This window comes from Paenibacillus sp. Y930, from assembly GCF_056786375.1.
Window position 1 is genome coordinate 1 of record NZ_JBXCIX010000004.1, and the last position, 115,343, is coordinate 115,343.

A 115,343-nucleotide genomic window follows, 5' to 3' on the forward strand; every position below is an offset into this window, starting at 1 on the left:
GAAGTACCCAAGTGGTTCAAGGGGACCCTCTGCTAAGGGGTTAGGCTGCGCAAGTGGTGCGTGGGTTCGAATCCCACCTTCTCCGCCATTTTTACTCTGGCAAACATCGAAAATATTACAAAGATATTAAAGTAAATGAAATATCATAATAATATAATTCATGTTTTGAAAGAATAGCGGTAAAATGCTAGATTTGTATTACATAGTAAGGCCCGTTGGTCAAGTGGTTAAGACACCTCCCTTTCACGGAGGTAACAGGGGTTCGAGTCCCCTACGGGTCACCATTAGCCGTTGTAGCTCAACTGGTAGAGCAACTGACTTGTAATCAGTAGGTTGGGGGTTCAAGTCCTCTCGACGGCACCATTTTTTTGCGGAAGTGGCTCAGCGGTAGAGCATCGCCTTGCCAAGGCGAGGGTCGCGGGTTCGATTCCCGTCTTCCGCTCCATATTTACGGGATGTAGCTCAGCTTGGTAGAGCACCTGGTTTGGGTCCAGGGGGTCGCATGTTCGAATCGTGTCATCCCGACCAGTTTATTACAGTCAACTCTTTAGCATTTTGCTAGAGAGTTTTTTTGTGCTTTTTTATTACTTATCAAGATCTGATTTTTGAGGTAATAACGCCTCTCCTGTTCGCTAACATCCAAATAGTAGCTAATTTATCTAATTAGCGCATCGTATGTCCGTTCGTTTTTCGTTAAGCTCTGCTTTTGCTTTGAATGATAATGATTGTATGAAAATTACCCGAAATGGGTAACTTAACTCAATATATCGAATAGAAATAAAAAATCTATAGGAGGAATTGTTCGTGAAATCTAGTATGAGGATAATAGTTATGCTATTGGTACTCTTATTGAGTGCAACAGCACAGTTTTCGTCTGAAAAGGTGTCTGCGGCTGAACAAGATAAAACGCATCATTTTGGATTTAAGAAAAGTGTTGATGAGAAGCTACCTTCGATTCAAGAGGAAGGCTTTGCCCATATTATTGAGAAGAATAACGCTTTATTTCTTGGTAATACATCGAAAAAGGCGCTATACCTTACCTTTGATAATGGATACGAGAATGGTTTTACTACACCGATACTCGATATCTTGAAGGAAAAACAAGTACCAGCGGCGTTTTTTGTTACGGGTCATTATATTCAAGATCAACCTGATCTTATTAGGCGAATGGCTAAGGAAGGACATATTATTGGCAACCATTCATGGAGTCATCCTGATATGACGACGATGAGCAACGATCAGATTAGACAAGAGCTGGCAAAAGTCAAAGACGGTGTAGCTCAGTTAACAGGTCAATCCATGATGAATTACTTACGGCCACCAAGGGGCATATTTAACGATCGTGTACTAGCAATTAGCCATGAGGAAGGATATATAAGTGCCTTTTGGTCACTTGCCTATAAGGATTGGGAAGTGAATAAGCAAAGAGGTGCTGATTATGCTTATCAACAGGTGATGAAGCAGATTCATCCTGGTAGTATTATGCTTATTCATTCCGTATCAAGTGATAATGCAGGAGCGCTAGCACGTATTATTGATGATGCAAGAGCAAAGGGATATACATTTGAAAGCTTAGATCAGCTAATGGCTGAAAGATTGTTAGAAATTTTTTTTCCCTAGAAGTTTAGGTTCAAAGAGCAGGTTTTTGAACTACCTCAAGAAGTAATGGATAGATTAGCATGAAAAACTTATAGGTAAGATACAAGGAGCCCCTCTAGTCCACGTTAATGGAATAGAGGGGCTTTAATGTCTGGAATAAAAAAGTTTGCTCCTTATGTCGTTGGCTGCTTGGCAAAGAAATGGGTGAGTGCCTTATACACTTCCCCTTTATCCTTAATGACAGAAAATTTGAACTTTTTATTTGAAATATGTTTATATGCACTCATTAGCGTACTATTCCGATTGTACTGATTAATCTCACCGTAGCCAAACATATTACTTACTTCCATGAGCTTCTCAATTAACCGTACACAGCGTTCATTGTCTGAGGTAAGATTATCACCGTCTGAGAAGTGGAAAGGATAGATATTCCATTGTGCAGGCGCATAACGTTGCTCAATAATATCAAGCACACGTTGATAGGCTGAGGAGCAGATCGTACCGCCACTTTCACCACGAGTGAAAAATTCCTCTTCGGTTACTTCCTTCGCTTCCGTATGATGAGCGATATAGACAATCTCTACATGCTCATACTTACGTCTTAGAAAACGACTCATCCAGAAGAAATAGGAACGTGAACAGAATTTCTCGAAAGCGCCCATACTGCCGGACACATCAAGAATTGCAAAAATAACGGCATTGGATTGGGGCTTTACAATTTCTGTCCATGTCTTATAGCGTAGATCATCTGGTGAAATACCGCCAATACCTGCTTTACCCTCATTAGCATTGCGACGTAAATTTTCGAGCAGTGTACGTTTCTTATCGATATTGGACATAATCCCTTTCTTGCGTATATCATGGAACACAATTTCGGTTGTTTGCATCTGATCCTTCTGCTTCTGTTCCAAATTAGGGAGCTCCATCTCATCGAACAGCATATCCTCTAGCTCATCAATACTGATCTCAGTATCAAATACATCTTCGCCGGGTTGGTCTCCAGCGTCCTGTCCTTTACCTGGTTTTTTGCTAAGCTGTGGATCTACACCAAGTACATCACCAACCTGAGAGTCTCCATCACCTTGCCCGACATGTTGCTTCTTGTTGTAATTATAGATGAAATGAGCTTCATCTAGGCTCTTAATAGGCACTTTAACGGTGCGGCGACCATCAGATAAGATGATGCTTTCATCAGATACTAGATCAGGTAAATTATTTTTAATCGCTTCTCTAACACGCTGCTGATGTCTTGCTTGATCATTATAGCCTTTACGATGTAAGGACCAATCCTCACGAGATACGATAAATAGGGGCTGCTGTTGCATCGTTATACACCTCATTTCTGTATCCACATTACTATGTATACATTGTATGCAAAGCTTAAGCATGTATGATGAAATGTTCATGTTGGAATTTACAGAGGAGAGGACAATAGCAATTAGCACAACTTACTAATCCTGAGCTTGCTGAGCGATCGATTGAAGTAGTATTCATATGGCATATGGTATCTTTCTAATTATTGGATTAGTGAAGAGAAGAAGGCTGAGTAATAATAGTGGAGTTAATTAAGAAGGGGCAGTTCCTCGTCATTGTGCTAATGACATGGAACTGCCCCGTTTCTTGTCTGCAATAAATACTATGAGAATTTGAACCAGCTTAAGTCAAACTGACTACCTGGCAAGAAGACGAAGGTTACCGTTTGTTTGCCTTTAATTGCTTCTAGCTCATACTCATTTACCGTATAGTCGTCTGAATAACTGAACTCTACTAGCTGCTTACTATCGCCATTGTCACCGCTGAACAAAATAGTAATTGTATTTTTATCAATTGGTGAATGTCCACAGATCGTTAGCTTTGATGTACCCGCTTCGCCAAAGTCCATATCCTCGAAAATAATCGATACATTGTTACCAATATTTTCAATAGACTGCTCTGTAATTGTGAAGGAGTCACCGTAAAGATGATTATGATCTAGCGCACACAGCTGTTCGAAAGCTTTATTAATTTTCGTGAACTGTAATCCTTTCAAATGGATTTTACGGTTCAACACGATAGCAAATGAAGTGACGCCTGTAAGTCGTTTGCCAAGCTGATACGTTTCTGGCTGATAGACGTTCCAAATCGTTTCCTTATGATAAGGCACAGTTGCGAGCAATGTTGATTGCGGTTCATGTGGATGGCCTTCCCATAGATCCATCGTGAATGGTTCACCATCCAACGAGAACACAGGCAATGTCACTTCATTAGTGCCATAGCTACCAAAATCAATTTTATCGAAGAAAATAATACTTTCGCCTTCACGAGCTGTAGCGACTCCACGCTCATTACCATTCGTTAGATTAGAGCTTTGTTCATTGTGATAGCCTGCAGAAACGAAATCATATGGGTTAATAAAAGCTTGACCCAATCCGGAGATACTGAACTCCATAAGCGAATAATGTTTAATCGACTCCGAACCATTCATCGTTCCACAGCGAATATAAAGTTCACCATCACCTAGAGCGGTAATAACAGCTTGATGACCATTCGTTTCAAGTGTTGCCATATTAGCATCTACACCGGCTACGTTCGTAATTCTCCATTGAACGTCTTGATGCGTAGCGTTGCTCGGATGGATTTTCACTTGAACAGGAACGGATTGCTTCTCTGCATTAAGCTGATTACCTTGTGGACAAATAATCTCGATTTTTCGAACAGGAATATTATCTGAAGCAACGTCTACTACAGTATGATCGGCCTGCTGCTGAGGAGCATAGGAATAAAGTGAAGAATGTTCCTCAGTATCGCTTGTCTGTTCAGGTGCGACAGCTAACAATGTCAGCTCATTGCTCGGCAAGCTATTAGCTTCAGCACGAACTTTAATCTCACCAGGCTCTAGTGTACTAGCAATAATAGCAAGTAGCTTACCACTGAACATAAGACGATTCGTACCTTTGTAGCTATCATAATCTGTGCTATCGCCGTTATCTAAGCCAACAAGTCTTCCAGCACCTTCAACGGTAACATGAACGCGATTATTTGCATTCGCAACTGGCTGACCATGCTCATCGGTCGCGGAAATTTCGACAAAGATGAGATCTGAGCCATCCGCTTGTAAAGTTTCCTTATCAGCAGTTTGCACAAGTGCTGTTGCATCTCCGAATGAAGCTTGACTATCAGTCGCAATAATGTTGCCTTGTTCATCGTAAGCAATAGCTTTCAAAATACCTTTCGTATAAGGAATTTGCCATTCACCTAATAGCTGTACACCATGCAGATGATCGATATCGTATACGCCTTGCGATACATCATTGAAAAACAGCTCGATTTTCGGTGCATTAGAGCAAACACGGACATCGATTAATTGACCTTCTGAGAAATCCCAATACGGGAATATATGAACCATCGGACTTACTTTATAGTTGGTCCATTCCGCTTGGTAAATGTAATATGAATCCTTTTTGAAGCCAGCAGTATCTAGCTGTCCAAAGTAAGAGTTTTTCGTATGGTAAGGAGTAGGCTCACCGATATAGTCAAAGCCTGTCCATATAAATTGACCTAATGAGAATGTTGCATCACGATCTGCTGTAATACAATATTCCGTGTTTTTGGCTCCCCAGCTAGTCGAGCTATTGCCAAGTGCTGAGCATTGCTCATCATCATCAGCTAAGACAGACTGTGCTAGCGGGAAGTGATAAATGCCTCTACTTTGCACGGTCGAAGCTGTTTCGCTTCCATAAATGATCCAATCAGGATGTTCTTCATGGTGACGGTCGTAATATTTCTCTGCATAGTTATAGCCAGCAAATGTCACGATATCCGCACATTTCTGAGCATTTTCCCAAGGCATATAGTTCGATCCAATCGTTACGACAGCATTTTTCCGGGGATCATGAAGCAGTACCTCATCTAATAGCTCCTGAGTAAGCTCCTGACCGCGTACATTAGCATGTGTATCGTAGATCTCATTACCAATACTCCACATCAGCATGCTTGGACGATTACGATCTCGACGAACCCAGCTAGCGATGTCCTTTTGCCACCACTCTTGATAGAATCTCGCATAATCATAAGGATTTTTCGGTCGCTCCCACATATCGAATGCTTCAGATACGATAAGAACACCCATTTCATCGGCTAATTCCATTAGCTCGACAGCAGGCATATTATGAGCGGTACGAATGGCGTTAACGCCCATTTCCTGCAATAGCGTAATTTGGCGACGCAGTGCAGTTTTATTGACTGCAGCACCTAGACTACCAAGATCATGATGCTGACATACGCCATATAATTTCACATGACGATCATTAAGGAAGAAACCTTTATCACGATCAAATTCTATTTTGCGGAATCCGAAGTTTTGTGTTTCTAAGTCCGTGCTAGCGCCATTAACAAGCAGCTCGGTTTGAAGTCGATACAGATTAGGGGAGATCACATCCCATAGTTTTGGCTCGCTTACAGACATATTGCAATTAACCGTTATCGTCTGGCTAGCTTCAGCAGCAATAACAATTTCTTGCTCAGCAATGATCGCATTGGCAGCATCAATAATTTGATGACGAACTTTATATGTAGCTGTGGTATCAAGTTGCTCAGAGAACGTAAACTCAGCATCAATAGCGACTGTCCAGACAGTTCCACTTTGCTCAGTAGTAATATAGATTCCTTCGGATACGATATGGTTTTTCGGATACGATTTCAGCCATACATTACGATAAATACCTGCGCCTGAATACCAGCGAGAGTTGGGTGATTGATGAATGACTTGAACATAGATTTCATTGTCGCCAACGATTAAGTATTGTGTAATATCAAGCTCAAAGCTAGAATAGCCGTTTTTCCATGTGCCAACCTCTCGTCCGTTGACAAATAAAGTGGAGTCCATGTAGACGCCTTCAAAGTAAAGTGATGTTATCGAATGTGAGTCAAGCTCTTTTAAGTGTAGCGTTTTGCGATACCAGCCTTCACCATTTTCATATAAATTATTCGAATCATAGATTAGCCAATCATGAGGAATAGTTACCGGCATCCAAGCGAATCCACCAGCAACGACTGTTTCTAAATTAGTATGTAGTGGCTGTTTCGTAAAATACCAATCATTGTTAAATTTTATTTGTAAACTCATATGTGTCTAGCTCCTTTAACGAAAAAAGTAATTTAGTACATGAATACATGTTCAAAAGTTCTAAAACTAATAAGTAAACATCTGGAACGCGTATGACATAAGTTAGTCCACTATGAAATCATAGCATGTAAATAGTTTTTTCTCTATGGTTAGAACTTTCTTTATACTCTAAAAAGTTAACATAAAGTGTTCTAAATATCGACACGGAATTGAGCATAGAACATCACGATCTACTAGTATGAGATAAGCACATGATGGTACACTAGAGCTAGGAAAAATTATTAGAATAAAATGTATGAAAGGATGACGGCATTGAAAATTTTTCATACAGCAGACTGGCATCTCGGCAAAATAGTACAAGGTGTTTATATGACGGAGGATCAAGCGTATGTGCTTGATCAATTTGTTAAGGAAGTGGAAGAACAGCGGCCTGACGTCGTTATTATTGCAGGTGACCTATACGATCGAGCAGTTCCTCCGACTGAGGCAGTAGATCTACTGAATGATATATTGGAACAGCTAGTACTGAAACTGAAAATTCCTGTACTTGCGATCGCAGGTAATCATGATAGTCCTGACCGTATTGATTTTGCTGTAAAATTAATGGAGCGTAACGGATTGTATATGAGTGGACAACTACGTTACCCGATAGAGCCAATTATTATGCACGATGAATACGGGGAAGTACATTTCTATCTTATTCCGTATGCTGATCCTGCCATTATTCGTTATCTAATCGGTGATGAATCCATTCGTTCGCATAATGATGCGATGGCAGCAATCGTAAGTCATATTAAAAGCAATTGGGACCCAACTGCAAGACATATACTTATTGGACATGCCTTTGTTACGCCTTATGGTGAACAAGAGCATAATACAAGCGACTCGGAGCGTCCTTTAGCAATTGGTGGTGCGGAATATGTAAACGCACAGCTATTACAGGATTTTGATTATGTCGCGCTTGGGCATTTGCATCAAGCACATCATGTTGGTACCCCGCATATTCGATATGCTGGATCGCTGTTGAAATATTCGATCTCTGAGGAGAATCACTATAAAGGTTATATCGTCGTTAATCTAGCTGGTCAAGAGGTTACGACTGAGAAAACATTACTTGAACCAAGACGAAATATGCGCCGTGTTGTTGGAGCTATTGCTGATATTGAACGGCATTCGATTAATGATGATTACGTCTATGTGACATTAACGGATGAAAATCCCGTACTGTTTCAGATGGAAAAAATTCGAGCTGTGTATCCGAATGCGATGCATGTCGATCGAATTGCCTCCCAGCGCCGTAATTCCGAGGACAATCAAGAACGGGCGACTAGCGTTATGAAACAAGAGCTGAAGCCTTTGGAGCTATTTGCAGCCTTCTATGAAGAGGTGAGAGGTACAGAGTTAGCTGCCGAGAAGCGGGAACGATTTGCCCAGGCGTATGAACAGATGATGCAGGGGAGTGAGCAATAACGAATGAGACCATTAGAATTAATATTAACGGCATTCGGACCTTACCGTGAACGTGAGGTTATTGATTTTCTAGAATTGCAGGATCATCGCCTCTTCGTAATATCCGGCAATACTGGAGCGGGGAAAACAACGATATTCGATGCGATCTGTTTTGCGCTGTATGGCACTGCAAGTGGCGAGGATCGTGCGGAGATACGGATGCTGCGTAGTCAATTTGCCGATGAGGCAGTTCATACATCAGTAGAGCTACGCTTTATGGTTAAGGATAAGCAATATCGCGTATTACGGCAAATGAAACATCGCAAAGGTAACAATAAAGGCGAGACCGGGGAAAAGATTGAGCTATATGAAGTAACGGCTCAAGGAGAAGTACCAGCTGTCGACCGTTTCATTATACGTGATGTCGATATGAAGCTTGCTAACATTATGGGACTAACGAAGGATCAATTTAGTCAAATTGTAATGTTGCCGCAAGGAGAATTTCGTAAATTATTAACATCTAGTACGGATAACAAGGAAGACATATTGCGGAAAATATTCCGTACGGAAAGATTCGATCAGCTTGAACAAATTGTTGGTAATCAATATAAGGCGATGCAGGAGCAATATCGGCAGCAGCAAGGATCACAGATCAATACGATCTTGCATATTGCTGAGCAACTGCCATTACGCGAAGACTCCATGCTAGCAGCTACATTCGCTCAGGAGCAACGTAATGTGTTTCAAGTGCTAGAAGGATTGCTAGATGAGCAAGTCTATTACGAGGCTGAGCAGCAACGTCTGGAAGCGCAGAAGATTATCCAAGCTGAGCATCTTTCTGGAGCAAGACGCGAGCTGCAAGAAGCTGAACAAACAAACAGTAAGCTACATGAACATATGCAGAAGCAGCAGGAGCAGCTTAGTTTGCTTGAGCAGCAGACGCATTATGAGGCAGTTCAAATAAAAATTCGACGTGGCGAGCAAGCATTATTTGTATCGGCATATGAAGCGCGTTATGAGCGAGCTTGCAAGCAACTTCAAGAGCGTCAATTACAATGTGTGCAGCAAAAGAAGCAGCTAGTCGAGGTAGAGCAGCGGGCAGCAAGTGTGCAGCTGCGTTATGCAAAGCAGGAACAAAAACAGCAGGTAAGAAAACAAGTAGAATTAGAGCTACATGAATTGCAGCAGCTATTACCGATTGTACAGCAATATGGTCAATCTCAGCAGCAACTAGTCGAGGCGCAGCAGGTTGAAGAGCGGAGCAGCCAAGTACTTCAAGAGCTAGATGTGTTTGTTCTTCAAGGGAAAGAGCAACGGCTTCAATTACAGAAATTATTGCAAAATGTTGATGATTATGGGCAGCACTCACTTCAGTTGCAGTCTGCGATGAGTGAAGTTGAGCAACAAGGCAAAATAGTAAGTAAAATGCTGGAATATACTAACGAATTACAGCAGCTGGAAGGAAAAAAAATAGCGATTCGTGAATATGCACAACTAGCTTTACAGGAGCTACAGCAGCAGGAGCAATTATGGATTGAAGGTCAAGCTAGCGAGCTTGCTCGTCATCTTCACGATGGTCTTCCTTGCCCAGTATGTGGTAGTGGGGATCATCCGCATAAAGCGAAACCATTAGTGGAGATGCCAACTCGAGCTCAAATCGACGTATATAAAGCGAATCATTTGAAGCGTGAGCAAGAGCTATTATTATGGCAGGCTCAGCGCTCTGCAAAGTATGAGCTATTAGAGCAGCAACTAACTGGTTTGGAATCTTCCTTGCAGCAGGAGCTGAAGGCATTGCTGAAGGGTGATGCGCCGGTTGAATTACAACTGCAACAAAGATTAGAGAATGAGCAGCAGCAACTGCGTGTAAGCTGGAAGCAACTCAAAGAGCAACATGATCAATTACGAAGTAAGCTAGAACTTGCAGAGCAGCAGAAGCAGCAATTGCAGCTATTAGAACAGGAGCTTGAGCGCAAGGAGCAACAGAGAGTTCAATATCAAGATAAACTTCAGCAAGCTGCTGTACATAAGGCGACGCTAAGTACAAAGCTTGAGCAGTTAGAATTGCGTGTGCCGGTAGATCTGCGAAACGTTAGTAGCTTACAGATGCAATTAGTAGAAAAGCAGCAATTACTCGCAACACTTGAGAATGAGTGGAAGCTGGTAGTAGAGGAAAAGGCTGAAGTAGAACGGCTAATGGCAGCAGCTACCGCTCAAGTGGAGCATACTATGCAAAGCTTAGCCGGCGACGAGCAAGAGCTAACTATTAGTGATGCGGAATTCAAGCAGCAATTAGTGGAAGCGGGCTTCGCTAGCCAGGATCAATATAGTGCTGCAAAGCTATCGAGAGATGAGCTAGAACAAATGACGTCATCCTATACGGCATATCGTGATCAGCTTACTAGACTCGCTACGCAATTAGAGTGGCTAGAGCAAACGATTGCAGGCAAGCAAATTGTCGACTGTATTCCATTACAAGCGAAGCTAGAACAGCTACAGCAGCAATTTGAAGTACTCATTACAATGGAAAGTCAAACTGTCCACTATTTACATGAAATTAAGCAATATATCATTAAGCTGCAAAGTAATAATGGACAATTACAGGAGCTTGAACAGTCGTTGGCGATTACTGCTGATCTATATACGACAATGAAAGGCGATAACCCGCTGAAGCTATCTTTCGAACGATATATTCTTATTGATTATTTAGAACAAATTATCGAGATGGCGAATATCCGACTAGCTGCGCTATCCAATGGGCAGTTCGAACTTAGGCGTAGTGATCGACTAGAAACACACGGCAAGCAAAGTGGGCTTGGGCTTGATGTGTACGATGCCTATACGGGTCAAAATCGTGATGTCAAAACATTATCTGGTGGAGAGAAGTTCAATGCTGCATTATGTCTTGCTTTAGGAATGACCGATGTTATTCAATCTCATCAAGGTGGAGTTTCGATTGAAATGATGTTTATCGATGAAGGATTCGGTTCATTAGATGAGGAGTCTTTGCAGAAAGCGATTGCTACCTTAATTGATTTACAGCGAGCAGGTCGAATGATTGGAGTCATTTCACATGTTCAGGAATTGAAGGATGCATTACCTGCATGTTTAGAAGTATCGAAAAATCGCGACGGACATTCTCAGACTAGATTTATAGTGAAATAAAGAAAGACTCATCAATCTCTCACAAGGAGAGTAGATGAGTCTAACGATACCATTGCTACTTATAAACCTGATACAACGATTGAAAAGACGAAAAATATAAATCCACCGACTACTAATAGACCATTGAAAATTGTACCTAAAATACCGAAAATTTTACGGCGGTTTTTCATAAATAAACTAATAACTCCAAAGATTAGTCCAATGAAGCCGAAGAATCCTGAACTGAACATTAGCAATACACCAACAATGATCCCGACAAAGGATGGAGGGAAACCACCATCACTATTCAAAATTAGTTTTTCGATATAGGTTGGATCACTCATTAGTTCAAGATCTGTTATGCTTAATGATGATATACCAGAGAACATAACGATAAGCCCGATAACGATTACGAGTATTGAAACTAATGAGAAGATAAAGCTCGTAATACCAAGACCAGAATGCTTCAAAGGTTGAATGGGACCTGATGGTGGCGCTCCATTCGGATACTGCGAATGATTATACTGCCCAGAAGCATTATTTCCAGCGGCTGGATCATATGTTTGTGAATACTGTGGTTGATCACCAGTTGCATACGCTGTAGGAGCAGCATTTTGTGCCCCAGCATGCTGAAGCTCTTGTGAAAGGTTCGGATTGAACGTTCCAAATGCTTTGAACGACTTCCCTTGTGACGGTGTTACTTGCTCCGAAGTTTTCTCAGATGATTGTGAGGGTTGATTGTCATTACTCGGAGAGGGGCTAGATTTTGATTGGTTATTCTCTTCCATAACAAACTCCTTAAACTTTTTTTATTTTCTTCTGTTGACGAAACTTCTCGTAAATAAAAAGTAGCATCGAAAGCATAAGCTTTAAACTAGTTTTTACTATTATACAATAAAAATGAACAGGATGATGATAATGTTTAGAAAGTACTTTTTAATTGGGGCAATATTTGCAGCAATTGCTATAGCATTGGGGGCATTTGGCGCACATGGATTAAAGGAGATTGTGTCTGAACGGATGCTGCAAAATTTTGAGACAGGTGTTCGTTATCAAATGTATGGTGCTTTAGGATTAATGCTTATTGCACTCGCATCTACAGTTGTAAAAGATTATAAAAAGCTAGCTACCGGGGCAATGTTAATTGTCATTGGGATCATTATTTTCAGTGGTAGTTTGTACATAATGGCTTTAACGGGAGTGACGATACTTGGAGCAATTACACCAATTGGCGGTGTGTCACTTATAGCTGGATGGAGTTTTGTCATATGGGGAATTGTAGTAAATAAGGTAGACTAACATTTTTTTCTATGTTATTTGACATATTTCGATTATAATGGTGTATGTAGTGTGCTCATTAATATAAATCCACAGCGAGATGAATTGAGGGATTACAGTTGTTGAAGCGAAAACAGTTTAATTGGTTGGAGCCTTCGCTAGTTTCAGGCTATCTCATTGTTCTTTCCTTTGCTTGGATAGTCATCGCGATGTTTGGTCTAAATACGCTGAAATATCAAGTTATACTTGGCACAGTTGGAGCAGTTCTAATTACGACTGCGATTATACTGCTGCTTCGCTCTAGAAGAATAACATCAACTAGAAACTTTCATGAATCAATTGTAAGTACACTGTTTCAATCTAATGCCGTTGCCTTAACATTAATTAATCATGACGGAAATATTATTGAATTGAACGATACTTCCGCACATATGCTTGGTTATGAACGAATTGAAGAATTAATCGGGAAACCAATTATGAATGTTATTGAGCAATCCAGTCAAGAATCCGTAATGGAAGCATTAGAAAAGGTTAAAGAGGGCCAAATAGAAAAACTTAATATTCATGTTTTGCACCGATCGTCATTCCCTTTAGAGATTCAAATTAGCTGTGAGCCTGTTATCCAGCATCACAAAGTCATTGGGTCCTTAATTGTAAGTCATGATCTGAGTGATCATAAACGAAACTTAGAACGTATTCGCTATATGGCTTATTACGATGATATGACTGGTTTACCAAATCGTACATTATTTCAAATTAAATTAGATGAATGGCTAATGCGAGCAAAAGAAGATCAGCAGATGCTAAGTGTGTGTTACATAGATCTTGATAATTTCAAACTTGTAAATGCTTCATTCGGCAGAGAGTATGCTGATCTCATGCTGCTACAAATGGCGGATCGATTGAATCGATTATTATCTCCTAATGATGTTGTAGCAAGATTAGAAGGTGATGCTTTTGCATTGCTTCTGAATGAAATTGATAGTATCGATCAATTATTAGTAAGATCACAGCATATTCTAGATGTTATTAGTGAACCGTATGATTTGAAAGGTGTACCTGTACATATGGGAGCTAGTATGGGAATTGCCTTGAATCTTGATCCTAGCGATGATGGGTTTTCAATTTTCAAAAAAGCGGATATGGCATTGGTCAAGGTTAAGGAATCTTCGGGAGGTCATATTCTTATTTACTCCGAAGAGTGGAATAATTCCTCATATGAACGATTAAAATTACAACATGAAATTCATCGTGCCTTACAGCGCAATGAGTTCGAGCTATATTATCAGCCACAATATGATGTTATTCACGGTCGTATTGTCGGAGGGGAAGCTTTGATTCGTTGGAATCATCCGACTAAAGGATTACTATCCCCGATCCACTTTATACCACTAGCTGAAGAAAGTGGATTAATAGTTCCGATTGGTGAATGGGTTATTAGAGAAGCATGTCGTCAAAATAAAGAATGGCTGGACGCTGGATTGCCAATCGTTCCAGTTGCTGTGAATTTATCGATTAGACAATTTGTGCGAAACGAGATGGATTTACAGATTAAGCAAATTCTCGAGGAGACGCAATTACCATCCCAGTATTTGGACATTGAAATTACGGAATCAATGAGCATTGATATGAACGAGATGAACCGTAAGTTAATAGCGATAAGCGAACTAGGTGTTGGCATTAGTGTTGATGATTTTGGTACGGGCTATAGCTCATTCCATTATTTGAAGTCATTCCCAATTACTCGTTTGAAAATTGATCGTTCGTTTGTTACTGACATTTTGAATGAACAAAGTCATGCGGAAATTGTATCGGCAATAATTGCAATGGCACATAAATTGAATTTACAAGTTATCGCAGAAGGTGTAGAAACGACTGAACAGCTAGATTTTCTTCGCACATTACAATGTGATGAGATGCAAGGCTATTTGAAAAGCCCGCCTGTACCGGGACATTTCTTCGAAAAATTACTAGTTGCTGTATAAATCAAAAAGCCTACCAAGTAGCGAATAATGCTACTTGATAGGCTTTTTTTGAACTTACCTCTATAGTTAAACCTCTATGAAGTCTTCAATTTCATTCAACCGGAAAGTATATACTTGTTTTTCATCGACATGGTAAATGGTAACGATTTGATCGGTTTCATCGATATTGATGACTCGGCAAGGGATGCTTAGCTTTATACCTAGTCCGCGATTCACGATAAGTCGTACTAGTTTATTGTGCTCTTTGCACTGTCTAAATGCTTCGAGTCCTAATTCGTATTCATTAGATTCGACAGAGACAGCAATTGGTTTCGTTGTTTTTGCTTTTGCCTTTCGCTCTGCTATAACGTCACCTAGCTCAATGCCAGAAGTGATTTTATAATCTAAAAACTTAGCTTTGTTCAATTGTTCAATCAATTGTTGTAACGCGATTGCATGATGCTCATTCTCAATTAAAATTTCAACATTATATAGAAATGAACTTTGTTTTTTAATTGTCATATTAACTCCCTCCGCGTCACGTGATTGTTCTACTATATCATGATTTAATGTATTTCTGTAGTCCTACTTAAATGGTATTGATAAGAGAGTTTGTTGGGTGAAAAGTCCTTGTTTTCAAGATTATTCCGTAAATAAATGAACCTCTAGTAATAGTTTATGCAGTATTACGGGAAATAATATATGGTTAGTAGGCATATGCTATATAGGTTGTTCACTTACAAGCAAATGATGCATATAGTAACATACATTAACAATTCCAATGAACTACGAGAGGTGCATTCGAGATGATTAAGATGATACCGTTTCAATTGCGTAGTGGTGCTACAGTTATTGGTACGGAAGTAAAGTTACCAAAAACGACGTTATTATCCATTTCTACAGATAATGGCTATATTATGTGTGGAGCACTTGATGTGAGTTTACTGAATAATAAGCTTAAAGATCGAGCAATTATTGCAGGACGTGCTGTAGGCGTGCGAACCTTGGAAGAACTTATGGATGCCCCCTTAGAATCGATAACGGATGCAGCTGGAGCACTAGGAATAACAGTCGGCATGAAAGGGAAAGATGCGCTAGAAAAGATGTTATAGTAGCAAATAAAATAGCACGATATGATTATAAAATATAGTCATGTCGTGCTATTAGGTTAATGGATTAATATCTAATCATATGATAAAAATTGGTAATCAAAAAAACCAATCGCTTCCATGTAATAATATTGCTTTCATAGATTGTTACAGTAATATATATAATTTATTAATATAGTGAAAACAATCTCTTAATTATTGTTGATTATACTTAACTAGAATCATACATATTAGGAGCTGAGAAGATTGAAGAAGATATACAAGTTTATTTCTAGTTTAATGGTAGTCGCAATTGCACTATCAATGCTACAACCCGCTATTAACGTAAATGCGGCAATGCCAGTCACTCCTAGTTGGAGCTATGGTGAAGTTGTTGATATGAGACAAAGTGATCTCGGATTTGGAGCTACATATACTTGGATGGATATGGATGTTGAGAATGCAGTACAGAAAGTACATACAGTAGAATTTGATCCAACGAATCCTAATCTTAAATTAGTTAGTGCTACAAAAAATGGTTATGTATCAGGTATGAAGCCACTTACACAAATGGCTGATTATGTTGATGCTGAAGGTAGTCGCGTAATTGCAGGTATTAATGGTGATTTCTATGAAATTTCAGGTCAGGCAACGGGAGTACCCTCAGGGATTTTTATAGCGGATGGTGAAATATTGATCAGTCCTCAAAGTAGTTATGCATTTGGTATGACTGCTGCAGGAGAATCAGTATATGGCACTGTTTCATTAAATAGATCAATTACGATAGATGAGACAGATACACCATTAACTAGTTTGAATCGCTATCGCGGTACAAATCAATTAGTAATGTTTACAGACAAATATGGCGCTTCGACAGGCTCATCAACTCAAGGTGTTGAAGTTGTTCTTGATATTGTTTCGGGTGAAGTAGCGAGTGGCTCAGATCTGGTTATGACAGTATCTGAAGTGAAAATAGGTCAAGGTAATACGAAATTATCTGATGATCAAGTTGTATTATCGGCGTCTGGCGATAAAACTTCAATTATTGAAGCTTTGCAAGTAGGACAAGAGGTAACAGCAAATTTTGAATTATCAAGTAATTTCTCGGATGTCACAACTGCAATTGGAGGTAATGGACCACTTGTAGATAATGGAATTGCGCAAAATGTTGGACCAGAAGGAACTCATCCGCGTACTGCAATTGGTACGAAAGCAGACGGAACGATTGTGTTTTTCGAAGTAGATGGTCGTCAGCCTGGATTTAGTGAAGGTCTTGAAATGATGCAGGTTGCTAATTTGATGATTGAGATGGGCATTGTTCAAGCGATGAATTTGGACGGCGGAGGTTCGTCAACGCTTATCGCAAAACTTCCCGGTCAACAACAAGCAACAATGCTTAACACAGGCTCGGATGGCTTTGAGCGTAGTATTGGTAATGGTCTCTTGCTAGTCAATACTGCTCCTGAATTAAATGCTGCTTCTACAATAGCGGTCACTCCAAGTGTGGAACGTGTTCTTGTAGGCTCGACTGTTACATTTGCAGGGGCAGGGCTGGATACAAACTATCATCCTGCCGACCTAGCAGGAGGTATGGAATGGTCAGTAGATGAAGCTTTCGGAACGATTAATAATGCTGGTCAATTTACTGCGAGTAAGCAAGCAGGGGAAGCAACGATTCATGTAGCAGCTGCTGATATTACTGGCGAAGCGACAGTCGAAGTTATAGATACATTAACAGCATTACATTTCCCGGATGACGAGAAAACATATTCTTCAGGTGAAATGGTTCAGCTAAATGTTAAAGCAACACGCGATGGTCAAGTGGTGACCGCGAGTAATGATGATCTAATATGGAGCGTTACAGGAAATATAGGTACAGTAGATGACAATGGCATATACACTGCAACATCTGACACAGGTCAAGCTGGATCAATCCAAGTTAGCTTCGGAGATGTAACAGATTCATTCGTAGTTAATGTCGGAATTCCACCTGTCATTTTAGAAGGTTTTGAGAATGGCATTGATAATTATGTAGCTGCAGCAGATCGTGCAAATTCATATGCAATTGATTTGATTACGGACCAAGATTTCGTGCGAAATGGGGATGCAGCAGTAAAGTTATCTTATGATTTTACAGGCAGAGAGTCTACTTCAGGTGCTTATCTACAATCAAAAAATGTCGATACTAGAATTGCAATACCTGGCTATCCTGAAAAAATTGGGATGTGGGTCTATGGTGATGGTAAAGGTCATTGGCTACGAGCTCAGCTGCGCGATGGTAACAATGCGGCCATTGCCATCGACTTTACGAATGGAACAAAGGGTGTTGACTGGATTGGCTGGAAGTATGTTGAAGCACCAGTTCCAGCTGGACGTGCGTTACCGTTGTCAATCGAGAAACAAGTAAGATATATGGAGACAAGTTCTGCGAAGAAAGATGCCGGTGCTATTTATATCGATGATATTACCGTTACGTATGGCCCAGTTGAAGGTATTGATTATGACGAGCCAGAAATTGTATCGTTCTCTCCAGCAGAAGCTGCAATGGTTAGTACAGCTACGCCAGCCATTAAAATTACAGCACAGGATGCAGGCTATGATGCAGCAACTCATCCAGGAACTACATTGATAGATCCTGAAAAGACTCGTCTATATGTGGATGGCGTTCTAGTAACACATGGCTTCTATCCACCTAAAGGTGAAATTAGTTATGTACCGACAGAGCCATTAAGCGAAGGTAATCATACGGTGAAAGTTGCTGTTCGTGATTTGGCGGGTAATCAAACGATCAAAGAATGGAGCTTCAAAGTTAATCTAGGATCTCCGTACTACGAATATACGACAGAAGATGTTGTATATACAGGTCAAACGTATTCATTTGATATTAATGCTAAGGTAGCAGATGAATTAGTAGCTGGTCAGTTGGAGTTTAGCTATATGCCAAACGCAATGGACAATATTGAATTCCTTCCAAATAGTAAACTAGCAAATAATATGGTAGATTTCACTGTTGATGAGACAAATGGACTGCTGACATTGACATTAAGCGATCTGGCAGCTGCAAAGCTTTCGACTACAGATGCAATCGGTAGTATTTCTTATCGCATCAATTCAGATTATTTGGGTCCTTATTCGTTAGCAGAATTACGTGCTAATCCGAAAAAATCAATTCAGCTAAAAGTTGTTAATGGAATCGTTGAAACGGCAACGAAATCGGATATTAATTATAAAGGTGACACATTTAATCTGGACGTGCAAAGTAAATATGAGCTAACTTGGGATCATCATGCAACTTCAAAAGGTGAGCCTGCGGTATTTACAATTGTAGATAAAGTGAGTCGAGAGCCGATAGAGGGCGTACAGATGCTGTTCAATGGCACACTTGTTGCTGCCACTTCAGATGTTAATGGTCAACTTTTATCTAATGAAGTAACTACGGCGTCAGGTACGTACAATATACAAGCGATGAAGGATGATAACTATAGTCCAATGATGTCATTCGTCGTTGCACCATCTGCAGGAACAGTTGCTCCAATGCATATCAATGTGACATTCGGTAATGAAGTAACAACTGATCGCAATATATCTTGGAAAACAAGTGCAGATGCGAAAACTACTGTAGTAGAGCTTGTGGAACAATTAGAGTTTACAGACTTTACAGCAGATAATGTATTAAAAGTAGAAGGTACGAATTATTTATATACAACTGCTAATGATGGCACAGTACGAATTCACCAAGTAGAATTAACTGGACTAAAACCAGGTACTGAATATGTATATCGTGTAGGTGATGGAGCTGATAATGTAAGTAGCTCTGGTCAATTCAAAACAACTGGAGTGGAGCAGGATTCAGCTAAGTTTTTATTCTTTGGTGACTCACAAGCTGCTAATGCCGCTGGGTTCGATCTTTGGGGTGCAGTAGTAGATAAAGCAGTAACGGGTACTCCGCTAGCAGATGTAGATATGATCGTTCATGCTGGTGATATGGTCGATAGCGGCTACGAGCTTGAGCAATGGGACTGGTGGTTCAATGCTGTACAAAGCGAGCTAATGAACACTACTTTAGTTCCAATTATCGGTAACCACGAAGTGTATGGAGATAATGGGGCTGGCGATTATTTGGCGCAATTCAATAATCCGGACAGCGGGCTTGCATTAACAAATGGTACTTCATTCTCTTATGATATTGCTGATACTCACTTTGTAGTGTTGAATACAGAGATGGGAACGGAAGGGATTATTGAACAAGCAGCATGGTTAGATAAAGATTTGGCGAAAAGTGATGCAACATCGACAATTGTCTTCTTCCATCAAGGACCTTATGGAAGTACGTATCAGAACAAGAATGTACAAAAATATTGGGTTCCGATTTTTGATCAATACGGTGTAGATCTTGTTATGAATGGGCACGATCATATTTATCTTCGTACTTACAATATGAATGGTGGCGAGATCGTAGACAACAATGAACAAGGAACGATGTATTTGATTGGTGGTTCTTCGGGTCCTAAGTTCTATGGCTTGACTCCTTATTATTGGCAAGATGTTGTATATGAAGAGAATACACAAATTTATACAGAAGTATTGTCTGATGCTGAAGGTATTCATGTCGTTGTGAAAAACGTTGCAGGAGAAGTATTGGATGAGTTCATGTTATCCAGTGATAAAAAACCAGCACCTAAGCCTGATCCAAAACCTACTCCGAATCCAGGTACTGACACAGGCACGATTGAAGTTCCGGAAGTTGGTAAAGAAGGTATATTAACAATTACAACTGAGCAATTAACTTCAAGTGATAATGAACAGATTATTATTACTACGAAAGATAAAGTAACAGCAATTGTATTACCTGCGAATGTAGCAACTCTGCTTAATGGCAGAAGCCTTCAAGTGAACACGGATCTTTGGACAATGAGCATTCCAAGTGACGTATATTCAACTTGGAGCCAATCAACTTCTACTATTCAAGTACAAGTTGTAAATGAGACTGAACATGGGGAGCAACTTGCAGCTGTAGCTGGCAATAAAGCGAATGCACAAGTCACGGCAATAAGTAATGTATTTGAAGTTAAAGCAATGGATGCCGCAAACAAACTAGTGAGCGATCAATCTAATATGGTAACTCTTGCTATTCCGCTAGCTAAAGAGCAGCAAACTGCAACTGTAGCGCTGTATGAGGTCCAAGCGGATGGTACATTAATGTACGTATCAAGTACAATAGTAGATAATAAACTGCAAGCAAAAGTACAAGCGAATACTAAATATATTATCGTTAACTTTGATAAACAGTTTGATGATGTAGCGACTGATTATTGGGCAAATGAATATATTAAAGAATTAGTGGCAAAAGGAATTATTCAAGGGATTTCGTTAGACAAATTTGCACCTCAGCAAGAAGTAACTCGTGCAGAATTTACAACAATGCTTGCACGTATGCTTGGTCTTGAAGCTAGTGGCGCAACTACCTTCGATGATATAGTGGACAATAGCTGGTATGCAGCTGCAATCTCAGCAGCAGTTGAAGCGGGCATTGTAAATGGAAAATCAAGCTCAACGTTTGCACCTAATGATAATATTGAGCGTCAAGAAATGGCAGTTATGATTGCTAGAGCTTATCAATATGCTCAAGGTCAATTATTAACGGGTGTAGAAGCTCCATTCGCGGATATGGATAAAGCCGCAGGGTGGGCAGTCGCATCGATTAATGCAGTGTATGGCTCAGGATTCATTGATGGTAAATCTGCCACTCAATTTGATCCGAAAGGGTTAGGAACACGTGCTGAAGCTGCGAAGCTGATGCAGAAGTTATTACATGCAATGAAATAAATCATTTAGAGGATGTTCAAAAAGCGGACTTTGATAACGATGAGTATGCTAACGGAGTGTATTCGACATCGCATCTGAAGCGAACTTGGAAAGTATAGCATAAGCTTCCGATGTATGTTTCTTGCAGAAACATTGTAGGGCCACGTGTACGTAATCATGTACACTTGCGCTTCCGCCTTTCTCAAGTAACGCTTCACCTGCTCGGTTCTGAAAACCCGCTTTTTGAACCTTTATTGTAAGCTTCGAGCATTTGATCGCTTGTGTACTCGTGCCGTACACATTGCTAGGATTTGTTTCATCGTTTTAATCACCTGGTATCTCGTTGGAGCTTGGCAACTGTGAAACTTCTTATTTAGCGAAAGACATGCAAATGTTTGAACTTGCATATTTATAATAAGTATTGAAGAGGTTGTTCAAAACCTTTAATAAAATGTAAAAAGCGTTGAGCTTTGGGATGACCAAAGCTCAACGCTTTTCTATTGAAAGCTAATATTAGTTACTGAATAGTTTACGAAGATTTTCTTCATAAGGTGCAGTTATAATACCTTTTTCAGTAATAATACCTGTTACATATTCATGAGGTGTTATATCGAATGCAGGATTGAATACTTTTACGCCTTTAGGCGCAGTACGCTTACCGAAGCCTTCTGTAACTTCTTCAGCAGGACGCTCTTCAATCGGAATTTCGCTACCTGTAGGTGTATTTAAGTCGATTGTAGAAAGCGGGCAAGCGACATAGAAAGGAATGCCATGTGCCTTAGCTAGAACTGCTACACTGTACGTACCAATTTTGTTAGCTACGTCTCCGTTAGCGGCTACGCGGTCAGTACCAACGATTACAGCATCAACCCAGCCTTTAGACATCACCATACCAGCCATATTATCGCAAATAAGTGTTACGTCAATACCAGCTTCATGCAATTCAAAAGCTGTTAAGCGAGCACCTTGCAGTACTGGACGAGTTTCATCAGCGAATACGCGAAGGTTCATGCCACGCTCTTTGGCAAGGTAGAAAGGAGCTAGTGCTGTACCGTATTTTGCAGTAGCAAGTCCACCAGCATTACAGTGTGTTAGTACACCCATATCTTCTTTGAATAGAGATAGTGCATATTCACCAATTTGACGATTCGTTTCTTCATCTTGCGTTTGAATTGCAATTGCTTCTGTTTCAAGTGCAGCTTTGCAATCTGCAAGCGAGAAACCTTGTGCGATATATTGATCGGCTGCTGCTGTCATACGGTCTAATGCCCAGAATAAATTAACCGCAGTTGGGCGTGAAGTTGCCAAATATTTTGCTGATTCGTGTACAGCTGTAATCCACTGCTCGGAAGTATCGGCATGTTGACTTGCAATGACAACGCCATAAGCTGCAGTAATACCGATCGCCGGAGCACCACGAACTTGCATAGATTGAATGGACTCCCAAACACTCTCTTGTGTTGTTAATAATAAATAAACAATTTCTTCAGGAAGTAGACGTTGATCAAGTAGATCAATCGCTCCATTTTTCCAAATTACAGATTGTAGTCCAACATAATTTTCAGTCATTATTATAATTCCTCTCTACTCATGTTTTGTTCTATATCTCTAGTTTCTTTTTGAATTACCTCTTGCAATGAAGGTCCACTTTTTGAACTACCCCTCTTAACAATTTGAATGAGCTCATCAATTGATTGTATGTGACGATTACGCAAAATCAATTCTGTACCAATCGATAAAGCTTTACGTTGTGCAATGTTACGCGTAGCATCATCTGGAATACGATCAATGTCAGCGACATGAGCAAGTCCAACAATGCGACGTACCATTTTCGCACCAGTGAAGCCTACAGTATCTTGAAGTAAATGTTGCATATAGTATGCCTTATATCCATTAGCTTCATTAGCGATACGGTCAACACCACGCTCACTCCAAAGTGTTAAAAATTTATCTTGGAATTGATTCCAAATGGAATCAATCGTATCAAGTAAATTGTTGCGGAAAGCTTCACGTTTGTTCTCTTCAGCAATCCAATGTTCTTGACCAACATAATTTAATATTAAGTTAGCGAACAGTGCGCCGATATCAAAGCCCATTGGACCATAATATGCGAATTCAGGGTCGATAACTTTAGTAGAATCTTGCTTAATGAAGATACTACCTGTATGAAGATCACCGTGCAGTAATGCTTCTGCCTTCGTAAGAAACTTCTCTCTTAGAATAGCAACTTCAAGATGAAGCTGATCATTGCTGCGTAATGCTGCTGCCGCGTCTTCAATAGCATCCTCGTAGTTATTATTAGAAGATACTGTGTACGGATCATCAAAGATTAAATCTTCCGTAATTTTGCATAGATCAGGATTAATAAAGTTTTTCACTTGAAGCTTTTTGTCTTGCTGATTCATACCAAGATCTGATGTAAGGAAAAGAGTATTAGCCATAAATGTTGAAATATGATCTGCGAACAATGGATATTGATTACCGTCAATTAATCCTTGACGCATAATAACATGATCACTCAAATCCTCCATAATGGTAAGCGATAGCTCTGCATCGTATTGATATACTTGAGGTACTAATCCAGGAGCAAGCTTCCCTTCAAGGATTAATTTTTCACTTTCGATACGGGCACGGTCAAGTGACAGCGGCCAAGATTCGCCAACGACTTTAGCATATGGAAGTGCTTGTTTCATAATTAAGCCCTTGCCACTTACGTCATCTGTAATATGAAAAACGAGGTTTAAGTTTCCATCGCCGATTTCTTTACAATTCAAAGTACCATCCGCAGGGAAAAATTGTTCAATACCGCGAGCAATTTCAATGGCTTCTTGCTCTGTTAAAGGATGATATGATGACATACCGTCCACCTCCATAATCAATATCGTTCATACATCATAACTTATAGTATAATAGATATTGCTACTGCGTGGAATACGTAAATAATAATTCCTAGTGAATTTATATGATTTTTACTCGTTTTTTGCAACATGAGAAATCGAAGGGGGCAATATTAATGATATCAACAGCCAATACATCTGTTGCTTTAAAGGAATGGGCGGTTACGGTAGGAGCCTTATTGCAAGGAGAGTTAATATTTGTAATGCGAAAAGGTGGAATTGTCGAAGAAACACGAGATTTCGAACTTATTTCTCCACAATTCTATTTAATGCCTGCTTATGAGCATCAAAAGGAGCATCTGCTGAAGGAAGCCTTTCAAGGGAGAATAGCGGCTACGATGACTGAGTGGTCCCCTACACAATCACATATGAAGCTTGAGGGATATGCAAAAGTTGTTGAAGATATTGAAATAACGAGTGAAGAGCAGCTACAAGCACTGCGTGTTTTACATATATGGACAGATGAATTTGCAACAGAACGTTTGAAATGGAAGAAGAAAAATCCGTTGCATCTACTAATTATGCGGGTGTATCGATTGGAAAATCCTGCAATGCCTCCAATGCGTACGCCATATATGGGCTGTAAATCATGGGTGAAAATTGAGGACGAGCTTAAGGCAAGTAGTCTAGAGCCAGTTCTGACGGATGAGCAGTTTGAACAAAGATATAATGAAATTAAAGAAGCACTTAAGATGTAGTTCAAAACAGTCGCTTGTGCTCAAGATGATTATGCTAACAACCAAATGTTTAGAACTTTCATTATAAGAGGTATAAATAGGCATAAGGACGATGACTCATTGATTTATAACTAAAACTACATTATAATGATTATTGAGAATCAATGAGAATCAATAAACTTTTATATTACTAATAACCTTTGGAGGGATAGAATATTATGTCGACGCATTTTGTCATCGATGGTCTTAAAGCAGAGATCGAAGGAAAAGAAATTCTTAAAGGAATCAACCTTGAAATTAAAGGTGGAGAAATCCATGCAATTATGGGACCTAACGGTACTGGTAAATCAACGTTAGCTTCTGCATTGATGGGACATCCGAAATACGAAGTAACTGGTGGTACAGTTTCATTTGATGGTGAAGACGTACTTGAAATGGCAGTTGACGAGCGCGCTCGTGCTGGTATGTTTCTTGGAATGCAATATCCTTCAGAAATTTCTGGAGTAACAAATTCCGACTTCCTACGTAGTGCAATTAATGCTCGTCGTGAAGAAGGAAGCGAAATTTCACTTATTAAATTCATCCGTCAAATGGAAGCAAAAATGAAAGAACTTGAGATGAACCCTGAGTTCGCTCACCGTTACTTGAACGAAGGCTTCTCTGGTGGTGAGAAGAAACGTAACGAAATTCTTCAAATGATGCTACTTGATCCAAAATTAGTTATTCTTGATGAAATTGACTCCGGTCTTGATATTGATGCACTTCGTATCGTAGCAGCTGGCGTTAACGCTATGCGTTCTGAGGATCGTGCTTTCCTAATTATTACGCATTACCAACGTCTGCTTGACTATGTTACTCCTGACTATGTACACGTAATGATGCAAGGTCGCATCGTGAAATCTGGTGGACCTGAACTTGCACAACGTCTTGAAAAAGATGGATATGACTGGATTAAAGAAGAACTTGGCATTACTGATGAAACGGTTGGCCAGGCCTAATCGGACCGGACAAGGAGGCATTTGCAATGACTACACAATTAACTTCTCCAACCGATCGTCAATCTACGGAGAAACTAGCACATAGTAAGGGTGAACCGGGCTGGCTAGTGGAACTTCGTGGTCAAGGTGCTGAATTATCAGCAACGTTACCTTGGCCTAAGGTTGAAAAGGTGAAAATCGAGCGTTGGAATCTTACGGCGGTTGGACAATACGAAACAGCAACAGCAGTTAACGCTATTAGCGAGCTACCTGCATCTGTGCAAGAATTGATTGCTGAAGGAACAGAAAACTTACTTATTCAGAAAAATAGTGGCGTAGTATGGTCGCAACTATCTGCTGAATTAGCTAGTAAAGGTGTTATCTTCACTGATCTTGAAACAGCATGCAAAGAGCATGGTGAGCTAGTTCAACAATATCTATTCCAAGCGGTAAAGGTAGATGAGGATAAGCTAACAGCTTTGAATGCTGCTTTATGGAATGGCGGCGTATTCGTATATGTACCGAAAAACGTTGAAGTTGAACTTCCACTTCAAGCGGTTCTATACAATGATAATGCAGAAGCTACTTTTGCTCCACATATCGTCATCGTTGCGGATGAGAATAGCCGAGTAACTTACGTTGATTCGACGGTTTCTATTAAAGAATCTGTAACAGCTAACTTTACTCACCCAGCAATTGTTGAAGTATTTGTTAAAGCAGGTGCACTAGTTCGTTTTGGAACTGTACATGCTTTATCTGACAATGGCGTTGACTTATCGCTGCGTCGCGCAATAGTTGAGAATGATGGTCGTATTGAATGGATTATCGGTGATTTGAACGATGGCAATACCGTTTCTGACACGAAATCTGTGCTAGTTGGCAGAGGATCATCGTCAGATGCGAAAATTATTAGTGTCGGTCAGAATAAGCAACAACTAAGCTTAACTACGCAAGCTGTTCACTTTGGTAAAAACACAGATAGTAACATGATTACTCGTGCCGTTATGCGGGATTCTTCAACCGCAATTATTAACGGGATTACGAAAATCGAGCATGGCGCAAAAAAAGCTAACGGTGTGCAAACTGAGAGAGTTCTGATGCTTAGTCCGAAAGCTCGTGGTGATGCCAATCCAATTCTATTAATTGATGAGGATGATGTAACGGCAGGTCATGCGGCAAGTGCTGGTCAGGTTAACCCTGAGCAAGTCTACTACCTAATGTCCCGTGGTATCACTAAGGAAGACGCTGAGCGTTTGATTATACATGGTTTCTTAGCTCCAGTCGTGTCAGAAGTTCCAGTTGAAGCCGTTCGTGATCAATTGCAACGTCTGCTTGAAAGGAAGCTTCAAGGATGAATATAAATGCGATTCGGGAACAATTTCCGATATTGCATCAAGAGATAAACGGGCATCCACTCGTTTATCTAGACAGCGCGGCATCTTCTCAGAAGCCGCGTTCGGTCATTGATGCGGTGAGTAAATATTATGAGCTTGATCATGCGAATGTACATCGTGGTGTACACTCTTTAGGATCTCGTGCAACTGATGCTTATGAAGGTGCTCGTGAGAAGGTTGCAAAGTTTATTAATGCGCCTTCGCCAGAGCAGATCGTATTTACAAGAGGTACGACAACTGCTCTTAATCTCGTTGCCTCTAGCTATGCTCGTTCTGTATGTCGTGAAGGTGATGAGATTGTCATTACTCAGATGGAGCATCATAGCAATCTAATTCCTTGGCAGCAGGTGGCCAAAGCTACTGGAGCAACATTGAAATATATTCCACTTCAAGCTGACGGAACCATTTCTATTGCTGATGCCGAGGCTACAATTACGAGTAACACGAAAATTGTTTCTGTTACTCATCTATCTAATGTGCTTGGCTGTGTTAATCCTGTTAAAGAGCTTGCAGCAATTGCCCATCGTAATGGTGCAATTATGGTTGTCGACGGAGCACAAAGTACGCCGCATATGCGTGTAGACGTACAAGCGCTTGATGTTGACTTCTATGCATTCTCTGGTCACAAGATGTGTGGTCCAACTGGAATTGGTGCATTGTATGGCCGCCGCAGCTTGCTTGAGAATATGGAGCCCATTGAATTTGGCGGTGAAATGATTGATTTCGTAGAGTTATATGATTCTACTTGGAAAGAAATCCCTTATCGCTTTGAAGGGGGCACACCTATTATTGCTGGTGCTGTCGGCTTAGGTGCAGCAATTGACTTCTTAGAGGAAATCGGAATGGAAGCCATTGATGAGCATGCAAAGCAATTGACCAAATATGCTTATGATGTATTGTCTAATGTAGATGGGCTTACGATATATGGTCCGAAGCAGGATCGTGTAGGCTTAGTAACCTTTAATCTAGATGAAGTGCATCCACATGATGTAGCAACAGTGTTAGATACGAAGGGTATTGCTGTACGTGCAGGACATCATTGCTGTCAGCCGCTGATGCGCTGGCTTAATGTTTCTGCTACGGCAAGAGCAAGCTTCTATGTATACAATACAACAGATGATGTTGATCAATTAGTCGAAGCATTAATTCAGACAAAGGAGTTCTTCGGCTATGGAATTGAATGATTTGTATCGTCGTGTCATTATGGATCACTATAAGAACCCTCGTAATCGTGGAGAAATGCAAGACGAGTCCGTAGCGATTCAGCTTAATAATCCTACTTGCGGAGATCGTATTTCTTTGCAATTACAGCTTAATGATGGCGTTGTAACTGACGCTCGCTACACTGGTGAGGGTTGCTCGATTAGTATGAGTTCAGCATCGATGATGACTGAGGCTGTAAAAGGCATGAAATATGAAGAGGCACTTGCTCTTGCTGAACGCTTCTCGTCCTTGATGAAGGGGGCACCCGAAGAGTTTGAAGAGCTGGAAGATATTGAATCGCTATCTGGTGTGAATAAGTTTCCTGCCCGTATCAAATGCGCTACATTAGCTTGGAATGCCCTTCGTAAAGGAATCGAGTCGCAGAAATAATGAAATAGATTAAAGGAGCGTGACGGAACATGGCTAAGTCAATGCCAGAAATGGAAGATTATAAATATGGTTTCCGCGATGAGCATAAATCTATCTTTCAATCAGGTAAAGGTCTAACTGAAGAAATCGTACGTACCATTTCTTCCATGAAAGACGAACCAGAATGGATGCTAGACTTCCGCTTAAAATCTTTGGAAACATTTTTCAAAATGCCAATGCCTACATGGGGTGGCGATATGAGCGATCTTGATTTCAATGACATTCAATACTATGTTAAAGCTTCTGAAACGCAAGGTAAAACATGGGAAGAAGTTCCACAAGAAATCAAAGAAACGTTCGATAAGCTAGGTATTCCAGAAGCTGAACAAAAGTTTCTAGCTGGTGTATCTGCTCAGTATGAATCTGAGGTTGTATATCACAGCCTGCAAGAGGATTTGGAGAAGCAGGGCGTTATCTTCACAGATACCGATACTGCGCTTCGTGAATATCCAGAACTATTAAGAGAATATTTCGGTACAATTATTCCTCCAGAAGATAATAAATTCGCTGCGTTGAACAGTGCAGTATGGTCTGGTGGTAGCTTCATCTATATACCAAAAGGTGTACAATGTGATATTCCACTACAAGCTTACTTCCGTATTAACTCTGAGAATATGGGACAATTCGAACGTACGCTAATTATTGCTGATGAAGGCTCATCTGTTCACTATGTTGAAGGATGTACAGCTCCAGTATATGGTACGAACTCTCTACACTCTGCTGTAGTAGAAATCATCTGCTTGAAGGATTCTCGTGTACGTTATACTACGATTCAGAACTGGTCTTCAAACATCTACAACCTAGTTACGAAACGTGCTGTAGCGGATGAGAATGCTTCTATGGAATGGGTCGATGGTAATATCGGTTCTAAATTGACGATGAAATATCCTGCAGTTATTCTTCGTGGTCGTGGCGCTAGAGGTACTGTTCTTTCTATCGCTGTTGCAGGTAAAGGTCAGCTTCAAGATGCTGGTGCGAAAATGACTCATTTAGCACCTGATACAAGTTCTACGATTATTTCCAAATCGATCTCGAAGCACGGTGGTAAAGTATCTTATCGTGGTCTTGTTCACTTTGGACGCAATTCTGACGGTTCGAAATCTGCTATTGAGTGTGATACATTGATCATGGATAATCAGTCCACATCGGATACGATTCCTTACAATGAAATCTTGAATAATAACATCATTCTTGAGCATGAAGCAACAGTTTCGAAAGTTTCCGATGAGCAATTGTTCTATCTCATGAGTCGTGGTCTAAGTGAAGAAGAAGCGACACAAATGATCATAATGGGCTTTATCGAGCCATTTACGAGAGAACTTCCAATGGAGTATGCGGTTGAGATGAACCGTTTGATCAAGTTCGAAATGGAGGGGTCCATTGGTTAATAGCCAAAGATCCTTGCTGTATCAAGGTTTGTAGGTTGATCATATAGTGGTGGGAATCGGTTATGCCGATTTCGTGCCAACTTATATTTTATAGTAGTGTAGGAGGCGAACTTTAGAGTTCGTCTCCTTTTTTGTTTTAAAGAAAAAAGAAATCGAAAATGACGCTCGAAGGATAGCGATCAGTAGCGATTGCGTTAAGAGCAACGAAATAGACTACAATGACAGCGGGAAAGAACTAACATAAAATTTAATAATGAAAAATATGGAACTATAGGAGGGTTTAGGATATTCATAGAGAATTATATTTTGTGCAGCGAAATAATTATTTAAAGGGTGAGACAATGAATAGCTTGAAAAGTAAAAGAAAAAAGATTGTAGCAAGCTCGGTTTCCATGCTACTTGCACTTACGTTATTTGTTAACAGTACTCCCGTATCAGCAACAGTAACTACTTATGGGAAGTGGGCGAGTAGAGCACAGACTGTGTATGTTGTGAATACTACTTCACTAACTCATTGGAGCAATGGTGCAGCAAAGTGGAAGAACAGTACGAATTATAATGTGAGCGCGACGTCAGGGTTGGGTTCAACTTACTACACATTAGATGTAAACAAATCTGATGTTGATTGGGATGGGCTTTGCACATTTACTGTAACAAGCGGGATTATTACAAAAGCAATATTAAATCTTAATACTCATTACACGTCTCAAAGTCAGTATACAAATAGTATTATTGCAGGAGTGACGGGTCATGAAGTGGGTCATTCATTAGGGTTAAATCATACATCGGTTGTTGAAACATCCTCTATTATGCACCCATACACATTTAATGATAATGGTACTCTTGCAAGGGCATTATCTCCATCTACATCTGATAAAACAGTTGTTAATAATTTATATCCGTTGGCAAAACTTGCTACCAATAGAGTAGATTTCGAGTCGTTTTCAGGTGATCAAACTATTCAACTGGAGCCTTCATGGGCGGTTTACTATGAAGATGAAGAAGCACTAACGAAAGCAGCTGATCTCGTTATTAGAGGGACTGTACTAGAAACAATCGGTAATCATGCATTTAAGGGCAACTACAGTGATTACAACACGAGAGTTAATATTCAGTTGTCTGATGTAATTAAAGGCGCTGAACTTGCTGGAGAGACGATTACAGTTTCTCAAATGGGAGGGACAGATGGTAAGGTTGATGTGCTGTCTGATCATTCTACTCATCTAAAGGAGAAACAAGAGGTTGTATTATTTTTGCGCCAATCAAGTGATGGCACATATCGACCGATCAATGAAGATGATGGTATTTTTGTACTGAAAAATGGCCAATTTAACAATATAGCTACTGATCAAGAGCTCAATGAACAGAAGATAGAATCTGCGTTGTAGTTATTCGTAGCGAATACTGGATATAACGAAATTTAACTAAATAATATTTTGCAATTAAGAAATGATCCTTTTGGGAATTCAAGAGAATCATTTCTTTTTATTTTTCGCTTGAAATGGAACGTATGTTCGTATATAATTAAATAAAAAACAACGGGGTGTTTTTATGCAGAAGTTTATCGGAAGAGACGCTGAGCTCATTTATGTAGACAGCAAAAGAAATATATCAACTCTCAATGTTAAAGTTTTAATGTCAGGGGATAAGCGATTTATAGCATACTGCTACAAAGCTCAAGAGGTAAGGATTTTCAATAAATCAGGTATTTTAGATGTTTGTATCGAAAAAAGTAAGAAGCTGTTAGTACATATTTGAAAGCTGATCTGTCTAACGACAATATAGAAAAGCACGCTCAAAAATTTGAGCGTGCTCTTTGGCTAGTTTACAATGCTAACAAAATAGAATGATTACTTAAGCTTGAGCCAAATACCATGTTAACCGTAAACTGGTTACGTTATTACTTGCGGATCGTCACACTCGTTCCAATAGACACATGCTGTGCTAATTGAATGACATCTGAATTGTACATTCTAATACAACCATGAGAAACCTCGTGCCCAATAGATGACGGGTTGTTCGTTCCGTGGATACCATAATGAGGTCTAGATAAGCCCAACCAGAACGCCCCAAATGGCCCTCCTGGATTTGGTGCTTTATTAATAATGGTATAGTTTCCTTGTGGAGTTTGCGTTAATATTTTCCCCACCCCGACAGGAAATCCTCTAACTACGATGTTCTGATCCAATAAGTACAGCATTCGATCAGACAAATCAATAATAATACGATAATTTGGCATAGTTATTCGCCTCCTTAAAGATTCCGCTGCGTCTTATCGTCTCGAGATGATAAGACGCAGCGGAAGCCTAATTTTTATAGTCATTTAAAATATTAGGTTTCAATTAACGTTGCAATAAGACCTCGAATGAATATAGCATATTGAATGACTTGTTATAATATGAAATATTGCATAAGATAAGACTATACGCGAATACAACGTTGATTATGAGTCAAAAGGCGGGGAAGTAGAATGAGCTACAGATATAGAGATTCGGACAGCGATAAGCATTCGAATAATAGAGATGACAACAAGATGAACGCGTCTACTACTCCTAATGTAAAAAAACAGCTTGCTAATCCTTTGAATCATTACAGGCAGAATGGGATGGAGCTAGCATTACTGCAACGGATTCATGCTCAAACTATTATTGTTGGGTTTCTTCTATATAAAGGTGAGATTAAAGGGATTAGATTTTTCGAGCCAACCAAGGGTAAATTTATTGATGTTGCTCCATGGCATTTGAACTCATTTGCTATGAGTAAGCTAAAGCTAATGGGTGTTAGAAATATCGAATTGCTACGTCATGAAGCAGGAGAAGCACAAGGAACAGTACTTATTGAGTATTTGACGAAGCATGAAATTGCAGGATATTATCGAGCTAATCGGATGATACCTAATGATTTGGCAGAAGCATTAAGTACGATTGTAAATTATATGGATGATGTTGCCTATCAGCAATTAATTGCTACTATGGGGGCTGAAGCATAACAAAAAGGTGTTGCTCTAAGGTAGAGATAATAATCTACTTATAGGACAACACCTATTTCTTTGTGAAAAAATGTGGATAAGTACGCCTATACTAACAATAACGTTAATCCATATAAACAAACGGATGCAATAACGAGCAAGAGTAAAGGTTTGGCCGCAGTTCTCTTTATGCTACGTAAGTCTATTGATAAGCCTAATGCTGCCATTGATACGGCAAGCAGAAATGGATCGTGAGATGGAGCAAGCGATTCATGACTATCTTCACGAAGTGAAAGGACTGTTGCGGATAGGGGCATGTTCAGCATCCACAATTACAATTGCAGAAGATCGCCCAAGACGAGATGGTTGTTGTAGCTCATCGTCCGGATGTCAATATTACTCCTGCAACATGGATTGCAAGAGAACGTGGCTCAGGAACTAGAGACGCGATGGAATCGTTTCTCACCAAGTTTCAAGTGAAACCTCAATTAATGTATGAGTATGGCAGTACTCAATTAATTAAAGGGACTGTGATGGCAGGGATAGGTGTATCATACTTATCCAAGTGGACGGTGCAGCGAGAGCTTGAAGAAGGATTATTGTTCACGATCAATGAGGCAGAATTCAATATGGTCCGTGATTTCTACTGTATTCAGCGTAAAGAGGCGGTTCAAAGCAAAGTATTCGATGTGTTCATTCAACATTTGCGGCACTGTTGTGGTAATATGCAATCAGAAGCATAATAGCTATAGCTATTATGAAGCAGTATTTCAGGAAGTACATAAAAAGTTTGGGGAGGAATGTACAATGGCTATTGCAGAAGTAACAATTATTCCAATCGGAACAGGAAGTACGAGCTTGAGTTCATATGTTGTAGACTTACAACGTGTTCTTGAGCAACAGCAGAACATTCAATATACATTAACTTCGATGAGTACGATTATTGAAGGCTCACTGGATGACATATTTACTGCAATAAGGGCCATTCATGAAGCCCCATTTCAAATGGATGCACAACGTGTTTCTACTTCAATCAAAATAGATGATCGTCGTGACAAAGAAAGCTCATCAGCTCAAAAGTTACGTTCCGTTCGAGAAAAACTTACACAATAACTAATCAAAACGAGGCTGCCTTTTCACAAAGGGCTGCCTCATTTTGATGTGCATATCTATTTTTATTGCTTAGACTCTTTGTCTAGATGCTGCTTCAATGAAGCTTTCTTTGCAGTTAACTGCTTGGATAGATCAGCTTGCGAACGTTTTGCAGTTTTGATCTCCTCGTTGAGCTTATTGATTCGCGCCATTTTATTATTGAGATCACTATGCGTTTTGCTTAATTTCATATCTCTTTGTAATTGATTGATTTTGGATTCAGCTTTTTCTTGTTTCGTTTTGTCGTTAATGTTTTTAGTTTCTATGTCAGCAATTTCACGTTGTAGACGAGTAACAATTGCTTTAGTGAACATAATGGACATTCATACACCTCATAATCATTTAGTATAGCTAAGTCATTATATTACTATAAATAGCGTAATTAAGCGAGAAAATGACATGTGAACGTCCTTAGCCTAATAGTTTTTAGTATTATTGAAGGGCCTGCTTACTTTGTAGTTCAACTAAGAAATTATGTATAGGTGCAGAATCGGGGAATAACTGTGCAGAGAACGTTAATACAGTGATGGCATCTTCTGAATACCCGTTATTGACCAAATTTCCAGCTATAAAGTTTAGCTCGTTCTCCCAAAAATAATAACGGTCCATTGCTTGATTATTGATCCGATTATATTCGTCTATCGTTGCTTCTACGCTGCTTGCTATGGAAAATTTTGATAAGTGATGAGCAAGAGAAAGTTTGACATGTTGTACATCTGTACCAAGTAACAGATCAATAATAGAGAAGCTAATACAAGGCATCCAGACATAATCTGAGTTTGCCATAACAGAAAGAGCGATTCCTTTATCCGGCATAATTAGTAGTATACTATGGAAGCCTGTATCCATACCGGTATGTGACATTAGACGAAATCCCTTATATGTTCCAAGAAACCAACCAAGACCCATCCCTGAACTATCTTCTCCATTACCGGTCAATGCATATTGATGCCACATTTTATCATAGCAATGTGCTGGCAATATAGTCTGACCATTTTCACTAATCCCTTTGTTGATGTGCATTGCCGCGTAGCGTGACATATCTTCAGCGCTAGCGTATAGTGTGGAACTAGGTCCATGTGCGCGATTGTAAGGGAAAATATCACTTACTATACCACCATAACCATCTTTCGCTGCAAGTATATGAGGTGTAGCCAAAAGGTCATTAACTTCTTGCTTCAAAAAAGAGCTTGATTGCATACCAACTGGTTCAAGGATATATGTTTTCATATACTGTTCGAAACTCATACCAGATAATTTTGCAATAATATCGCCGAGAATTTCATATCCAATATTACTGTAAGAGAATCTCGCTCCAGGTTCATCTATCAATACTAGAGTACTAATACTTCTAATATATCGCTCTAAGCTTTGTTCGTCATATTCTGGTCTATCCCAGCCATAGTCTTCTTCATCTGGCATGCCAGATGTATGATTCATTAGCTGTTTAATTGTAATATGGAGATACCTCTCATCTGCCATCGTAAAGTAAGGAAGATATAATGTAATAGGAGATTCTAACTCCAGCAGTCCTCGATCAACAAGCTGCATGAGAGCTGTTGCTACTAACGTTTTCGATAGTGAAGCTTGGTGAAATAGAGTGTTAGCATCATTGGGTTCCCCGGTTGCTAAGTTTTTTGTACCAAAATCTTTGGCGTAGAGGGGTTTTCCATCTTTAACTACACCTATAGATAACCCAATAAGTGCTTCATGTTGGACAAATTCATTAACAATATGCTCTAATCGATCGACTATAAATTGAGAATCGCTCATGGTGACCTCCTTATTTGTTCTACTTATTCTATTATATCAATTTTTTGGAAATTAGTTGCGATTCTAAGTAATTCGTTTTAGTTTTCAAACTTGAAATTATGGGGGAGTTCGATATGAAAATAGTTATTTTCCTTAAACATTATCAATAGTATACTAAGCCTATAAACAGTTAAATTAAGAAAAAATATGTAAAATGATAAAGGAGACTACATGATGAGTAAAGCTTACTTAACGATTGATGATGGTCCAACGACTCTGACGCGAGCAATGATCGACTACCTCCAGTCAAAAAATATTATGCCGGTACTGTTTTTCTATGGGCATCAATTAGAAAAGCATTTTGATGAAGGACTTTATGCTCTGCAGCAAGGTGCAATTATCGGTAATCACAGTTATAGTCATCCTAATTTTAATAATATTTCATACGAGGAATGCATTGAAGAAATTGAAAAGCAGGATGCGTTACTTGAACGTTTATATCAAGCAGCTGGTATGCAGCGGACGTATAAATTATTTCGCTTCCCTTATGGAGCTAAAGGTGGAAAAAATAAAGCATTGATTCAGCAATACTTACGTGAGCAAGGCTATAATAGAGTAGATGATAGTGAAATTGATATTGAATGGTATAAGAGTAATGAGCTTAATATTGATATAGATTCATATTGGACATTCGACTTTACGGAATATCAATTGAATCAGTCATCTGATTTTACTTATGATAGTATTTTGCAACGAATACATGACCCCAACCCCGAGATGGGAGCACCTTTATTGGAGAAGAATTCGAACCATATTATTCTAATCCATGATCATGAGAGTACAGACAAAATATTACCTGACTATTATAAAATTCTTATCGATTATGTTATAGAAGCAGGCGTTGAATTTATCGGTCCGAGAATTACGCCACAGAAAAAGTAAGTGATGCCGAAACAATAAGTGACTGCAGATGAATACTCCCGCAACTTATAGAAGTGGAAGTCCTCTCGGCGAAAACGGATAGATATACAGTAGGAAGTTTGGAGGTAATCTGATTGATAATCGGTATCGTTATTGTACTCGTTATTATAGTATGCATCTATTTGTTGCTGAATTATTATGCTCCTCTTGGTGCTAGTCAGTCGAATGCGCGTAGACGTGAGTTTAGCCAGTCTAACAATTATGAGGGAAAAAACTTTATTAATGCTATTCCGACTACAATGGGAGTAGCGTCATCGAATAAAGAAAGAATGAGCTTAATGGCTGATTTCATTAAAGGGAATCGAAATTCAAGACCAAGGAAGCCAATTGAGATTATCCCGTTGAGCGAGAATCATTTTGATGCGGGAGATGAGCCTAGACTAACATGGTTTGGTCATTCTGCATCATTGCTGCAATTGGATGGGAAAACTTTTCTACTTGATCCGATGTTCGGTAGAGCCCCATCTCCTGTTTCGTTCATAGGTGGAAAGCGATACAGTAAAAATCTTCCTTTTGAAATTGAGCAACTACCGACAATAGACGCAGTAATTATCTCTCATGATCACTATGATCATCTCGATCACGGCTCGATAGTTAAGTTGAAGAGTAAAGTGAAAAGATTTATCGTTCCGCTTGGTGTAGCATCCCATTTGGTCAAATGGGGTATTGAACCTGAGATTATTACGGAGCATGATTGGTGGGATGAGTTATCCTATGAGGGAATACAGCTAGTCTGTACGCCAGCCAGACATTTCTCGGGTAGAAGCTTGACGGACCGCAATGCAACATTATGGTGTTCATGGGTCATTAACGGACAATCGGCTAACATCTTTTTCAGTGGCGACAGTGGTTATGGGCCTCATTTCAAGGAGATAGGTGAAAAGTATGGTCCATTTGATCTGACATTAATGGAATGTGGTCAGTACAATAAGCATTGGGCGTCCATTCACATGATGCCTGAAGAGACGGTGCAAGCCCATATGGATGTGCGAGGTGCCGTTATGATTCCGATCCACTGGGGAGCATTTACATTATCCCTTCATGACTGGACAGATCCAGTTGAGCGCGCAGTAAAAGCGGCGAAGGAGAGTAAAGTGAAGATAGCGACTCCTCGTATTGGAGAAGCTGTTCAAATTGATGCAGCATCATATCCAGTAGCGGAATGGTGGAGCAAACAAGGCAGCGATTAGTTCGCTGCCTTGTTTTTGCTATCGGATTAGATAGTGCTGCTAAAGTTCCCGTATTAGTTATATATCTATGGGTGTTACTTATTTTCGGGTTGCCTCGTATATAAAAGTCTGCTTACTATGAGTTGGTGCTTTGCCATACTCGAAATCAGCTGAAACGACGACATCTGAAAAACCGATGCTCTCTAATATGAGTTTGAATTCTTCGACCCCATACCAGCGTAGTGCAAGGCGCTGTAACTCAGTCTGAATAAGCTCACCGCTGCGCCATTTTTCATATTTAAGGTATGAAATTTTATATTGACTAAAGAAATCTGCTTCAATAAGGTTGTTTTCCAATGTAATAATATCTCCATTGGGTAGATAGTGTGTTGATGTGCTACGAACCTGACCATAATCAAAATTGGTGTCAGGTAGAAATAGATCAAGAATAAGACGTCCACCGGGCTGAAGATGATGATAAAGGCATGTCAAAGCGTTAATGGAATCTTCTCGATTTTCAATCAATAGAAATGAACCAGCAGGAATAATAATGACTTCGTAACAATGAGGTAAAGAAAGTTCTTGAAGATTTGCTTCATACAAATGAACAGCTAACTCACGTTCTTCACAACTTTGGCGGCAAGAAGTTAGCATTTCAGCAGAATAGTCAACGCCATCTACAATAAGTCCTGCTTCTAGAAGAGGAATGATTACACGACCAGATCCAACCATTGCTTCAAGGATACGTCCTTTGCAATGTTCCAGTCTGGCAAGATAATATTCCAAATCTCCATCTAACGATTGACCGACTTGTTTAGTAAGGTCATATACCTCCGTACATAACTTTCCATAATAACTAAACGACATTTTTTTACCTCCACGAGTTTGATATGGAAACGAACAAAGAGTGTTATCCCTTCAGTGTTTTATTAGTAAGTTATAGTGGGTCCCCATACAGCCCTTGTCCAAGCTATATTCATCCCAACACGCTCCATATTATGTTGACTTGTACTACCGAAGCTTGCTTGGGCGACAACAAGCTCACAGTTAGCTAGATGTGCCTCATATAAGCGCCTGTGCAGTAATGCAGTTTGTAAACCATTATTTCTAAATTCAGGTGCCGTGGCAGCAAGCGTGCAGGAAGCAATATTGTTACTAATATGCATAACCGCTACAGCCGCAGGTATATCATTCAAAGAGGCCAGGAATATTTTCCATCCTGTTCTATGCAGTAAACCAATATTATTGTTAATGAAGTGATGCTTGTGCTCTACTGACATACCTGAACCGACACAGTGAATTTCCGCATATCGTTCAAAATCTTCTTTACTGTTAACTTCACGAATTTTTATAGTTTGAGAATTAGGGGGTTCTTCTCTCTTAGGAAGCCCATAAAGTACAGAGTGAAAACCTTCTTGATATAAACCATGCTCTGATAGATGTTTCATCATAGTCGTATTAGAACCTGTAGGATTTAAATCTAACTGAAAGGATCGTTCTCTATCTCTATAGAACGCAATGATCTTTTCTAATTGATCGATATCTTCAATAGAAAATCCTTTTACAGAGTTAAATAGCCCCCAGGGCATAGTTCTTATGTAAAAAGCTGTCGTACTTCCAAAATGCTTTATTTCGACTCCTTCTGGATTACCATCTCTCACCAATTGAACTGATTCTCGAGGTGAAATTGTCGATCTCGGATTGCTCTATTCTTTTTGCCAAATGCTCATCAATAACAGGTAGCTTCAATCTAATCACTTCCTATTCATTTATTTGAGGAATGATCAACCATAGGCCCATAGTATTAAATGAATTGCTTAGTGAGGTAAACGTATCATGATTAATGAAAAACTGTCAAATTGTGGGCGATAGATTGCTAATGTAAGTATGTTTGATATGTAAGGATATTCCGATAGGATTGCGATGTGATGAAACAATTGTAAAATTTTAGCGTATAAGATTAAGGAGTGACAGAGGAGGGAACAGGATGAATGGTTTGATTGGTTTTTTATTATTAATTGGTGGATTAATAGCCTTGTTCTCACCTCAGACTGCGTGGTATCTGTCAATTGGGTGGAAGCTGAGGGATGCAGAGCCTAGTGATGCAGCACTTACTTGGAATCGAGTTACGGGTGTTATTTCAGCGCTGATTGGTTTTATTATTATCGTATCATCATGTGCCACTTTATTTACAGGTGGTAGTGAAGGTCGATGGGCAGAGCGATTCCAGCAACGAGCGGAGGCGGGAGAGGTTAGAGGGATTTCAATTCCTATGTCCTCAGTTGCAAATTTAACGGATGATGAATTAAATGAAGTGATTGCATTGATTCGTGTAGCAAAATTAATTCCATTTGAGATACCAAATGCTTATGGAGCCGGTGGATTTGGCATATTGAAGTTTGAACAAGGCGATGAAGTTAAAATGGTGTTTTTTGGTCCTTCCGGAGGGATCGAGCTTCATCCGGGAGAGATGGACCAAGGCTTCAAAATAGAAAGCAGTCAACTTGAAGGCTGGTTTAAAAGTTATTTGAACGATATGGATTGATTGTAAAATAACGATTCTATTGATGAATTATATGCTTAATAGAATGAAAAACGGTGTCACATTGTATGGTTAGTAGACAATGTGACACCGTTTCGCTATTTCTTATTCATTACACTATGTTTTCTGCCGTACAGAATATAGATGATGAATCCGATTAAGAACCAGATTCCACAAGCAATCCATGTATGAACAGATAACTGGAAAATCAGGAAGACACTTAATAATAATGAGCATATCGGTATTAATGGAAATAGTGGTACTTTGAACCCACCGGTAGGAATGCTTTTATCGCGACGTAAGTAAATAACACCGATCGAGACGATAATAAAGGCTACTAAAGTTCCTGTGCTTACTAATTCTGCAAGTTCAGACAATGGAATGAAGCCAGCACACAATGCAATTAGTATTGCAAAGACCCAAGTGTTTTTGACTGGTGTATTATATTTTTTGTTAAGTTCATACATACTTTTTGGTAGTAATCCATCTCGACCTAATGCATATAGAACCCTTGTACCGCCGTACAACATAACGAGGATGACGGTCATCATGCCGACAACAGCACCAAGTGAAATAATACCAGCTACCCAATCTTGATTGACGAGCTGCAGCGCAAAACTAACTGGATTAGTTACATTTAGATTTGTATAAGGAACAAGTCCAGTTAAAACGAGTGAAACTGTAACGTATAGTAGTGAACAAATTAGTAATGAACCAATAATACCGATCGGCATATTGCGACGCGGATTGATGACTTCCTCAGCTGCAGAGGAGACAGCATCAAAACCAAGATAAGCAAAGATGACGAGAGACGTACCACTTAATACACCACTGACACCGAATGGCATAAATGGTTGCCAATTGGCAGGCTCGACATAGAAAATACCGACGCCAATAAATAGAAGAATTACCCCTACTTTAACAAATACCATAATGGTATTAATTTTTGTTGACTCTTTAATGCCAATTGTTAATAATGCTGCAATAGCTAATACGATAACGACCGCTGGCACATTGATATATGTTCCGTTTGCAGGATCAAAAGGTCCAGATATCGCTTGTGGAATGGCGAGATTAAATCCTGCCAGCAATGAATTAAGATAAGCTGACCAGCCAGTGGCGACTGAAGCGACAGCGAGTCCGTATTCTAACAATAGCGCCCATCCAACTAGCCAAGCAATGACTTCGCCAAATACAACGTAGCCGTACGTATATGCACTACCTGCGACAGGTATTGCTGATGCAAACTCCGAATAACACATACCCGCTAATGCACAAACAATAGCAGCCAAAATAAATGAATATACAATTGCTGGTCCAGCATGACTTGCAGCTACTGTACCAGGAAGGATGAAAATACCTGTTCCAATAATAGCACCAACACCGAGCATAATTAGATCGAATGGACCTAATGTTTTCTTAAAGTGATTGCTGTTATTATTGTTAAGTAATTCCCCAATAGGTTTTTTCCTGAACCATATACTTTTCATAATTAACTCCAATCTTTTAAACATATGTAGAAATTTTATACTGTAATTCGTAAAATATCAAATTTTATCATAAACATTCGAAATAATATGGTGGTGTAAGCAATATATTGAAATTTATAAAGAAAAAAGATGTCTCCTTTGTTCTAGAGAGACATCCCTAAGCTAATATTTATTATGAATTTGAATTTCCTCTACTAGAAGTAGACATGCGTAATTTCAAGCTTACGCTCCAGTGTTAGATCGATAAATTGTTGATCTACTTGAATAAGTGGACTGAAAAATTCTGTTGGGTGAGTCATAACAATCGAGCCTGTACGATCATCATTCAATTTAATTCGTTTACCTATAAAGTTTGGAATCATATGTTTAATAAAAGTTTGTGTAATAACAGGATCTAACTCTGAAAAACTTAGGCGATATAATTCTTTCAATACAAATAGAAGATCACGTTCTTCCTGATAGGCCCGTGAGGAAATCATAGCACTATAAATATCAGTTACAGCAATAATTCGCCCAATTTGTGATATTTCTTGACCAATCACGCCATGTGGATAGCCGGAGCCATTTAATCGTTCATGATGCTGCAGTGCACCTAGTGCTATTTCTTTATTAGCGTGTGAGTTCATAATAATATCATAGCCGTATACGGTGTGAAGTTTAATTTCTTCAAATTCCTCGGTTGTTAATTTCTCAGGCTTGTTCAAAATAGCCTCATCTATTTTGCATTTTCCGATATCATGCAAGAATCCTGCATTTCCTGCGATTGTCGCTTCTTCTTCAGATAATCCCAGCCAATTAGCCAAGTAATAAGAGAGCATGCCTACTTGCACGGAGTGTTGGTATGTATAGTTGTCTTGATTATTAAGTAGTAGCAATAAAGATACGACATCGCGTTCTAGGTGTAAATTTTGCAGTAGTGGATTTAAGGCAGCAGCAGCGGCTTCCGTATCAATTATATTTTCTGTTCTAGCAATATGAAATAGATCCTGAATATTTTGAACGACAGCATCGTAGATAGGTTTCACTTGAGGGACCCATTTAGGTGACACAGTGGTTTCGAGCGTTCGTTCTAGCAGATCAAAGTCTTCAAGACTATTAGAAATAATATTACTTCTTTCCAGAACGTCTATATAATCGATTTGGTGCTGTAAAAGTTTACTGATTTCTGCAGAATAAAGGACGGCGTTTCTTGATAATATGTGAAGCCCGTAGCCGTTGAATACATCGTCTCGTAATACATCGCCATTTACAACATCTGTTACATGAATTCTCATAGTTCACCTCGTTAAAGTATGTATAAATCTACTATATATGCTACTGATGATGCATTATGTAATTGTAAGTATCATATTATCAAAAATTGTAAACTCTTTCAATGTAACAACTTCCAATTTTTTTGTGTCAATAATTATATTTGAATAAGTTGCGCAATGATTGCTTCTGCTCGTGCAATATGATCAGTTCCTTGCACAATTGCACGGCCATCAGGAAAGAATACGATCGTATGTTGATGGTCGTAAAATAATTTGAGCAGGTATGGATTACGTATTAATTTGTAATGTAGAGTATAATACTGCTCTAGCTGCTCTAATGAATAATTCATTGCGGCAGGGAGTATTACTTGAACGGAATGTCTACCGCATAATGAGGAACTATATATTGCAGACTCATCCTGCAGCAAATTTTCAAAGTGATGATGAGCGCAAACAGGGCAATCGGTTCTCTTGGCATGTGCGATATTAAGCTTTAATTGATCATTATTCCAACAGTCTAGCTGGAGTAGCGATTGATGAAGGGCGTCTACATTACGACTACAATATTTGATAGCTTCAGTTACTTGGATAGACGCGATCATATGGACGATTGGACTTAGAACGCCAGCCGTATCGCAAGTTTCTACAGTTCCTAATGTCGGTTTGTCTGGAAATAAGCATCGATAACAAGGTGTCTTATTAGGTCTAAATGTAGCCGTTGAGCCGCTTGTACCTACGACTGCTCCGTAGATCCATGGAATTTCATGCGCTATACTATATTCATTTATAAGATAACGTACAGAAAAGTTATCGCTGCCATCAATGATAATATCTATATTAGCGAGATATTGCTCCACATTATTAGCAGAAAGATCAGCGATAATAGGTTCAATTTCGATCATTGAATTGATCGCTTGCAAATGATGAGCAGCAGCAGTAGCCTTTGGTAAAAACTGTATTGCATCTTGTTCAGTATACATGATTTGTCGCTGTAAATTACTATATTCTACAAAATCACGATCAATTAATCGTAAATAGCCGAATCCTGCTCTTGCGAGCTGTTCGGCTATGACTGATCCTAGCGCACCAAGACCAACAATTGCACATCTTGCTTGTTGCAATGCTGTTTGTCCTGCTATGCCGATATGAGAAACTTTGAGTTGTTTCGAGTAGCGTGATTCATTATGTAATACAGTTTGGTCGTTCACTTTTGATTGCTCCTACTATGGATTTAATGGGATGCTCTTTGAATCGCGAGCGATGAAACAAAACCCAGCAACGTGTACGGTACGAGTACACAAACGGTCAAATGCCCGAAACTTCAAATAGCGGTTCAAAAAGTGGGCTTTCGAAAGCCGAGAAGATGGAGCGCTACTTGAGAAAGGCGGAAGCGCAAGTGTACGTGTTTGGTACATGCGAACCGCACTTTCCAAGTTCGCTTCATATTCGATGTCGAGTATGTTACATGGCTACACATCGTTATCAAAGTCCACTTTTTGAACTACCCCTTGTAGGGAGCCATGGGCCTTGCTGATGGCCTACCCACTCAGAACCATCCTCCCAAATCTCTTTCTTCCATATGGGTACAATTTGCTTTAGTCTTTCGATCGCATAGCGACTTGCTGCGTAACAATCATCACGATGCGCTGTTGCGACTGCAATGACGACACTGATCTCAGCCAATCCAACAGAACCGATGCGATGAGTAATTGCACAGTCAGCTCCATTCCAACGTGCTGCAATTTCATGCCCAATTTGTTGCATCGTTGCTATTGCCATTGGTTCATAAGCTTCATAATCTAAACTTATTGTTTTCATGTCACCAGTAAATTCTCGTGTTGTTCCTACAAATAAAAGAGTTGCACCATAAGCAGGGGTGATGATTTTGCTCATCACTGCTTCTACATTAATCGGTTCATACGTAATTTCGAATTTTGAAATAGTCACGGTGTGCTGCTCAAAATTTTCATTTTGCTCTCCGCCGGAAACTGGAGGAAGTAGCGCTAGTTCTTGATCGACTTCAATGATTTGTTCATCGATACAATATTGCATATTCGCAGCAATGTAACAGTTTGAAAGCGAAGCTGCTTGCTGCGGGAAAGCTTCGGAAAGAGCTTGTTTCAATTGTAATGTTGTATAGGCAGGTTGCTCAAGTGAAACCTCAAGAAAAGTGCTGCCAAATCGTTCAGTTAACCCTGCAAAAAGTTTGAAAGTCCAATTATATGTCATATTATTACCTACTTTATTTCATAAATGTACAACCTCTATTAGAATACCATAATTGACTGAAAAATGTTATGCTATTAAGCAGTAGAGAGGGGAAGTGACAGCATGCAATTACTAGAGGACAGATACGGAAGATTACACGATTATTTGCGGATTTCTGTGACAGATCGTTGTAATTTACGTTGCGTGTACTGTATGCCTGAGGAAGGTGTTCAGTTTGCAGCTTCTGAATCTTTACTTTCTTATGATCATATCGTTGAAATTGTAAAAGTAGGAGCATCACTAGGTATCAAAAAATTAAGAATAACTGGTGGCGAACCGTTAATTCGTCCAGATTTGCATGAATTGATAAGCGAGCTTTCTGCAATCCCTCAGATAGAGGATATTGCTTTAACGACAAATGGTATATTTCTTGAATCACAGGCAGAGAAGTTACATAAGGCCGGTTTAAATCGAGTAAATATAAGTTTAGATACGCTTGATCCCACTCGTTTTAAGTTCATTGCTAGAAATGGTGATTTGAAAAAAGTATTAGCAGGTATTGAAGCGGCGGCTAAAGTAGGTTTTTTTCCTATTAAATTGAATTGTGTACTTCTCAAAGGAATAAATGAGGATGAAATCGCTCAATTTCTTAGATTAGCTTATCAACAACCTTTACATGTGCGATTTATTGAATATATGCCGATTGGGCATGCTGATGAGGGCTGGAAACAACATTATTTACCGCTGTCTACTGTGCTAGATATTGCTCATAAAGAAGGCTATAACATAAGCGAAAAGCAAGAGATGAAAGGTAATGGTCCGTCTGAAAACTGGGAATTTTCTGGTGGGGTAGGATCATTTGGTCTTATCCATCCGATTAGCGATCATTTTTGTGCAAATTGTAACCGACTGCGCCTCACTTCAGATGGACATATGAAGCCATGCTTATATTGGATGGATGAGCTGGATATGAAGCCAGCTCTAGGAGACCTAGAAGCGATGCGCAATATTTATTATAAAGCGATGCAGATTAAGCCGCAAAATCATGAGATGGCGGAAAAACTATTGGATATGGATCAATCTCATGTTCCAACAGTGCGACGAATGTCCCAAATTGGTGGGTAATGCTGAATGAAGTGTGAGGTGACAGCGATGGAGCAAAACATACAACTAAAGCAGATTACGATCTATCATAGTAACGATATTCATAGCAGACTTGAAAATAGCGCTAAAGTTGCAACAATTATTAATAATGGACGTAAACAATATGGCGAGGAAAACGTAATTGCAGTAGACATTGGCGATCATATGGATCGAGCAAGAACGGAAACAGAAGGTACCGATGGTTATATCCATCGTGAGCTACTGAATGAAACGCGTTATGATGTCATCACACTTGGAAATAATGAAGGTCTAACCTTTACTTCTGAACAGCTGAATGCCATTTATAGTGGCAACAATAGTTTTCAAGTGGTGTGTAGTAATTTTCATAGCTATAAGCATGCAAATCCAAACTGGTTGTTATCTCACTATATTATGGAAAGAAACGGTATTAGAATTGGGTTTGTAGCAGCAACAGCTAATTATAATGAATTTTATGAACATATGGGTTGGCGAACGGAAGAACCTTTGCAGGCTATTCAGGCTCAAGTTGCGAATATTCGAAAGAATGTTGATATTATTATACTGTTATCACATCTAGGTATTAAGATTGATGAGATAATTGCCGAAAAATGTAATGAGATAGATGTTATTATGGGAGCACATACACATCATTTGTTAGACCCTCCCATTCGTATTAACAATACACTTGTATGTGCAGCAGGGAAATTCGGTACCCATGTAGGTAAGGTTACTATTCAATGCGATCCAATAACTAGGGAAATAACGGTTAGCGGCGAATGTATTAATACTGCGTCGTATGAGGAACAGGCTAGTATTACAGCGATTATTTCACAGTATGGTATGAAGGCTAAAGCCGTATTGCAGAGAACGATCTCGCTATTAGTAGAGCCACTACCTACTTCAATTGAACGGGAAAGCCCACTAAGCAATATGTTAGCCAGCGGTTTACGTAAATGGTGCGATGCTGAGATCGGTCTAGTCAATTCCGGACAGTTGCTGGACGGATTAGCTAGCGGTAAAGTAACCGCAGGCGAGATCCATAGTATATGTCCTTCCCCAATTAATCCATGCAAAATGACGATGCAAGGCAAAGATATTAAAGAAGCGCTGGAGCAATCTGTACTTGAAGAATATATACAGTTACCGATTCGAGGGTTTGGTTTTCGTGGTGAGCGACTGGGTAATTTGGCAGTAGATGGCTTGGCGATTGTCGTTGATCGTAGCAATCCACCGATGGAGAAAATTATTTCAATCATTGTAAATGGTGCAGCACTAGAGCTAGAGCGGTATTATGAAGTTGGTACCATTGATATGTTTACATTTAATATAGGCTATAAAAGTCTTGCAAAATATAAAGATGTTACGTACTATTTACCGGAGTTCATTCGACATATCCTTGAGGTTGAATTACAAAACTCTGATAATATCATCCAAAGTCAATATTATCGATGGGACTATTCGGAGTAATTACTCGAAAGTACACTACCTCGATAAAAAAAGTTGTAGCTATTATGCGAATAAGGCTAAAATATAGTATAGTTTTATTATAGAAGGGATCGGAAGTATGCGTCTTCTCACAATTAAGCAATGTAAGCCAGGTATGCGCCTAGCAAAAAAAATATTTTCAGAGGACGGTATCGTACTCCTTGGCGAAGAGATGGAACTGACTGAAAGTTTAATATTTCGATTAGAGGCGTGTCAAGTACAATATGTATATATACAGGATCATCGTACCGGAGACATTGATCATGCGCCTTTAATAAGTGAAGATACTTTCCGCATCGCAGTAAAAGAAATTCGTAAAAACTTTTCTGCGATGATGACTCCAGCATCAGCACATAAACCGATTAAACGCCCATTTATAGCTAAGCCGCTTAAAGAAATGATGGGTCTAATTATTGATGATTTATCTACGAATAAGGATGCTATGATTATGTTAATGAACATGGGCATCGTTGATCATTATTTATATCAGCACTCTTTAAATGTATGTGTATACACATCGGTGTTAGGAATGAGTCATGGTTATTCTCGTGATGAGGTAATTAATTTGGGCTTAGGTGCACTTCTACACGACATCGGAAAAACGCAAATTGCAATTGATATATTGAAGAAGCCTGACTCGTTGAAGAAGGCAGAGTATGAAGAAATGAAGCTTCATACGACTAAAGGGTTTGAATTGTTGAAGGAAGAGCCGAACTTCTCACTGTCGATTGCTCATTGTGCATTTCAGCATCATGAACGTATGGATGGAAGTGGCTATCCGCGAGGCTTAGTAAATAATGAAATTATGGAGCATGCAAAATGGATTGGTATTGTTGATTCTTACGATGCGATGACAACAAGTCGTGTCTATAGTAGTCCGATGTTACCGCATGATGCAATGGAACGTTTATATGCTGGTTCAGGAACATTATATGAACAGTGGATGCTTGCCCATTTCCGAGATAAAGTAGTTATTTATCCTATAGGAATTTCTGTGAAATTAAGTACTGGTGAATCTGGTATAGTATCAAATTATAATTCTAGTTATCCTCATCGACCTATTGTTCGTGTGTTAACGAATGAAGCGGGAGAAGATTTGAATGCGCCATATGAAATCGATATGTCCACTAGCTTGAGTACGATGATTACAGCTGTCAATGAAGGCGAGATTACGATTAAACGATAATAAAATGAATAGAAAAGTAAAAAGGTTAAGGTGCGATATCAATTATGAATCAATTATTAATACCAATGTCTCCGACAAACGATCCGTGGGAGGCTATACATTCATTACAAAAACACGGTAGGCATCGACTAACTAGTGTCGAGATGACCGTCACTAATTTATGCAATATGCGTTGTGAGCATTGCGCAGTTGGCGATACATTAGTGATGAAAGAACCTACGAAAATCCCATTAGAGCTTATGCTGAAACGCCTTGATGAAGTGAAGGAACTTCAGACGATTAGCATTACAGGTGGAGAGCCGACATTTAATCAGAAAACGGTTGATGAATATATTGTTCCGCTTCTTCAGTATGCGAGAAGTAGAGGTATCCGTTCGCAAATTAATTCCAATGTGACACTTCCATTTCAACGTTACGAAAAGATAGCTCAATACCTTGATGTAATGCATATTTCGTTCAATTACACGGAAGCAAAAGATTTTCATGAGGTTGGTTTTGCAAAAGCTGGTCATTCCGTGCCGCTAGCGGCAGCAACGAAGTTATACAACCAAATGATTGATAATGCGAAGCGTCTAAGTGATGCTGGAGTACTTGTCTCCGCTGAATCGATGATTAATTATCGAACGCATAAGAAAATCGATCAAATTCACGAGTTAATTGTTGAGATGGGTTGTCAGCGTCATGAGGTACATCCGATGTATCCAAGCTCATTCGCCAAAGATTTGCCTGCTATTACGAAAGACGAGATGCGTGCAGCTATTGAGTTGTTGCTTCACACAAGAGACCAATCGATTTGGATGCTTTTTGGAACGTTACCATTTTATCATTGCAGTAATATTGCTGAGGAACGCCAATTACTAACTCGGCTTACTCATGAGCGCAATGTATCCGTTCGTAATGATCCAGATGGGCGTAATCGGCTGAATGTGAACCTATTCACGGGGGAAGTATTTGTAACAGACTTTTCTGATATTCCATCCTTCGGAAGTATTTACAGGGATCCTCTTGATCAAATCTTTGATGAATGGCTAGATCACCCTTTAGCTCAAAGTGTGAATTGTCACTGTCCTGTTGTTTCTTGTAGCGGTCCGAATTTACTAGTGAAAGAAATGTATTACAAAGATGATAATTTCCTACTACGTAAAGCGATTGTTGATTAAATTGGTGAGGAAGTGATACTTTGTCAGTTCGTGCGATGCTATCCATTGCGGTTGCTCTCGGCTTGCTTTATTTATCGTTTACTGTAGGTGCGCCATTTCTGCTTGCGCTTATTGTTGCGATCTTTTTAGAGCCACTTAATAAGCTATTTGTTACTAAGCTGCGGTTGCCAAGATTAGTTGCGGCAATTATTTCATGCACATTATTTACTGTTGGATTAATGGGGCTAATGTTTCTAATAGGGCTTAAAGTATTAAATGAGGTAATTGGCTTTGTTGAGAAGCTTCCTCGTTATTTCTCGAATTTAAGTGGGATGACTAACGATTTATTGGCTCAACTAAGAAAAACCTATGAAAATTTACCGCCAGAAGTCGTTGAATCACTTGAAAAATATACGACTTCGATTATTGAATGGCTAACAAAAACAGCGATGAGTTTATCGGGGAAATTAGGTTCAGCGCTTTCTGCACTGCCAAGTATGTTTATATTTTTCATCGTATTTATCGTTGCTGTATATATGTTAAGCTTCAGTCTTAATACATTGAAGCAATCTGTTATTTCGTTTTTCCATGAGGAGTCTCGTGATAAGGTAACAACTGTATTAGATAGCTTGAAAATATCGATTTTCGGATTTTTACGCTCTCAAATTATATTAAGCGCGATGACGTATGTTCTATCGTTAGCAGGCTTATTGATTCTCGATATTAAATATCCGCTTGCGATAGCGCTGCTTATTATTATCGTTGATATTATGCCGATTCTTGGGACAGGATCTGTACTTGTACCTTGGGCAATATATAATTTGTTTATCGGAGATATTTTCACTGGAATTGGATTAGTATTGCTATTCGTAGTTATTACGGTGTTCAGACGTACAGTAGAACCGAAAATTCTTGGCGATGCTGTAGGGATCGGAGCATTATCTGTATTGATCAGCTTATATGTAGGGCTGGAACTTGTCGGTGTCATTGGAGTGTTCCTCGGACCGCTTGTTGTCATTATTTACTCTGCGTGCAAAAAGGCAGGAATTATTCCATCATCGATTAAATTGTAGCGCTATAGATGAATGGTGTTATATAACAGTTAATAGTAGGCGTATGAATGCTCTTTGAAAAAAGTTCATTCATACGCCTATTGTTTTTGTCAGATGACAAAAACATGTTATAGTGTATGTAGCAAAATGAGATAAAAGGAGTAATAAGATGTTCGAAATGCGAATGAAGGTTACAAGCCACTCACTTGTGCGGTCGCTATTGTTTGTTTTAATTATAGGGCTAGCTTTATTTGCTGCAACACCTGTATATGCAGCGGAAGGAGAAGTCGATCCGAGAATATCAATAATGAACCCACTGATCGCTATTGTGCTATTTTGTATGATGAGTGCGGCAGTCCATCACATCTGGTTTCGTGACAGTAAGCTGGTAGAGAAAACGTTGGTCATGCGAAAATCGACAATAATTTGGACTAGTATTCTAATAGGATTAGTACTTCGGTTATGGCTTGCAGCAACAAATGGTGGCTATGTTAATGATCTTGCCTTATTTCACTATTGGGGAAATTACGCATATTCGGCTGGCATGCTTCAGTTCTATCACGGAGATTTCTTCGTCGATTACCCTCCTGGTTATATCTACATATTGTATGTTGTTGCATGGATTGGCGATCAATTGAATATCGTCTACGGTAGTGCAGCATTTCTTATATTGTATAAATTACCTGCTATTATCGCTGATATAATAGCCTCATTATTAATTTTCAGATTAGCTAATAAAAAGCTATCGATGCCGATATCATTGGGACTTATGCTTATATATTGGTTTAACCCTGTTGTTCTGATGGATGGTGCGGTATGGGGGCAAGTAGATTCGATATTTGCACTAATAATTATTATAAGCATTGCTTTCTTTATCGACAAAAAAATTGCTTTAGCTTCAGTTACATTTGCCATTGCTGCGCTTATTAAGCCACAGGCATTTATCTTTATGCCGATCGTTTTATTTGCTTTATGGTATGGACGAAGCTGGAAAAATGTAGCGATTAGTGCTGCTTATGGTTTTGGGACATTTTTATTGTTAGCTCTGCCTTTATTTATAAACGGAGATGGGCTGATGCAATTAATCGAGCTATATAAAGGAACGCTATCTTCTTATGCCTACGGAAGTCTAAATGCCTTTAATCTCTATTCGCTGTTTGGTTATAATTGGGTAGCACTGGAAGAGAAGTTTATAGGTCTGCCACTGAAAGTGTGGGGTAATATAGGTATAGCTATTGCAGTACTATATGCTGGATGGATTGGACTGCGCAGTAAAGTGAAGTTTGAACAGCTTTACTTTATCGCAGCATCATTAATGGGCATTGTATTCATTCTCGTTACGAAAATGCATGAACGCTATATGTTTGCTATTATTATTTTACTTATTATGGCATTCATTCAGCGTCAGGATCGTCGATTACTTCATCTGATCTATGGGTTTACGATGACCAACACATTGAATCTTTATGATGTATTAGCATTCAGTGGGGAAACTACCTTTGTTCCAAATGATGGGGTAGCTATTCTCTGTGCTGTAGCTAATATTATATTAGTCATTTACATGCTTTATATTGGAAATGATCTATATATTAGGGGGCGAACATTGAAGATGAATGATCGTGATGCTCAAATGAGACTACAGCATGCTGCTGAAATCGTGAACTTAGATATATTAGATAAACAAGACATAAAGCCACCGCGTCGCTGGTACGATATCGGTATGAAGCGTAAAGACTGGATCATAGTCGCTATAGTAACGATCATCTATGGTATTGTTGCATTTATTAATCTTGGGGATATGAAGTCGCCCAAAACAGTATGGGAGCCAACGTTAGTTGCTGAGTCCATCATATTCGATCTAGGAGCTTCACAGCCGATCGAGCGAATTACAAGCTTTGGTGGAGTAGGTAGTGGGGAATATAGCTATTCATTTGCTAATGAGTTTGGTGAATGGACTAATGAAGTTGTCGTTACACATGATCATGTAGCGGTATTTGCTTGGCATGAAGAAGATATTATGCAGGATGTGCGATATGTGAAGCTCACAGCGACGCAACTAGGCTTCCGCTTACATGAGTTAGGTATATATGTTCAAGGCTCGGAGGAACCAGCCCCAGTAACTATTATCGAAAATTCGAATGAAACTTCATTCGCGACTCATTTAATCGATGAGCAACAGCTTGCACAATATCACCATACGTTTAAGCATGGTAGTTATTTCGATGAAGTGTATCATGCTCGTACTGCATACGAGAATATCGAAGGCATTAAAGCCTATGAAAGTACGCACCCGCCACTTGGGAAAATTTTTATTGCACTGGGCATTCAGCTATTTGGCTTTGGACCATTCGGATGGAGATTTATGGGGACATTGTTTGGTGTGCTAATGTTGCCGGTCATGTACTTTATGGCGAAGGCGATTTTACGTAAAACAGTATATGCTGCTGGAGCGATGATTTTGCTTGCTGTAGATTTTATGCATTTTACACAAACTCGAATCGCAACGATTGATGTATATGCCGTATTCTTTATTATGTTAATGTTCTTCTTCATGAATCAGTATGCCTCACTCAATTTTTATCGAGAACGGCTCCGTTATACATGGATACCACTAGGTCTTGCTGGGTTATGCTTTGGATTAGGTGTAGCATCCAAGTGGATTGTACTATATGGTGGTGCTGGTCTAGCTATAATGCTTGCTATCGTCTTATGGCGCAAATATCAGCAATACCGAGCAGCGAAGCTATTAATTGTTGAAGGGGAAAAGCTGAATGTTGAATATATCGATCAGCTTAAAATGATTCGACAGAAATTTGTGCCATACACACTATATACATTAGCGATTTGTCTCGTATTCTATATTGGAGTGCCAGCGCTTATCTATGCATTGTCCAATATTCCGATACTAACAGCACTACCATCAGGCTATACATGGCAAGCGTTAGTGGATTATCAGGTGAATATGTTCAATTATCATAGCAATTTAGTGTCTTCCCATCCATTCTCCTCTACATGGTGGGAGTGGCCATTTATGAAGCGTCCAGTCTGGTATTATGTAGATAGTGAAGCTGCGACAGGATTACGTTCTACCATTGTAGCTTTAGGTAATCCACTTATTTGGTGGAGTGGTATATTTGCGATGCTTGCTACGATCTTTATTAGTATTCGCAAAAAAGAGTATATGGCCATGATGTTATTTATCGCATATGGTTCACAATATATTCCGTGGATGCTAGTGCCCCGGGAAACTTTCCTTTATCATTATTTTGCGATGGTACCATTTATTATCGTAAGTATTATGTATATTGCGAAATATATTGAGGAGAAAGATAGATGGGGGAAAATAGGCAGAAATGTATTTATCGCGATAGCGATCATCCTATTCATTCTGTTCTATCCTGCATTATCAGGTGTATTTGTTTCAGAGCAATTTGTTAATGAGTATTTGAGATGGTTCCCTTCTTGGTTATTCTAATTATTAAGTAACGATATGGATTGGAGATTAAGCATGTCTACTCGATCAGTTATGTACAGTGTCATTGTACCGATGTACAACGAAGAAGAAGTTATTACTACGACATTTGAACGACTTACGGAAGTAATGAAGCAAACGAAAGAAAGTTATGAACTAATCTTCGTTAATGATGGGAGTAAAGACGCTTCTGCTGCGATCATATCTGAACTAGCAACTATACATGACGAAGTTATACTGATCGATTTCTCGCGCAATTTTGGGCATCAAATTGCGATTACTGCTGGGATGGATTATGCGAATGGTCAGGCGATTATTATTATCGATGCTGACCTTCAAGATCCTCCTGAAGTGATGCTAATGATGATCGAGAAGTGGAAGCAAGGCTATGAGGTTGTCTATGGCAAGCGGATTAAGCGTAAAGGTGAAACTTGGTTCAAAAAAACGACGGCGAAGTTGTTTTATCGCTTATTAAGAATGATGACTAATGTAGAAGTGCCAACGGATACAGGAGATTTCCGCTTAATCGATCGGAAGGTTTGTGATGTGCTAAAAGGCTTGAAGGAGAAAAATCGATTTGTACGCGGCTTAATTAGTTGGGTGGGATTCAAGCAGACAAGCGTTGAATTTATTCGAGAAGAGCGCTTTGCTGGTGTTACCAAATATCCATTGAAACGAATGATTAGCTTTGCATTGGATGCGATTACGTCGTTCTCGTACAAGCCTTTACGTATTGCTACTTATGTCGGATTCGCAATATCGTTTTTCAGTTTTATTTATTTGCTTGTTGTTGTTTACCAACGTATTTTTACTGATTCAACAGAAGCGGGCTGGGCGAGTATTATCGCGCTAAATTTACTATTCAATGGGATTATTCTTATTTTGCTAGGTGTCATCGGAGAATATATCGGACGTATATATGATGAGTCCAAAAATCGTCCATTGTATATCGTGCGAGAAGTGGTATCCCAAGAGAATACAACTCTAACGACTGTAAATCATTATATGGAAAAACGTGAGCAAGATGAATGATCAAGAACAAGCAATAGTAAGAGCGCCGGATATGTCTGCTAAGTCAAATCGTCGAAAATCAATGAAGCAGTTCATCATATTCGCAATCGTTGGCGTTAGCAACACAGTCGTCGATTTTATTATGTTTTGGCTACTTATTCAGTTATCGGTTCATTACCTTATTGCTAATATTGTCGCTTATAGTATTGGGATGCTGAATAGCTATATTTGGAATAATACCATTACATTTCGAAGCAATGATCGTCATTGTGACATCATTGCCGTTAAGCGAATGATCAGGTTTATCATTTGGAATGGATGTATGCTGTTGGTGTCGAGTATGCTTATCTATGCTGTTATCGAGTTTGCACAATGGCATGCCCTTATAAGCAAATTAGCGGTTACGGTAGTTGTTCTTATGATCCAATTTGTCGGTAGTAAGAAATGGGTTTTTAAGCAATAAACGGTGAACAGTATCATGAGAATGAATACAGTGCCTATTTTTCTAACATAGGTCACCAACCTCTAGGTACTTACATATGATATGTTGACTGTATCCCTTGACCTTGGTATTACACAAAACCCTGGCAAGGAGGGGTGAAACACATTGAAGCAAAACGACCACAAAAGCAAATTTTTACTAACGAATCGCGAGCGAGAAGTATTCGAATTACTTGTTCAAGATAAAACAACTAGAGATATCGCTCAGCAGCTTTTCATTAGTGAAAAAACCGTGAGGAATCACATCTCCAATGTCATGCAGAAGTTGAACGTAAAAGGTCGTTCGCAAGCAGTTGTTGAGTTAATTAAGATGGGAGAACTTCAGATATAGTCATGAAGCAATCACATACTCTATATGGCTCAAATGATATGCAATGTGAAGGAGCAGATGGATAGGCAGTATGATGTTATTATGAAAATGATAACAACTTACTGTCTATTTTTTGTGTTGTTAATGTAAGTTGACATCTGAAATGTTCACCGCTGGAAACAGTCAATAGCCCTATGAATATTAATGTGGAAATAATGTTTTTAATGAATTTTTTTGTAAAAACGCCTGTTGACATATTTCTGTGTTAAAATGAAATGGCATTTGGAATGTTATTCTAGTTTTATATATGGAATTTAGGAGAGTAGTTATGCAACGGAACGTTTGGTATATGGCAATTAGCACGATAGTGTTACTCGTTATTATTAATAATTGTGTGTATTTTTTTATTACTAGAAACATGCTCGTGGATCAGCTAGATAAGGAGTTGCAAGTTCTAGGTAAGCAGATTGAAAGTTCAGTTGAACAGACACGAATGGGATCGCAAATGTTCGAGGATCAGATTGGAAGAGAGTTAAGAAGTGCATCGATTGCTGCGAAATATGCTTTGAATAGTGATGTTGAACAAGTATCCAACGGACGGCTTACGGAGCTGGCGAAGGAACTGGATATTGAGCATATTACTTTACTTCAAAAGCAAGATAATAAAGATATAGTATTATATCGCTCCTCTGATCCAACGCAATTGATGAAGAGTACGCGTGAATGGGAGCCATGGTTTAGGATTTTTCAAGAGCTATATGAGATGAAGGGAATTAGTCATGAGTGGGTAGGAATGACACTGCCATCCTTCTGGTCAGGTCCTTATGAGGTTGCTTCCACAGACTATGAAAAAATATATAAATGGGGATATTTCTATGATGGTACGACGAACTATATGATTGATCCTTACGTTGATTATGAAGTACTTGCAAAATATAATCAGGAAACAGGATTAGATCGTTTGTTTGAAAATTTGAAAGCAGCCAATAATTCCATCTTAGAAATTAATATTGTTAACCCTGACACATTCCCTAATGATAGTGTAACCGTAAATAAAGATGGCTCGATTCGCGAGCATGTAGTACAGCGACCGGTGCTGTATGGAAGCTATCAATATGAATCCAGTTATGATGAACAAGATGTGAAAAAAGCATATTTAGACTCGGAAAATGTAATTCGAGAAGAGAAGTTAGGTAATAGTCATACCTATAAGATGTTCATCCCTGTTGAAGCAACTAATGAAAAAATAGCAATTGTGGATGAAGACGGTGATCAAATGAGGGGATATGTGCTTGTTATCGTCTCAGATTACAGTCTTATTCAAGATCAACTTCGTGCAAGCATTGTCCGTGTAGCATTAATAACGATTATGGTTACTGCTATTATGCTTCCTATTGTTATTACAGTGATGAGATATTTCCGCAGATTACGTGACCAGGCTGTACAGGTTGCTCAAGATACATATATAGAAGAAATTAATGCTTTATTCCAATCGATACGATCTCAACGGCATGATTTCATTAATCAAGTTCAGACGATTCATTCATTAACAAAAATGAAAATGTATGATGAGCTAGAAAAATTTACAGAGGCTATTGCCGGGGAAATACATTATGTTAATGATTTTATTAATATAGGTAATCCAACGGTTGCTGCCCTCGTCAGATCGAAAATATCACAGGCAGAAGGGTACAAAATCGATTTTGTACGTGATGTGAAAGGTGTCAATTTGCACGCTATGGCAGGAAAAACGCTAGATATTAATCGAATTCTAGGGAATCTAATCGATAATGCATTTGATGAAGTGCTTAAGCATCATGAAGAGTATCGTAAAGTAATTTTATATGGTCGTGAGCAGGATGGTATGTTATATTTGAAAGTGACAAATTATTGTGGTGACGCCAATGAGACCATCAAAAGTCCGTTATTCGCAACGGGGTTTACCTCCAAAGGTGGCGAGCATCAAGGTCTTGGATTATCGATTGTATCTAATCTGATTAAGCAATATAAGGGTGAGATAGAAGTTTCCGCAGTTGATGAACATTATATTGAATTTTTGGTTGAAATCCCTGTTTAGTATGTACTTATTTTATAGCTATACATGAGCTGAACGATGCTAATGTATAGCTTTTTATATTGTGTATATGGATAAAATAGTTAGATTGGACGATCGATTTATAAGTGGAATAGAAAAGAATAAGGAAATGATTATAGTTTGAACGGTTTTTTTGATATAATAGATAGAATGGACAGATTGAAGTAGAAAGCAGGTGAAGTAAGAAGCATGCAAATGTATAATCGATTGCTTACAGCATTTGAACAACTTAGTAGTGAAGGAACATATTCCAATGTATTGAAGCGGGGCTGGAAGCTTTATCAGGACCAATTCGTACAAAAAGTCAATGTATATGGATCTACTATGATTAATGGCATTGTGAAAGACACAGAACTTCACGCTGTAGTTATCGATTCTGATCATATTCGTTATAGTAGCTGTACATGTCAACAGACTGTGTATTGTGAGCATATGGCGGCATTACTATTTCAATATTATAAAACGTTGGAAAACGGAAAAGTTCTTGCGGAGCAGGCGTATTTCCAATTATTGGGTCTAGTACGTGCATCTTCGATCCCATCTGTTACAACTAACTCTCCATTGGAGCAGAATAATGAGGGACAGATTAGCTCACAGATCGACCCGGAAGAAGTTATTCAAAAAATGATGCAACTATTTGGTGATGATTGGAAGAAATGTAAACATTCTTTTCATCCCCTTTCAAATACTTTAACATCGATCAAAGGTATGGCTAAATCAAGTCAGCCTAATATTCAACGATTACATTGGTGCGCTTCCATATTATTCGTGCTATCACTAGGCGAAAGAGCGTTGCAAGCGGTAGATAGCTTCAGTCGATATTATCATGAAATGACATTCAAACGACTGGCAGAACCATGGAGTAATCAATTGTATGAGCTACTTGGCTTAGTCCAAGGTGATGCATTACAGCCTTATGAACGACAATGGATTAAGTCAATGATGAGCTTTACATTTGAAAAGGCAACGACGTTGGAAAAACCGATGTTTGAATGGGATTACGCGTACTACAGACTAATTAGTTTTCTTGCTTCAGACGATGAACAAAATGATGAACTTTTTCAAAAGCTGGAAAATCTTGCTCGAGTAGAAACACATGAATTTGTTACTTCATTTTTATATGGTTCTATTGCGGTACTTAATCTCGGTAAAAAGAATGATGAACGTGCAATTGAATATTTGGAAAAATGTCAATTTGACCGTGTGCAACGGATTATGTATCCGATTGTCGAAGCTAGAATGAGTAATGGTCAGTGGGAACAAGTCGAGTTATGGATGGATTTTTTGAATGATCATTTTGTGCAAACGCAGCAAGTTCGTTCGATAGGTCCGTTTTTACAATTATGTCGTAAAGGCAGTCAACTGCAATCAGGTAACTCGAAATGGATGAAATATATGCTGGAATTTCTTCCGCATTCATATGCTGCGCTTTCTGAGCATTATATAAATGAGCAGCGTTATAAGGATTGGGCAGATTTACAAATCTATATGGGGCGCAAACCAGAGGATTTTAAGGCCAATGAATTACAAGTTATTGAAAAGCATGCGCCGTCAGCATTATTACCGATGTATCATCAAGCGATAGAAATATCCATTCATAGTCGTAATCGACAGGGCTATAGAACAGCTGCTAAGCATATTAAGAAGCTCCATAGCTTATACGAGCAGCTTGAGAAGCCTCATGTATGGAAAAGCTACTTCGATCTGATGCAAAGTCGTTATAATCGATTACGAGCATTTCAGGAAGAGCTTCTGAAAGGAAAGTTATTGTAATGAAAATGAGTTTCGGCATACAGCCTTTGGCTTTAGATGGAATATGGGGTAAGCGAGAAGAGAACTATGAGATTGTTTTACGTGTCGATGGCTGGAAAGAAACAACCTTCGGTCAATTACGCAGCTATATATTTGGTTGGCATACCCCTTCATGGTATGGTACAGAGATCGAAGAAAGTAAATTAAATGGCAGGAGCATTCTAATATTAACGCCGAAGCAGGCATTAGAGTTTTTGGCAGCGCCTGCACCATTGTCGTTACTTAAAATACAATATTCAGAACGTCTACTCTTACTGCAGCAATTAGCACAGTTCTATTTGAAATGCTTAGAAAATGGACAATTTGAGCCGGAACCTGCAAATTGGAATGCTAACGCAACAGCATGGAGACCGATCCAAAATGCGGACTCGATCGAGCAGTGGGATACTTGGTGGGAACAAGCTGGGCAATATGGTTTTGATGGAATCGGGCATTGGTTCAGCTATATCGTGAATGATATTATCGAGAATGAACCGACGGTAAGTCGTAGTTGGAATGCGTTGTTGGAAAATACCGGCTATTCATTACTTATGAATAAAGTTGCAGATGAAGAAGAATGGTTAACGACGATTGGTTTTAAAGAAGATATATTACCTTATAAACTTGCAATCGCGCTTCATGAGCCATCAGATCGTTCAAAAACATGGTTTTTGCGTACATCGATTTACAATGTAAAAGATGAGCAATGGTATCGATTAAACTTTGATGATGTGATCGGGCAATGGTGCATGATTAATGGTGATGGCATTGTTTTTCCAATTGATGAGCCATGGCATGATTCAATACATGAGAAGCTACAGCGGGAACGCTTACGTTACCAAGGAGTAATCGAAAATACACTATTAAGTGATGAATATGATGTGTTGCAGCATCCGTTAACAGAGGATGAGGCATGGAATTTTCTAGAGTATGAAAGTGTAACGTTATTATCTTCAGGCTGCAAAGTTATATTGCCTGCTTGGTGGGAAAGTGTGAAAAGCCGTAAGCTGAAGGTAAAGGGGAAAGTAAAGTCCTCGCTAGGGTCAGCTGCTGAACCGATGTTCGGATTAGAGCAAATTGTGCAGTTTGATTGGAAATTTGCAATTGGCGACAAAGAAATAAGTGAAGATGAATTTTTGAGTATTGCGGCTAGCAATCGTAAATTAGTTCAGCTCGGGGATCAATGGGTATATTTGAGTGCAGAAGATGTAGCTCAAGTTAAAAAATGGTTGAAAAACGTTCATCGCAAAAAAGGTCTTACATTTAGCGATGTTCTGCAAATGCACTTACGAGGTGAACATGCCGATTGGATCGATGAAGAGCTTGATTATGATTTGGACACAGAGATAGAATTGAATGATCATTTGACAAAATGGTTAGTGCAATTACAAAATATTCAAGATATTCCATTAATCGAATGCCCTTCAACATTTCTCGGAGAATTACGACCGTATCAGCAGCAAGGTGCATCATGGCTTATTTTCTTGCGTCAATTCGGACTAGGAGCAGTGCTGGCCGATGATATGGGTCTCGGGAAAACGATTCAATATATGGCATACTTATCCTACGTGAAAACTCATCAATTGCGTAAAAATGAAGCACCATCACTACTCATATGTCCAACTTCGGTAATCGGAAACTGGGAAAGAGAGTTAAAACGCTTTGTACCAAGTTTAAAGGTTGTGCTTCATTATGGTACAAAGCGACCTCGAGATGCTCAATTTGAACTATCGATCAAAGATGCTGATCTTGTGATTACATCTTATGCCTTGGCACAAATTGATGCAGAGGATCTTCAATCGTATGAGTGGGATTCACTTTGCTTAGATGAGGCGCAAAATATTAAAAATGCTTATACGAAACAAGCGGGAGCTATTCGTAAGCTTCAAGCGCTACAACGTATTGCGTTAACTGGTACACCGATGGAGAATAGATTAACTGAACTATGGTCAATCTATGATTTTATTAATCCTGGTTACTTGGGTAGCTTATATCAATTCCGTAAATCGATGATCGCCCCAATTGAGCGTGAGAAGGATGAGAAACGTATTGCAGGCTTGCAACGCTGGGTGAAGCCATTTATGCTTCGTCGGGTGAAGAAGGACCCTACAATCTCGCTATCGCTGCCAGAAAAACAAGAAGCGAAAAGTTTTATGCCACTTACGACAGAGCAAGTATCGCTTTATGAAGGTATTGTGAGTGAATTGCTTGAAAAGCTGCAAACAGAAACACCGATGCAGCGTCGAGGCTTAATTCTAGGATCATTAACGAAGCTAAAGCAGCTTTGTGATCATCCTGCGTTATTACTGCATCAAGAGACGAAGAAACAGTGGGAAATTACACGTTCAAGTAAGCTTGAACGACTAGTCGAGCTTGTTGATGAAATTGCGGAGCTCGGTGAACGCTGTCTTATTTTCACGCAATATATTGAAATGGGCTCACAAATTCAACGTATTTTGGAGCAGCGCTATGAGATCAAAGTTCCTTATTTGCATGGTGCAGTACCTAAGCAAAAGCGCGATGAAATGATTGAAGCATTTCAGGATGAAGCGATTCCTCATGTAGCTTTCGTATTATCCTTAAAGGCTGGTGGTACTGGCTTGAACCTAACTGCCGCTAATCATGTTATTCATTTCGATCGTTGGTGGAATCCTGCCGTGGAAAATCAAGCGACAGATCGTGCATTCCGGATTGGACAGACAAGACAGGTTCAAGTACACAAATTTATAACCATTGGTACATTAGAAGAGAGAATAGATGAGATGATTGATGGAAAACAACAATTGAATGATCAAATCGTACGTCAATCAGATCAATGGATAACAGAGTTAAACACAGATGATTTGAAGGAATTGTTTACGCTGCGAGACTCTTGGCTTAAGGAGTGATCGGAATGAATAATAATAATGTGGGAATATCTGAAATAATGCCTCATAAAGAACAACAAATTTCTAGCGATGAGCTGTTAACGGTATCAGAATCAACAGCAGCAAAGGAACAGCAAAAAGAGGAGAGTGTAGCGGAAGCTACATCTCCTTCAACTGCAAATTCTAACTGGAAAGCACTGTATCGCGATATAGCTGCTTATGCGAATAACTTAAGAAAGTCGAATGAGTAATCATCTGCCTACTCATATTAGCGCATAAAATGATCGTACGTAATATCATGCAATATATAGGCAAGAAAGAAAATAACGGATGGATTTTCATAATGATGCTGAATATGCGTTAATTGTTGCTCGTACTTGCTGACATAATGGGGATTATTACGCATTTCAAGATTGCTTTTAATAAGTGCGTCAAGTTTATCAGCGATATCTACTAGCATCCCCTCATAGCTGTCGTCTTTGGCATGTACGAGAAAGTCCATCATATCTTCTTGCATGAACGCTGGTAAATTACTAACCATATCTCGGGCAACTTGCTGTTCATAATTGATAAAAGCTTGCTTTATTTCGATTGATGATCGTTTGATCGGTGAGGCAACATCTCCGCTAACTCCTTCAACAACATCATGCATAATAGATTTCCCGAGTATTGCATACATATTGATTTGTTCTTGATTGTATTTTTCCTTTTCGAGATGAGCGTTGAATAAACATAGGGCGGCGACTCGGAAAGAATGTGTAGCATCATTGTCTGGGATAAGATTAAAGCTTCCTCCCCAACGATCAATAAGATCTAGATTGAGAATATAATCGAGAAATTGAGCAATACCTTGATCTTGCTCTAACGCTAGTAGTAACCAACGAATCGATTCGAATTCGCTATTCATTAATGAATTCCGTAATTGTTCAAATTTTTCGGTGAAATAGCTTTGATGCTGTAAGTTGCTTTCGCGCTTGCAGAACAGCATCGCATCGAAAGAATCGATCGCTTTCACGAGCTTACCTGTATAACTATCATCTTCGGCGTGCACGATATACTCAGTGAAACTCGGCTGAAGTGACTTAGATAGATAGGCAACGAGTTCTTTATTTACTTCATATTCTAATTTTTGTATATGAGGTGAAAGCGTCTGTTCTTTTTTGGTGACATATTTAATTGAGCCTGTTACCGTTTCGTTCAGATCATGCAGCAATGCTTTGCCAATTAATTCTGAGGGCAAAATTGGCTTATGATATAAGCGGCATTCTATAATACTAATTAATACAGCAATTGCTCCACAGCGAAAGCTATGACTAGCAGCATTATCTTTGTATCTTGGAGAAAACTCTTGCCAGCGAGAGACATACTGCATCTGAAAAATCGCCTTGACATAATGACTATTATTCATCATTTCACCCCATCAGCTTGACTATCGAAAGCTTGCTTTTTGAACTTGCATTGTATGTTATTATAACCTTTATTACCAGAAACAACTACATATTGGAAAACAAGTAACCACAAATACGTTTACAAAAAATTAATAATTGTATATATAGCCAAAGTAACTAGACAAAGGTACGATGGTAGTACTATTTACTCAAGGAGAGGGAACTATGTTAAGTTTTCGCGCAAGACTAACTATTATTATCATTTCAATGGTCGCACTATCCGTAGTTGCTTCTGGATTATTAATGTTGAAAACATTTAAAGAAAATCATATTCAAGTATTAGAAGAAACATTAGAACGAGAGATGCGACTTATTGCAGCACAGATGGATTGGGTAGCGGGTAATGATGACGACGTAATAGACTATTACACCGATCAAGCTGTGATGCTTCAAGAACTTATGGATTCACGCGTTACATTTATTACAGCAGAAGGTACAGTACTAGGAGATTCAAGTTTTCGCGCGTCTGAAATGGACAATCATCGAAATCGCGAAGAAATTATCGGGGCATTGGAAACGGGCATAGGCAAAAGTATACGTCCAAGTGAAACCCTTAACAAAAACATGCTTTATGTAGCGATCCCGGTAACAAGTAACACGAATGATAATAAGTATGTTATTCGACTTGCGATGAGTCTTGATGAAGTTGAGCAGTCGATTAGTAGCTTAACGATGGTCCTTATCGTTGGTCTAATAATTTTATTCGTTATTGCGGCGTTAACAAGTTATCGAATAGCGCTTAGCTTAACAAAGCCATTAGAGAAAATTACACAAGTTGCGAAGCGTATTAAAAATATGGATTACCGTGCACGTGTGGAAGGAATTAAGCAGGATGAAATCGGAGAACTAGGTAATGCGATTAATGCTATGGCGGATAGTCTGCAAATTCAGATGGCTAGAATTCGTCAAAATGAGAATCATCTTCAAAGTGTCCTCTCTAATATGATCAATGGTGTAGTTATGATGGATGCCAATGGTTCCATTCTAATTATGAATGAACGAGCTGAAAATATTCTCGGTGTCTCTGCTCGTAAATTAATCGGAAAACCGTATAGTGACATTAAGCAGCAATATGAGCTTTCACAATTAATTGTGGAAGGTTTTGATACGAAGGGATTTATTCATGAAGAAATTACGTTCTACTATCCAGAGGAACGATTATTAGAGCTTAATCTTGTACCGATCTATCAAGGAAATAGTTCGGATTTCGGTGGTATATTACTCGTCCTGCAGGATGTATCGGCGATAAGACGTCTTGAACGTATGCGTAGCGAATTTGTTGCTAATGTATCGCATGAATTGAAAACACCAATCGCTGCAGTGAAAGGATTTGCTGAAACATTGCTTGGTGGAGTTGTGAAAGATGAAGAAACGACGCGATCTTTCTTACAAATTATTTATGATGAGAGTGAACGATTGAATCGACTAATCGGTGATATTTTAGAATTATCTAAAATTGAGTCTAGACGTGCGCCATTAATGCTAACGCCAGTTGATATTAATGAATTTATGCTAAATACGATTGCTATTCTTGAAGTGAGTGCAATGCGTAAAAACATCCATATTGACATGACTTCACCGGAAGAATTTTATATGGAAGCAGACGAAGATCGCCTTCGCCAGATTTTAGTGAATTTATTAAGCAATGCTATTAATTACTCGCCTGAAGGTGGTACAATTACGATCGATATATCCGAAACGGAAGCAGAAAATATTCTGATATCAATTTCTGATACGGGAATTGGTATTCCTGAGAAAGACCTTCCACGTATTTTCGAACGGTTCTATCGTGTAGATAAAGCTCGCTCACGTATTTCTGGTGGTACAGGTCTTGGATTATCAATCGTGAAGCATCTCGTTGAATTACATAAAGGAACGATATCGGTAAGCAGTACTGTTGGGGTGGGTACCAAATTCACAATTGAACTTCCAAGTATCCAGTAGAGGTAGTTCAAAACATGGACTTTGATAACGATGTGTATGCTAATGTAGCGTATTCGACATCGAATATGAAACGAACTTGGAAAGTACGGTTCGCATGTACCAATAACGTACATTTGCGCTTCCGCCTTTCTCAAGTAGCGTTCCATCTTCTTGGTTCTGAAAGTCCATGTTTTGAACCTTTATTAGAAGAGGTAGTTCAAAACATGGATTTTTTGAACCTTCATTGAATGGGTAGTTCAAAAATTCGACTCTCATTAAATTATATTTACCTAAAATTTAAATTAATGTTACACTAAGAACATATGAAATAATACATGCAACTTATTGCATGTGCAGCTTTTGGAGGTTGGAGTATGTCTAACAAGATATTAGTTATCGAGGATGAACCTACATTATCAAGATTGTTATCTTATAATTTAATACAAGAAGGCTATGATACGACCGTGATTGATCACGGTGGCGATGGTTTGCAAGCGGCTTTACAAGGTAATTTCGATTTGATTATTCTCGATATTATGCTTCCAGGAATGAACGGCTTTGAAATTTTGAATCGACTTCATCAGAATAATGTTCGCACACCAGTTATTATTCTGACAGCTCGTAATGCTGAAGAGGAAGTCGTACAAGGGTTGAAGCATGGGGCAGACGATTATATTACGAAGCCATTTGGCGTTGCGGAACTGCTTGCTCGTGTATCCGCTGTGTTACGGAGAACGCAAAATGAGGACCCGAAACCTCTTCTATCTAACGAAAAAGTGATACAAGCAGGGGAATTGGCCATCTATCCAGAAAAGTATGAGGTCAACGTACAAGGGCAACCTATTTCACTTAGACCGAAAGAATTTGAAGTGTTATTATATCTCGTTCAACGTCCAAGTATGGTAATCAGCCGTGATGATCTTATGAATGTCGTATGGGGGTTTGATTATATCGGCGGACAGCGTACAGTCGATGTTCATGTGAGTTCACTGCGGAAAAAGCTGGAGCTTGAGCAGCAATCAGTAAGAATTGAATCGATTCGGGGTGTAGGTTATAAGCTCGTGATGCCGAAGAAACTTGTGAGTCCTTTGAGATAGGACTCACAAGTTTTTTCTTTTGATCGGTCGTGATCACGATGCATCGCTACGTAGATGATTCGACTTCGAATTTGCCATTCATCGCTTGCTCTAGTGCTAAAGTATTTAAAGACTACTAAGTTAATGGAATAGTTATTGTATTAAGCTCGTCTATTCATTGAGGTGATCTTTTGAAAAAATGGATATTTAGTGTAGTAGTTATCGGGGGAGTTGTTATAATTTCAGCTGTTACTATTTACAATGGGCAGAAAGCACCGACTTATACTCTGGTTGATGTAGTCCAGTCTTATGAAGAAGAGTGGGGTATCCAACTTCCAATACCTAATACTAGAGAACTATTGCATAGTTCAGGGGTAGGCGCATTTGGTGATGGTGAATGGTTCGAAGTATATACATACCTAAACGCTGAAGAACAAATACATGAGAGTGGTTTGGTTGAAGTTATAGAGGTAAATATGGATGTAGCTAATCATAATATAGAGAAATTTATATCAGCAACGATTTCAATAAATCTGGATCGTGATGATGTTAAGGCTGTATTTGAGAATAATCCAGTGAAGGCACAAATAGGTGATTATTTCTATTATAAAGAAAAGAATAATGGCTACGATTATTTTATAGCAGTCTATAAGAATGATGAGCAGAAATTATATACTTTTGAATGGCATCAATAATAACTAGCGGGCTATATTGAGAGTTTTTCGGGAAATGAAAATGAAAAGGGTTGGCTACAATTCGTAGAGCCAACTCTTTTTCGTGTTTATTCATTTTGATGATCGGGTTTCCATTGCAGCATCTTTTTCTGATATTGTTTTGGTGAGCAGTCATTATGTTTCTTGAACATTTTGTAGAAATGAGCCATATTGGGCATCCCTATTTTTTCGCCTACCTCTGTAATGCTTATATCCCTCGTCAGCAACAATCTTTCAGCTCGCTTAATTTTCCTGTAGTTTACATACTCTGTAAATGAAAAACCTATTGATTTTTTGAAGTATTTCACGAAGTAGTAGTAGCTCATATTGGCAATTCTGCACACTTCTTCAACTTGAATACGATCAGTAAGATGTTCCTCGACATAATCGAGCACCGGTTTCAATCTTACTTTATCGAACGAATCTTGCTCGGCAAGTACTTTTTTATGATCATTACGTAATAAGATTAACAAGATTTGCTTAATGAGAATGCTAACTGCTATTTCATATCCTCGTTGGCGTTTAGAAGCTTCGCTAGATATTTGCCTAATGCAGTTTGCTGTATCTTGTTTCACCGCTTCGTTTTCTTGAAAGATATAATTCGCATGACTTAGCGGTACATGTGTTTCTGAGAAATAACGCATATATGAAATTGATCCTTGATCGAAGAAATGTTCAAGATCAAATTGAACGACGATATAATCAAGATCTTCTGAACAGAAATCACGATGTAGTTCAGATGTACCAATAATGCAAACATCTCCTGCTTTTAAGATCATGCTTTCAGATTCCATATACATATCTAATTGACCGTTTAATATTAACAGTAGCTCAAGCTGTTTATGATGATGCCAATCGGTCCGAGTAAGATGCTCACGATGTGACTGAAATACTCTGATGCTTAAAAGAGGGTTATCATATGATACACGCTCATTAATTGCCTCCATTATAACCACTCCTTAAACTTTTCATTATCATCTCGACTATACTTCTTGCAAATGAAAAGTACGTCGAAAGCAAAACTAACTTTTTATTATCATCTCGACTATACTTCTTGCAAATGAAAAGTACGTCGAAAGCAAAACATAACTATCCTCATTATATAACTCATTAACGACATAGCAATACATAAGTAACGGATATAACGGTGAAAGCGATGAAGTTTTAATAATAAGTTTACAAATATTTGCATGTACGCTAACGCTTCCCTTCTATAATTATTTTATATGGATCGGAATAGAAGGAGATGAAGTGGTGCAGGCTATATCTGAAAAAGTAGTAACTAATGTAGTTAGGGAGCAGTCATTGTTTCAGCACGAGGATCAATTATTATTAAGTGTTATATCTAAAACAACTTGTATATCGGCCGATACGAATTGCGAGCAGACGTTAGCGATATTTCGTAATCATCCAGATCACGAATGTGTTGTTATTGTTGATGGATTGAATCGACCGCAGAGCTTAATGATGCGCAATGAATTATTTCGTAGATTAAGTCAACGCTTTAGTGCCGATTTGTTCAGCGATAAGCCAATTGAAAAACTAGCAGATCATGAACCTTTAATAGTAGATAGAAGAAAATCTCCCAGTCACATTATCGAAATGGCATTGAGTCGTAAAGGAGATCGGCTATATGACTGTGTCATTGTAACAGATGGTCAACTCGTTGTTGGGGTACTAACGATGTCAAGCCTACTCCAGTTGTCTAATCATTTACAACAAAAGTTAAAGGAAGAACAACAGTACTTGATCTATTCCTCTCAAGAAAGAATTAAACGGATTGTCAATGAGGTTGTTAATGTAGAGAATACGGCAAAAAGCAGTGGAGAGAAATCTGATGAAATGGTGAACTTCACATTGGAAGGTAAGACAATGCTACAAAAATTAACGAGTACATTAGAAATTATTAGCTCCAACGTTAGGCAACAGCAATTACAAATTGCCGAGTTACAAGGCAGTGTTAATGATATTAAAAAAATTACTTCGATCGTTCATGAGTTGTCAGAGCAAAGTAATTTATTAGCGATTAATGCTACGATCGAAGCTGCTAGAGCAGGTGAGCATGGTAGAGCATTCTCCGTAGTTGCGCAAGAAGTAATGAATTTGGCAGGGCAAACGAAGAAATCTACATCAAGAATATCTCACTCTGTTGAAAAAATTGTTGATGTTGTTAGAACTACGGCGAAGATTACAGAGGAAGGATTACAGATCGGTTTACAAAGTGACAAGCTTATTGCAGATACCGAATCTATTTTCTTATCTTTATTCAAAATGGTAGCTGAGAACAAAAACAATTTGCAGCTTATCGAGGAACAAGCGTTACAAGCTAATGATCAAGCGAATCAAACGGTAAATGAGCTGAAAAAGCTTAACGAGATGAATATGTAAACATTGCTATGATGTTTGTGAAAATATTTTACATAGTGTTTACATTATAAAAATACGAGATTAACAATCTATTAGTAATATTAAACCTGTAAGCAATAATACATGAAGAACTTAAACAAAGAGGGAAACTAAAACTGAGGAGTGGTTATTTTGATCAAGAACAACACAATTAAAGGAATTATTACTTTTACAATGGCAGCAATGCTAGTATTCACTGCAGCATGTGGCAATACAAATGAAGGTACAGCTAATAAAGCACCAAACAATGCTGTAACAAACAATACTCCAGCGGCTACACCAACAACTGAACCTGTTGCTGATTCCGAAGTAAAGCTTAGCGGTGAAATTAAAATTGATGGTTCTTCCACTGTATTCCCAATTACAGAAGCAGTAGCTGAAGAGTTCAATGGTGTTCATGGTGACGTTCGTGTGCCAGTAGGAGTATCAGGTACTGGTGGCGGTATGGAACAATTCATCGCTGGAGAAATTGCGATTGTTAATGCATCTCGTCCGATGAAAGATAAAGAAGCAGAAGCTGCTAAAGCTGCTGGTATCGAACATACACAAGTAACTGTAGCTTACGATGGTCTTTCTGTAGTAATTAGTAAAGATAATGATTTCATTGATCATTTAACAGTTGAAGAGTTGACTAAAATCTTCTCTGTAGAAGGTAATGCTACAAACTGGTCTGACGTTCGTGCTGAATGGCCAGCAAAGCCAATCGTAATCTATAGCCCAGGTGCTGATTCTGGTACTTATGATTACTTCGCTGAAGTTGCTCTTAAAGACGCTACAATGAAAACGGATGGCGTTACTTTCTCAGAAGATGATAACACGCTTGTAACAGGTGTTGCTGGTACGCCTAACGGTATTGGATACTTCGGATTTGCTTATTATGAAGCTAACAAAGATGCATTAAAAGTTGTTCCAATTGATGGTGGTAATGGTCCAATCACTCCATCTTTCGATACGATCAAAGATAGTTCATACTCTCCACTTTCTCGTGAACTTCATATTTATGTGAACAATGCTGAAATGGCTCGTCCTGAAGTTGCTGAGTTCATGAAATTCTATGTACAAAATGCTGGTGAATTATCTGCTGAAGTTGGTTATGTAGGTCTTCCAGATGAAGTGTATACAGAGCAACTTGCAAATGTTGAAGCACTTATCAAGTAAGTCGATACATTGAGAATTGCAAACGAGGTAGTTTGGAACATGTAGTAAAAGAGAAAAATGTGGTGTCTTACGGCATCACTTTTTTTTCAAGCATATGTTAAAGAATTGTAAATAATAAGGGAGGCAAAGTAATGCCGAACAAGTCACAGTCAACATTGAACGCAGCTTCTACTGAGTATAGCAATCCATTTAAAAATAGTCGTGTAAGTATAATGAATAAAGTGATGCCTGTACTACTATTTTTATGTGCGATTGTATCCGTTCTAACGACGATAGGCATTGTGATCACGTTATTATCTGAAACGATCAATTTCTTCAAAGAGGTGCCTATTCAAAGCTTCCTGTTTGGAACAAAGTGGTCAGCTCTCATCGAACCCAAAAGCTTCGGTATTTTACCGTTACTAACTGGTACATTAATGATTACAACTATCGCGATTGTTGTAGCATTACCAATCGGGTTAGCTAGTGCAATTTATTTGTCTGAATACGCTCCAGATAAAGTAAGAAGAATAATAAAACCAATCCTTGAAGTATTAGCAGGTGTTCCGACCATTGTTTATGGTTATTTTGCGATTAGTATCATTACGCCTTTTATACAGTTTATTTTCCCAGGAGCGGGTGTATATAACGCTTTAAGTGCTGGTATTGCTGTAGGGATTATGATTATTCCGATGATTTGCTCATTAAGCGAAGATGCAATGAGTGCAGTGCCACGACCATTACGAGATGGTGCTTACGCACTTGGAGCAACAAGATTTGAAGTTGCATTGAAAATTGTTGTACCTGCAGCCTTTTCTGGAATTGTTTCTTCAGCTGTTCTTGCCTTTTCAAGAGCTTTAGGAGAAACGATGATCGTTTCATTGGCAGCAGGCTCGACGCCGACATTAACATTTAACCCATTGGATAGTATTCAAACAATGACTGCATATATTGTACAAGTAAGCTTAGGTGATGTAGCGCGTGGAAGTGTTGAATATGGCTCAATCTTTGCGGTAGGTATGACATTGTTCATCTTTACTTTCTTATTGAATATTCTTGCACAGTACATTTCAAGACGCTTTAGAGAGGAGTATTAAGATGAATATTTTTCAAGATGCGAACCGCAAACAAATTGCTAATCGTCGCCTTAAAGATCATTTGCTGCATACATTGTTTCTACTTGCCACATCAGTTGGGATTATTGCACTAACTGTATTAATTGTAGATATTATTATTGATGGTTGGGCACATTTATCTCCTGATTTGTTCACCAACTACCCATCTCGAAAAGCAGAAAATGCAGGGATGAAGTCAGGCTTAATGGGATCACTTTACATTTTATTGATATTAATACCACTATCATTCGTAATGGGCGTAGGCGCTGCTATTTATCTTGAGGAGTATGCGGCGAAAAACAAGTTTACACGGTTAGTCCAATTGAATATTAGTACACTAGCTGGTGTTCCATCTATCGTATACGGTATTTTAGGTCTTGCCTTGTTTGTTCGGATGTTAGGACTAGAGAAAAGCTTAATATCTGGTGCGTTAACGATGACATTACTAGTACTTCCTGTTATTATCGTTGCTTCCCAAGAGGCGATTCGTGCAGTACCACGTTCGAGAAGAGATGCTTCCTTTGCTTTAGGAGCTACGAAGTGGCAAACGGTATCACGTTCTGTGTTACCATCATCCATTCCAGGAATATTAACAGGTGTTATTCTAGCAGTTTCTCGTGCAATCGGTGAAACGGCACCACTAATAATTGTTGGAGCGTCAACCTATGTGGCGTTTTTACCACAAAGTCTTACTGATGCATTTACAGCTATGCCAATTCAAATTTACAACTGGATTTCTAGACCACAAGCGGAATTCAAAGATTTGGGAGCAAGCGCAATTATTATTTTACTAGCAATATTGATCTTGTTAAATATATCAGCGGTTATTATTCGTAACAGATATCAGAAGAAATTTTAGTTGATTACGAGCAGAAATGAGGAATGAGTTATGACTACATTAATTGAAGCAAAAAACTTAGATCTATTTTACACAGATTTTCATGCATTGAAGAAGGTCAATTTAACGATTCCTGAAAAAGCAATTACTGCTTTTATTGGTCCATCAGGCTGTGGAAAATCAACATTACTTCGCACACTTAATCGGATGAACGATATGATCATAGGTACTAGAATTGAAGGTCGACTAACCATTAGTGGTACGGATATTTATTCTAATGAGGTTGACGTAGAAACACTTCGCAAAAAAGTAGGTATGGTGTTCCAACAGCCCAATCCATTCCCAAAATCAATTTATGATAATATCGCCTATGGTCCACGTCTGCACGGTACGACCAACAAGAAAGAATTAGATGAAATTGTAGAAACAAGCTTGAAATCAGCTGCGCTTTGGGATGAAGTGAAGGATCACTTGAAACGTTCAGCGCTGTCAATCTCAGGTGGACAACAGCAGCGTTTATGTATTGCCCGCGCATTGGCTGTTAACCCTGACATCTTATTAATGGATGAAGCTACTTCTGCTCTTGATCCCATTTCTACTTTGAAAATTGAAGAGCTTGTGCAAGATCTTCGCGATAAATATACGATCGTAATGGTTACGCATAATATGCATCAAGCAGCTCGTGTATCTAATCAAACGGTGTTTTTCTTAAATGGTGAGGTTGTTGAGTTCGACGAAACGGAAAAGCTGTTTTCTAATCCGGGGGATAAGCGCACCGAGGATTACATCTCAGGCCGCTTCGGCTAGGACCACTTGTGATCACGATGGTTATGCTGACGTAGTGTATTCGACGGCGAATATGCCTCCCCATCGAAAGCCAAGCATAAGCTTTCGATGTATGTTTGTTGCAGAAACATTGTAGGTGCTCACGTACACATAACGTACGCTGTGCTACTCGTTTTCGCTGTGGGTCATCTTCTTGAACCTTCCTCATGGAATGTTCAAAGATTCGCGTTGCTTGTGTTTGTGGATGGTTTTATTATCGATATATATATATTGGGGAGGAATTTACTATGATTATGCGTAAAGAGTTTGATCTTGGGCTTGAGCAATTGGATCAGTGGCTTGTTGAGATGGGTGAGTTTGTTGAAAAGGCGATTGATAAAGCTGTTACGGCGTTGAAGGATAATAATATGGAGCGAGCTAAAGAGGTCGCTGCTGATGATATACTTCTCAATGATATGGAAGAAAACATTATGGAACTGGGGCTGAAGCTTATTGCTACGCAGCAGCCTGTTGCTAAGGACCTCCGGAGAATTATTGCGGCTTTCCGGATTGCTAGTGATTTGGAACGGATGGGCGACCTTGCTAAGGATGTTGCGAAGGCTGTTATTAAGATTGATGGTCGACCGTTAATTAAACCGATTATTGATCTACCGCGTATGGGTGAGATTATTCGCAATATGACTTATGAGGCGATACAAGCGTTCGTTCATGAAAATGTTGATCTTGCTTATAAGATGGCCAAAGATGATGATCAAGTAGACGCTCTTTATAGTCAGATGATGCGTGAATTGCTATTGCTTATGATGGAAAATCCGCGTAATATTGCGCAGGCTCAGTTGTTAAGCTTTGTTGGACGATATATGGAACGGTTTGGAGATCATGCGACAAATATTGGTGAAAGCGTCGTCTATCTTGTAACTGGCAAAAGACCTGATCTAAACGGTTAAAAATATTGCACAAATTAGGACTTTCCTTTAATCGTAATGATTAGGGAAGGTCCTTTTTGTGGTATCATAGTAACAAGTGTACGTAATTGTTAATAGAATGAGGTGCAGCTACAAATATGAGTAAATGGATGTTAATTGATGGAAATAGTATTACATATCGTGCGTTTTTCGCGATGCCACCTCTGACGAATTCTGCGGGCATGCATACTAATGCGATATATGGATTTACAACTATGCTTTTGAAGCTACTTGAAGAGCATAAACCAAGTCATATATTAGTGGCATTTGACGCGGGTAAAGTTAATTTCAGACATGAACAATTTGAGGATTATAAAGGTGGACGCCAAAAAACTCCGCCTGAATTATCGCAACAATTTCCTATATTAAAGCAATTGATTACAGCATTCGGTATTCAGCAATATGAATTGTCGGGTTATGAGGCCGATGATATTATTGGTACGTTAACAAAATTAGCGGATCAGCAAGGTGTAGAGGCTATGGTTGTTTCTGGAGATAAAGACATGCTTCAGCTTGCTTCAGACCATGTTACGATTGCACTTACTCGAAAAGGGGTTAGTGAGATTGAATACTATTCTCCTGAAACCATTTCCGAGAAATATGGACTAGCTCCATTACAAATTATTGATCTTAAAGGTCTAATGGGTGATACTTCGGATAATATTCCAGGTGTACCTGGTGTCGGAGAAAAAACGGCACTTAAACTATTACATCAATACCCTAGCGTAGAAGAAGTATTAGCTAATCTTGATGCACAAAAAGGAAAACTGAAAGAAAATCTAACGAATAATCAAGATGCGGCTATTATGAGTAAGAAGCTGGCGACGATTTACCGCGAGGTTCCACTTGAATACGGCGAAGAACAGATGCAGTTTAACGGCTACGATCATAGTCAACTTGCGGAGCAATTGCAGAAGCTAGAATTCAAATCATTGATTGAGCGATTACAATTATCAGTTGAAAGTGGCTCGTCAGCAGAAGAGGCAAGATCTGCGATTGAAGCGCTACGTATTCATGTTATCGCTGGTGAGCAGGATGCTAATATAGTAACTGATCTTATGCAAGCAATTGCTCAAAACAACGAGCATGGCTTATATGTCGAAGCGATTGGGGATAATCCACATCAGGCTGCATTTGAAGGGATGTCCATTGCCTTCCAGGATGATGTATATGTTATTGCGAAGGATCAATTGACTACTTCGCTACTAGAACCATTCTGCGTGTGGCTAGCCGATGAGGACAAGGCTAAGTACGGCTACGATCTTCATAAATCCGAATTGGTGCTAAGCTGGCTTGGTGTTAAACTGGGTGGTGCGAAATTTGATGTACAGCTGGCAGCTTACTTATTAGATCCTACCGACGGTAATCAACTGCTATTTACGATAGCTGAGCGACACAATGTGTTCGGACTGGCTGCGGATGATGAAGTTTATGGTAAAGGTGCTAAGCTAAAGCTACCCGAAGCTGAGCAGTTGTTCCAGCATCTAGCACTAAAAGCGCGAACGGTCGAAAAGCTAGTTCCATTATTGAATGAAGAATTAGAGCAGACGTCTATGCTTTCACTTTACTACGATCTTGAAGGTCCATTATCGCGAATTCTTGCAAAAATGGAGCTGCAAGGCATTAAAGTAGAAAGTAGTGAACTAGAAAATCAAGGCGTTGAGATTGAGGCTGCCCTTAAATTAATTACTGCGAGCATTTATGAATTGGCGGGTATGGAATTCAAAATTAGTTCTCCGAAACAGCTAGGTGAAGTATTGTTTGAGAAGCTAGGTCTCCCTGCGAAGAAAAAAACGAAAACAGGATATTCCACTGATGCGGAAGTATTAGAAGAACTAGCGCCTTATCATCCGATCATCACTCATATATTGAATTTCAGACAGCTTGCTAAGCTACAATCGACCTATGTTGAAGGGCTATTGAAAGAGGTTAACGTGGCAACTGGGAAGATTCATACGTACTATCGTCAGACGATCGCTGCAACGGGTAGACTGAGCAGTCAATTTCCTAATCTACAAAATATCCCGATTCGACTTGAAGAAGGCAGAAAAATTCGTAAAGCATTTGTCCCTTCGGAAGCGGGTTGGACGATATTAGCAGCCGATTACTCGCAAATTGAGCTACGTGTATTAGCGCATATTTCAGGCGATGAGAATTTGAAAGAAGCGTTTATTAACAATATGGATATTCATACGAAGACGGCGATGGATGTATTCGGCGTTACTGCTGAAGAAGTAGATAGCAATATGCGTCGTTCCGCAAAAGCGGTTAATTTCGGGATTGTATATGGCATTAGTGATTTTGGACTTTCGCAAAACTTAGGAATTACGAGAAAAGAAGCGTCTCAATTTATTGAACAATATTTCAATGTTTTTAGTGGTGTTCGCAAATATATGGACGATATTGTAGCGGAAGCGAAAAGCAATGGTTATATTTTAACATTACTTGATCGTCGACGTTACGTACCTGATATACAATCTTCAAACTTTAATTTGCGTTCGTTTGCTGAGCGAATCGCCATGAACACACCAATACAAGGAACTGCAGCTGACATCATTAAGTTAGCGATGGTACGTATGGAGCAAACATTGAAAGAGCGTCAATTAGAAAGTCGTATGCTACTGCAAGTGCATGATGAACTAGTATTTGAAGTTCCTCCGCATGAGCTTGAGTTAATGAAACAATTAGTACCACAAGTAATGTCTGAAGCTATTCAATTAGATGTGCCACTACGTGCCGACGTGAGCTTCGGCAATAGCTGGTATGAAGCCAAGTAAGTAGATGTAGCTCTAAACGTTCGAATGTGATCACGAAGCCAAGCTATGTAGTATATTCAGCATCGAATATGAAGCGAACTTGGAAAGTATAGCGTAAGCTTCCGATGGATGTTTCTTGCAGAAACATTGTAGGATCGCATGTACCAATAACGTACATTTGCGCTTCCGCCTTTCTCAAGTAACGCTTCATCTTCTCGGTGCTGACAATCAAACGTTTAGAGCTTTCATTGGAAGAGGAAGTTCAAAAAGCGGACTTTGCTAACGTAGCATAGTCGACATCGCATATGCCTTCCATCGAAAGCCTGCTTTTGAACTTACAACTATGTTAGTAACGATATTGAGGTGAACGTTATGCCAGAACTACCAGAAGTAGAAACTGTTATCCGTACATTAACAGAGCTTGTGCAAGGTAAGCAGATTATGCAAGTCAAAGTATTACTCCCGCGCATTATTCAACGTCCAGCAGAAATAGAGCAATTTTGTGATGCACTTGTTGGCCAGACGATTCTGTCTGTTGAGCGAAGAGGGAAATTCATTCGAATTGTATGTGATGAGCTTGTACTTGTTTCACATCTCAGAATGGAAGGTCGTTATGGTCTATTTCTCGCAGATGAAGCACTAGAGAAACACACACATGTTTTATTTACATTTACAGATGGTACTGAGCTTCGTTATAAAGATGTTCGCCAATTTGGTACGATGCATCTGTTCAAAGCAGGAGAAGACATGACGAATTTGCCATTAAGTAAATTAGGAATTGAACCTCTTGATAATCAATTTACAGCGAAAGTATTGCAATCGAAATTACAAACTCGAACTTCGAAAATTAAGCCACTACTATTAAATCAAGAATTAATTGTAGGACTAGGTAATATATATGTGGATGAGGCGTTGTTCACTGCAGCGATTCATCCGGAACGTACCCCTGATACATTGTCAGTTCAAGAATGGAAAAAACTTCATCGTGCCATCGTAGATACATTAGCAAGAGCGGTAGAAGCGGGAGGCTCTTCCATCAAATCCTATGTCAATGGGCAAGGTGAGATGGGCATGTTCCAGCATGAGTTGCTTGTTTATGGCCGAAAAGGTGAGCATTGTCCCAAATGCGCTAGGCCCATCCATAAATATGTCGTCGGTGGTAGAGGCACTCATATTTGTACCCACTGTCAAAAGCTAAAATAACAATGATGTAGGTTCATTTCATATTCGAAGTCGAATATACTACGAGGTTCATCATCGTTATCAACGTCAGCTTTTTGAACTTCCTATATGTCACTCATTATTCTTCACCCGCATATGATACGTTACGCAAGTAGGCACCCGTCTACTTCGTTAGTATAGATGTGGGAAGGGGAACTATCATGTTGTTCGTTCATTTCGCCTCAATGGCTATACTAGCTATAGCTGTTAGCTTGGATAGCTTTGGCGTTGGAATTACGTACGGATTACGTAAAATAACAATTCCATTTTTATCGATTATTATTATTTCTTGTTTTTCTGGAGCAGTAATTGGTGTATCTATGCAAGCAGGTACATGGCTAACTGCATATTTGTCACCTCATCTAGCCAATGATGTTGGGGCAACTATTCTAGTACTTATCGGCTTGTGGGCACTGTATCAATATTTTCAAAGTCTAAAGGGTCAACGTTCAGAACAAGCACATAACGAAGATAAGCATAATGAGCTAGAAAGTGATCGATCAGAACATAATGTAATGAATGTCGTTTCATTGCAAACAACTGCGACCGTTTTTCGCGTAGAATTAAAGCGCCTTGGTCTTGTGATTCAAATATTACGTACGCCACAAACGGCGGATTTTGATTCATCAGGGACAATTTCATCCTCCGAAGCAATTATGCTTGGCATTGCGTTATCATTGGATGCATTAGGTGCCGGAATTGGGGCAGCTTTACTAGGTCTTCATCCCGTTGTAACACCGATCATTATTGCAATATGTAGTGCTTTATTTCTTATTGTTGGAACGAAAATAGGTACAAAGCTTGCACATATCCCAATCGTGAAATACTTCAGTGGCTTACCCGGATTGCTATTAATAATATTAGGTATAAGTAAATTCTTTTAAATGGATATAACGAATAGTGGTGTAAGCTTTCGAAGTACTTTACGTTTACGAGGAAGTAATATAGGGAGCTAACAAAAAGTGGCGTAAGCTTCCGAAGTACTTTTCGTTTACGAGGAAGTTTATCTAGCGGCTAACGAAAAGTTGTATATGCTTTCGAAGTACTTTTTGTTTGCAGAGGAGCATTACATGAAGTTAACAAAAAGTTTAAGGAGTGAGTGCATTGTTAATTGGTTTGACAGGCGGTATTGCAAGTGGGAAAAGTACAGTGAGTCGACTGCTTGTTAAGCATGGTGCCTTGCTTGTTGATGCAGATCAGGTTGCTCGTGATATTGTGGAGCCAGGGCAACCTGCCCTTAAGGAGATCTCCTCCTTTTTTGGACAAGCAGTATTACATGAGGACGGTAGTATGAATAGAGCGGCGTTAGGGGCAATCGTTTTTTCAGATAAGGACAAGCTGGCGAAGCTAGAATCTATTACTCATCCAGCTATTCGCACGAGAATGTTGTCAATGATCAAGCAATACCAAGAAAAACAACCAAATGCAATTATAGTTGCAGATATTCCACTATTATATGAAACGAAACAGATTCATTTGTATGAAGCAATTGTTGTCGTATACGTACCTCAGGAGCTGCAAATTGAGCGTTTAGTTGCCAGAAATAATGTTACGCTAGATGTTGCGATTTCGAGAGTCGATATTCAGATGGATATTGAACAAAAAAGAGCGCAAGCTGATTATGTTATTGATAACTCTGGTTCATTGGAGCAGACAGAAAAGCAAGTTGTTGAACTTATTCAAAGGTTGGTAACTGTATGAAAAGAAAAAAAATTAGACGTCGTCTATTACTGTTAGTCGTAATTTGCTTTATTATTTTTTTGTTCGGAAAGTCAGATTGGATGATGCAAAAATTATATCCAGTAAAGTATAGTGATCTAATTGTAGAAAGCTCAGAAAAATATAAGGTTGACCCGCACCTCATCGCGGCTGTTATAAGAGTTGAATCAAATTTCCAAACAGGCCGAGAATCGCCAAAAGGCGCTGTGGGGTTAATGCAGTTAATGCCAACAACATCTAATTGGATCGTTGAACGTGCGAATCTTGAGCATATTTCTGCAGATAAATTATTACATGATCCGACAATGAATATTGAACTAGGAACATGGTACTTGAATCATTTGCTGAATAAATTTGATGAAGAGAAGATTGTTGCTATTGCTGCATATAATGCAGGACCTGGTAATGTCTCGAAATGGATTGAACAAGGTACATGGTCAGGCGAATATGCAACCTCGGATGATATTCCATTTGGTGAGACAAGACGTTATGTGCAAAAAGTTGTTTATTATTATAATAAGTATAAGGAATTGTATCCGCAATTATAGTGGTCGGTATTTTATAATATGTGCTATACTATTATAGATCAAAAATAAATAAACATATAATATACATTTCGCACATGATAATTTCAGATGAGTAATAGCCTTGAAGCCGTTCTTCCGAAAGAGGAGAACAGCTTCAAAGCTTGAGTCCATTATACAAGGTATAATATTAACTTTGACCTGCTAAAGATTGTTCAGCGATCTGAACTAGACGACGAGTGATCGAACCACCAATAGATCCGGCTTCTCTCGTTGCCATGCTACCGTAGTAACCATCTTGCGGAATAGCGATACCTAACTCTTGTGCAACTTCAAATTTCATACGATCTAGAGCTGCCATTGCTTGAGGGACAAGTAATGTGTTGCTGCTGCGACTTTGTGCCATGTTATATTCACCTCCTCGCTGTTGGTAAATGTATTATGTGCGATAATTAATGTTTTATTACAAATTATTATTGGTAAAAGAAGGGAGGCTTCTATATGAAATGTCCATACTGTGATTACTCTGGTACAAAGGTGTTAGATTCTCGTCCAGCTAATGAAAATAAGTCAATCCGTCGTAGGCGTGAATGTGAACAATGTAGCAGGCGCTTCACAACTTTTGAAATGATTGAGGAAACGCCTTTGATTGTCATTAAGAAGGATGGCAGTCGCGAGGAATTTAGTCGTGACAAAATATTACGTGGTTTAATTCGTGCTTGTGAGAAGAGACCAGTACCGGCAGAGCGATTGGAAGTTATCGTTTCTGAGGTTGAGAAAGAACTAAGAACAACTGCACTGGCTGAAGTCGAAAGCAGTGATATCGGTTCGATTGTTATGACACAATTGTATCCTGTAGATGAGGTTGCCTATGTACGCTTTGCATCTGTCTATCGTCAATTTAAGGATATCGAAATGTTCATGAAGGAATTGAACGGTATTTTGTCTAATCCAAGTATTAGATCAGAAACGACGAAATAACGAATGAATACAAAAGGGTGTAAGCCAAGACGAAACCTATGAATAGGTCTAATCTGGCTCACACCCTTTATTAATTTTGAACATGCACTATTAGTTTTATTTCGGTAGAACAGTTACGGCAGCTTGTTTGCCACTTACGTGGATACCCGACTGTTTCGTACCGTCAGATTTTAAAGTATCGAGCATTCGCTCAAGTAAAGCTTTGGCAGCAATACCTTCCTTCCCTTGAATCTTCACAACTAATGCTACGGGATGACCTGAATGCAGGAAAGATATACATTGACGAATTTTTGTATCAAAATCATGTTCCTCTATATGAGATGTTAAGCGGATTTCTTTTACTTTTTTGGGAGTAGCTGCTGATTTTTCGATGGTTTTCGTTTGTTTTGCCATTCCTTTAGCCATTAATTCGCATGGTGGAGGGCTTGAAAGTATATTTGTACACACTAGATCAGCTTTATGTTGTTTGGCTATTTCTAATGCTGCTTTCGTAGTCATCGTACCTAGAGATTCTCCATTAAGCCCCGTAAGTTCCACCTCAGAAGCTTTTATCTTTTCATTCATTATCATCATTAATTTGAAACTCCTTTATTACTAAGAGATAGGTTGAGAAGGATAATACCAGCCTTCTATTTTTTGCTCCAAATGTTTCAATTGAAGTATGATTAGCTTCTTATTCTCGAAAATAATTAATTGTTGATCTTGCAAATCTATTAACACCTTTGAGACCGTTTCTCTTGCTGCTCCAACCGTATCGGCAAGTTGTTGATGTGTAATTTTAACAGTAAGTTTATAGGTATCATCAGCATTTGGTCTGCCGAATTCTTTGCAAAGGTCGATTAAACGACGTATGATGCGATGCTGCACATTGAGAAAGGTCAAATCATGAATTTGTTGATTTGCTTTACGAAGACGTTCCATCGTGTAGTTTAATAGTAAAAATGAAACGTTACGTTCCTTTTCGACAAGCTGCTGAAAATCTGCTCGATGCAGTGCATAGGCTTTGACTGTCGTCATCGCTTCAGCTGTAGCAGAACGTAATAGACCCGGTTGCATAAGTGCCATTTCACCAAAATATTCACCTTTATCTAAGTAAGCTAACGTAATTCGTTTCGCCTTATTAGAAGTATAAATAGAAACCATACCTATACGAATAAAGAAGATCTGATTGCCTTCATCGCCTTCATGAAAAATAACATTACCTTTCGAGAAACTTACTTCTTTCATATATGGAGTCAGCTGATCTAATAACAGTTGATCAATATCTTGAAAGAATGGTATGGAGTCGCGTAATTTAATTGTATCTATCTTTTTCAAAAACAAGCATCCTTTCATCTACTAATCAATAATTTTGTAATGTGAGTTACAGAATCAAAGGTTTGGATTTGTTATTCTATATTTGGGAGAAGGGAATAATTAAGTTAGGAGGAGCAAAAATATAGACTACTTTAATGATAGCTGTAATACTTGCTATTATCAATCCATTAACGTGAAAAATATGGTACTTATGTAGAAGAGTTCTTTTTGCTGTTGGGAGGCTGCAAAAAGAACTCTTTTCGTTGTATTCATTTTCAAGTTGCAGTACGATATGAGTAGCGCTATTTTGTATGTATGAAATGCTGCAATAGTAAAGCTAGCTTATTTTATCGCTAATAGGACGCATCCACTTATAAGTGGATTATCGTATAGGTAACTACAATGGAAAGAGGGTAAAATAATGAAGCCATTAGTATTTGTAGACCGGAGATTACCACTTGAAGTGCTGCAATATATTGAGGAGCATTGTACCGTCAAAACATGGGGCAAGGACGAAGAACGTAATCCCGAGCAACTACGTCATTATTTACAAGATGTTGTTGGGTTTTTCAATAGCAGTTCTGTACCAATCGATAGTAAGCTATTAGATTGTGCACCAAATCTAAAAGTAGTAAGTACGATGAGTGTTGGCTACAATCATTTTGATCTGGATGCGATGAAGCGACGCAATATTATCGGGACACATACACCGTATGTTCTCGACGATACAGTTGCTGATCTAGTGATTGGCTTAATGCTTTCAACAGCACGCAGAATTGCAGAATTAGATACATATATTAAAGCAGGGAATTGGAAGGGCAATGAAGGAAAAAAGCTTTTTGGGATCGATGTTCATCATCAAAAATTAGGTATTATTGGAATGGGACGAATCGGAGAAGTTATTGCTAAGCGAGCAGCGCTCGGATTTGATATGGACGTTATGTATTATAATCGCTCTCGGAAGCCTGAGGTGGAGGCACGATATGGTGTGACCTATGTTTCAATGCAACATCTATTAGAGCAATCTGATTTTGTCGTCCTTATGTTGCCATTAACAGCTGAAAGTCGTAACATAATTGGTCAGGAACAATTTGCAAGCATGAAAAGCGATGCGATCTTTATTAATACTTCCCGTGGAGGAACAGTAGTTGAGCAGCATTTGATCGAGGCGCTGCAGCAAGGAATCATTGGAGGGGCTGGCTTAGATGTATTTGAGCAGGAACCATTGCCAAGTGATCATCCGTTTTTGACATTATCCAATGTTGTTCTAACTCCACATATCGGTTCTGCAACAGAGGCAACACGTTATAATATGGCAAAGATTGCTGCGCAAAACTTAGTTCATGCGCTACAGGGTAACGATAAAGCATATGTTGTTAAGGAACTATTATAAAGGTCGTTCAAAAAACGGACATTGATAACGATGACTATACTAATGTAGTATAATTTATAATATTTTGTAGACGACGTTATTGTTCTATCGTGTGAACAGTATTATGATAATAAAGTGAATAATTCATATATGATTTTGAGTGCAAGGGAACGATTATAATGACAATAGGTATTTTTGATTCAGGAATGGGCGGATTAACTGTATTATCTGAGGCAATTCGACGCATACCAATGGAAGATTATTATTTTGTAGCAGATACTTTGCATGTACCTTACGGGACCAAAACCAAAGAAGAAGTGCATAGTTATATTCTTGATACCGTTCATGATATGATGAAGCATGATATAGACGCACTTGTTATTGCTTGTAATACCGCTACAAGTATCGCTGTAGAGGATCTACGCGAACAATATCCTAATTTACCTATTATCGGTATGGAGCCAGCAGTAAAGCCAGCAGTAGAGATGAATCGCTCGACGGGAAGAAGAGTGTTAGTATTTGCTACTCCGCTTACACTGTCTCTACCAAAATATTATGCGCTTGTCTCGCGTGTAGACGATTCCGGTATTGTTGACTCTTTGCCGATGGAGATGCTTGTTCCTTTTTGCGAAAGTATGAAGTATGATACGGATGAAGTGAAACAGTATTTTGTAGATCAATTAGCTCCATTTGATCTAGAAGGTTATGGAATCATCGTGTTAGGCTGCACTCATTATCCTTACTTTAAGCCAATACTACGAGAAATATTACCAACACATATTGATATTGTCGATGGGAGTACAGGAACTGTACGTCGCCTTGCTGCGCTGCTACATCGATATGGTATGGCTAGAGGTAAAGGTAGCGGACAAGTCGTATTCGATAACACAAGTGGAGACTCAATATACAATGAACGGATGAAGGAAGCTCTGAACTATTTGCAACGAAATCAGCTTTGATAAGTATTACAACAGGTGTTTGCATAAGGGAGGATTCAAATGGAATTTATTTTTACAATTGTTATTATTTTACTTGCAACGAAAATTGCAGGTCATATTTCAGTTAAGCTTGGTCAGCCTGCTGTATTGGGGAAGCTGATTATCGGTATCGTACTCGGACCTGCAGTGCTTGGGTGGGTGCAAAGTGACGAGCTGGTTACTACGTTTGCTAATATCGGTGTTTTATTACTTATGTTCATTGCAGGACTTGAAACGGATATCAAGCAGATGAAAGAGACATGGAAATCGGCATTAGCTGTCGCGATCGGTGGTATTATACTGCCATTTATCGGAGGGTATAGTGTCGGGATTGCCTATGGATTTAGCAGCAATCATTCGTTATTTTTTGCAACACTATTTTGCGCCACATCGGTAAGTATTTCTGTGCAGGTGTTGAAGGAATTAGATCAACTGAATTCAAGAGAAGGCGCTACAATTCTAGGAGCAGCTGTTATTGATGATGTACTCGTAGTTATTTTATTAGCGTTTATGATGAGCTTTACTGGTGCTGATGAAGGTAGTTCAATCGGCATGCTCGTACTCAATAAAGTAATATTCTTCGTTATTATCATAATAGCAAGTATATTTATTGTACCATTAGTAATGAAATGGCTTGGAAAATTAAAGGTAACAGAGCCCGTTGTTTCGGTAGCTATTGCACTTTGCTTTGGCTTTGCTTACTTTGCAGAATATATGCATATGGCTGGAATTATTGGTGCGTTTGCTGCAGGTATTGCTGTCGGACAAACTCCATTTAGAAAAACGGTTGAACATAAAATCGAACCGATCGCCTACACACTATTCGTTCCAGTATTTTTTGTGAGCATTGGACTTGATGTATCATTCAAAGGAATTAGTCATCAAATTGGATTTTTAATCGTAATAACATTGATGGCTATTGTGACTAAGCTTATTGGTTGTTGGCTAGGAGCTAGACTAACTGGATTTAAGTCTAAGCCAGCACTTATTATTGGAGCAGGTATGGTGTCACGAGGAGAAGTTGCTTTAATTATTGCAGCAACCGGACTGTCAGCCCAGTTATTAGATCCTGAATATTTCACTTCGATCGTTATTATGGTTATTATTACGACAGTAGTGACACCACCTTTATTGAAGCTTTTGTTTACTCAGCGTGAGAAGCAAACGGCTTAATAACGAATGAAATAATAAATGAAATAATATGACAACAATATGGACTCGGTAATGAACGAAAACGTTCTTTATCGAGTTTTTATTATGGCGAAGAAGGTTAGAAGATAGTATACAAAATCCATTAACTATTCTATCATTAATTGTAGAGAGAATTGTTAATGGATTTTTTGCTTACAGTAGCATGAATGATGCTTCCGAAGCAACTTTTCGTTGTACGAGAAGTGGTTTTGAAAGTTAACGAAAAGTTTTAGGAGGTTTTTTTATTGAGAATTGGAGCGATTGAAGCTGGTGGAACTAAAATTATTTGTGGTATCGGCAATGAGCATGGGCTTATTGAACGTAAAATAAGCTTTCCAACGGAAACGCCAACTGTAGCAATGAAGAAAATAAATGATTTTTTTGCAAATGAACAGTTGGATGCGTTAGGTGTAGGTACATTCGGTCCGATTGACGTAAACAAATCTAGTGATACATATGGTTATATTACAACCACTCCTAAGCCTGGATGGGGTAATTTTAATATAATAGGTGAATTACGAAAAACGATCGATGTGCCAATTGGCTTTGATACAGATGTCAATGGAGCTGCACTTGCAGAGGCGACGTGGGGAAGCGCTAAAGGGCTGAATAGCTGTGTCTACTACACAATAGGAACGGGAGTAGGTGTAGGTGTATATACTGAAGGACGGCTTGTACATGGTCTGCTACATCCCGAAGCGGGACATATTCCTGTGAAGCGTCATCCGGATGATCGTTATGAAGGCTTCTGTCCGTACCATAAAGATTGTCTGGAGGGTGTTGCAGCAGGCCCGGCGATTGAACGTCGTTATGGTGTGAAGGGTACAGAGTTACCTGCTGACCATGAAGCTTGGAAGCTAGAAGCCTATTATATTGCTCAAGCACTTACATCTACCATACTCTTACTATCACCAGAGAAAATTATTTTGGGTGGTGGTGTGATGCATCAAGAGCAACTTTTCCCACTTATTCGTGAGCAATTACAACAAAACTTGAATGGATATGTTCAGCATCCGATGATATTAGAAAACATCGATCAATATGTGATTGCTCCAGGATTAGGCGATGATGCAGGCTTATGTGGAGCTATCGCGATTGGATTATTGGCATTGGCATAATGTTATTGGACATATGAAATGATGAAATATTAGACAACATGAAACTGCGGAGCGATTATTGCGTATAACTACTATAATATGAATTCGAGGGAGGCAGTTTAAATGAGTATATTTGATAGATTATTCCGTATTGGAAAAGCCAATGTTAATGCAGCCATTGATAAAATTGAAGACCCTGTTAAAATTATTGATCAGGTGCTTCGTGAGCTTGATGAAGATGTCGAGAAAGTAACAGCTGCAGTAACGTCTCAGATGGCAGTTGAAAAGAGATTCGAACGTGAGCTTGCAGAAGCAGAAGAGGTTGTTGCTCGTCGAGATGCACAAGCACGTCAAGCATTGGCAGCTAACAATGAAGATTTGGCTCGCGAAGCTTTGCTAGACAAAAAGAAGCAAGTTGAGAAGCGTGATAAACTGCAAGAAAATTATGATCGCGCCAAAGCGACAGCTGATAAATTACGTACGCAATTAACGGAATTGAAATCTCGTGTAACTGAGATGAAAGATCAACGTAGTACATTGATCGCACAAGCAGAAGCTGCCAAAACGCAACAAAAAATTAATAAAACGATGTCTGGTGTTGGTACTAATGACGTTGGTGCTACGTTCAATCGTATGGAAGAAAAAATCAAAAGAATGCATGATGAAGCAGATGCAGCATATGAACTTGCTAATGAAGACAAATCTTTAGATGATAAATTTGCTGAAGCGTTAAAAGATTCTCGTACTACAGCTGTAGATGATGAGTTAGCTGCGCTTAAAGCTGAGCTTGATGCAAATAAATAAGTGGTTTATACAGATAATATCGTTATAAGCTGAAAAAGCCAGGTTACTTAACCAGGCTTTTTTCTTTTTGGAGGAAACATGAAAAAATGGATTAACATGCTTTTCGGTAGATTGCAGTGGCGTAAACGTAAAAATTATAGCGAAGACGTTGAAAAAATTACTGATGAATTGGAAACAGTGCTTGGTAAAGTACATGAACTAGAAGATGGCTTGACGACTGCCCTCAAATTTAGCCAAGGTAGATCGAGAGCAATTATAGAGTCATCTGAGAATGAACTATATACATTATTGCAACGTGCAACGACGTATCCAGAGCAATTACGCAGCTTAAAGCCTCTGCCGCGATGGATTAGCTCGAAGCATGTTGTACATATGAAAGAGTTAATGTATCAAGTGAAGCAACAGCTGCAAATGGCGATTAGACTTGAAGATGTATTTCAAGCGTATAACAATGAAATCGCAATGGCAACGAAATCACTCCAGCATCATCAATCGAAGTTCGAACAAGCGAAGATAAGTTTTGCAGTGATGAATAAAAGTAATGAAATAACATTAATTAAGTTAATAGAGAAAGAAGCTAAGCTACAGCAAATTGTTGAGAATGCTACTGCATTACTTGCCTTCAATCCTGTAGAAGCAAAGCTGCAACTTGATCAATATGGTTCTCAAATTACAACATGGTGTAACGAAATTAATGAGTACTCGGCGCTAGTCAATGAAAGTTCCAAGCTACCAGAAAAAATTAATGAATCAAAGCGACAATTAGATGCACTGGTGCAGCAAGAGCGATTAAAGCTTGAGGAAATTTCACCATACAACAATTATGAATCAATGAACGGGCAATTATTATCGATTAAGAAAGCTTTGAATATTGGTGATATGAACGTTGCGCGTGAAGGGATACAGCGAATTAATCATTGGCTGGCCAATTCGATAGCTGAAGTGAAGCAGTCGATAGAAGCGAGAGATCGTAATCAACAATTGTTGAAACAGTATATGCTAGTTATGATGCAATTTGAACAAGGTCAACATGCTGAGATTACAAAACAAATCAATGCTTTGCGATTACAATTCCATGAAGTTCACTGGAGAAATGCTGCTGATACATTTACGGAATTACAACGTAATGTAGGCATGCTGAAAGAGCAAGTCGGAAAAGTGGAACAGTACAATACATTTGAAGTTCAGCGATATTTGGCAGCAGATAAAATATTGGAACAAGCAAATTCATTATTACAAAAGATTCAAGATAGTAGTGCGCAATTACTTCATATTCATGAGCGCTCAGAGCAGCGGGTGCAGGAATATTTGATCGGATGTGGTCAATTGAAAGCGTCGATCGTTCAAATTCGTTCTACTGCACAAACGCAAGGGGTATACAGTTATAGTCGAATTGTTGAGACGGAAAATGTAGCTAGTAGTAGTGTTCAAACACTAGAAAATGCAGTTTCATTAACACCCCGTAATCTATATCATGCGACGGAGCAGCTAAGAGATGCCCAGCAAAAAGTTGATGAGTTTGGTAATCTTGTCAAGCAAGCTGTAAATACGTCTCGACAACATTATTGAGAGGTCAGAGCTTGCTCTAGCTTAACAGTTAATACTCTGCGGACATGTTCGTCTAATAACTGCATTGAAATATTACCGTTATTGACAGCGGTTGTAATGGCAGTTAGGACCTCCTGCTGTGATTTGACATCATGACCTACGATCAGCATGTCAACACCTGCTTGCAAGGCGATGACAGCTGCATCACCTATATTATATTGCTTTGTAATGCCGGCCATCACCATATCATCGGATATAGCAAGACCGTTAAATCCCATTTCTTCACGTAATTTATGAGTAATGATTTCCTTCGATAATGATGCAGGATATTCGGCATCTAGTTGTGGAAGATAGAGATGACCAATCATAAGGGCGTCAATCTGCTGTTCAATAGCAGCATAGAAAGGGATTAACTCAAACTCCTCCAGTTCTTCCCATGATTTGTTAATGGTAGGTAGCGTTTTATGTGAATCTTCACTCGTATCGCCATGACCGGGGAAATGCTTTCCTACTGTCACAACATATGGCTCTAATCCTTGCAGCATAGCTATCGCTTGCGGGGATACTTCCTGCGGCGTTGTACCGAAGGCGCGTTCTCCTATAACTGAATTTTTCGAGTTGCTATTTACATCTAATACCGGAGCAAAGTCAACATCGAAACCGTACTGAGCTAATTTTTTACCCATTGTAGTAGCAGAATCAAAAGTTAATGTTGGATCATGCAGCTGGGCTAAAGTTGCAGCAGCAGGGAATTTTTCGGGTAATCGATTAACTTGACCACCCTCTTGGTCGACCGTAACCCACAATGGTATGTCTGGATGCTCATTTTGTTGCTTTAATTGCAAGATAAAGTCGGTGAGTTGTTGTTCATCGTTAATATTTCTTTTGAAAAGAATGATGGAGCCAATATATTGTTCTTGAATAAGTTTCTGGTGTGCCGTTGTTAACTGCTTATCTTCGATGCCGATAATTAATAATTGTCCGATTTTTTGAGCGAGGGTAAGATTTTGCAGCAGTTGCTCTACTTCTTCGGTAGTCCGGGCGCTTGGAATAATCGTATCGGGAGTAACCGTAGGGAGTGGTTGTTCGCTTGGAGTAGCTACTACCGTTGGTTGACTATCGTTACCCGAAGGTGTATTAGTACTTAATTCAAGTTCATTCGGTTGTAATGAGATAGTTTCCTTAGCATTTAGAACGGTAAATATAAAGTAGAAAGATGCAATAATGATTAGTAGTAACACTATTGTAATAAATGTATTTTTTTTTTGTTTCAAGGGCAATGCACCTCGCTATTTATTTGATATAATATAATAGAAATGTAATATGGACAAAACGAACAGCTGTCTTTCATTTTACTCTTGTTAAGAGGGATACACAATATTAGTAGAGATAAGGAGCAATGTCATGATTATACAGAAGTTAAAGTGGGGAATTCTTGGTTGCGCCTCCATTGCGAAGCGGTCTGTAATTCCAGGAATTCGATTGTCTGAGCATAATGAAGTTAAGGCTATTGCAAGTCGTTCATTGGAAACTGCACAGGCTACAGCTGCGGAACTACAAATTCCTGTTGCTTATGGTAGTTATGAAGAAATGCTTGATGATTCTGATCTAGATGTCATATATATTCCACTACCGAACCATCTACATAAAGAATGGAGTATTAGGGCTGCAAGAGCTGGTAAGCACGTACTATGTGAGAAGCCAATAGCACTGAATAGTGTTGAAGCTGCAGAAATGGCACAAGTTGCTCGAGAAGAGAATGTTATTATGGCAGAAGCTTTCATGTATCGCTATCATCCACGCTATAAGCTAATTAAGGAGATGATTGCTGCTGGTGAAATTGGAGAAATTCGTCATATACGCGGCGGCTTTACTTTCAATATGGGCGAAAATACAGACAATGTTCGCTTTGTAAAGGAATGGGGCGGAGGCTCGCTGTATGATGTTGGCTGCTATCCGATTAGTGCAGCGCGTTATATTCTCGAGCGTGAGCCTGTGGCTGCTACTGTGCAGGCGATGTTTTCCGAAAAGCATGGTGGTGTCGATATGATGGCATCGGGGCTATTAGAGTTTAGCGATGATGTTGCACTTGCATTCGATTGTGGAATGTTGGCTGCACCAAGAAGTCCGCTTGAAATCATCGGAACAGATGGTATTATCGAGCTCCCTAATGCATTCTTATCACATACGGAAGAAGGTTCATATTTCTATGTTCGTAAAGGCGATGACGTGAAGGAGATTAAGACACCATATTATAATAGCTATGCACTGCAAGCAGATGCAATGGCTAGAACGATCCGTGGAGAAGAGGTACAGCAATTTCCGTTAGAAGATGCTGTAGCGAATATGAAAGTACTTGAAGCATGTCTTCAAGCAGCTGAGACTGGGACTAGAATCGTTATTAACTAATCAAAGGAACCGATTATTTGCTGTTTATCTTAAATCTTGCATAATCTTTAATCATACATTGTTATCTAGAAACTATAAAAACGAGCCGTATAAGATCAAGTTGTGATCTTATACGGCTCGTTTCGTCTAGTAGTGCATTACTTCGTTATCAAGGTCTGCTTTATGAACTACATCTATTAAGATTTGAAGAGTGTAGCTAACGAACCACCCTCAGAAATAATCTTAATTGCTGAAGAAATCAGTGGAGCGATAGACAATGTAACAAATTTGTCAGGAATATTTTCGTCTAACAAAATAGTATCGGTAATGATGATCTCTTCAATATTAGGGTGATCTAGTTTCTGTACTGCATTTTCAGAGAATAATCCATGCGTAGCACAAATATAGGCATCGTTAGCACCTTTCTTTTTCAATGCTTCAACGACGTTTACAATCGTACTACCAGTATCGATTAAGTCCTCAATAATGATTGGAGTCATACCTTCAACTTCACCGATAATATGAGTAATCTCGGATTTATTGTGGGCAGGACGGTTTTTGATCATAATGGCAAACGGACAATCGATAAGACCAGCTAGTTTTTCTGCAACTGTAGCTCGTCCAGCATCTGGAGATACAACTACTGGGTTCACAATTTTTTTCTCGCGAATGTATTTAATAATAATATCCAGTGCTGTAAGGTGATCGACAGTGATATCGAAGAAACCTTGAATCGGGTCAGCATGCAGATCAACAGTGATGATTCGATTTGCACCAACGGTAGTAATAATATCAGCAACCATTTTCGCGGAAATAGGCTCACGCGGACGACTCTTACGTTCTTGACGAGCATATCCGTAGTAAGGCATAACGATATTGATTGAATTTGCAGAAGCACGCTTGGCAGCATCAATCATAACTAGTAGTTCTACAAGATATTCGTTGACCGGATGAGACATTGCTTGTACAAGAAATACATCATGGTTACGAAGCGATTCTTCATAAGAAACATGAATTTCTCCACTTTGCAGGCGTGAGATTTTTGCTTGTCCAAGTGGGGCTTGTAATTGATCACAAATCGCTTGCGCGAGTGGCCGGTTAGATGAACCGGAAAAAATTTTAATTTGAGCCATAATATCCTCCAAAATATGTGTGCCACGTAGCAGTTATAATTAGCAACCTTATCATATCAAATTAATGAGATATTCACAAATGAAAACCGTTATTCGTTGACAAAGAAAATAGTCATGAAGAAATAACTCTTCATGACTATAATGCTATACTACTTTAAGTTAACAATATCAACAACTGGATCTGTATCAGACTCGTAGTCAATGCCGTCTACTCCGAAACCGAATAGTCCGAAGAATTCATCGCGGTAACCTTTAAGATCAGTTAGGTCATATACGTTTTCAGTTGTTAATGCTTCCCAGATTTTCGCAACTTCAGCTTGAAGCTCTGGTTCCATCTCAAGATCGTCGATACGAATTTGACCGTCTTCATCAACTGGTGTTACACCGTCAATGTAAAGTCTTTCATTGAACAGACGATAGATTTGCTCGATACAACCTTCATGTGTACCTTGCTCTTTCATTAATTTGTAAAGAGCAGATATGTACAATGGAACAACGGGAATCGCTGAGCTTGATTGTGTTACAAGTGCTTTATTTACAGAAATAAATGCACGACCACCAGTTGATTTCAATTGATCATTCAAGTTATGAGCTGTTTCTAGAAGATGATTCTTCGCAGCTCCAATTGTACCTTCACGATAAACCGCATGTGTAATAGAAGGACCGATATAATTATAAGCAACAGTTGTTGCATCAGCTGTAAGTACATCAGCAGCTTGCAATGCGTTGATCCACATTTGCCAATCCTCGCCACCCATTACAGCAATCGTTTGACGTAATTCATCTTCAGTTGCAGGTTCGATAGCTACTTCTGTAACTTCGCCTGTATGGAAGTTAACTGTTTTGTTTGTATATACTCCACCTAGTGGCTTAATGACAGAGGAGAAGACTTCTCCTGTATCTGGATGCACGCGACGTGGAGATGCTACGCTGTAGATAACAAGATCAACTTTACCCAGTTCAGTCTTAATTAAGTCAATTGTTTGTGCTTTAATCTCGTTAGAGAAAGCATCACCAACAATACTATAAGATTTTAATCCTGCTTCGGCAGCAGCAGTTTCGAAGGCAGCAGAATTGTACCAGCCTGCGGAAGCAGTACGAGCACCTTCAGCAGCTTTATCAAAATATACACCTATTGTATTTGCATTTGCGCCAAATGCTGAAACGATGCGAGAAGCTAGACCGTAGCCTGTAGAAGCTCCAACTACTAGCACATTTTTTGGACCATTAAGCTGTGTTTGTTGTTTTACATAATTAATTTGTTCTTGAACTTGTCCAGCACAACCTTGTGGATGAGCTGTCGTACAAATAAATCCTCTTGATTTGGGTTGAATAATCATATTATAGATATTCCTTTCTATCATATATTCTCTATGAATATCTTGCTTACATTAATCTATTTTAACGATAAATATGAATAAATGGAAGTGTAAAGTAAATAGGCTCCCTCTTTAGCTTATGAAACAAGCACCTGAGGCAGCCCAGACGGTGAATTTCTGTATTAAAAATGTTTTGATTGTTGTTGCTGTTGTCCTAGAGCCACTAGTCGTTTTGTTATGTAACCGCCAATTGATCCCATGTCTCGTGTTGACATATTGCCGTAGTAACCGTCTTGAGGCAGCGTAATTCCCAGCTCTTGTGCAATTTCAAATTTCATCTGATCAATCGCACGCCTTGCCTCAGGGACGATAAGTCTATTGCTTGAACTCACACTTATCAACTCCTTTCAGAGTTAGTATGAGATTCAACGAGAAACATTATGCATCATTTTCCTTTTTATTTGGAAAACATTCGCAACTGTACGTAAGTACACGCGATGCAACGAAACCCAGCAACGTGTACGGCACGAGTACACAAGCGGTCAAATGCTCGAAACTTAAAATGGAGGTTCAAAGTCCGCGTATTGAACTACCGCGAGCCGTTGGCCGTTGTGTATAACTCCCACCACTCATCACGCGTCATTAACGATGCTTGTCGTTCAGCGTCTTGGCAAGCTAATACGCGCTGCGCATTCGTCGTCCCAAGGATCGGTTGAATCATTGCAGGATGCTTCATAAGCCATCCAAGCAAAATAGCTTCTTTTGTCGTTTCCTTCTCGTTAGCAAGTTTGCTAATAAGCTGTGTCGTTAATAGTTCGGCTTCTGTTACTTGCTCTCTTATAGCACCTGTATATCTTCCTTGGGCTAATGGACCCCAAGCTTGAATTTGTATATTTTCAAGCTGCATGTATTCCATTAATCCTTGTTCAAAATTAGTACTTGAACCTTCTCTACGATTAACAAGCAATCCTTGATCGATAAAATCATGTTGTTCAAGACTAAGATGAAGTTGATTAACAATAAGGTCATCAGCGAGTGCTTGCTTAATATAGCGCATTTGACCTGTATGCATATTGGAAACTCCGAAATACTTCACCTTGCCGGAAGCTTTCAATATATGTAATGCTTCAGCAATTTCTTCTGGTTCAAGTAATGGATCAGGACGATGGAGTAGCAGAATATCAATATAATCAGTGGACAAGCGATCTAATATTCCATCAACTGAACTTAATAGATGATCCTTGGAGAAATTATACCGACCTGGCAATAGGCCATCGGCAAGTTGTATACCACATTTCGATTGAATAATAATTGAATCTCGTAAGGAAGGCTTATCATTCAAAAGCTCACCGAAAATACGCTCTGCTTTTCCTCGTGTATATATATCTGCATGATCAAAGAAGTTAATTCCGATAGAAAGTGCTGCATTCAATACGGCTTCAAATTGCTTTACATGGTCTAATGTGTATGGTTCAGAAGCGTCCCAAGACCCTCCAAAACCCATAGAACCAATTGCAAGACGACTTGAAGTAATTCCTCGCTGGATTAATGGCATTTGTTTCATAATGAATTTCCCCTCTCTTCTAAATCTAGTAAATAATGTTCCTTTTTAATTATAACAAAAACATAAAGAAGTAGTTGTCAAAATGGAAAAATAATATTATTATAGATGTAGGATTAATATAATAAACAGTGGATTAATACATATATTAATCCAATCATCATTGAAAGGGTGATCGTTTCATGACAACTAATCACTTAATTATTAATGGAGATCAAACGATATCTCATATCGACCGTCAAATTTATGGTCATTTTTCTGAGCATTTAGGAAGATGTATTTATGAAGGAATATGGGTTGGAGAGGATTCTCCGATCGAGAATACAAAGGGTATTCGTAATGATGTAGTGAAAGCGCTTAAAGAAATTAAAATTCCTGGATTGCGTTGGCCGGGTGGTTGTTTCGCAGATGAGTATCACTGGAAAGATGGTATCGGCCCAAATGAAAATCGTAAGCGCATGATTAACACGCATTGGGGCGGTGTGGTAGAAAACAACCACTTTGGTACACATGAGTTTATGCTGTTATGTGAAATGCTAGAGTGTGAACCTATTATTTGCGGTAATGTTGGTAGTGGTACGGTTCAAGAAATGTCTGAATGGGTAGAATATATGACCTTCGAAGGTATTTCACCTATGGCAGAACTACGTGCTGAAAATGGTAGAGAAAACCCTTGGAAGCTGAAATATTTCGGTGTTGGCAATGAGAACTGGGGCTGCGGTGGTAATATGCGCCCAGAGTATTACGCTGATCTATACCGCCGTTTTCAAACTTATGTACGTAATTACGGCGATAATAAAGTATTCAAAATTGCATGTGGGCCAAACGTTGATGATTACCGTTGGACGGAAGTATTAATGCGTGAAGCGCATCAATATATGGATGGACTATCTCTACACTATTACACACTTCCAAGTGAATCTTGGGCAGAAAAAGGTTCCGCGACTGCTTTTCCTGAGAACGAATGGATTAAAACATTGAAGAAAGCGCAACGTATCGATGAGCTAATTACACGTCATTCGGCAATTATGGATCAATATGACCCGAATAAACGTGTATCACTTATCGTTGATGAGTGGGGAACTTGGTATGATGTTGAGCCAGGTACTAATCCAGGCTTCTTATATCAACAAAATACGATTCGTGATGCACTAGTTGCAGCATTGTCATTCAATATTTTCCACGATCATAGTGATCGTGTTCGTATGGCTAATATCGCTCAAATGATTAACGTGCTGCAAGCTGTAATTCTTACCGAAGGTGAGAAAATATTGTTAACACCAACATATCATGTATTCAATATGTATAAAGTTCACCAAGATGCACAATTGCTGCAATTCAATCTAGAGTCCGAAACATTTGAAGAGCATGGTCTGAGCATGAAAGCTGTCTCAGCTACAGCTTCTCGTGATGCTGCAGGGAAAATTAACATTAGCTTAGCTCATGTTAATCCAGCACAAGCTACGACAGTGACGATTGATCTAAGAGGCTTAGCGCAAGAGACACTGAATATTACTGCAACGGAGTTAACAGCTGATGTTATGGATGCACACAATACATTCGACGCTCCAGATCAAGTAGCGCCAACAGCATACAGTAATTATACAGTTAACGGTACGGAATTGACACTGACGCTCTCTCCTATGTCAGTAACAGCATTAACAATCGAGTAAGCTAGGTGATGTCTATGAATGCACAAAAGCATACTGAAAATCGTTGTCGTGGCTGTGGACCGCAATATGAGGTCACAGAGCAGCAAATCGATCGGATCTTACTAGCTCCAATGTTTCAAGATGACGCGATTATCGTTTCTGAGCAAGAGTATGAGCAGCGATTGAGTTTGTGTGATGGATGTGAAAAGCTTATGAATAAGCAAACCTGTCTATTATGTGGTTGCTTTGTAAGGGTGTCTGCCAAATATCGCAGCAAGAGCTGTCCTAATCTAAGTGATCGCAAATGGTCAGCAGTAGTTTAATCGCTTATTAACGAAAAGAGACTGAGAATCTTCCAAAGTGAAGAATTTCAGTCTTTTTTGTGGATTTCTCTACCTGCTGACGAGTACTTCGCAACTATTGTTGCAATACTATAGTTTAGCGCTTAATTCGTGCTGCTATACGTCTATCAATCCCTATCAATTTTATCGGTATTATGGCATAATGATGAAAACTTACTACTAGGCACTTTCTTTTTGTTAGTAATACATGATAAGATAGTGACTGTTCAATCTTTTCAATATAAATGAGTTTGTTGATTATATTATGAAGTGTGGTGATCGCAATTGTCTTATATACAATTAAAGCAAGTTAGTAAAACATTCAAGCAAAGAGAACGGTCTACACAAGCGCTACAGCAGATAGATTTGCAGATTGAGCAACGTAAATTCGTTAGTTTAATTGGTCCAAGCGGATGTGGGAAATCGACACTTTTGCGGATTATTGGTGGACTTGTGAAAGGTGATGAAGGCGAGGTTACTATTGGTGGATTATCGCCAAAGGAAGCTCAAAAACAAAAGCAATTTGGTTTTGTACCCCAATCACCAGCGCTATTCCCGTGGCGCACAGTACTTGAAAATATGAACCTTCCTTTTGAAGTTAACAAAAAGGCAGTTCAAGAAGCTACTAAGCGTGAAGACCCAATGGAGCTACTACGTTCGGTAGGACTTGGTGAATTTGCTCATTCGTATGCGAAAGAATTATCAGGTGGTATGCAGCAACGGGTTGGTATCGCTAGAGCATTTGGATCGGGAGCGCCTATTCTATTAATGGATGAGCCATTCTCTGCTCTTGATGAAATTACACGAGAGAAAATAAGCTATCAGCTGCTACATATATGGGAAGCTTATCTCAAAACGGTTGTTTTTGTTACGCATAATATTAGGGAAGCAGTATTGCTATCTGATAAAGTTGTTGTTATGAGTGCACGTCCAGGAAAAATAACAAAAATTATTAATATTGACCTACCAAGACCTAGATCCGCTGATGTTGAAGAAAGTATACAGTTTCAGCAATATGTAAGTGAAATTAGAGGCTATTTACGTGCTGAATGGCAATGATGCGGCTTTACATGGACAATTAGGGTGGTAAAGAGGAAGGAAGCATCTATTGTGAGTATAGTTAACGAGCAGGGGAAAGCAGCTTTGGATGTAAAGGTTCGCAAAAGACGGTTCGCAAAGCGATTCAAAAGAAAATATGTCCGTTCTGCCTATTGGCCGCCATTAGCTGCGTTTGTAGGCTTATTTATAATATGGGAATTATGTACAATGATCTTTAATATTAGTCCGATTACTCTACCGGCGCCGACTGCGGTTATTCAAGAGTTTATAAGTTCATTCAGCTTCTATATTTCACACGCATGGATTACATTGCAGGAGGCTGTATTAGGATTTTTGCTTGGCATGAGCGTTGCTATTGTGATGGGTGTATTAATGGCACATTCATCTGTGCTAGAGCGTACATTGCTACCGATTGCGGTACTTGCTAATGTGACACCGATTATGGCTGTTGCTCCGCTCTTTATATTATGGTTTGGTTTTGGTATGTTACCAAAAGTATTAGTGGCTTCTATTATTACTTTTTTCCCGATGCTAGTGAATTCCATTATGGGCCTTCGTTCCATCGACGAAAATCATTATCAATATATGCGTTCATTGCATGCTAGTAAATTAGAAATATTAATAAAACTGCGCTTCCCGAATAGCTTGCCTTATTTGTTCAGTGCAGCCAAAACTTGCGTAAGTCTAAGTGTGATGGGTGCTGTCGTTGGTGAGTGGAGCGGTGCAACAGGAGGACTAGGTAATGTTATTATGATGGCAGGCAATTATATGCAGACGAATCGCATGTTTGCTGCTATTTTTATGCTAGCGATTATGGGAATTACCCTTACAAATATTGTTAGATATATTGAGCGAAAAGTGCTGTATTGGCATCTGTCATCTGATAATTGGAATTAAGTGAACTGTAACAAGAAGTTAAAGTGAAGTTGAAGTTTATACTTTCGATAAAAAGTTGAAGGAGTAAATAATGATGATGAAGCAATCTATAACGATACTAGCACTTTCATTGCTGCTTTTTATGGCAGGCTGTAGTGAGGGCTCTAATGGTTCTGATCTCATGGAGCAGGACGATAATACTGCTGCAAATGTAGAACTTAGCTTAGCAGAACGTAAAGCGTTGAATGAAGCTGTTGGTGAGATTACGTATATAACAGGATTTTATTACGCAGCTTCTCCACCAGATATTCAAGTCGTGATGGCTGATGAATTAGGTTATTTTGCAGAGTTAGGGTTAAATGTGAAGATTATTCCCGGGCTTGATGCCGAAGGTATGAAGTTTCTAGCAGCTAATAAAGCACAAATTGCAAGCTCTGGAACACCTAGCCAAGTGATACAAGCTGTTGCTAATGGAGCGGAAATTAGCGGTATTGCAACGTTCGGAGCGGAAGGTACGAGTGCTTTACTTGTAATGAATGATTCTGACATTTATAAGCCTACTGATCTGAAAGGGAAAACGATTGGTTATCATGGTGCATTACCAGCTAATTTAATCGCGATGCTACAATATAATGGAATGGACGTTGCAGATGTGAAGGGTGTTTCAGTTGGCTATGATCCGACTATTCTTGCTACTGGAAAGATCGATGCGCTAACAGTATACAAATCGAATGAGCCTTATCAAATGGAATTGCTAGGTCATGACGTGCGCGTTATTGACCCGGGGGAATATGGTGCAGAAACCTCATTCGGTGTACTAGCTGTTAATGATAAGTTCGCGGCTGCTAACCCGTCAACGGTAGAAGACTTTTTACGAGCAGTAGCCAAGGCGCATGAATATGCTATTAGCAATATAGATGAATCCATTGCAGTGCTAGCAGCACGCTCCGAATCGGTCTATGATATTGAAGCGGAAACCAATCGCTGGCATGTTGAAAGTGAATTGTTAGAAAAAGCGAAAGATGCTAATCATGGTGTGGCGTGGCAAACAGATGAACAATGGAATCGCGAAATTCAAATGTTGTTTGATGCTAAAGTTATTGGGAAGCAACTAACGGTCAATGAAGTTATGAACAACTCATTTATCGATGCAATCTATACAGGTACCGAGCTTATATGGCCATAATAATGATTAATGGGTTAAAGCTTCCGTAGTACTTTTCATTAGTGAGAAGTATAGAGGATAGTATATGAAAAGCTGAGGAGTGAGTGAATATGACAGAAGCGAGCTATCGACATATTGACTTTGGTGTGTTTCTTCCAATAACGAATGGCGGTTGGATTATTTCTGAGACGACGCCAACGCTGAACGGCTGCTACGATATTAATCGCAAAGCCGCAAAAATCGCGGATGAACTGGGCCTTGATTTTATTATGTCTATGGCCAAATGGAAAGGTTACGGCGGCTCGACGAATCACTGGGGGACTTCGTTAGAGTCGATGACGATGATGGCGGGTCTTGCTGAAGCGACATCGAGAGTGAAAATATATGCAACGGTGCATACATTGTTGTTCAATCCTGCGGTTGCGGCGAAAATGTTTGCGACACTCGATCAGATTAGTAATGGCCGAGTTGGGATGAATGTCGTATCGGGATCGTATGCTAATGAATTCCGGCAGATGGGCATGTGGCCGGAGGAGCTTGGACATAGTGAGCGCTATGATCTGGCGAAGGAATGGATGCATGTTGTGAAGCGACTGTGGAGTGAAGATGTCGTAACGCATCAAGGTCAATATTTTACAATGGATAACTGCGAGTCACTGCCGAAGCCTGTGCAGAAGCCTCGCCCTGAAATTATTTGTGCAGGTCAATCCGAGAAGGGACTTAGCTTCACGATTGATGAAGGGGATGCGAGCTTTATTGGTGGACGTGATCTGGATGAATTAGCAACGGTTAGTAAACGTGCGAAGCAAATGGCTGCTGATCGGAACAAAACAATCAAAACGTATGCGATGTTCACTATTGTCCCTGGCGATACAGATGAAGCAGCTGAGCAACGAATGAAGCTGTACCAAGAAGGTGCAGATACAGGAGCGATCAAAGGAATGCTTCGCAGCTATGGACTTGATCCTGATGGTCGCGAAAATTCGATGGTTGCTCGTGCCAAAAGTGCATTTATGACCGAAACGATTCACGGAAGTGTTGATTCAATTACGAAGCGTATTCAAGAAATATTAGATATTACTGGGATTGATGGGATGATGCTAACATTCCCAGATTATGTAGAGGATCTAACGATATTCGGCGAGCAGATCTTACCGCGATTACGCTGCGAGAACTGATCGGAGTTCGCTCCAAGAACAAATCACTGTTCTGATCGCCGTTGTCCTCGGATTTATTGTAATATGAATAGTGGTATAAATCCGAGGACAAAAACGACCACATACCACGAGCGATTAGTTCTCTCCGCTACGATGTGTCGGCGCGAAACTTAGTAAAATAAAGCGAAAATTCGCTTTAAATCGCATAATAAAGAAGCATATACGACAGAGTTAGAAACAGAATACGAAAAACAGAAAGCAAGTACAAGTATCATTTGGAGCGAATACTTGTACTTGCTTTCTGTTTTTTTACGCTTTCCTGTCGGAGGACAAGAACATGTATTGTTAGCCACTGACCAAAGAATAGCTTTTTAAGTTCAAAAACATGCAGAAGGAACGAAATCCAGTTAAAAAGAGTTTAGATTAACCTTATTTCTGTTCGAATCTTAATTTGTAAGGTAGTTCTTTATCGTAATTGCCAGCTGGGCTGTTAATCTTAACCAAATACTCTACTCCTGTATATACCTTAAAATCTAATAACGTAATGATATTTTCATCAGTATCTTTAACATCAAAAACATATGCATTATATCCTGATTTTGAAGGTTCATAAATGGTTAACGTATAATTGCTATCATCAGGGATACCGTCTAGAGTGACATCTACCAGCCCTGCTTTAGTTTTTGTATTTCTGAATGTGATTTTGTAATAATCCATGTCTTCTTTGGAATCCATGTATCCGATATTGTTATAGTTAAGGTATGTTTGTGAAGCATTGTTCATATCGTTATTAGGTTCTTTTTGTTCTCTATCGAGAGATACTTTAAATCTAAGAGGTTGTGAATGAAAGGACACTGATTTGATTTTTTTACCTTTAGAATCCACGAAGTCAGACTGATCCTTAGTCATATCCATGAACTTTATTTCCGGTTCTTTTGTGGATGAAGCAAATGCAGAAGTATGGAATGAGGTCATTACACCCACTATTAGAGTCACACATAAAATTTTATTTAAGCTCTTAAGCAACAAAATCCCTCCTAAATAATTCTAAGCGACTTATTCGCTCTTCACAGTAAATGCATTGGATAGGTAACTAACATATTTGTCACTGAAGTTATTTACATTTATCACTCCCTTATGATTGATTATATTACAAATTATTACAACTGAATTATATACCTCTTAATGATTTTACACAATACATTTAAATTTCATAATTAATCAAATTGATAAAACTAAAGCCTTGCTATTACTTAGTTTTTAATGTACTGAAAAAGGAGACCTCGCCAAATCTCGAATTAGTACAGTTGATTGTTGATTCCAACCTCATTCGAAAAGAATTGGACTTTAGGGAACCAACTTCATTTAGGGATTGATTGATCTCTTTAGGATTTTTATGTAACAAATTGTAACTGGTTATTTACAATTTTCCATGTAGAAGGCTGTCCATCCATATCTGTTGCTTGAAAGGTGTTGGTATTTTCATCATATGTTACCTCCCTTGCATTCATAATCTCATTTAGATTAACGTACATAAGCGAATTGTTCACCATTTTATAGATAGTTGTTTCAGCTGCAGTGCCTATGGTAGAAATGATTTCCTTAATTCCATCTTGGTCTACATCAGCCTCAATAGTATATGCTTCGAAATGCAAAAGAGTTGGTGGGAAAGTTATAGTTGATACGTAATCAGAAATTTGGGTGCTAGCTCCTATAGATCCAATTATTTTTATAAAGGATTGATTAAAAACCTCAACTAAATTTATGGAATAATCATTATCATCATATCCAATTTGTCCAATTTCATAGGTTCCTTCTTTTGTCTGGAGGACAGCATGTATTTCTTTCCAATCGTCATTTTTTTCGTGCACAATAATTGTGGATTCGTCTATCACTTTATTAGCCAATTGTTGTTCATTCAAATTTTCATTATTTGTTGCTAAGGAGGGAGTATATGGCTCCACATCAGAAGTACCGCACCCTATAACCAAACCTAAAAAATCAATATTGCAATTACTTTTCTCATATAATTCAAACTCCTTCAATGAAATTTGTTGCTTGCCTCTGGTCTCCTTTCAATAATCAAATTGCTATATTATAGACGATAGCTCGTACTCATTAGTTACTTAAAATAACCAAAAATACAAATTTGATTAAAACGATTTCATATTATTCATGTCTGACTCATCAACAAAACCAACAGTCTTAGGTTTGTAAAAAATTTATTATCAATTCCACATATTAATAATTTTAATTAAGAATTTATCAAGAAGAGTGTAGAATATTAGTTTATAAGAAAGATCAAGAAGTTATAAGAAATATTCCGGAAATTGTGGAAGAAAGATATTGGATTCAGCCTGACAATACTTTGAAAATTAGAAAAGGGGGAGAGCATGTAGTGTGAAAAAACTTTATAAAGGGTACAGTTTAGTTGATGATCAGCCTTTGTTATGTGATGAATGAAGGGAGGAATCGGTTAACTATATAAGTTCTTGTCCTCCGATAAAAAGCCTTACTTACCCAACGCTCACTGATCAGTGAGCGTTGCGTATGAACTAAAGCAGCGGAGAGGACAGTTGTTATGGAAAAGCGGAGCGTTCGGCCTTGTAGCGCGATTTATTCCCCTTAGCTAATTCGGATAAATCGTGCTACAAAAGTCGATTGGAGTAATGACTGTCATCGCAGCGGACATCGGAGCATCAAACACGCCTTTCACTGATCAGTTAGCCATCCGATTCGAGTTGCGAATAAGCTCTTGATTTTCCCACAGTAGCATCCGCAGATTTGATTTAGAACCTTGAATAACGAAATGAGGGACTTGATTCATTTTTGCAATTTCAATGCCTTCCCAAGTTGCGCGATGCGATGTCGATGTCAAAATCATAAATAATGCTTGTGAACGACCTAGATCAGAGGCAATACGCTCCGGACGTTCACCACCATCGTGAATGAGCTCGGCACCAGTTGCTTTTACGACTGTTTCAAACCATTTACGTTGGCCACCAATAATGGTAATTGTACAATCAGCAAGGAAAGGCTCCAGTTTATGACGCGATGGTGAAGCGGTCGCTTCTTTTGGCTTATCTGATTTTTTGCGGGCAGGGTGAACATCTGTCATATCACCATGCAATCGATATAGACGAGTTAATCTTGCAATATGTCCATCCTCAGCTACGTTAAATGTACATGGATCGCCATGTACAGGCTTTTGAATTTCTACATCTTTGAAATGAATTGGGAAGCGATTGTCTTCACCGTTGAGATCGATACAATACCATTTCATATCTTCATCCTGATGTACGAACCCGTCATATTGATTAATTGGCGAGAAGTTATCATCACCCTGGAAAAGCAGCTCAATGGTATAGTGATTGTGTCTACCAGGATGAGCGGTCGGCGTGCATAGTACTTCTGCCTCATGCTGTAACTCTAGTTGCTGAACAAGTGATTCTGTAATATTGAAAATATCATTATTTTCAAGCGAAATATACCCTCCATGATCGCGGCGATAGAATGTACCATAAAGCATCGCACCTTGTTTTTCTGGTAACTCGATAGGTAACGTAGGGATGTCCTGCTGCGTTGTTGCTACGATAGGAGTTTGTGGCTGTTGAATAGCTGTGGGCTCTTTCGCTTGTGCTATAGTTTGGGAAAGTTGCTGCTGATCAAGCTGGAATTTTTCGATGTTTTCAATAAGTTCTAGTGCATCTCTTATTTTCTGGCGATAAAGTGCTCTCAGCTCAAGTTGCGGTGTCAATGATTGCTCTAAAGCACGAATAAGAGTTTCATTGTATTGATCTAATTCTCGATGAAGACTAATGGTCGTTGCTGTTAATTGCTGATCCAAATTTAATGTGATCTTAGACGTTGCCGTTACTTGTTCCTGTCTTTGTTGTGCTAATTGCTGCAAATTAGTAGCTTGTTTTTTAGTTTCATCTAATTCTTTTTGTAAATGCTCTTGTAGTTGCGTAGACTTCTTCAACTCGTCGCAATATTGCTTCGTCTGTAATAATAATTGACTGCGTTCAATAAGCCATCGATCTTCTTCTTCTTTTCGTTTCTGGGCAATGTTGTGCTGGGATCGTTCCATCTGTTCTACTTTTACTTCATACATAGTTAGCTGCTCCTTTAGCTGCTCGGCTTGCAAGGTTAGCTTGTCCTGTTCTTGCTGTAATTGGCGATTTAATTTATCTTTTTGCACCCCAGAAAGCTCTAATTGTTGTCTCGTTGTAATTTCTTTACTGATTTTATCTTCTAGTACAGCTATCTTTTTTTCGAATTTATTTTGATCCTGCACAAGCGTTGGTACCGTGTTCGCTGTAGCCGCTACTTCTTGCGTGACACTTTCGTGAATATAATGCGGATGTAATTTATCTAATATCAGTAAACATAACTCTTCATTAATTTCTCGATCTTGGTGGTAATAAATAGTCCAATATACGCTCCAATAGCCATATGTAGCTATATGCTCTATTAAGTTTTCGTCAAGCTGTTCTAGTGATGGTGTATCTATAATAATGAGACTTGTAATATAGATCAAAAGTTGTTGCTTTGCCGTTATATCTGTGGAAGCTTTTTTAAGTACGATACTGAGTTTTTTAATAAATAAGAGGTCTGGCCATTTTCGTAAATCTTTTTTTGTGAATGGTAATTGTAAGGCAATTGCTAGCATTAATTTATCGTAATCACTTAATGTTCTAACAAACTGCATAAAATTGTGATGCGGAAACGCTCGATGGGTTTGTTTTTCGATAATCGTACGAAATACTTTAGTATGTTCATTACTTAAAACACTATCATGACTTCCTCCTGCAATTGACTTCAGCTTCAATCGAGTTCACCCTTTCATCATAACCTTTTTATTAGCATTATCTTCAAAGAAGTTCGACATTTGCTATCTTTATTCCTGTAGGTCAATAGACTTAAAAAAGTTTGGATGAATGTAAAATCGTATTAGAAATTGTCGAGACAAGTCAAATTTGCCTAAGAGTTATAATAATATTAAGGTAGAGAAAAGCAGCACAGATAATCTGCACTGCTTTCGGTAATTAAAAATTGAAATTATCAGGATCTGGGCCAAAGCGTTTGTTCTCATTAAGCGCAGAAATTTGCGCTATTTCATCACTTGTAAGTTCAAAATCAAACACATTAGCATTTTCAACGAGACGCGCTGGTGTTATTGTCTTCGGAATAGTGATTACACCGTTTTGAATATCCCAACGCAATACAATTTGTGCTGCTGATTTATTATACTTTGCAGCGATATTCTGCAGCAATGGAATATCGAGATTACCTTGCATTAACGGACTCCATGCTGTTAATTTTATATTATGCGAAGCGCAATATTGACGAAGCGGCTCTTGTGTAAGCAGAGGGTGGAATTCTACTTGATTAACCATCGGTGCAATCTCACTCATCGCAGCAATATCATCAAGATGATGAGGTTGGAAGTTACTTACTCCGATCGCACGTGCATAGCCTTTCGCATAAATTTCTTCTAACGCTTTCCATGTCTCTGTATATTTGCCTTTTACAGGCCAATGGATAAGAAGTAGATCGACGATATCCATATTGAGCTTACTACGGCTGTCATCGAAAGCTGCTAAAGCTTCTTGATAGCCTTGATCGCCATTCCGAATTTTTGTAGTAACGAAGATTTGCTCACGATTAACACCGCTAGCAGCGATGCCGCGACCAACGCCAGCTTCATTACCATATCCTGCAGCTGTATCAATGGCATGATAGCCAGCTTCAATGGCTTGTCGGACTGTATTTTCAGCAACCTCATCAGTAACCTTCCAGACGCCTAGACCTAGAATAGGCATTTGTACACCATTTTGTAATGCTACGTTGTTACTATTAGTAGTAGTCATTAATATGATTCCTCCTAAAATTTTAATTAGTTTTCTATATCTTTTTCCGCCGAATACGCTACATCAGCATAGTCATCGTGATCACAAGCAACTGTATTGAGCTTCATCTTACAAGCAATTTTTCAATATGGCATGTACGTCTTCTTGATCCAACTGCTTGAATGATCCAATAGGACCATAACGGACAGCTTCAATAGCCATTCTCTCTAATTGACTGCCATCGATATCGAACTGTGCAAGCGTAGCTTCTCCGCCAATTTTAGTGAAAAAGTCACGGGTCGCTTGAATACCTGCTAATGCAAGCTCATCTTCACTTTTCCCTTCACTACTAATACCCCATACACGAGTAGCATATTGAGCAAAGCGATCAGGACGTTCTTTGTATACATATTCCATCCAATTCGGGAAGACGATCGATAAGCCAGCACCATGGGGAATATCGTAGATGGCACTGATCTCATGCTCAATACCATGAGATGCCCAGTCATTACGCATACCAAGCGAGATTTGTCCGCCATTCAGCGCCATCGTGCCGCACCACATGAGATTCGCTCTTGCTGCTGCGTCATTTGGATTTGCGATAGCTACTTCAACATTTTCAATAACGGTTTGTAGTATAGCTTCACAGAAACGTTCTTGAAGTGGCGTATCTGGTGTTAGACTGAAATACTGTTCGAACACATGCGACATAATATCGATAGAGCCATATACGGTCTGATGTCGTGGAACGGTAAATGTTAGCGTTGGGTCTAGAATAGAGAAACGAGGGTATACATGCGGGCTACCGGAGCCGCGTTTCAATTTACTTTCCCAATGGCTAATAACCATCGAGCCGTTCATCTCGGTACCTGTCGCAGCCAATGTTAGAATTGTACCGAGTGGAAGCGCTGATTCGATGTGTGCTTTACTAGTGAAGAAATCCCATACATCGCCGTCATAGTGTACTCCTGCTGCAATCGCTTTGGAAGCATCGATAACACTGCCACCGCCAACAGCGAGAATGAAATCGACATTATGTTCACGACAAAGTGATATCCCTTCGTAAACACTTGTAAGTCTTGGGTTAGGCTCAATGCCAGCCAATTCAACATATTGCACACCGGAAGCTGTTAATTGTTCAATAACTTGATCATATAGTCCGGATTTTTTAATGCTATTGCCACCGTACACAAGTAAAACTTTTGTACCATATGTAGCTGTTACAGTACCAACTTGCTGAGTAGTGCCTTCACCGAAAATAATACGTGTAGGGTTATGGAATGAGAATGGTAGAATAGTAATGCCTCCTAAAATTTTTTATTAACTTCTCGTAGTGCTTCATGCAAATAAAAAGTAGCTTCGTAAGCATAAAACATTATAGTTGCCTAAAAAGGTAATCTAATGGTGATAGTATTGCTTGATTTCATTGTATTTCACATGAAAATTGCTGTCAACTTTTCAAACGTTGTTGAAAGGTTAACTTTTAAGTTATATAATCGAGCAAACAGTTAATAAAAATTTAAGGGGATTTAAGATGGAAGTAACAGTTACGACAGACAATAGCTATATATTAGAATGCTTTGCTTCGCCTACTCGAATTAAAATGATTGAATTGTTGAAGCAAGCACCGATGAATATTAAGCAGTTATCGCAATCATTAGATATTAAGCCGCCAATTGTAACGCGTCATATTCAAATGTTAGAAGCAGCAGGTATCGTTGGAAGTGAACTAATCGCAGGACAAAGGGGGCAGCAGAAACGATGTTTCCTACAGCTGGACAAGATGGTTTTAGATTTTACATTGCCGTCACAACAAGCAATATTGGATATTACGGCTAATCAAGGAAAACGGTATGAGGTTGATGTACCGGTAGGGATGTATACTGCATATGATGTGAAACCAAGTTGCGGCTTAGCTTCCCAGACGACTATGCTTGGTATGTGTGATGATCCACGATATTTCGCTGATCCTATTCATCGCGATGCAAGCATAGTTTGGTTTAGCTCAGGATATGTAGAGTATCGCATACCGAACTATATGATCTACAATGATCAATTATTAGCGCTTGAAGTTGCTTTGGAAATATGCTCGGAAACGCCATGCTCATCTTCACAAATGCTGCCATCAGATATTGTATTCAGTATTAATGGAACGGAAATTGGTGTGTGGACCTATCCAGGTCGCTTTGGCAAAGAGCAGGGGGTATTTACTCCTAGTTGGTGGTACAAAGATATTCAGCACGGCATTATGAAGCATATAAGAGTGACAGAACAGGGCTCATTTATCGATGGCGTGCAGTTATCTGATATAACGATTTCCGATCTTAATATTGATTGCGATAAAGAAATATTATTGAGAATTAGTTGCAGTAGCGATGCGAAAAATTGTGGTGGGGTTACGATATTCGGTGAAGGTTTTGGTAACTATAATCAACATATTCAAGTAGCGTTACAATATAAGTGATAGATTACGATCAGCGTTCTTATGATGAGACTGCAAACAAACTAGTTGATAAACTTTGTTAAATTAGGATGAACTGACGAAATCTCTACAACGACAAAGGGGTTCGGAATAATTTATTCCGAACCCCTTTGTCGAGAACTCTAGCAATGTATGAATTTCATACATTGCTAGAGTAATTATGGAAGAGGTAATGTTTGTACATAATGTTCAATAAGCTCGAGCGCTTTTTCTGGATGTGGCGCATCAGCGCGAATACCTACAATTAATTTGGAATGTGCGATTGGCAAACCTTTATTAAGTGAGCTGTCTGTAAGGTCAATTGCATAGATATGCTCCTCGATGATCACATCATTATCATCGGTTAAAGCAGCAGTAATAGCATATTTACTATCTAGTACATTGCTCAGTGATGTTACTTCTTCAAGTGGAATTAATATCTCTTGCGGTGCGATATAGTTGAACATCGCATCATCTACAATGTAAAGATCGGGCGACTCTGTTATAAGCATGACAAATGCCTTCTGTATATAAGCGTATTGCGTAGCTTGATCCTCAGGAACATAAATAATATCAGTTTTTACTCTTTGGAACTCTGGGAAATCGGCTAGGAATTTAGCGTTTGTAGTCTCGAAGGACTTATCTTCACTCGTGTCAAAATAGTTACCTAAAAACGACATTTGAACATCAATCGGAGGTAAGCTAGCTAAGTATCTTTTCTCTTCTTGATTGTCTATGAAAGCGAAAACACCATATATTAATGCAATGACAAGACCGATGGCAATATAGGTATGTATCTTATAATAGCGCCAAAAATGGTCGAATTTCTTCGCTTGCCCAGCCATTTTTTTATACTTTCCGTATTCTTGTTCTTCGAAGGCATCGGTATATTTCTTTGTTTCGTAATTTAATATCGTACGGTATGCTTCAGTAATTTTGTGAAAATCAAAATCAGGATCATTACTTTGTTCTTCTGCCGTTAGTTTGGAACGGGAACGATCTTTACGTAATAAAGTAGAGTATCTTTTTTCTACTAGATCTTTATCCGCGAATGGTTCAAGGCCTAATTGCTCATAGGCCAGCTTAATGTCTTCCATTGTGTCACCCCTAATAGTAATTGCTCCATTGCTTATTTATCATATTCCATTTAGTATACGATATTTTGTAGCAGGAGTACATTTTTTCAATCTAATATTGTCTACTTACTATATTAAATATTTTCGAAATTTGAAAACGCTATTTTATAATACGATAATGACGGGATATCGGTTGCATCCGTTTACTATATAAGGATACAAATAAACACAAAAGGATTTTCACGAATAGGTTATACTATTGTTATGAAATACGATAGTAAAGGATGGTATGGTAGCAGATGTTTGATCCAACAGTTTTTGAAAATTTGAAAATAGCTTTTGAAAACCAACTTTATGACCTAGATAATGTGGATGATGTTATTTCTATTATAGATCGGAAAGACAATCTTGATCTTGCGGTAATGTCGCGTACATGGACGCTTACTTTCATACTGACTCAATTGGAGCTAGACCAAGTTCCAATCTCTGCTGAAATTGTATTGACGAGCTCAGTACAAGATTTGGCGGGTGAAATATTAGAACAGGAAGCAGCATATCCAGCTTGTAATTTGCTGCTGCGGTTTCATTGCCTGATCGACAATCCACTTGAACAATGCCCAAAAATAGAGCGTGCGATTCGCGAGATTTGGGAACGAGATATGGTACCACATCAATTATTAAGTTCGATGTACGACACCGAATTGCACCCCATTGAAGGTTCATCGATATGGTTACCGATCGTCTATCGTAATACGATAGAACTCCCTTTCAACCGTCGTATTAATGAGGATCAGATGGAAGATATTGAGCAGTTGATTCAATATACAATAAATACACTTGAAGCTGTAGGACACGCTGTGCTATAGTAGCTGATGATAAATGAATAGGAAAATCTGGCGTTATGATACTTTGGTATAATATAGCCAGGAGAGGTTCGCGAACTCCCTCGATAAAAAACTAGACGAAACGATTGCTATTATCTGGTAAAAGATAATGAGCGTCGTCGTTTTGTGTTCGGCGTGTATTGCCCATTAGGGGTAATGCTCGCCTTTTTTAGTTACCATTAGGGGAAAACGTGCTGAAAATATAATAAATAAGAAAATTTTTAGTGTAGGCTTCCGATGTAACTTTCCGTTGCAAGGAAGTGTAATCAAGAAGTAAACGAAAAATTTTTAGGAGGATTATGATGTTACACGAAGAGAAGGCTGTTGTTGTATTTAGTGGTGGACAGGATAGTACGACTTGTTTGTTCTGGGCGCTAGAAACCTTTGCAGAGGTTGAAGTCATTACATTCAACTATGGTCAACGTCATATGCTAGAGCTTGAATGTGCAGCTTCTATTGCGCAGGAGCTAGGGGTTAAGCAGCATGTACTAGATATGGGGCTATTGAACCAGCTTGCTCCTAATGCTTTAACACGATCAGATATTGATATTGAAACGAAGGATGGCGAGCTACCGAATACT

At 39.0% G+C, this 115,343-nt stretch carries 97 protein-coding genes, 4 tRNA genes and 1 riboswitch (1 of these 102 running past the window's edge); of the genes, 69 read left to right on the forward strand and 32 right to left on the reverse strand.

Features of this window, described 5'->3' with window-relative positions:
* The first annotated feature begins 209 nt into the window (after positions 1-209).
* From AC1TO5_RS12310 to pdaA, 5 genes are all read left to right on the forward strand, one after another.
* Positions 210-284 (forward strand) — tRNA-Glu (locus AC1TO5_RS12310).
* A 3-nt stretch (positions 285-287) separates the two neighbouring features.
* Positions 288-363, forward strand: a tRNA-Thr gene (locus AC1TO5_RS12315).
* Positions 364-370: 7 nt separating this feature from the next.
* Positions 371-445: transfer RNA gene (locus AC1TO5_RS12320), tRNA-Gly, on the forward strand.
* A 6-nt stretch (positions 446-451) separates the two neighbouring features.
* Positions 452-528 (forward strand) — tRNA-Pro (locus tag AC1TO5_RS12325).
* Positions 529-816: 288 nt separating this feature from the next.
* On the forward strand, positions 817-1,620 hold the full coding sequence (pdaA, locus tag AC1TO5_RS12330) for a delta-lactam-biosynthetic de-N-acetylase (protein ID WP_482063638.1): 804 nt from the start codon (positions 817-819) through the stop codon (positions 1,618-1,620).
* 152 nt (positions 1,621-1,772) lie between these two features.
* On the opposite strand, the gene yhbH is transcribed toward pdaA, so the two are convergent.
* Positions 1,773-2,924, reverse strand: coding sequence for a sporulation protein YhbH (gene yhbH / locus AC1TO5_RS12335; protein WP_482063123.1), 1,152 nt, complete (start codon positions 2,922-2,924; stop codon positions 1,773-1,775).
* Between the two features lie 311 nt (positions 2,925-3,235).
* The gene (locus tag AC1TO5_RS12340; RefSeq protein WP_482063124.1) at positions 3,236-6,703 is read right to left on the reverse strand and encodes a glycoside hydrolase family 2 TIM barrel-domain containing protein; all 3,468 of its coding nucleotides are present in this window, start codon (positions 6,701-6,703) and stop codon (positions 3,236-3,238) included.
* A 312-nt stretch (positions 6,704-7,015) separates the two neighbouring features.
* Here AC1TO5_RS12340 and AC1TO5_RS12345 point away from each other — a divergent pair, with 312 nt between their 5' ends.
* Together AC1TO5_RS12345 and AC1TO5_RS12350 are read left to right on the forward strand one after the other, a co-directional pair.
* The gene (locus tag AC1TO5_RS12345; RefSeq protein ID WP_482063125.1) at positions 7,016-8,173 is read left to right on the forward strand and encodes an exonuclease SbcCD subunit D; all 1,158 of its coding nucleotides are present in this window, start codon (positions 7,016-7,018) and stop codon (positions 8,171-8,173) included.
* A gap of 3 nt (positions 8,174-8,176) precedes the next feature.
* Positions 8,177-11,317 (forward strand): SbcC/MukB-like Walker B domain-containing protein, encoded by a 3,141-nt coding sequence (locus AC1TO5_RS12350; protein WP_482063126.1) that lies wholly within the window; start codon positions 8,177-8,179, stop codon positions 11,315-11,317.
* 59 nt (positions 11,318-11,376) lie between these two features.
* Here AC1TO5_RS12350 and AC1TO5_RS12355 read toward each other — a convergent pair whose 3' ends face one another.
* Positions 11,377-12,084: a tetraspanin family protein gene (locus AC1TO5_RS12355; protein ID WP_482063127.1), complete on the reverse strand. Its 708-nt coding sequence runs from the start codon at positions 12,082-12,084 to the stop codon at positions 11,377-11,379.
* Between the two features lie 130 nt (positions 12,085-12,214).
* On the opposite strand from AC1TO5_RS12355, the gene AC1TO5_RS12360 reads away from it, so the two are divergent.
* Positions 12,215-12,595: a DUF423 domain-containing protein gene (locus AC1TO5_RS12360; protein ID WP_482063128.1), complete on the forward strand. Its 381-nt coding sequence runs from the start codon at positions 12,215-12,217 to the stop codon at positions 12,593-12,595.
* A 98-nt stretch (positions 12,596-12,693) separates the two neighbouring features.
* Positions 12,694-14,559, forward strand: a complete 1,866-nt coding sequence (locus AC1TO5_RS12365) for a putative bifunctional diguanylate cyclase/phosphodiesterase (RefSeq protein WP_482063129.1) — start codon at positions 12,694-12,696, stop codon at positions 14,557-14,559.
* Positions 14,560-14,625: 66 nt separating this feature from the next.
* On the opposite strand, the gene AC1TO5_RS12370 is transcribed toward AC1TO5_RS12365, so the two are convergent.
* Entirely contained in the window at positions 14,626-15,060 is a 435-nt protein-coding gene (locus AC1TO5_RS12370; protein WP_482063130.1) for a hypothetical protein, read from the reverse strand.
* 284 nt (positions 15,061-15,344) lie between these two features.
* Here AC1TO5_RS12370 and AC1TO5_RS12375 point away from each other — a divergent pair, with 284 nt between their 5' ends.
* Positions 15,345-15,650: a YunC family protein gene (locus AC1TO5_RS12375; protein WP_482063131.1), complete on the forward strand. Its 306-nt coding sequence runs from the start codon at positions 15,345-15,347 to the stop codon at positions 15,648-15,650.
* A 243-nt stretch (positions 15,651-15,893) separates the two neighbouring features.
* Positions 15,894-21,452 carry an S-layer homology domain-containing protein gene (locus AC1TO5_RS12380; protein ID WP_482063132.1) on the forward strand — a complete coding sequence of 1,853 codons (5,559 nt, stop codon included), beginning with the start codon at positions 15,894-15,896 and terminating at the stop codon, positions 21,450-21,452.
* 492 nt (positions 21,453-21,944) lie between these two features.
* Here the strand turns inward: AC1TO5_RS12380 and mtnA are convergent, their stop codons facing one another.
* Positions 21,945-23,000, reverse strand: coding sequence for an S-methyl-5-thioribose-1-phosphate isomerase (mtnA, locus tag AC1TO5_RS12385; RefSeq protein WP_482063133.1), 1,056 nt, complete (start codon positions 22,998-23,000; stop codon positions 21,945-21,947).
* Positions 23,001-23,002: 2 nt separating this feature from the next.
* On the reverse strand, positions 23,003-24,289 hold the full coding sequence (mtnK, locus tag AC1TO5_RS12390) for an S-methyl-5-thioribose kinase (RefSeq protein WP_482063134.1): 1,287 nt from the start codon (positions 24,287-24,289) through the stop codon (positions 23,003-23,005).
* A gap of 155 nt (positions 24,290-24,444) precedes the next feature.
* Here mtnK and AC1TO5_RS12395 point away from each other — a divergent pair, with 155 nt between their 5' ends.
* The 8 genes from AC1TO5_RS12395 to AC1TO5_RS12430 all read left to right on the forward strand — a co-directional run bounded on the left by AC1TO5_RS12395 (position 24,445) and on the right by AC1TO5_RS12430 (position 32,154).
* Positions 24,445-25,026, forward strand: a complete 582-nt coding sequence (locus AC1TO5_RS12395) for a DUF1802 family protein (protein ID WP_482063135.1) — start codon at positions 24,445-24,447, stop codon at positions 25,024-25,026.
* A gap of 197 nt (positions 25,027-25,223) precedes the next feature.
* The gene (sufC, locus tag AC1TO5_RS12400; protein ID WP_482063136.1) at positions 25,224-26,003 is read left to right on the forward strand and encodes a Fe-S cluster assembly ATPase SufC; all 780 of its coding nucleotides are present in this window, start codon (positions 25,224-25,226) and stop codon (positions 26,001-26,003) included.
* A gap of 26 nt (positions 26,004-26,029) precedes the next feature.
* On the forward strand, positions 26,030-27,337 hold the full coding sequence (sufD, locus tag AC1TO5_RS12405; RefSeq protein ID WP_482063137.1) for a Fe-S cluster assembly protein SufD: 1,308 nt from the start codon (positions 26,030-26,032) through the stop codon (positions 27,335-27,337).
* Positions 27,334-28,560, forward strand: a complete 1,227-nt coding sequence (locus AC1TO5_RS12410; protein ID WP_482063138.1) for a cysteine desulfurase — start codon at positions 27,334-27,336, stop codon at positions 28,558-28,560. Before sufD ends, AC1TO5_RS12410 begins: the two co-directional genes overlap by 4 nt.
* Positions 28,547-28,969, forward strand: a complete 423-nt coding sequence (gene sufU, locus AC1TO5_RS12415) for a Fe-S cluster assembly sulfur transfer protein SufU (protein WP_482063139.1) — start codon at positions 28,547-28,549, stop codon at positions 28,967-28,969. Before AC1TO5_RS12410 ends, sufU begins: the two co-directional genes overlap by 14 nt.
* Positions 28,970-28,998: 29 nt before the next feature.
* On the forward strand, positions 28,999-30,396 hold the full coding sequence (gene sufB, locus AC1TO5_RS12420; protein ID WP_482063140.1) for a Fe-S cluster assembly protein SufB: 1,398 nt from the start codon (positions 28,999-29,001) through the stop codon (positions 30,394-30,396).
* A gap of 341 nt (positions 30,397-30,737) precedes the next feature.
* Complete coding sequence (locus AC1TO5_RS12425; RefSeq protein ID WP_482063141.1) at positions 30,738-31,784, forward strand: matrixin family metalloprotease; 1,047 nt, start codon at positions 30,738-30,740, stop codon at positions 31,782-31,784.
* 163 nt (positions 31,785-31,947) lie between these two features.
* Positions 31,948-32,154, forward strand: a complete 207-nt coding sequence (locus AC1TO5_RS12430) for a hypothetical protein (RefSeq protein WP_482063142.1) — start codon at positions 31,948-31,950, stop codon at positions 32,152-32,154.
* Positions 32,155-32,296: 142 nt separating this feature from the next.
* Here the strand turns inward: AC1TO5_RS12430 and AC1TO5_RS12435 are convergent, their stop codons facing one another.
* A complete protein-coding gene (locus AC1TO5_RS12435; RefSeq protein ID WP_482063143.1) occupies positions 32,297-32,635 on the reverse strand; it encodes a L,D-transpeptidase in 339 nt (112 codons plus the stop codon).
* Between the two features lie 231 nt (positions 32,636-32,866).
* Here AC1TO5_RS12435 and AC1TO5_RS12440 point away from each other — a divergent pair, with 231 nt between their 5' ends.
* Positions 32,867-33,385 carry a hypothetical protein gene (locus tag AC1TO5_RS12440; RefSeq protein WP_482063144.1) on the forward strand — a complete coding sequence of 173 codons (519 nt, stop codon included), beginning with the start codon at positions 32,867-32,869 and terminating at the stop codon, positions 33,383-33,385.
* A gap of 86 nt (positions 33,386-33,471) precedes the next feature.
* On the opposite strand, the gene AC1TO5_RS12445 is transcribed toward AC1TO5_RS12440, so the two are convergent.
* Entirely contained in the window at positions 33,472-33,681 is a 210-nt protein-coding gene (locus AC1TO5_RS12445; protein ID WP_482063145.1) for a hypothetical protein, read from the reverse strand.
* A gap of 21 nt (positions 33,682-33,702) precedes the next feature.
* On the opposite strand from AC1TO5_RS12445, the gene AC1TO5_RS12450 reads away from it, so the two are divergent.
* On the forward strand, positions 33,703-34,107 hold the full coding sequence (locus AC1TO5_RS12450) for a LysR substrate-binding domain-containing protein (RefSeq protein WP_482063146.1): 405 nt from the start codon (positions 33,703-33,705) through the stop codon (positions 34,105-34,107).
* Positions 34,108-34,171: 64 nt separating this feature from the next.
* Positions 34,172-34,477 carry an MTH1187 family thiamine-binding protein gene (locus AC1TO5_RS12455; protein ID WP_482063147.1) on the forward strand — a complete coding sequence of 102 codons (306 nt, stop codon included), beginning with the start codon at positions 34,172-34,174 and terminating at the stop codon, positions 34,475-34,477.
* A gap of 62 nt (positions 34,478-34,539) precedes the next feature.
* Here the strand turns inward: AC1TO5_RS12455 and AC1TO5_RS12460 are convergent, their stop codons facing one another.
* Both AC1TO5_RS12460 and AC1TO5_RS12465 read right to left on the reverse strand, forming a co-directional pair.
* Positions 34,540-34,839, reverse strand: a complete 300-nt coding sequence (locus tag AC1TO5_RS12460; RefSeq protein WP_482063148.1) for a hypothetical protein — start codon at positions 34,837-34,839, stop codon at positions 34,540-34,542.
* Between the two features lie 109 nt (positions 34,840-34,948).
* Positions 34,949-36,289, reverse strand: a complete 1,341-nt coding sequence (locus tag AC1TO5_RS12465; protein WP_482063149.1) for a serine hydrolase domain-containing protein — start codon at positions 36,287-36,289, stop codon at positions 34,949-34,951.
* 210 nt (positions 36,290-36,499) lie between these two features.
* On the opposite strand from AC1TO5_RS12465, the gene AC1TO5_RS12470 reads away from it, so the two are divergent.
* Positions 36,500-37,210 carry a polysaccharide deacetylase family protein gene (locus tag AC1TO5_RS12470; protein ID WP_482063150.1) on the forward strand — a complete coding sequence of 237 codons (711 nt, stop codon included), beginning with the start codon at positions 36,500-36,502 and terminating at the stop codon, positions 37,208-37,210.
* A 278-nt stretch (positions 37,211-37,488) separates the two neighbouring features.
* Entirely contained in the window at positions 37,489-38,439 is a 951-nt protein-coding gene (locus AC1TO5_RS12475) for an MBL fold metallo-hydrolase (RefSeq protein WP_482063639.1), read from the forward strand.
* Between the two features lie 78 nt (positions 38,440-38,517).
* On the opposite strand, the gene AC1TO5_RS12480 is transcribed toward AC1TO5_RS12475, so the two are convergent.
* Entirely contained in the window at positions 38,518-39,285 is a 768-nt protein-coding gene (locus AC1TO5_RS12480; RefSeq protein WP_482063151.1) for a class I SAM-dependent methyltransferase, read from the reverse strand.
* Positions 39,286-39,347: 62 nt separating this feature from the next.
* Positions 39,348-40,079 (reverse strand): GNAT family N-acetyltransferase, encoded by a 732-nt coding sequence (locus AC1TO5_RS12485; protein WP_482063152.1) that lies wholly within the window; start codon positions 40,077-40,079, stop codon positions 39,348-39,350.
* A gap of 326 nt (positions 40,080-40,405) precedes the next feature.
* Between AC1TO5_RS12485 and AC1TO5_RS12490 the strand changes: the two genes are divergently transcribed.
* Positions 40,406-40,963: a DUF6199 family natural product biosynthesis protein gene (locus AC1TO5_RS12490; RefSeq protein ID WP_482063153.1), complete on the forward strand. Its 558-nt coding sequence runs from the start codon at positions 40,406-40,408 to the stop codon at positions 40,961-40,963.
* 95 nt (positions 40,964-41,058) lie between these two features.
* Here AC1TO5_RS12490 and bcaP read toward each other — a convergent pair whose 3' ends face one another.
* From bcaP to AC1TO5_RS12510, 4 genes are all read right to left on the reverse strand, one after another.
* The gene (bcaP, locus tag AC1TO5_RS12495) at positions 41,059-42,450 is read right to left on the reverse strand and encodes a branched-chain amino acid transporter BcaP (protein ID WP_482063154.1); all 1,392 of its coding nucleotides are present in this window, start codon (positions 42,448-42,450) and stop codon (positions 41,059-41,061) included.
* 194 nt (positions 42,451-42,644) lie between these two features.
* Positions 42,645-43,724, reverse strand: a complete 1,080-nt coding sequence (locus tag AC1TO5_RS12500; protein WP_482063155.1) for an HD-GYP domain-containing protein — start codon at positions 43,722-43,724, stop codon at positions 42,645-42,647.
* A 134-nt stretch (positions 43,725-43,858) separates the two neighbouring features.
* Positions 43,859-44,911, reverse strand: a complete 1,053-nt coding sequence (locus AC1TO5_RS12505; RefSeq protein ID WP_482063156.1) for a ThiF family adenylyltransferase — start codon at positions 44,909-44,911, stop codon at positions 43,859-43,861.
* A gap of 274 nt (positions 44,912-45,185) precedes the next feature.
* Complete coding sequence (locus tag AC1TO5_RS12510; RefSeq protein WP_482063157.1) at positions 45,186-45,932, reverse strand: molybdenum cofactor biosynthesis protein; 747 nt, start codon at positions 45,930-45,932, stop codon at positions 45,186-45,188.
* A 102-nt stretch (positions 45,933-46,034) separates the two neighbouring features.
* On the opposite strand from AC1TO5_RS12510, the gene moaA reads away from it, so the two are divergent.
* The 13 genes from moaA to AC1TO5_RS12575 all read left to right on the forward strand — a co-directional run bounded on the left by moaA (position 46,035) and on the right by AC1TO5_RS12575 (position 64,196).
* Positions 46,035-47,036, forward strand: coding sequence for a GTP 3',8-cyclase MoaA (gene moaA / locus AC1TO5_RS12515; RefSeq protein ID WP_482063158.1), 1,002 nt, complete (start codon positions 46,035-46,037; stop codon positions 47,034-47,036).
* A gap of 27 nt (positions 47,037-47,063) precedes the next feature.
* Entirely contained in the window at positions 47,064-48,503 is a 1,440-nt protein-coding gene (locus tag AC1TO5_RS12520) for a bifunctional metallophosphatase/5'-nucleotidase (RefSeq protein WP_482063159.1), read from the forward strand.
* A 97-nt stretch (positions 48,504-48,600) separates the two neighbouring features.
* A complete protein-coding gene (locus tag AC1TO5_RS12525; protein ID WP_482063160.1) occupies positions 48,601-49,707 on the forward strand; it encodes an HD-GYP domain-containing protein in 1,107 nt (368 codons plus the stop codon).
* A gap of 44 nt (positions 49,708-49,751) precedes the next feature.
* Positions 49,752-50,867: a radical SAM/CxCxxxxC motif protein YfkAB gene (gene yfkAB / locus AC1TO5_RS12530; RefSeq protein WP_482063161.1), complete on the forward strand. Its 1,116-nt coding sequence runs from the start codon at positions 49,752-49,754 to the stop codon at positions 50,865-50,867.
* A 20-nt stretch (positions 50,868-50,887) separates the two neighbouring features.
* Positions 50,888-51,919 carry a sporulation integral membrane protein YtvI gene (gene ytvI / locus AC1TO5_RS12535; protein ID WP_482063162.1) on the forward strand — a complete coding sequence of 344 codons (1,032 nt, stop codon included), beginning with the start codon at positions 50,888-50,890 and terminating at the stop codon, positions 51,917-51,919.
* A 148-nt stretch (positions 51,920-52,067) separates the two neighbouring features.
* A complete protein-coding gene (locus AC1TO5_RS12540) occupies positions 52,068-55,373 on the forward strand; it encodes a phospholipid carrier-dependent glycosyltransferase (RefSeq protein ID WP_482063163.1) in 3,306 nt (1,101 codons plus the stop codon).
* A 33-nt stretch (positions 55,374-55,406) separates the two neighbouring features.
* Complete coding sequence (locus AC1TO5_RS12545; RefSeq protein WP_482063164.1) at positions 55,407-56,402, forward strand: glycosyltransferase family 2 protein; 996 nt, start codon at positions 55,407-55,409, stop codon at positions 56,400-56,402.
* A gap of 31 nt (positions 56,403-56,433) precedes the next feature.
* Positions 56,434-56,844, forward strand: coding sequence for a GtrA family protein (locus AC1TO5_RS12550; RefSeq protein WP_482063165.1), 411 nt, complete (start codon positions 56,434-56,436; stop codon positions 56,842-56,844).
* 144 nt (positions 56,845-56,988) lie between these two features.
* Positions 56,989-57,213 carry a helix-turn-helix domain-containing protein gene (locus AC1TO5_RS12555; RefSeq protein WP_258201984.1) on the forward strand — a complete coding sequence of 75 codons (225 nt, stop codon included), beginning with the start codon at positions 56,989-56,991 and terminating at the stop codon, positions 57,211-57,213.
* A gap of 307 nt (positions 57,214-57,520) precedes the next feature.
* Positions 57,521-59,269 (forward strand): sensor histidine kinase, encoded by a 1,749-nt coding sequence (locus AC1TO5_RS12560; protein ID WP_482063166.1) that lies wholly within the window; start codon positions 57,521-57,523, stop codon positions 59,267-59,269.
* Between the two features lie 207 nt (positions 59,270-59,476).
* Positions 59,477-61,060, forward strand: coding sequence for an SWIM zinc finger family protein (locus tag AC1TO5_RS12565; protein ID WP_482063167.1), 1,584 nt, complete (start codon positions 59,477-59,479; stop codon positions 61,058-61,060).
* Complete coding sequence (locus AC1TO5_RS12570; protein WP_482063168.1) at positions 61,060-63,966, forward strand: DEAD/DEAH box helicase; 2,907 nt, start codon at positions 61,060-61,062, stop codon at positions 63,964-63,966. The genes AC1TO5_RS12565 and AC1TO5_RS12570 overlap by 1 nt, the downstream gene beginning before the upstream one ends.
* Positions 63,967-63,971: 5 nt before the next feature.
* Complete coding sequence (locus tag AC1TO5_RS12575; protein ID WP_482063169.1) at positions 63,972-64,196, forward strand: hypothetical protein; 225 nt, start codon at positions 63,972-63,974, stop codon at positions 64,194-64,196.
* 17 nt (positions 64,197-64,213) lie between these two features.
* Here AC1TO5_RS12575 and AC1TO5_RS12580 read toward each other — a convergent pair whose 3' ends face one another.
* On the reverse strand, positions 64,214-65,356 hold the full coding sequence (locus AC1TO5_RS12580) for a YfbR-like 5'-deoxynucleotidase (protein WP_482063170.1): 1,143 nt from the start codon (positions 65,354-65,356) through the stop codon (positions 64,214-64,216).
* Between the two features lie 202 nt (positions 65,357-65,558).
* Between AC1TO5_RS12580 and pnpS the strand changes: the two genes are divergently transcribed.
* The 3 genes from pnpS to AC1TO5_RS12595 all read left to right on the forward strand — a co-directional run bounded on the left by pnpS (position 65,559) and on the right by AC1TO5_RS12595 (position 69,087).
* Entirely contained in the window at positions 65,559-67,337 is a 1,779-nt protein-coding gene (gene pnpS, locus AC1TO5_RS12585) for a two-component system histidine kinase PnpS (RefSeq protein WP_482063171.1), read from the forward strand.
* A 353-nt stretch (positions 67,338-67,690) separates the two neighbouring features.
* A complete protein-coding gene (locus AC1TO5_RS12590; RefSeq protein WP_482063172.1) occupies positions 67,691-68,413 on the forward strand; it encodes a response regulator transcription factor in 723 nt (240 codons plus the stop codon).
* 170 nt (positions 68,414-68,583) lie between these two features.
* Complete coding sequence (locus AC1TO5_RS12595) at positions 68,584-69,087, forward strand: hypothetical protein (RefSeq protein WP_482063173.1); 504 nt, start codon at positions 68,584-68,586, stop codon at positions 69,085-69,087.
* An 86-nt stretch (positions 69,088-69,173) separates the two neighbouring features.
* Here the strand turns inward: AC1TO5_RS12595 and AC1TO5_RS12600 are convergent, their stop codons facing one another.
* The gene (locus tag AC1TO5_RS12600) at positions 69,174-70,052 is read right to left on the reverse strand and encodes a helix-turn-helix domain-containing protein (protein ID WP_482063174.1); all 879 of its coding nucleotides are present in this window, start codon (positions 70,050-70,052) and stop codon (positions 69,174-69,176) included.
* A 307-nt stretch (positions 70,053-70,359) separates the two neighbouring features.
* On the opposite strand from AC1TO5_RS12600, the gene AC1TO5_RS12605 reads away from it, so the two are divergent.
* From AC1TO5_RS12605 to AC1TO5_RS12655, 11 genes are all read left to right on the forward strand, one after another.
* The gene (locus AC1TO5_RS12605) at positions 70,360-71,493 is read left to right on the forward strand and encodes a methyl-accepting chemotaxis protein (RefSeq protein ID WP_482063175.1); all 1,134 of its coding nucleotides are present in this window, start codon (positions 70,360-70,362) and stop codon (positions 71,491-71,493) included.
* Positions 71,494-71,643: 150 nt separating this feature from the next.
* Positions 71,644-72,669: a PstS family phosphate ABC transporter substrate-binding protein gene (locus tag AC1TO5_RS12610; protein ID WP_482063176.1), complete on the forward strand. Its 1,026-nt coding sequence runs from the start codon at positions 71,644-71,646 to the stop codon at positions 72,667-72,669.
* A gap of 212 nt (positions 72,670-72,881) precedes the next feature.
* Positions 72,882-73,745, forward strand: a complete 864-nt coding sequence (gene pstC, locus AC1TO5_RS12615) for a phosphate ABC transporter permease subunit PstC (protein WP_482063640.1) — start codon at positions 72,882-72,884, stop codon at positions 73,743-73,745.
* 1 nt (position 73,746) lies between these two features.
* Positions 73,747-74,622: a phosphate ABC transporter permease PstA gene (gene pstA / locus AC1TO5_RS12620; RefSeq protein ID WP_482063177.1), complete on the forward strand. Its 876-nt coding sequence runs from the start codon at positions 73,747-73,749 to the stop codon at positions 74,620-74,622.
* A 30-nt stretch (positions 74,623-74,652) separates the two neighbouring features.
* A complete protein-coding gene (pstB, locus tag AC1TO5_RS12625; RefSeq protein WP_482063178.1) occupies positions 74,653-75,408 on the forward strand; it encodes a phosphate ABC transporter ATP-binding protein PstB in 756 nt (251 codons plus the stop codon).
* 266 nt (positions 75,409-75,674) lie between these two features.
* Positions 75,675-76,334, forward strand: coding sequence for a phosphate signaling complex protein PhoU (gene phoU, locus AC1TO5_RS12630; protein WP_482063179.1), 660 nt, complete (start codon positions 75,675-75,677; stop codon positions 76,332-76,334).
* Between the two features lie 116 nt (positions 76,335-76,450).
* Positions 76,451-79,129 carry a DNA polymerase I gene (polA, locus tag AC1TO5_RS12635; protein ID WP_482063180.1) on the forward strand — a complete coding sequence of 893 codons (2,679 nt, stop codon included), beginning with the start codon at positions 76,451-76,453 and terminating at the stop codon, positions 79,127-79,129.
* Between the two features lie 351 nt (positions 79,130-79,480).
* The gene (gene mutM / locus AC1TO5_RS12640) at positions 79,481-80,311 is read left to right on the forward strand and encodes a DNA-formamidopyrimidine glycosylase (protein WP_482063181.1); all 831 of its coding nucleotides are present in this window, start codon (positions 79,481-79,483) and stop codon (positions 80,309-80,311) included.
* A gap of 179 nt (positions 80,312-80,490) precedes the next feature.
* Entirely contained in the window at positions 80,491-81,213 is a 723-nt protein-coding gene (locus AC1TO5_RS12645; RefSeq protein ID WP_482063182.1) for an MntP/YtaF family protein, read from the forward strand.
* Between the two features lie 220 nt (positions 81,214-81,433).
* Positions 81,434-82,030, forward strand: coding sequence for a dephospho-CoA kinase (gene coaE, locus AC1TO5_RS12650; RefSeq protein ID WP_482063183.1), 597 nt, complete (start codon positions 81,434-81,436; stop codon positions 82,028-82,030).
* Positions 82,027-82,596, forward strand: a complete 570-nt coding sequence (locus AC1TO5_RS12655) for a lytic transglycosylase domain-containing protein (RefSeq protein WP_482063184.1) — start codon at positions 82,027-82,029, stop codon at positions 82,594-82,596. Before coaE ends, AC1TO5_RS12655 begins: the two co-directional genes overlap by 4 nt.
* A 166-nt stretch (positions 82,597-82,762) precedes the next feature.
* On the opposite strand, the gene AC1TO5_RS12660 is transcribed toward AC1TO5_RS12655, so the two are convergent.
* The gene (locus AC1TO5_RS12660; RefSeq protein ID WP_482063185.1) at positions 82,763-82,978 is read right to left on the reverse strand and encodes an alpha/beta-type small acid-soluble spore protein; all 216 of its coding nucleotides are present in this window, start codon (positions 82,976-82,978) and stop codon (positions 82,763-82,765) included.
* A gap of 95 nt (positions 82,979-83,073) precedes the next feature.
* Between AC1TO5_RS12660 and nrdR the strand changes: the two genes are divergently transcribed.
* A complete protein-coding gene (gene nrdR, locus AC1TO5_RS12665) occupies positions 83,074-83,553 on the forward strand; it encodes a transcriptional regulator NrdR (protein WP_482063186.1) in 480 nt (159 codons plus the stop codon).
* Between the two features lie 96 nt (positions 83,554-83,649).
* Here nrdR and infC read toward each other — a convergent pair whose 3' ends face one another.
* On the reverse strand, positions 83,650-84,126 hold the full coding sequence (gene infC, locus AC1TO5_RS12670; RefSeq protein ID WP_482063187.1) for a translation initiation factor IF-3: 477 nt from the start codon (positions 84,124-84,126) through the stop codon (positions 83,650-83,652).
* 21 nt (positions 84,127-84,147) lie between these two features.
* Positions 84,148-84,870, reverse strand: a complete 723-nt coding sequence (locus AC1TO5_RS12675) for a Crp/Fnr family transcriptional regulator (protein WP_482063188.1) — start codon at positions 84,868-84,870, stop codon at positions 84,148-84,150.
* 400 nt (positions 84,871-85,270) lie between these two features.
* On the opposite strand from AC1TO5_RS12675, the gene AC1TO5_RS12680 reads away from it, so the two are divergent.
* From AC1TO5_RS12680 to AC1TO5_RS12705, 6 genes are all read left to right on the forward strand, one after another.
* Positions 85,271-86,242, forward strand: coding sequence for a 2-hydroxyacid dehydrogenase (locus tag AC1TO5_RS12680; RefSeq protein WP_482063189.1), 972 nt, complete (start codon positions 85,271-85,273; stop codon positions 86,240-86,242).
* 158 nt (positions 86,243-86,400) lie between these two features.
* The gene (gene murI / locus AC1TO5_RS12685; protein WP_482063190.1) at positions 86,401-87,180 is read left to right on the forward strand and encodes a glutamate racemase; all 780 of its coding nucleotides are present in this window, start codon (positions 86,401-86,403) and stop codon (positions 87,178-87,180) included.
* Positions 87,181-87,219: 39 nt separating this feature from the next.
* Complete coding sequence (locus AC1TO5_RS12690; protein ID WP_482063191.1) at positions 87,220-88,371, forward strand: cation:proton antiporter; 1,152 nt, start codon at positions 87,220-87,222, stop codon at positions 88,369-88,371.
* A gap of 263 nt (positions 88,372-88,634) precedes the next feature.
* Positions 88,635-89,507 carry an ROK family protein gene (locus tag AC1TO5_RS12695; RefSeq protein ID WP_482063192.1) on the forward strand — a complete coding sequence of 291 codons (873 nt, stop codon included), beginning with the start codon at positions 88,635-88,637 and terminating at the stop codon, positions 89,505-89,507.
* Between the two features lie 102 nt (positions 89,508-89,609).
* On the forward strand, positions 89,610-90,290 hold the full coding sequence (locus AC1TO5_RS12700; protein ID WP_482063193.1) for a PspA/IM30 family protein: 681 nt from the start codon (positions 89,610-89,612) through the stop codon (positions 90,288-90,290).
* A 78-nt stretch (positions 90,291-90,368) separates the two neighbouring features.
* Complete coding sequence (locus AC1TO5_RS12705) at positions 90,369-91,859, forward strand: hypothetical protein (RefSeq protein WP_482063194.1); 1,491 nt, start codon at positions 90,369-90,371, stop codon at positions 91,857-91,859.
* Here the strand turns inward: AC1TO5_RS12705 and nagZ are convergent.
* Positions 91,853-93,112, reverse strand: coding sequence for a beta-N-acetylhexosaminidase (gene nagZ / locus AC1TO5_RS12710; protein ID WP_482063195.1), 1,260 nt, complete (start codon positions 93,110-93,112; stop codon positions 91,853-91,855). The genes AC1TO5_RS12705 and nagZ overlap by 7 nt on opposite strands.
* 133 nt (positions 93,113-93,245) lie before the next feature.
* On the opposite strand from nagZ, the gene AC1TO5_RS12715 reads away from it, so the two are divergent.
* Positions 93,246-94,247, forward strand: coding sequence for a Gfo/Idh/MocA family protein (locus AC1TO5_RS12715; protein WP_482063641.1), 1,002 nt, complete (start codon positions 93,246-93,248; stop codon positions 94,245-94,247).
* A gap of 176 nt (positions 94,248-94,423) precedes the next feature.
* On the opposite strand, the gene AC1TO5_RS12720 is transcribed toward AC1TO5_RS12715, so the two are convergent.
* The 4 genes from AC1TO5_RS12720 to AC1TO5_RS12735 all read right to left on the reverse strand — a co-directional run bounded on the left by AC1TO5_RS12720 (position 94,424) and on the right by AC1TO5_RS12735 (position 98,242).
* Positions 94,424-95,359, reverse strand: coding sequence for a ribose-phosphate diphosphokinase (locus tag AC1TO5_RS12720; protein ID WP_482063196.1), 936 nt, complete (start codon positions 95,357-95,359; stop codon positions 94,424-94,426).
* A gap of 149 nt (positions 95,360-95,508) precedes the next feature.
* Positions 95,509-96,699 carry an enoyl-ACP reductase FabV gene (fabV, locus tag AC1TO5_RS12725; RefSeq protein WP_482063197.1) on the reverse strand — a complete coding sequence of 397 codons (1,191 nt, stop codon included), beginning with the start codon at positions 96,697-96,699 and terminating at the stop codon, positions 95,509-95,511.
* 161 nt (positions 96,700-96,860) lie between these two features.
* Entirely contained in the window at positions 96,861-97,070 is a 210-nt protein-coding gene (locus AC1TO5_RS12730; protein ID WP_482063198.1) for an alpha/beta-type small acid-soluble spore protein, read from the reverse strand.
* A 197-nt stretch (positions 97,071-97,267) separates the two neighbouring features.
* Positions 97,268-98,242 (reverse strand): aldo/keto reductase, encoded by a 975-nt coding sequence (locus AC1TO5_RS12735; protein WP_482063199.1) that lies wholly within the window; start codon positions 98,240-98,242, stop codon positions 97,268-97,270.
* 179 nt (positions 98,243-98,421) lie between these two features.
* Here AC1TO5_RS12735 and AC1TO5_RS12740 point away from each other — a divergent pair, with 179 nt between their 5' ends.
* From AC1TO5_RS12740 to AC1TO5_RS12765, 6 genes are all read left to right on the forward strand, one after another.
* Positions 98,422-99,912, forward strand: coding sequence for an alpha-N-arabinofuranosidase (locus AC1TO5_RS12740; RefSeq protein ID WP_482063200.1), 1,491 nt, complete (start codon positions 98,422-98,424; stop codon positions 99,910-99,912).
* A 14-nt stretch (positions 99,913-99,926) separates the two neighbouring features.
* A complete protein-coding gene (locus tag AC1TO5_RS12745; protein WP_482063201.1) occupies positions 99,927-100,214 on the forward strand; it encodes a hypothetical protein in 288 nt (95 codons plus the stop codon).
* A gap of 303 nt (positions 100,215-100,517) precedes the next feature.
* A complete protein-coding gene (locus AC1TO5_RS12750) occupies positions 100,518-101,291 on the forward strand; it encodes an ABC transporter ATP-binding protein (RefSeq protein WP_482063202.1) in 774 nt (257 codons plus the stop codon).
* A gap of 51 nt (positions 101,292-101,342) precedes the next feature.
* Positions 101,343-102,188 carry an ABC transporter permease gene (locus AC1TO5_RS12755; protein ID WP_482063203.1) on the forward strand — a complete coding sequence of 282 codons (846 nt, stop codon included), beginning with the start codon at positions 101,343-101,345 and terminating at the stop codon, positions 102,186-102,188.
* A gap of 70 nt (positions 102,189-102,258) precedes the next feature.
* Positions 102,259-103,353, forward strand: a complete 1,095-nt coding sequence (locus AC1TO5_RS12760; protein ID WP_482063204.1) for an ABC transporter substrate-binding protein — start codon at positions 102,259-102,261, stop codon at positions 103,351-103,353.
* 89 nt (positions 103,354-103,442) lie between these two features.
* Positions 103,443-104,510 carry an LLM class flavin-dependent oxidoreductase gene (locus tag AC1TO5_RS12765; RefSeq protein ID WP_482063205.1) on the forward strand — a complete coding sequence of 356 codons (1,068 nt, stop codon included), beginning with the start codon at positions 103,443-103,445 and terminating at the stop codon, positions 104,508-104,510.
* A gap of 408 nt (positions 104,511-104,918) precedes the next feature.
* On the opposite strand, the gene AC1TO5_RS12770 is transcribed toward AC1TO5_RS12765, so the two are convergent.
* The 5 genes from AC1TO5_RS12770 to AC1TO5_RS12790 form a co-directional block, all read right to left on the reverse strand.
* Positions 104,919-105,515, reverse strand: coding sequence for a hypothetical protein (locus tag AC1TO5_RS12770; protein ID WP_482063206.1), 597 nt, complete (start codon positions 105,513-105,515; stop codon positions 104,919-104,921).
* A gap of 368 nt (positions 105,516-105,883) precedes the next feature.
* Positions 105,884-106,534, reverse strand: coding sequence for a hypothetical protein (locus AC1TO5_RS12775; RefSeq protein WP_482063207.1), 651 nt, complete (start codon positions 106,532-106,534; stop codon positions 105,884-105,886).
* A 674-nt stretch (positions 106,535-107,208) separates the two neighbouring features.
* Positions 107,209-109,320, reverse strand: a complete 2,112-nt coding sequence (locus AC1TO5_RS12780) for a hypothetical protein (protein ID WP_482063208.1) — start codon at positions 109,318-109,320, stop codon at positions 107,209-107,211.
* Positions 109,321-109,537: 217 nt separating this feature from the next.
* Entirely contained in the window at positions 109,538-110,362 is an 825-nt protein-coding gene (locus tag AC1TO5_RS12785; RefSeq protein WP_482063209.1) for an aldo/keto reductase, read from the reverse strand.
* A 108-nt stretch (positions 110,363-110,470) separates the two neighbouring features.
* Positions 110,471-111,637 carry an iron-containing alcohol dehydrogenase gene (locus AC1TO5_RS12790; protein ID WP_482063642.1) on the reverse strand — a complete coding sequence of 389 codons (1,167 nt, stop codon included), beginning with the start codon at positions 111,635-111,637 and terminating at the stop codon, positions 110,471-110,473.
* 238 nt (positions 111,638-111,875) lie between these two features.
* On the opposite strand from AC1TO5_RS12790, the gene AC1TO5_RS12795 reads away from it, so the two are divergent.
* On the forward strand, positions 111,876-112,805 hold the full coding sequence (locus tag AC1TO5_RS12795; protein WP_482063210.1) for an ArsR/SmtB family transcription factor: 930 nt from the start codon (positions 111,876-111,878) through the stop codon (positions 112,803-112,805).
* Between the two features lie 176 nt (positions 112,806-112,981).
* Here AC1TO5_RS12795 and AC1TO5_RS12800 read toward each other — a convergent pair whose 3' ends face one another.
* Positions 112,982-113,899 (reverse strand): J domain-containing protein, encoded by a 918-nt coding sequence (locus AC1TO5_RS12800; protein WP_482063211.1) that lies wholly within the window; start codon positions 113,897-113,899, stop codon positions 112,982-112,984.
* Positions 113,900-114,177: 278 nt separating this feature from the next.
* On the opposite strand from AC1TO5_RS12800, the gene AC1TO5_RS12805 reads away from it, so the two are divergent.
* Both AC1TO5_RS12805 and queC read left to right on the forward strand, forming a co-directional pair.
* A complete protein-coding gene (locus AC1TO5_RS12805) occupies positions 114,178-114,744 on the forward strand; it encodes a hypothetical protein (protein WP_482063212.1) in 567 nt (188 codons plus the stop codon).
* Positions 114,745-114,801: 57 nt separating this feature from the next.
* Positions 114,802-114,845: riboswitch (PreQ1 riboswitch) on the forward strand.
* Between the two features lie 219 nt (positions 114,846-115,064).
* Positions 115,065-115,343 carry the 5' portion of a 7-cyano-7-deazaguanine synthase QueC gene (queC, locus tag AC1TO5_RS12810; RefSeq protein ID WP_482063643.1) on the forward strand. It continues 399 nt past the right edge of the window, so only the first 279 of its 678 coding nucleotides appear in the window; the start codon lies at positions 115,065-115,067; its stop codon lies off the right edge, out of view.

Excerpts from the sequence above, each read along its gene's own strand:
- pdaA (WP_482063638.1), top strand. The coding sequence starts at position 817 with ATGAGGATAATAGTTATGCTATTGGTACTCTTATTGAGTGCAACAGCA.
- yhbH (WP_482063123.1), bottom strand. The coding sequence starts at position 2,924 with ATGCAACAGCAGCCCCTATTTATCGTATCTCGTGAGGATTGGTCCTTA.
- AC1TO5_RS12340 (WP_482063124.1), bottom strand. The coding sequence starts at position 6,703 with ATGAGTTTACAAATAAAATTTAACAATGATTGGTATTTTACGAAACAG.
- AC1TO5_RS12350 (WP_482063126.1), top strand. The coding sequence starts at position 8,177 with ATGAGACCATTAGAATTAATATTAACGGCATTCGGACCTTACCGTGAA.
- AC1TO5_RS12355 (WP_482063127.1), bottom strand. The coding sequence starts at position 12,084 with ATGGAAGAGAATAACCAATCAAAATCTAGCCCCTCTCCGAGTAATGAC.
- AC1TO5_RS12360 (WP_482063128.1), top strand. The coding sequence starts at position 12,215 with ATGTTTAGAAAGTACTTTTTAATTGGGGCAATATTTGCAGCAATTGCT.
- AC1TO5_RS12370 (WP_482063130.1), bottom strand. The coding sequence starts at position 15,060 with ATGACAATTAAAAAACAAAGTTCATTTCTATATAATGTTGAAATTTTA.
- AC1TO5_RS12375 (WP_482063131.1), top strand. The coding sequence starts at position 15,345 with ATGATTAAGATGATACCGTTTCAATTGCGTAGTGGTGCTACAGTTATT.
- mtnA (WP_482063133.1), bottom strand. The coding sequence starts at position 23,000 with ATGACTGAAAATTATGTTGGACTACAATCTGTAATTTGGAAAAATGGA.
- mtnK (WP_482063134.1), bottom strand. The coding sequence starts at position 24,289 with ATGTCATCATATCATCCTTTAACAGAGCAAGAAGCCATTGAAATTGCT.
- AC1TO5_RS12395 (WP_482063135.1), top strand. The coding sequence starts at position 24,445 with ATGATATCAACAGCCAATACATCTGTTGCTTTAAAGGAATGGGCGGTT.
- sufC (WP_482063136.1), top strand. The coding sequence starts at position 25,224 with ATGTCGACGCATTTTGTCATCGATGGTCTTAAAGCAGAGATCGAAGGA.
- sufD (WP_482063137.1), top strand. The coding sequence starts at position 26,030 with ATGACTACACAATTAACTTCTCCAACCGATCGTCAATCTACGGAGAAA.
- AC1TO5_RS12410 (WP_482063138.1), top strand. The coding sequence starts at position 27,334 with ATGAATATAAATGCGATTCGGGAACAATTTCCGATATTGCATCAAGAG.
- sufU (WP_482063139.1), top strand. The coding sequence starts at position 28,547 with ATGGAATTGAATGATTTGTATCGTCGTGTCATTATGGATCACTATAAG.
- sufB (WP_482063140.1), top strand. The coding sequence starts at position 28,999 with ATGGCTAAGTCAATGCCAGAAATGGAAGATTATAAATATGGTTTCCGC.
- AC1TO5_RS12425 (WP_482063141.1), top strand. The coding sequence starts at position 30,738 with ATGAATAGCTTGAAAAGTAAAAGAAAAAAGATTGTAGCAAGCTCGGTT.
- AC1TO5_RS12430 (WP_482063142.1), top strand. The coding sequence starts at position 31,948 with ATGCAGAAGTTTATCGGAAGAGACGCTGAGCTCATTTATGTAGACAGC.
- AC1TO5_RS12435 (WP_482063143.1), bottom strand. The coding sequence starts at position 32,635 with ATGCCAAATTATCGTATTATTATTGATTTGTCTGATCGAATGCTGTAC.
- AC1TO5_RS12440 (WP_482063144.1), top strand. The coding sequence starts at position 32,867 with ATGAGCTACAGATATAGAGATTCGGACAGCGATAAGCATTCGAATAAT.
- AC1TO5_RS12445 (WP_482063145.1), bottom strand. The coding sequence starts at position 33,681 with ATGCCCCTATCCGCAACAGTCCTTTCACTTCGTGAAGATAGTCATGAA.
- AC1TO5_RS12455 (WP_482063147.1), top strand. The coding sequence starts at position 34,172 with ATGGCTATTGCAGAAGTAACAATTATTCCAATCGGAACAGGAAGTACG.
- AC1TO5_RS12460 (WP_482063148.1), bottom strand. The coding sequence starts at position 34,839 with ATGTCCATTATGTTCACTAAAGCAATTGTTACTCGTCTACAACGTGAA.
- AC1TO5_RS12465 (WP_482063149.1), bottom strand. The coding sequence starts at position 36,289 with ATGAGCGATTCTCAATTTATAGTCGATCGATTAGAGCATATTGTTAAT.
- AC1TO5_RS12470 (WP_482063150.1), top strand. The coding sequence starts at position 36,500 with ATGATGAGTAAAGCTTACTTAACGATTGATGATGGTCCAACGACTCTG.
- AC1TO5_RS12475 (WP_482063639.1), top strand. The coding sequence starts at position 37,489 with ATGGGAGTAGCGTCATCGAATAAAGAAAGAATGAGCTTAATGGCTGAT.
- AC1TO5_RS12480 (WP_482063151.1), bottom strand. The coding sequence starts at position 39,285 with ATGTCGTTTAGTTATTATGGAAAGTTATGTACGGAGGTATATGACCTT.
- AC1TO5_RS12490 (WP_482063153.1), top strand. The coding sequence starts at position 40,406 with ATGAATGGTTTGATTGGTTTTTTATTATTAATTGGTGGATTAATAGCC.
- bcaP (WP_482063154.1), bottom strand. The coding sequence starts at position 42,450 with ATGAAAAGTATATGGTTCAGGAAAAAACCTATTGGGGAATTACTTAAC.
- AC1TO5_RS12500 (WP_482063155.1), bottom strand. The coding sequence starts at position 43,724 with ATGAGAATTCATGTAACAGATGTTGTAAATGGCGATGTATTACGAGAC.
- AC1TO5_RS12510 (WP_482063157.1), bottom strand. The coding sequence starts at position 45,932 with ATGACATATAATTGGACTTTCAAACTTTTTGCAGGGTTAACTGAACGA.
- moaA (WP_482063158.1), top strand. The coding sequence starts at position 46,035 with ATGCAATTACTAGAGGACAGATACGGAAGATTACACGATTATTTGCGG.
- AC1TO5_RS12520 (WP_482063159.1), top strand. The coding sequence starts at position 47,064 with ATGGAGCAAAACATACAACTAAAGCAGATTACGATCTATCATAGTAAC.
- AC1TO5_RS12525 (WP_482063160.1), top strand. The coding sequence starts at position 48,601 with ATGCGTCTTCTCACAATTAAGCAATGTAAGCCAGGTATGCGCCTAGCA.
- yfkAB (WP_482063161.1), top strand. The coding sequence starts at position 49,752 with ATGAATCAATTATTAATACCAATGTCTCCGACAAACGATCCGTGGGAG.
- AC1TO5_RS12540 (WP_482063163.1), top strand. The coding sequence starts at position 52,068 with ATGTTCGAAATGCGAATGAAGGTTACAAGCCACTCACTTGTGCGGTCG.
- AC1TO5_RS12545 (WP_482063164.1), top strand. The coding sequence starts at position 55,407 with ATGTCTACTCGATCAGTTATGTACAGTGTCATTGTACCGATGTACAAC.
- AC1TO5_RS12550 (WP_482063165.1), top strand. The coding sequence starts at position 56,434 with ATGTCTGCTAAGTCAAATCGTCGAAAATCAATGAAGCAGTTCATCATA.
- AC1TO5_RS12560 (WP_482063166.1), top strand. The coding sequence starts at position 57,521 with ATGCAACGGAACGTTTGGTATATGGCAATTAGCACGATAGTGTTACTC.
- AC1TO5_RS12565 (WP_482063167.1), top strand. The coding sequence starts at position 59,477 with ATGCAAATGTATAATCGATTGCTTACAGCATTTGAACAACTTAGTAGT.
- AC1TO5_RS12570 (WP_482063168.1), top strand. The coding sequence starts at position 61,060 with ATGAAAATGAGTTTCGGCATACAGCCTTTGGCTTTAGATGGAATATGG.
- AC1TO5_RS12575 (WP_482063169.1), top strand. The coding sequence starts at position 63,972 with ATGAATAATAATAATGTGGGAATATCTGAAATAATGCCTCATAAAGAA.
- AC1TO5_RS12580 (WP_482063170.1), bottom strand. The coding sequence starts at position 65,356 with ATGATGAATAATAGTCATTATGTCAAGGCGATTTTTCAGATGCAGTAT.
- pnpS (WP_482063171.1), top strand. The coding sequence starts at position 65,559 with ATGTTAAGTTTTCGCGCAAGACTAACTATTATTATCATTTCAATGGTC.
- AC1TO5_RS12590 (WP_482063172.1), top strand. The coding sequence starts at position 67,691 with ATGTCTAACAAGATATTAGTTATCGAGGATGAACCTACATTATCAAGA.
- AC1TO5_RS12600 (WP_482063174.1), bottom strand. The coding sequence starts at position 70,052 with ATGGAGGCAATTAATGAGCGTGTATCATATGATAACCCTCTTTTAAGC.
- pstC (WP_482063640.1), top strand. The coding sequence starts at position 72,882 with ATGAATAAAGTGATGCCTGTACTACTATTTTTATGTGCGATTGTATCC.
- pstA (WP_482063177.1), top strand. The coding sequence starts at position 73,747 with ATGAATATTTTTCAAGATGCGAACCGCAAACAAATTGCTAATCGTCGC.
- pstB (WP_482063178.1), top strand. The coding sequence starts at position 74,653 with ATGACTACATTAATTGAAGCAAAAAACTTAGATCTATTTTACACAGAT.
- phoU (WP_482063179.1), top strand. The coding sequence starts at position 75,675 with ATGATTATGCGTAAAGAGTTTGATCTTGGGCTTGAGCAATTGGATCAG.
- polA (WP_482063180.1), top strand. The coding sequence starts at position 76,451 with ATGAGTAAATGGATGTTAATTGATGGAAATAGTATTACATATCGTGCG.
- mutM (WP_482063181.1), top strand. The coding sequence starts at position 79,481 with ATGCCAGAACTACCAGAAGTAGAAACTGTTATCCGTACATTAACAGAG.
- AC1TO5_RS12645 (WP_482063182.1), top strand. The coding sequence starts at position 80,491 with ATGTTGTTCGTTCATTTCGCCTCAATGGCTATACTAGCTATAGCTGTT.
- AC1TO5_RS12655 (WP_482063184.1), top strand. The coding sequence starts at position 82,027 with ATGAAAAGAAAAAAAATTAGACGTCGTCTATTACTGTTAGTCGTAATT.
- AC1TO5_RS12660 (WP_482063185.1), bottom strand. The coding sequence starts at position 82,978 with ATGGCACAAAGTCGCAGCAGCAACACATTACTTGTCCCTCAAGCAATG.
- nrdR (WP_482063186.1), top strand. The coding sequence starts at position 83,074 with ATGAAATGTCCATACTGTGATTACTCTGGTACAAAGGTGTTAGATTCT.
- infC (WP_482063187.1), bottom strand. The coding sequence starts at position 84,126 with ATGATGATAATGAATGAAAAGATAAAAGCTTCTGAGGTGGAACTTACG.
- AC1TO5_RS12680 (WP_482063189.1), top strand. The coding sequence starts at position 85,271 with ATGAAGCCATTAGTATTTGTAGACCGGAGATTACCACTTGAAGTGCTG.
- murI (WP_482063190.1), top strand. The coding sequence starts at position 86,401 with ATGACAATAGGTATTTTTGATTCAGGAATGGGCGGATTAACTGTATTA.
- AC1TO5_RS12690 (WP_482063191.1), top strand. The coding sequence starts at position 87,220 with ATGGAATTTATTTTTACAATTGTTATTATTTTACTTGCAACGAAAATT.
- AC1TO5_RS12700 (WP_482063193.1), top strand. The coding sequence starts at position 89,610 with ATGAGTATATTTGATAGATTATTCCGTATTGGAAAAGCCAATGTTAAT.
- AC1TO5_RS12705 (WP_482063194.1), top strand. The coding sequence starts at position 90,369 with ATGAAAAAATGGATTAACATGCTTTTCGGTAGATTGCAGTGGCGTAAA.
- AC1TO5_RS12720 (WP_482063196.1), bottom strand. The coding sequence starts at position 95,359 with ATGGCTCAAATTAAAATTTTTTCCGGTTCATCTAACCGGCCACTCGCG.
- fabV (WP_482063197.1), bottom strand. The coding sequence starts at position 96,699 with ATGATTATTCAACCCAAATCAAGAGGATTTATTTGTACGACAGCTCAT.
- AC1TO5_RS12735 (WP_482063199.1), bottom strand. The coding sequence starts at position 98,242 with ATGAAACAAATGCCATTAATCCAGCGAGGAATTACTTCAAGTCGTCTT.
- AC1TO5_RS12740 (WP_482063200.1), top strand. The coding sequence starts at position 98,422 with ATGACAACTAATCACTTAATTATTAATGGAGATCAAACGATATCTCAT.
- AC1TO5_RS12745 (WP_482063201.1), top strand. The coding sequence starts at position 99,927 with ATGAATGCACAAAAGCATACTGAAAATCGTTGTCGTGGCTGTGGACCG.
- AC1TO5_RS12760 (WP_482063204.1), top strand. The coding sequence starts at position 102,259 with ATGATGATGAAGCAATCTATAACGATACTAGCACTTTCATTGCTGCTT.
- AC1TO5_RS12765 (WP_482063205.1), top strand. The coding sequence starts at position 103,443 with ATGACAGAAGCGAGCTATCGACATATTGACTTTGGTGTGTTTCTTCCA.
- AC1TO5_RS12785 (WP_482063209.1), bottom strand. The coding sequence starts at position 110,362 with ATGACTACTACTAATAGTAACAACGTAGCATTACAAAATGGTGTACAA.
- AC1TO5_RS12795 (WP_482063210.1), top strand. The coding sequence starts at position 111,876 with ATGGAAGTAACAGTTACGACAGACAATAGCTATATATTAGAATGCTTT.
- AC1TO5_RS12800 (WP_482063211.1), bottom strand. The coding sequence starts at position 113,899 with ATGGAAGACATTAAGCTGGCCTATGAGCAATTAGGCCTTGAACCATTC.
- AC1TO5_RS12805 (WP_482063212.1), top strand. The coding sequence starts at position 114,178 with ATGTTTGATCCAACAGTTTTTGAAAATTTGAAAATAGCTTTTGAAAAC.